The organism is Vibrio ziniensis, assembly GCF_011064285.1.
In the GTDB taxonomy this organism is placed as follows: Bacteria; Pseudomonadota; Gammaproteobacteria; order Enterobacterales; family Vibrionaceae; genus Vibrio; species Vibrio ziniensis.
Window position 1 is genome coordinate 1,842,195 of the sequence record NZ_CP049331.1, and the last position, 115,343, is coordinate 1,957,537.

General features: G+C 42.4%; 108 protein-coding genes, 1 pseudogene and 1 riboswitch (2 of these 110 cut by a window edge). Of the genes and pseudogenes, 49 read left to right on the plus strand and 60 right to left on the minus strand.

The features are described 5' to 3' along the window. Together G5S32_RS08395 and G5S32_RS08400 are read left to right on the plus strand one after the other, a co-directional pair. Positions 1-1,173 carry the 3' portion of a methyl-accepting chemotaxis protein gene (locus G5S32_RS08395; RefSeq protein WP_165311588.1) on the plus strand. The gene continues 456 nt to the left of window position 1, outside the view, so the window shows 1,173 of its 1,629 coding nt (coding positions 457-1,629); its start codon lies beyond the left edge, outside the window; its stop codon occupies positions 1,171-1,173. Between the two features lie 153 nt (positions 1,174-1,326). Continuing rightward, positions 1,327-2,001: a hypothetical protein gene (locus G5S32_RS08400; RefSeq protein ID WP_165311589.1), complete on the plus strand. Its 675-nt coding sequence runs from the start codon at positions 1,327-1,329 to the stop codon at positions 1,999-2,001. A 368-nt stretch (positions 2,002-2,369) separates the two neighbouring features. On the opposite strand, the gene G5S32_RS08405 is transcribed toward G5S32_RS08400, so the two are convergent. Then, positions 2,370-5,195, minus strand: a complete 2,826-nt coding sequence (locus tag G5S32_RS08405) for a polysaccharide lyase family 8 super-sandwich domain-containing protein (RefSeq protein WP_165311590.1) — start codon at positions 5,193-5,195, stop codon at positions 2,370-2,372. Between the two features lie 267 nt (positions 5,196-5,462). Between G5S32_RS08405 and G5S32_RS08410 the strand changes: the two genes are divergently transcribed. Further along, on the plus strand, positions 5,463-6,092 hold the full coding sequence (locus G5S32_RS08410; RefSeq protein WP_165311591.1) for a TetR family transcriptional regulator C-terminal domain-containing protein: 630 nt from the start codon (positions 5,463-5,465) through the stop codon (positions 6,090-6,092). 85 nt (positions 6,093-6,177) lie between these two features. Here G5S32_RS08410 and G5S32_RS08415 read toward each other — a convergent pair whose 3' ends face one another. The 6 genes and pseudogenes from G5S32_RS08415 to G5S32_RS21505 form a co-directional block, all read right to left on the minus strand. Beyond that, positions 6,178-6,930, minus strand: coding sequence for a transporter substrate-binding domain-containing protein (locus G5S32_RS08415; RefSeq protein WP_165311592.1), 753 nt, complete (start codon positions 6,928-6,930; stop codon positions 6,178-6,180). Positions 6,931-6,953: 23 nt separating this feature from the next. Continuing rightward, positions 6,954-7,835: a DMT family transporter gene (locus G5S32_RS08420; RefSeq protein WP_165311593.1), complete on the minus strand. Its 882-nt coding sequence runs from the start codon at positions 7,833-7,835 to the stop codon at positions 6,954-6,956. Between the two features lie 9 nt (positions 7,836-7,844). Then, positions 7,845-8,528 (minus strand): ABC transporter permease, encoded by a 684-nt coding sequence (locus G5S32_RS08425; RefSeq protein WP_165311594.1) that lies wholly within the window; start codon positions 8,526-8,528, stop codon positions 7,845-7,847. A gap of 10 nt (positions 8,529-8,538) precedes the next feature. Continuing rightward, a complete protein-coding gene (locus tag G5S32_RS08430) occupies positions 8,539-9,249 on the minus strand; it encodes an ABC transporter permease (RefSeq protein WP_165311595.1) in 711 nt (236 codons plus the stop codon). A gap of 9 nt (positions 9,250-9,258) precedes the next feature. After that, the gene (locus G5S32_RS21500; protein ID WP_281347260.1) at positions 9,259-10,038 is read right to left on the minus strand and encodes an ABC transporter ATP-binding protein; all 780 of its coding nucleotides are present in this window, start codon (positions 10,036-10,038) and stop codon (positions 9,259-9,261) included. A gap of 147 nt (positions 10,039-10,185) precedes the next feature. Continuing rightward, positions 10,186-11,271 (minus strand): annotated as a pseudogene (locus G5S32_RS21505) (pyridoxal phosphate-dependent aminotransferase); the annotation flags it as partial. A 396-nt stretch (positions 11,272-11,667) separates the two neighbouring features. Between G5S32_RS21505 and G5S32_RS08440 the strand changes: the two are divergent. The 5 genes from G5S32_RS08440 (at position 11,668) to G5S32_RS08460 (ending at position 16,142) form a co-directional block, all read left to right on the plus strand. Next, positions 11,668-12,648: a DHH family phosphoesterase gene (locus G5S32_RS08440; protein ID WP_165311597.1), complete on the plus strand. Its 981-nt coding sequence runs from the start codon at positions 11,668-11,670 to the stop codon at positions 12,646-12,648. A 116-nt stretch (positions 12,649-12,764) separates the two neighbouring features. Continuing rightward, positions 12,765-13,709 (plus strand): HlyD family secretion protein, encoded by a 945-nt coding sequence (locus tag G5S32_RS08445; protein ID WP_165311598.1) that lies wholly within the window; start codon positions 12,765-12,767, stop codon positions 13,707-13,709. Positions 13,710-13,717: 8 nt separating this feature from the next. Beyond that, positions 13,718-14,644, plus strand: coding sequence for an ABC transporter ATP-binding protein (locus G5S32_RS08450; RefSeq protein ID WP_165311599.1), 927 nt, complete (start codon positions 13,718-13,720; stop codon positions 14,642-14,644). Continuing rightward, the gene (locus G5S32_RS08455) at positions 14,641-15,738 is read left to right on the plus strand and encodes an ABC transporter permease (protein ID WP_165311600.1); all 1,098 of its coding nucleotides are present in this window, start codon (positions 14,641-14,643) and stop codon (positions 15,736-15,738) included. Before G5S32_RS08450 ends, G5S32_RS08455 begins: the two co-directional genes overlap by 4 nt. Positions 15,739-15,914: 176 nt before the next feature. Then, entirely contained in the window at positions 15,915-16,142 is a 228-nt protein-coding gene (locus tag G5S32_RS08460) for a hypothetical protein (protein WP_165311601.1), read from the plus strand. A 69-nt stretch (positions 16,143-16,211) separates the two neighbouring features. Here the strand turns inward: G5S32_RS08460 and G5S32_RS08465 are convergent, their stop codons facing one another. Then, positions 16,212-16,460 (minus strand): DUF1289 domain-containing protein, encoded by a 249-nt coding sequence (locus G5S32_RS08465; protein WP_165311602.1) that lies wholly within the window; start codon positions 16,458-16,460, stop codon positions 16,212-16,214. 389 nt (positions 16,461-16,849) lie between these two features. Between G5S32_RS08465 and rbsD the strand changes: the two genes are divergently transcribed. The 7 genes from rbsD (at position 16,850) to G5S32_RS08500 (ending at position 23,393) form a co-directional block, all read left to right on the plus strand. Further along, a complete protein-coding gene (rbsD, locus tag G5S32_RS08470; protein WP_165311603.1) occupies positions 16,850-17,269 on the plus strand; it encodes a D-ribose pyranase in 420 nt (139 codons plus the stop codon). A 33-nt stretch (positions 17,270-17,302) separates the two neighbouring features. Next, the gene (rbsA, locus tag G5S32_RS08475) at positions 17,303-18,808 is read left to right on the plus strand and encodes a ribose ABC transporter ATP-binding protein RbsA (RefSeq protein ID WP_165311604.1); all 1,506 of its coding nucleotides are present in this window, start codon (positions 17,303-17,305) and stop codon (positions 18,806-18,808) included. After that, positions 18,805-19,788, plus strand: a complete 984-nt coding sequence (rbsC, locus tag G5S32_RS08480) for a ribose ABC transporter permease (protein ID WP_165311605.1) — start codon at positions 18,805-18,807, stop codon at positions 19,786-19,788. Before rbsA ends, rbsC begins: the two co-directional genes overlap by 4 nt. 56 nt (positions 19,789-19,844) lie before the next feature. Beyond that, positions 19,845-20,723, plus strand: a complete 879-nt coding sequence (gene rbsB / locus G5S32_RS08485; RefSeq protein ID WP_165311606.1) for a ribose ABC transporter substrate-binding protein RbsB — start codon at positions 19,845-19,847, stop codon at positions 20,721-20,723. A gap of 130 nt (positions 20,724-20,853) precedes the next feature. Continuing rightward, positions 20,854-21,774 carry a ribokinase gene (gene rbsK / locus G5S32_RS08490; RefSeq protein ID WP_165311607.1) on the plus strand — a complete coding sequence of 307 codons (921 nt, stop codon included), beginning with the start codon at positions 20,854-20,856 and terminating at the stop codon, positions 21,772-21,774. Positions 21,775-21,787: 13 nt separating this feature from the next. Continuing rightward, positions 21,788-22,801 carry a substrate-binding domain-containing protein gene (locus G5S32_RS08495; RefSeq protein ID WP_165311608.1) on the plus strand — a complete coding sequence of 338 codons (1,014 nt, stop codon included), beginning with the start codon at positions 21,788-21,790 and terminating at the stop codon, positions 22,799-22,801. Positions 22,802-22,949: 148 nt separating this feature from the next. After that, positions 22,950-23,393, plus strand: a complete 444-nt coding sequence (locus tag G5S32_RS08500; protein WP_165311609.1) for an META domain-containing protein — start codon at positions 22,950-22,952, stop codon at positions 23,391-23,393. A 67-nt stretch (positions 23,394-23,460) separates the two neighbouring features. Here G5S32_RS08500 and G5S32_RS08505 read toward each other — a convergent pair whose 3' ends face one another. The 3 genes from G5S32_RS08505 to G5S32_RS08515 all read right to left on the minus strand — a co-directional run bounded on the left by G5S32_RS08505 (position 23,461) and on the right by G5S32_RS08515 (position 26,573). Then, the gene (locus G5S32_RS08505) at positions 23,461-24,393 is read right to left on the minus strand and encodes a class I SAM-dependent methyltransferase (RefSeq protein WP_165311610.1); all 933 of its coding nucleotides are present in this window, start codon (positions 24,391-24,393) and stop codon (positions 23,461-23,463) included. A 4-nt stretch (positions 24,394-24,397) separates the two neighbouring features. After that, a complete protein-coding gene (locus tag G5S32_RS08510; protein WP_165311611.1) occupies positions 24,398-25,093 on the minus strand; it encodes a TIGR01621 family pseudouridine synthase in 696 nt (231 codons plus the stop codon). Positions 25,094-25,238: 145 nt separating this feature from the next. After that, positions 25,239-26,573 carry a sodium-dependent transporter gene (locus G5S32_RS08515; protein WP_165311612.1) on the minus strand — a complete coding sequence of 445 codons (1,335 nt, stop codon included), beginning with the start codon at positions 26,571-26,573 and terminating at the stop codon, positions 25,239-25,241. A gap of 347 nt (positions 26,574-26,920) precedes the next feature. On the opposite strand from G5S32_RS08515, the gene cls reads away from it, so the two are divergent. Together cls and G5S32_RS08525 are read left to right on the plus strand one after the other, a co-directional pair. After that, positions 26,921-28,375: a cardiolipin synthase gene (gene cls / locus G5S32_RS08520; RefSeq protein WP_165311613.1), complete on the plus strand. Its 1,455-nt coding sequence runs from the start codon at positions 26,921-26,923 to the stop codon at positions 28,373-28,375. 89 nt (positions 28,376-28,464) lie between these two features. Beyond that, complete coding sequence (locus G5S32_RS08525; RefSeq protein WP_165311614.1) at positions 28,465-29,670, plus strand: cystathionine beta-lyase; 1,206 nt, start codon at positions 28,465-28,467, stop codon at positions 29,668-29,670. 92 nt (positions 29,671-29,762) lie between these two features. Here the strand turns inward: G5S32_RS08525 and G5S32_RS08530 are convergent, their stop codons facing one another. From G5S32_RS08530 to pspA, 4 genes are read right to left on the minus strand one after another with little or no spacing between them, the layout of a single operon-like run. Then, positions 29,763-30,326, minus strand: a complete 564-nt coding sequence (locus G5S32_RS08530; RefSeq protein ID WP_165311615.1) for a DNA-3-methyladenine glycosylase I — start codon at positions 30,324-30,326, stop codon at positions 29,763-29,765. A gap of 33 nt (positions 30,327-30,359) precedes the next feature. Continuing rightward, entirely contained in the window at positions 30,360-30,749 is a 390-nt protein-coding gene (pspC, locus tag G5S32_RS08535; RefSeq protein WP_165311616.1) for an envelope stress response membrane protein PspC, read from the minus strand. Then, positions 30,742-30,975 (minus strand): envelope stress response membrane protein PspB, encoded by a 234-nt coding sequence (gene pspB / locus G5S32_RS08540; protein ID WP_165311617.1) that lies wholly within the window; start codon positions 30,973-30,975, stop codon positions 30,742-30,744. Before pspB ends, pspC begins: the two co-directional genes overlap by 8 nt. 29 nt (positions 30,976-31,004) lie before the next feature. Next, complete coding sequence (gene pspA / locus G5S32_RS08545) at positions 31,005-31,676, minus strand: phage shock protein PspA (RefSeq protein WP_165311618.1); 672 nt, start codon at positions 31,674-31,676, stop codon at positions 31,005-31,007. Positions 31,677-31,914: 238 nt separating this feature from the next. Between pspA and pspF the strand changes: the two genes are divergently transcribed. The 6 genes from pspF (at position 31,915) to G5S32_RS08575 (ending at position 38,490) form a co-directional block, all read left to right on the plus strand. Further along, a complete protein-coding gene (gene pspF / locus G5S32_RS08550; protein ID WP_165311619.1) occupies positions 31,915-32,916 on the plus strand; it encodes a phage shock protein operon transcriptional activator in 1,002 nt (333 codons plus the stop codon). A gap of 335 nt (positions 32,917-33,251) precedes the next feature. Continuing rightward, entirely contained in the window at positions 33,252-34,874 is a 1,623-nt protein-coding gene (sapA, locus tag G5S32_RS08555) for an ABC transporter substrate-binding protein SapA (protein WP_165311620.1), read from the plus strand. Then, entirely contained in the window at positions 34,874-35,836 is a 963-nt protein-coding gene (locus tag G5S32_RS08560) for an ABC transporter permease (RefSeq protein WP_165311621.1), read from the plus strand. Before sapA ends, G5S32_RS08560 begins: the two co-directional genes overlap by 1 nt. Next, a complete protein-coding gene (locus G5S32_RS08565; protein WP_165311622.1) occupies positions 35,823-36,710 on the plus strand; it encodes an ABC transporter permease subunit in 888 nt (295 codons plus the stop codon). The genes G5S32_RS08560 and G5S32_RS08565 overlap by 14 nt, the downstream gene beginning before the upstream one ends. After that, entirely contained in the window at positions 36,710-37,705 is a 996-nt protein-coding gene (locus tag G5S32_RS08570) for a peptide ABC transporter ATP-binding protein (RefSeq protein WP_165311623.1), read from the plus strand. Before G5S32_RS08565 ends, G5S32_RS08570 begins: the two co-directional genes overlap by 1 nt. Further along, entirely contained in the window at positions 37,702-38,490 is a 789-nt protein-coding gene (locus tag G5S32_RS08575; RefSeq protein ID WP_165311624.1) for a peptide ABC transporter ATP-binding protein, read from the plus strand. The genes G5S32_RS08570 and G5S32_RS08575 overlap by 4 nt, the downstream gene beginning before the upstream one ends. 48 nt (positions 38,491-38,538) lie before the next feature. Here G5S32_RS08575 and G5S32_RS08580 read toward each other — a convergent pair whose 3' ends face one another. Next, positions 38,539-38,928, minus strand: coding sequence for a DUF2750 domain-containing protein (locus G5S32_RS08580; protein WP_165311625.1), 390 nt, complete (start codon positions 38,926-38,928; stop codon positions 38,539-38,541). Between the two features lie 90 nt (positions 38,929-39,018). Next, entirely contained in the window at positions 39,019-39,924 is a 906-nt protein-coding gene (locus G5S32_RS08585; RefSeq protein ID WP_165311626.1) for a manganese-dependent inorganic pyrophosphatase, read from the minus strand. Between the two features lie 198 nt (positions 39,925-40,122). Here G5S32_RS08585 and G5S32_RS08590 point away from each other — a divergent pair, with 198 nt between their 5' ends. After that, positions 40,123-40,911, plus strand: coding sequence for an ABC transporter permease (locus G5S32_RS08590; protein WP_165311627.1), 789 nt, complete (start codon positions 40,123-40,125; stop codon positions 40,909-40,911). A 262-nt stretch (positions 40,912-41,173) separates the two neighbouring features. Here the strand turns inward: G5S32_RS08590 and focA are convergent, their stop codons facing one another. Further along, complete coding sequence (gene focA / locus G5S32_RS08595) at positions 41,174-42,016, minus strand: formate transporter FocA (RefSeq protein ID WP_165312755.1); 843 nt, start codon at positions 42,014-42,016, stop codon at positions 41,174-41,176. 339 nt (positions 42,017-42,355) lie between these two features. Here focA and G5S32_RS08600 point away from each other — a divergent pair, with 339 nt between their 5' ends. Further along, positions 42,356-42,589, plus strand: coding sequence for a TIGR02647 family protein (locus tag G5S32_RS08600; protein ID WP_165311628.1), 234 nt, complete (start codon positions 42,356-42,358; stop codon positions 42,587-42,589). A 634-nt stretch (positions 42,590-43,223) separates the two neighbouring features. Beyond that, complete coding sequence (locus tag G5S32_RS08605) at positions 43,224-43,502, plus strand: hypothetical protein (RefSeq protein ID WP_165311629.1); 279 nt, start codon at positions 43,224-43,226, stop codon at positions 43,500-43,502. Positions 43,503-43,580: 78 nt separating this feature from the next. On the opposite strand, the gene citG is transcribed toward G5S32_RS08605, so the two are convergent. The 10 genes from citG to G5S32_RS08655 form a co-directional block, all read right to left on the minus strand. After that, positions 43,581-44,513, minus strand: a complete 933-nt coding sequence (gene citG / locus G5S32_RS08610) for a triphosphoribosyl-dephospho-CoA synthase CitG (protein WP_165311630.1) — start codon at positions 44,511-44,513, stop codon at positions 43,581-43,583. Next, positions 44,500-45,018: a citrate lyase holo-[acyl-carrier protein] synthase gene (citX, locus tag G5S32_RS08615; RefSeq protein WP_165311631.1), complete on the minus strand. Its 519-nt coding sequence runs from the start codon at positions 45,016-45,018 to the stop codon at positions 44,500-44,502. The genes citG and citX (G5S32_RS08615) overlap by 14 nt, the downstream gene beginning before the upstream one ends. A 3-nt stretch (positions 45,019-45,021) precedes the next feature. Further along, positions 45,022-46,491, minus strand: a complete 1,470-nt coding sequence (gene citF, locus G5S32_RS08620; protein WP_165312756.1) for a citrate lyase subunit alpha — start codon at positions 46,489-46,491, stop codon at positions 45,022-45,024. Between the two features lie 72 nt (positions 46,492-46,563). Then, a complete protein-coding gene (gene citE, locus G5S32_RS08625; RefSeq protein WP_165311632.1) occupies positions 46,564-47,439 on the minus strand; it encodes a citrate (pro-3S)-lyase subunit beta in 876 nt (291 codons plus the stop codon). Next, positions 47,436-47,732, minus strand: coding sequence for a citrate lyase acyl carrier protein (gene citD, locus G5S32_RS08630; RefSeq protein WP_165311633.1), 297 nt, complete (start codon positions 47,730-47,732; stop codon positions 47,436-47,438). The genes citE and citD overlap by 4 nt, the downstream gene beginning before the upstream one ends. 242 nt (positions 47,733-47,974) lie before the next feature. Beyond that, positions 47,975-48,667: a response regulator gene (locus G5S32_RS08635; RefSeq protein ID WP_207621624.1), complete on the minus strand. Its 693-nt coding sequence runs from the start codon at positions 48,665-48,667 to the stop codon at positions 47,975-47,977. Further along, positions 48,664-50,283 (minus strand): ATP-binding protein, encoded by a 1,620-nt coding sequence (locus tag G5S32_RS08640; protein ID WP_165311635.1) that lies wholly within the window; start codon positions 50,281-50,283, stop codon positions 48,664-48,666. The genes G5S32_RS08635 and G5S32_RS08640 overlap by 4 nt, the downstream gene beginning before the upstream one ends. 167 nt (positions 50,284-50,450) lie before the next feature. After that, positions 50,451-51,752 carry a sodium ion-translocating decarboxylase subunit beta gene (locus G5S32_RS08645; protein ID WP_165311636.1) on the minus strand — a complete coding sequence of 434 codons (1,302 nt, stop codon included), beginning with the start codon at positions 51,750-51,752 and terminating at the stop codon, positions 50,451-50,453. Positions 51,753-51,761: 9 nt separating this feature from the next. Beyond that, positions 51,762-53,549 carry a sodium-extruding oxaloacetate decarboxylase subunit alpha gene (gene oadA, locus G5S32_RS08650; protein ID WP_165311637.1) on the minus strand — a complete coding sequence of 596 codons (1,788 nt, stop codon included), beginning with the start codon at positions 53,547-53,549 and terminating at the stop codon, positions 51,762-51,764. A gap of 17 nt (positions 53,550-53,566) precedes the next feature. Next, positions 53,567-53,827 carry an OadG family protein gene (locus tag G5S32_RS08655; protein ID WP_165311638.1) on the minus strand — a complete coding sequence of 87 codons (261 nt, stop codon included), beginning with the start codon at positions 53,825-53,827 and terminating at the stop codon, positions 53,567-53,569. Between the two features lie 302 nt (positions 53,828-54,129). On the opposite strand from G5S32_RS08655, the gene citX (G5S32_RS08660) reads away from it, so the two are divergent. Beyond that, positions 54,130-54,630: a citrate lyase holo-[acyl-carrier protein] synthase gene (citX, locus tag G5S32_RS08660; protein ID WP_165311639.1), complete on the plus strand. Its 501-nt coding sequence runs from the start codon at positions 54,130-54,132 to the stop codon at positions 54,628-54,630. A gap of 88 nt (positions 54,631-54,718) precedes the next feature. On the opposite strand, the gene citC is transcribed toward citX (G5S32_RS08660), so the two are convergent. From citC to G5S32_RS08680, 4 genes are all read right to left on the minus strand, one after another. Next, positions 54,719-55,813, minus strand: a complete 1,095-nt coding sequence (gene citC / locus G5S32_RS08665; protein ID WP_165311640.1) for a [citrate (pro-3S)-lyase] ligase — start codon at positions 55,811-55,813, stop codon at positions 54,719-54,721. 225 nt (positions 55,814-56,038) lie between these two features. Continuing rightward, positions 56,039-57,544, minus strand: coding sequence for a tripartite tricarboxylate transporter permease (locus G5S32_RS08670; protein ID WP_165311641.1), 1,506 nt, complete (start codon positions 57,542-57,544; stop codon positions 56,039-56,041). 11 nt (positions 57,545-57,555) lie between these two features. Then, positions 57,556-58,050: a tripartite tricarboxylate transporter TctB family protein gene (locus G5S32_RS08675; RefSeq protein ID WP_165311642.1), complete on the minus strand. Its 495-nt coding sequence runs from the start codon at positions 58,048-58,050 to the stop codon at positions 57,556-57,558. Between the two features lie 87 nt (positions 58,051-58,137). Beyond that, positions 58,138-59,130 carry a Bug family tripartite tricarboxylate transporter substrate binding protein gene (locus G5S32_RS08680; RefSeq protein WP_165311643.1) on the minus strand — a complete coding sequence of 331 codons (993 nt, stop codon included), beginning with the start codon at positions 59,128-59,130 and terminating at the stop codon, positions 58,138-58,140. A gap of 300 nt (positions 59,131-59,430) precedes the next feature. On the opposite strand from G5S32_RS08680, the gene G5S32_RS08685 reads away from it, so the two are divergent. Then, positions 59,431-60,261 (plus strand): NAD(P)H-binding protein, encoded by an 831-nt coding sequence (locus G5S32_RS08685; protein ID WP_165311644.1) that lies wholly within the window; start codon positions 59,431-59,433, stop codon positions 60,259-60,261. Then, the gene (locus G5S32_RS08690; RefSeq protein ID WP_165311645.1) at positions 60,254-60,886 is read left to right on the plus strand and encodes a YdcF family protein; all 633 of its coding nucleotides are present in this window, start codon (positions 60,254-60,256) and stop codon (positions 60,884-60,886) included. Before G5S32_RS08685 ends, G5S32_RS08690 begins: the two co-directional genes overlap by 8 nt. Positions 60,887-60,950: 64 nt before the next feature. On the opposite strand, the gene G5S32_RS08695 is transcribed toward G5S32_RS08690, so the two are convergent. Together G5S32_RS08695 and aspS are read right to left on the minus strand one after the other, a co-directional pair. After that, positions 60,951-61,529, minus strand: coding sequence for a thymidine kinase (locus G5S32_RS08695; RefSeq protein WP_165311646.1), 579 nt, complete (start codon positions 61,527-61,529; stop codon positions 60,951-60,953). A gap of 132 nt (positions 61,530-61,661) precedes the next feature. Continuing rightward, entirely contained in the window at positions 61,662-63,437 is a 1,776-nt protein-coding gene (gene aspS / locus G5S32_RS08700; protein WP_165311647.1) for an aspartate--tRNA ligase, read from the minus strand. A 330-nt stretch (positions 63,438-63,767) separates the two neighbouring features. On the opposite strand from aspS, the gene G5S32_RS08705 reads away from it, so the two are divergent. The 6 genes from G5S32_RS08705 to G5S32_RS08730 all read left to right on the plus strand — a co-directional run bounded on the left by G5S32_RS08705 (position 63,768) and on the right by G5S32_RS08730 (position 69,985). Further along, positions 63,768-64,631, plus strand: coding sequence for a DUF72 domain-containing protein (locus G5S32_RS08705; protein WP_246201093.1), 864 nt, complete (start codon positions 63,768-63,770; stop codon positions 64,629-64,631). A gap of 115 nt (positions 64,632-64,746) precedes the next feature. Continuing rightward, positions 64,747-65,475 (plus strand): carboxy-S-adenosyl-L-methionine synthase CmoA, encoded by a 729-nt coding sequence (gene cmoA / locus G5S32_RS08710; RefSeq protein WP_165311649.1) that lies wholly within the window; start codon positions 64,747-64,749, stop codon positions 65,473-65,475. Positions 65,476-65,555: 80 nt separating this feature from the next. Then, the gene (cmoB, locus tag G5S32_RS08715) at positions 65,556-66,527 is read left to right on the plus strand and encodes a tRNA 5-methoxyuridine(34)/uridine 5-oxyacetic acid(34) synthase CmoB (RefSeq protein ID WP_165311650.1); all 972 of its coding nucleotides are present in this window, start codon (positions 65,556-65,558) and stop codon (positions 66,525-66,527) included. A gap of 214 nt (positions 66,528-66,741) precedes the next feature. Continuing rightward, complete coding sequence (locus G5S32_RS08720; protein ID WP_165311651.1) at positions 66,742-67,485, plus strand: ATP-dependent zinc protease family protein; 744 nt, start codon at positions 66,742-66,744, stop codon at positions 67,483-67,485. Between the two features lie 21 nt (positions 67,486-67,506). Beyond that, entirely contained in the window at positions 67,507-69,015 is a 1,509-nt protein-coding gene (locus tag G5S32_RS08725; protein ID WP_165311652.1) for an inactive transglutaminase family protein, read from the plus strand. A gap of 1 nt (position 69,016) precedes the next feature. After that, positions 69,017-69,985, plus strand: a complete 969-nt coding sequence (locus G5S32_RS08730; RefSeq protein ID WP_165311653.1) for an alpha-L-glutamate ligase-like protein — start codon at positions 69,017-69,019, stop codon at positions 69,983-69,985. 156 nt (positions 69,986-70,141) lie between these two features. Here G5S32_RS08730 and G5S32_RS08735 read toward each other — a convergent pair whose 3' ends face one another. Next, positions 70,142-70,528 (minus strand): NUDIX hydrolase, encoded by a 387-nt coding sequence (locus tag G5S32_RS08735; RefSeq protein WP_165311654.1) that lies wholly within the window; start codon positions 70,526-70,528, stop codon positions 70,142-70,144. A 300-nt stretch (positions 70,529-70,828) separates the two neighbouring features. Between G5S32_RS08735 and G5S32_RS08740 the strand changes: the two genes are divergently transcribed. After that, complete coding sequence (locus G5S32_RS08740; RefSeq protein ID WP_165311655.1) at positions 70,829-71,845, plus strand: Ldh family oxidoreductase; 1,017 nt, start codon at positions 70,829-70,831, stop codon at positions 71,843-71,845. A gap of 70 nt (positions 71,846-71,915) precedes the next feature. Here the strand turns inward: G5S32_RS08740 and G5S32_RS08745 are convergent, their stop codons facing one another. The 12 genes from G5S32_RS08745 to G5S32_RS08800 all read right to left on the minus strand — a co-directional run bounded on the left by G5S32_RS08745 (position 71,916) and on the right by G5S32_RS08800 (position 83,006). Continuing rightward, complete coding sequence (locus G5S32_RS08745) at positions 71,916-73,508, minus strand: aldehyde dehydrogenase (NADP(+)) (RefSeq protein WP_165311656.1); 1,593 nt, start codon at positions 73,506-73,508, stop codon at positions 71,916-71,918. A 60-nt stretch (positions 73,509-73,568) separates the two neighbouring features. Further along, entirely contained in the window at positions 73,569-74,480 is a 912-nt protein-coding gene (locus G5S32_RS08750) for a dihydrodipicolinate synthase family protein (protein ID WP_165311657.1), read from the minus strand. Positions 74,481-74,577: 97 nt separating this feature from the next. Beyond that, positions 74,578-75,300, minus strand: coding sequence for an amino acid ABC transporter ATP-binding protein (locus G5S32_RS08755; RefSeq protein ID WP_165311658.1), 723 nt, complete (start codon positions 75,298-75,300; stop codon positions 74,578-74,580). Continuing rightward, the gene (locus tag G5S32_RS08760) at positions 75,293-75,943 is read right to left on the minus strand and encodes an amino acid ABC transporter permease (RefSeq protein ID WP_165311659.1); all 651 of its coding nucleotides are present in this window, start codon (positions 75,941-75,943) and stop codon (positions 75,293-75,295) included. The genes G5S32_RS08755 and G5S32_RS08760 overlap by 8 nt, the downstream gene beginning before the upstream one ends. 14 nt (positions 75,944-75,957) lie before the next feature. Then, the gene (locus tag G5S32_RS08765; protein ID WP_165311660.1) at positions 75,958-76,623 is read right to left on the minus strand and encodes an amino acid ABC transporter permease; all 666 of its coding nucleotides are present in this window, start codon (positions 76,621-76,623) and stop codon (positions 75,958-75,960) included. A gap of 83 nt (positions 76,624-76,706) precedes the next feature. Continuing rightward, on the minus strand, positions 76,707-77,525 hold the full coding sequence (locus G5S32_RS08770; RefSeq protein WP_165311661.1) for an ABC transporter substrate-binding protein: 819 nt from the start codon (positions 77,523-77,525) through the stop codon (positions 76,707-76,709). A gap of 265 nt (positions 77,526-77,790) precedes the next feature. Continuing rightward, positions 77,791-78,564, minus strand: coding sequence for an AraC family transcriptional regulator (locus G5S32_RS08775; protein WP_165311662.1), 774 nt, complete (start codon positions 78,562-78,564; stop codon positions 77,791-77,793). A 63-nt stretch (positions 78,565-78,627) separates the two neighbouring features. Further along, positions 78,628-79,881 carry an NAD(P)/FAD-dependent oxidoreductase gene (locus tag G5S32_RS08780; RefSeq protein ID WP_165311663.1) on the minus strand — a complete coding sequence of 418 codons (1,254 nt, stop codon included), beginning with the start codon at positions 79,879-79,881 and terminating at the stop codon, positions 78,628-78,630. Beyond that, complete coding sequence (locus G5S32_RS08785) at positions 79,878-80,129, minus strand: 2Fe-2S iron-sulfur cluster-binding protein (RefSeq protein ID WP_165311664.1); 252 nt, start codon at positions 80,127-80,129, stop codon at positions 79,878-79,880. Before G5S32_RS08785 ends, G5S32_RS08780 begins: the two co-directional genes overlap by 4 nt. Then, on the minus strand, positions 80,126-81,271 hold the full coding sequence (locus G5S32_RS08790) for an NAD(P)/FAD-dependent oxidoreductase (protein WP_165311665.1): 1,146 nt from the start codon (positions 81,269-81,271) through the stop codon (positions 80,126-80,128). Before G5S32_RS08790 ends, G5S32_RS08785 begins: the two co-directional genes overlap by 4 nt. Continuing rightward, positions 81,271-82,215: a 4-hydroxyproline epimerase gene (locus tag G5S32_RS08795; RefSeq protein ID WP_165311666.1), complete on the minus strand. Its 945-nt coding sequence runs from the start codon at positions 82,213-82,215 to the stop codon at positions 81,271-81,273. Before G5S32_RS08795 ends, G5S32_RS08790 begins: the two co-directional genes overlap by 1 nt. Before the next feature lie 131 nt (positions 82,216-82,346). Continuing rightward, positions 82,347-83,006 (minus strand): GntR family transcriptional regulator, encoded by a 660-nt coding sequence (locus tag G5S32_RS08800; RefSeq protein WP_165311667.1) that lies wholly within the window; start codon positions 83,004-83,006, stop codon positions 82,347-82,349. Between the two features lie 548 nt (positions 83,007-83,554). Between G5S32_RS08800 and putA the strand changes: the two genes are divergently transcribed. Together putA and G5S32_RS08810 are read left to right on the plus strand one after the other, a co-directional pair. Continuing rightward, complete coding sequence (gene putA / locus G5S32_RS08805; RefSeq protein WP_165311668.1) at positions 83,555-86,683, plus strand: bifunctional proline dehydrogenase/L-glutamate gamma-semialdehyde dehydrogenase PutA; 3,129 nt, start codon at positions 83,555-83,557, stop codon at positions 86,681-86,683. Then, complete coding sequence (locus G5S32_RS08810) at positions 86,680-87,369, plus strand: 1-pyrroline-5-carboxylate dehydrogenase (protein ID WP_165311669.1); 690 nt, start codon at positions 86,680-86,682, stop codon at positions 87,367-87,369. The genes putA and G5S32_RS08810 overlap by 4 nt, the downstream gene beginning before the upstream one ends. Before the next feature lie 86 nt (positions 87,370-87,455). Here the strand turns inward: G5S32_RS08810 and G5S32_RS08815 are convergent, their stop codons facing one another. Beyond that, a complete protein-coding gene (locus G5S32_RS08815) occupies positions 87,456-88,259 on the minus strand; it encodes an AraC family transcriptional regulator (RefSeq protein ID WP_246201002.1) in 804 nt (267 codons plus the stop codon). Positions 88,260-88,768: 509 nt separating this feature from the next. On the opposite strand from G5S32_RS08815, the gene G5S32_RS08820 reads away from it, so the two are divergent. Together G5S32_RS08820 and G5S32_RS08825 are read left to right on the plus strand one after the other, a co-directional pair. Then, on the plus strand, positions 88,769-89,182 hold the full coding sequence (locus G5S32_RS08820; RefSeq protein ID WP_207621571.1) for a RidA family protein: 414 nt from the start codon (positions 88,769-88,771) through the stop codon (positions 89,180-89,182). Between the two features lie 457 nt (positions 89,183-89,639). After that, the gene (locus tag G5S32_RS08825; RefSeq protein ID WP_165311670.1) at positions 89,640-90,641 is read left to right on the plus strand and encodes an FG-GAP repeat domain-containing protein; all 1,002 of its coding nucleotides are present in this window, start codon (positions 89,640-89,642) and stop codon (positions 90,639-90,641) included. 114 nt (positions 90,642-90,755) lie between these two features. Here G5S32_RS08825 and G5S32_RS08830 read toward each other — a convergent pair whose 3' ends face one another. Further along, on the minus strand, positions 90,756-90,911 hold the full coding sequence (locus G5S32_RS08830; protein ID WP_165311671.1) for a ferritin family protein: 156 nt from the start codon (positions 90,909-90,911) through the stop codon (positions 90,756-90,758). A 180-nt stretch (positions 90,912-91,091) separates the two neighbouring features. On the opposite strand from G5S32_RS08830, the gene G5S32_RS08835 reads away from it, so the two are divergent. Next, positions 91,092-91,286, plus strand: a complete 195-nt coding sequence (locus G5S32_RS08835) for a hypothetical protein (RefSeq protein WP_165311672.1) — start codon at positions 91,092-91,094, stop codon at positions 91,284-91,286. 25 nt (positions 91,287-91,311) lie between these two features. Here G5S32_RS08835 and mukB read toward each other — a convergent pair whose 3' ends face one another. The 4 genes from mukB to cmoM are packed head-to-tail and all read right to left on the minus strand — an operon-like array spanning position 91,312 to position 98,642. After that, a complete protein-coding gene (gene mukB / locus G5S32_RS08840; protein WP_165311673.1) occupies positions 91,312-95,772 on the minus strand; it encodes a chromosome partition protein MukB in 4,461 nt (1,486 codons plus the stop codon). Further along, positions 95,769-96,530, minus strand: a complete 762-nt coding sequence (gene mukE / locus G5S32_RS08845; RefSeq protein ID WP_165311674.1) for a chromosome partition protein MukE — start codon at positions 96,528-96,530, stop codon at positions 95,769-95,771. The genes mukB and mukE overlap by 4 nt, the downstream gene beginning before the upstream one ends. Next, positions 96,511-97,848 (minus strand): chromosome partition protein MukF, encoded by a 1,338-nt coding sequence (gene mukF, locus G5S32_RS08850; protein ID WP_165311675.1) that lies wholly within the window; start codon positions 97,846-97,848, stop codon positions 96,511-96,513. Before mukF ends, mukE begins: the two co-directional genes overlap by 20 nt. Before the next feature lie 11 nt (positions 97,849-97,859). Then, on the minus strand, positions 97,860-98,642 hold the full coding sequence (gene cmoM / locus G5S32_RS08855; protein ID WP_165312759.1) for a tRNA uridine 5-oxyacetic acid(34) methyltransferase CmoM: 783 nt from the start codon (positions 98,640-98,642) through the stop codon (positions 97,860-97,862). Positions 98,643-98,731: 89 nt separating this feature from the next. On the opposite strand from cmoM, the gene elyC reads away from it, so the two are divergent. The 5 genes from elyC (at position 98,732) to G5S32_RS08880 (ending at position 103,627) form a co-directional block, all read left to right on the plus strand. Continuing rightward, entirely contained in the window at positions 98,732-99,550 is an 819-nt protein-coding gene (gene elyC, locus G5S32_RS08860; RefSeq protein ID WP_207621572.1) for an envelope biogenesis factor ElyC, read from the plus strand. Positions 99,551-99,708: 158 nt separating this feature from the next. Further along, positions 99,709-100,356 (plus strand): molecular chaperone TorD, encoded by a 648-nt coding sequence (gene torD / locus G5S32_RS08865; protein WP_165311677.1) that lies wholly within the window; start codon positions 99,709-99,711, stop codon positions 100,354-100,356. A 280-nt stretch (positions 100,357-100,636) separates the two neighbouring features. Then, positions 100,637-101,644 (plus strand): HTH-type transcriptional repressor PurR, encoded by a 1,008-nt coding sequence (gene purR, locus G5S32_RS08870; RefSeq protein ID WP_165311678.1) that lies wholly within the window; start codon positions 100,637-100,639, stop codon positions 101,642-101,644. 171 nt (positions 101,645-101,815) lie between these two features. Continuing rightward, a riboswitch (cyclic di-GMP riboswitch) is annotated at positions 101,816-101,914 on the plus strand. A gap of 113 nt (positions 101,915-102,027) precedes the next feature. Then, complete coding sequence (locus G5S32_RS08875; protein WP_165311679.1) at positions 102,028-102,615, plus strand: TfoX/Sxy family DNA transformation protein; 588 nt, start codon at positions 102,028-102,030, stop codon at positions 102,613-102,615. A 328-nt stretch (positions 102,616-102,943) separates the two neighbouring features. Continuing rightward, entirely contained in the window at positions 102,944-103,627 is a 684-nt protein-coding gene (locus G5S32_RS08880; RefSeq protein ID WP_165311680.1) for a TVP38/TMEM64 family protein, read from the plus strand. Positions 103,628-103,947: 320 nt separating this feature from the next. On the opposite strand, the gene G5S32_RS08885 is transcribed toward G5S32_RS08880, so the two are convergent. From G5S32_RS08885 to topA, 5 genes are all read right to left on the minus strand, one after another. Then, positions 103,948-104,754, minus strand: a complete 807-nt coding sequence (locus G5S32_RS08885) for an alpha/beta fold hydrolase (RefSeq protein ID WP_165311681.1) — start codon at positions 104,752-104,754, stop codon at positions 103,948-103,950. A 149-nt stretch (positions 104,755-104,903) separates the two neighbouring features. After that, positions 104,904-106,370, minus strand: a complete 1,467-nt coding sequence (glgA, locus tag G5S32_RS08890) for a glycogen synthase GlgA (RefSeq protein WP_165311682.1) — start codon at positions 106,368-106,370, stop codon at positions 104,904-104,906. After that, positions 106,360-107,577: a glucose-1-phosphate adenylyltransferase gene (glgC, locus tag G5S32_RS08895; protein WP_165311683.1), complete on the minus strand. Its 1,218-nt coding sequence runs from the start codon at positions 107,575-107,577 to the stop codon at positions 106,360-106,362. Before glgC ends, glgA begins: the two co-directional genes overlap by 11 nt. Positions 107,578-107,890: 313 nt before the next feature. Next, positions 107,891-109,216 (minus strand): IS4 family transposase, encoded by a 1,326-nt coding sequence (locus tag G5S32_RS08900; protein WP_165311684.1) that lies wholly within the window; start codon positions 109,214-109,216, stop codon positions 107,891-107,893. A 139-nt stretch (positions 109,217-109,355) separates the two neighbouring features. Further along, entirely contained in the window at positions 109,356-111,986 is a 2,631-nt protein-coding gene (gene topA / locus G5S32_RS08905) for a type I DNA topoisomerase (protein ID WP_165311685.1), read from the minus strand. Between the two features lie 419 nt (positions 111,987-112,405). Here topA and G5S32_RS08910 point away from each other — a divergent pair, with 419 nt between their 5' ends. Next, positions 112,406-112,654 carry a DUF2498 family protein gene (locus tag G5S32_RS08910; RefSeq protein ID WP_165311686.1) on the plus strand — a complete coding sequence of 83 codons (249 nt, stop codon included), beginning with the start codon at positions 112,406-112,408 and terminating at the stop codon, positions 112,652-112,654. A gap of 35 nt (positions 112,655-112,689) precedes the next feature. Here the strand turns inward: G5S32_RS08910 and aroA are convergent, their stop codons facing one another. Further along, a complete protein-coding gene (gene aroA, locus G5S32_RS08915) occupies positions 112,690-113,970 on the minus strand; it encodes a 3-phosphoshikimate 1-carboxyvinyltransferase (RefSeq protein WP_165311687.1) in 1,281 nt (426 codons plus the stop codon). A 135-nt stretch (positions 113,971-114,105) separates the two neighbouring features. Beyond that, positions 114,106-114,561, minus strand: a complete 456-nt coding sequence (locus G5S32_RS08920) for an outer membrane lipoprotein (protein WP_165311688.1) — start codon at positions 114,559-114,561, stop codon at positions 114,106-114,108. A 29-nt stretch (positions 114,562-114,590) separates the two neighbouring features. On the opposite strand from G5S32_RS08920, the gene aat reads away from it, so the two are divergent. Next, a complete protein-coding gene (aat, locus tag G5S32_RS08925; protein WP_165311689.1) occupies positions 114,591-115,322 on the plus strand; it encodes a leucyl/phenylalanyl-tRNA--protein transferase in 732 nt (243 codons plus the stop codon). 3 nt (positions 115,323-115,325) lie between these two features. Beyond that, positions 115,326-115,343 carry the start of an arginyltransferase gene (locus G5S32_RS08930; RefSeq protein ID WP_165311690.1) on the plus strand. The gene runs 684 nt beyond the window's last position, so the window shows 18 of its 702 coding nt (coding positions 1-18); the start codon lies at positions 115,326-115,328; its stop codon lies off the right edge, out of view.

Below are 115,343 nucleotides of genomic sequence, written 5' to 3' on the forward strand. Positions count from 1 at the left end.
AATTTCCAAAATTTGCGTGAACTCTACGATGTTGCTAGTCAGGAACTCGATACTGAAGTTAATACTGACGTAAACGCATTTTCTGAAGAAACATCAACGATGCAGTTTTCTATGATGCTGTTCGTCGCCTTTATCATTATTTTGACCGCTGCGTTAAGCTATGTGGTACCAAAGGTTTTGGTGAATAGTGTTAACGATCTCACCAGACGCATTAAAGAAATCAGCGAAGGCGATGGTGATCTAACTCAGAGAATTAACTCTCAACGCAGCGACGAACTGGGCAAGCTAGCTTCTGCATTTGATGAATTTGTGGCTAAGCTTCAAACCCTTATTTCAGAGATTTCGTCAAGCAGTGCGTCGCTGGATAACAATGCAATACAGTTGGCGAAGACTCACGAAAATGCTCAACAAGTCAGCAATGAGCAGACAAAAAGTATTGAGCAAATTGCAGCAGCAGTTAATGAGTTCAGCGTATCTATTCGCGAAGTTGCGGAACGTACCTTAAGCACCGCCAGCGAAACAGACCATACCGCTGAACTTACATCTCAAGGTATGAAAGTGGTCGAAAACTCCGTTCAAGAGATCCGCCAGTTAGCCAATTCAATTAAAAAGGCAAATCAAGTTATTGAGCAGCTTTCACATGAATCAAACAACATCGCGACAGTGCTCGAAGTGATTCGCAACATTGCAGAGCAAACAAACCTGCTTGCACTAAATGCGGCAATCGAGGCAGCCCGTGCAGGAGAACAAGGTCGTGGATTTGCGGTGGTAGCCGATGAAGTTCGTTCACTCGCTAGCAAAACACAAAAATCGACAGAAGAAATTCAGACCATGATCGACAAATTGCAAAATGGTGTGAAAGACGCGGTAAGTTCAATTTTAGATGGTTCAAACCGTGTAGAGAAAAACGTTGAACTCTCTTTGAATATTCAGCAAATGTTTGAATCTATTCAATCTTCTGCAACCATCGTTAGCGATATGGCCACTCAGATAGCCACGGCCACCGAACAACAGAGCAGTGTCTCAGAAGAGCTAAGTGCTAACCTTGAGCACCTGAACGAGCAGAATCGTGTTAGTCAAAGCTTATCAGATGAAATTAACGATGTAGCGAAATTGGTTGGTAAATCTGTTGGCAAACTTTCTAATGATGTGGGTCAGTTTAAAATCAGTTAAGCCAAGTTAATCAATACAACAAAAGGAGCGCCTATGAGTGCTCCTTTTTGTTTTGCGTCGCAATTAAAGTACAAGAAGAACGGATATGAAAGACAATATGTACTCAGTTTCATGTCTATAATGGCATGAATTATACTTCGCAGAGACAAAGCTATGACTACGAAAATGATTCCTTTAGTCTTCTTCAAATTAGGGTTAATGATTTCATTGCTTTCCAGTTCTTCCGTTTTAGCAACCGAGATGCAGAAAGCTGAACCTCTATCTAACAAGTCCCCTATTGTTGATGTCAACGTTAACTCAGTGAATGTGGAACTGACGACCGTTGGTGAAGCAACTAAACAATTGGCAGATGCAATAAATGCTTTGTCTGGTTCACTGGATAATCTGGCGAAAAGTGATGTAGATCTGTCAGCAGAAAATCAGCAAAAACTATCTGAAATGATTAGCAGCGCGACTCAATTAAGCAACTCGGTAAATGGTATGATCGAAACCATTCCAACCACTGCTCGAGAACTGCCTCAAGTCAACGATTCTTTGGCAGGAATTGCGCTTAGCTTAGAATCGATTAATAACGACATTCTAGAGATTCTTGCTCAGTATCCAGACTTCGTCAGTAACACAGAAAAGCTGTTTGAGGCGTCAAAAGATCACATTCCAAGTATCTCTATAAATGTGTTAGACAACATTCTTTGGAAACTTATTATCACGCTCATTATTGTTGTCTCCATCATTTTACTGCTTGCTGTAGGTCTACCTGTCGCGTTCATCTACGGAATCGTAGCTAAGCCTAAGAAAGCATTATTAGAAAAGATGGAAGCTAAGAAGTAGCAGCTATTGTTAGGATGCAGCTAAGATTGGCTTGCCGTCTGTTCATGATTGCGAAGCGGTTTTTTCGGCATAAAGTAATCACATGCAACTCGTGTTGCCGTCGTGGGTTGTTCCCAAGCTCCACACAAGTCTTTTTGATTATCAGCAGTTCGAGAGAACTGTCTACATTGCCCACATTTGTTCATCTAAGTTGTCTCCTTCAACTTAACAACCTTAATGACCTTTTTTGCTACCTACCTTGATCCAAAGCAGGTAGGCTAGGAATTACACAAACTAAAACTTCCCTATATTTTCATGTGTAGCACTAAATATAAAAACGGTGGCAACTTGCCACCGTTATTCCATAAAATAAAAATCACTTTATTTTCTTATCTTACAATATCAAGCATTGGGATTTGTTCAGTTTCATCTGAACCAAATGATACGTACCCATCACCCGCACTCTCAAGTATTAGGCTTAAAGCACCTTGTTTACGAGACGAGTCTACAAGTTCGGTGAGATCCAGTTCTACCCATTGTTTGGTGTCTTTATCACTGATTGTTAGTGACTGATTAATCGGTAAGGCTATACCATCAACATCATTCCATGTAACCTGACTTTCATGCCATTGGCTATTATCCAGTTTTAGTACATTGATAATTTGCTCTCCCGTTCCCTTAACATCACGGACATGAAGCTTCAAAATTGCTTTTTTAACTGGCGTTTCAGTTAGTCGAGCAAGATTAAATTTAATCAATGACTTAGATGTTTTGGTCGCATTGACATCTTGAGATTCTTTGTCAGCAATTTGACCAACATATAAGTCCCAACGTGAAACAATATCGAAATTCTCATCTGCATAACGCCCATCTTGAATTTCTGAATCAGCTTCAGCAGGTAACTGGAACTCAGTTTGGTCTGCTAACTCTTTCTGCTCCTTTGCCAACGCAGCATTAAGTAGAGAATTATCCACTTTCTCATTCCATGTAAAAGTGATGGTTTTACCCGTTTCGGCTTTACTACCCGGCGTCAAAACTGAGTGCGTAACGTCACCGTATTTACTTGATAATAGAGTTAACTCAAGTGGTGCATAACTTTGACCTGGAGTTGATACACTTAGTATAGGTGCTTCACCGCTTTCATCTATCAGCACTACGCTCGGAAGATTGGCTTTCACAACCATACCATCAGCTAGTGCGATTTCTCCTGCCTTATGGAAGACAATACCCGTGACGTTGAGCTCTTTGTGACGAACGGCTTGAAGTTGTTCAGTATTAGAAATAACAGCTACAGGAATATCTGATGTATATGCGGATACTTCTTCAGCATTCGATCCTGGCAACAATATATACTGGTAACTTTGATCGACAGGTTCAATGCCATGATTTATCGATAAGGTGAACACATCTTTACTTATTGTTTCAGGAGCGTTTGTAGTTCGAATGGACTTCCAAGACCCTATTTGTGCTTGGTTAGACAGCTTACCATTCCAGTTGGTCGGGAAAACATAACCTACGTTATCATGGTGTACCCATCGACTATTGTTAAGCACCCGCTGACCTTGCTCTATAATTTGGCCATCAACAACGACCTCTCCGTTTAACAAAACTTGGTTCAAAGTAGTATTCACGTTTTCATAGTTAGTCGAATTTATGCCAGCTCCTAAAGCGACAATTTCTTTCGAAAAGCTAAACCACGATTTCTTAGCTGTCGTTCTACCCTTACCCTCACCTAATTGATAAAAGTTAGGTTGCGTAGAATGCGCAACTTCCGAGTGTCGAATTTCAATATCCATATCCATGGTTGTTACACCATATTTACCATTAGATACACCACCGACAAACGATACATCGGGCTGCATTATCCTTCCCCAATCAGCCGGTTGCCCTACATATTCTGGAGCAGTAACACCGGGCACTAGCGACCAGTCCCAAACAGGGAAGATATTATGATATTCGTTACCACGTTGCAGTAAGAAGGTACTACCAAAGCCCAACCAGAAACCTTTAAGGTTCTCACCGTTTCCAGCTTCAGCAGGTTCAACACGTTGTGAATTCATTCCGATGCTGAACAAGTGACTATCTGCAGATTTCACAGAATAATCACTACGCCAGAAATGCTTAAATCCATTTAAGCCAGAGCCAGAATTCCCATACTCATGACGTTTGAAATTTTCCGCTTCTTGTGCGCGTTCAGGAGCCCATTTAGCCACCAAGTCCATAGGAGTGTTTTCAGGCAAACTGTCCGTATTTATAGGCAGGTATTCAGTCGATTTTACGCGACTAATACCGCGACTCATCGTATTGTAATCCCATTGCCCATGACGCTTAGACCAACGTTGGCCATCCATCATATAAGAAACAAGGACATCTGTTTTTTCGGGAGAAAATTGCCACGGTAAACCATCAACAAAACTGGCCCACTTTGCCGCTGCACCAAACCAAACAGGTCCATAACCAGAGGTATATAGCTGAGGCCCATGCTGGTGAAAAGAGTAATCATGTTGAATACCTTCTACAGTACCAATCGAGATGGTCTCTTCTATATCAGAAATAGCTTTCCCGACCATTTGTGCATCCCCAGTGAGTAATCCTCTGTTTAACACTGCTAACGCAATATCAGTACGGTTAGCCGCTTTAGGGATTAGGCTGTTTGGGTTATTGGGAGAATAGTTAGGAGTATCTGGTAAGTATTGAGCAATTCTCTCTAACAAGCTGTTATCTAAGGCATCCTTAGCCATTACCGCGCTGTAACCAATACGTTTAGGAATACCGATGTCATGCCACCACCAGTTCCAACTTTTCGGATTTGCTTCTAGCCAATAAGACAACGCCTCACTAACTGCTTTACCCAATTCTGGCGTTGGGGTCTTATTGTATTGAGCGGCAATAATCACTAAGCGGTCCAAATGAAGGCTAGGTTGCCAGCCAGGCGGATCAATTTGGCGATAATTGATATCTGCCCACGCACCTAATTCAGTCAGGCTCGCGGCGTAATCGTTGGCTAAAACAGCTAGGCTTGAGCCTTGCTTCGCTGCTGCTGCTTCAGAGCTTGCGACAAAATCGGGAATAACTCTATGCTTTAAGACATCAAAATCTTCGGCACTCGCTTGTGAATTATCAACTTTAAGCTGAACGTCAGGGCTTGTCGTATCTTTACAACCAATTATGGTCATTAAAGAAATAGCCATAAGTGAATATTTGAAAGTTTGCACATTTTATCCTTGTTTATTAATGAGTTGACTAACTGACATCATCATAAAAAGGAAATTAAACCGTACGTTACTGACTATTGATGTTTATGAGATCAGATATTGATATTTAAAACTAAAAATGATTAAAATTATAAAATGCGATCGATGATAAACTTCAGATGATATAAAAAAGAAAAAATATAGTAAATAACAAAAGAAATATCGAAGAATTAAATATATAATTAAATGAAATGTATTCTTTAGATAATAGATTAGTAAATATATTATATGAAAATAAAAAAATTTGATCGATATGAACCAGACGAACGTAAATCATTATTAATCAGTAGCGCGTTACGATGTTTAATATCTGAAGGATACTCTGGTTTATCTGTTCGAAAAATAACCAAGGAAGCCAATGTATCTCAAGGGTTAGTGAACCATCACTTTGGTTCCGTTTATAACCTTATCGCTCAAACTTACAATGTTATCTCCACTGATTTTCTTCAGTCGGTGAAAGAGCAAATCCAAATAAGTACTGGTAGTGCAGCTGAAAAATTGGACATTTTTTTCCGAGAAAACTTCTCAGAAGAAGCTCTAGACCCTGATCTACTGAAAGCATGGCTTGTATTCTGGAGCTTAATCCGTGATTCCAAAGAAATGGAAGATACTTATAATCGTGTGAATAATGAAACCCTGTCATTATTAGAAGAGCTATTGACTAATATAAGTGTGGAAGAAAAACTCAGTATTGATAACATTTCAATGGCTACACAAAGTTTAATGGCATTATTAGATGGGCTTTGGGTAAGAGAAACCTTATTTGATAATAAAAGGAAATCTGAGAATAAAGAAAGTTATGATGCGCTTACCATTGCAAGAAGTTGGCTAAAAGGATATAGAGCAGAAATATTCTAGTTATATAAAGAAATAATCAGAGGCAATCAACCTGCCTCTGATTATCAATTAAACATTCGATAAACCAACGTTTAATAGTAAAATGTTACGGCGCAATATTAGTTCCAAAATATTGCATTGAAAGTTTGTCGTAATAATCACTTTTCACTAAAGCTGTAATAGCACCACTCAGTTTTTGTTCTAGCGCAGTATCATCTTGACGCACTGCGGCACCAATCCCTTGACCTAACATCGGCTCATAACTCACTTTGCCGTAGTATTCTAAGCCTGCTTTGTTACTGTTGAAGAATTCTGTCGCTGGGATATCGTCTGCGATCATGTAATCAATACGACCTGCTAACAAGTCTGCGTTTACTGCATCTTGAGTATCGTATTGGCGAACTTCAGCCCATTTACCAACTTTCTCCTGAGCATAAAAAGCAGCGATAGTTGAAGTTTGAACACCGATAATTTTGCCTTTTAGTGCATCTTTTTCAAATGCAAATTTCTGACCTTCTAAACCCACAACCGCAGGTAGAGTGTTGTAGTAAGGCTTGGTGAACAATACTTTCTTAGCACGTTCATCCGTAATGGTCATAGAAGCAAAAATTGCGTCTACCTTGTCGGCAACGAGCGCTGGAATAATACCATCCCATGCAATTTCTTTAATTTCGCAATTAAGACTCGCATCACTACAGATCTTATTAATCAAATCGATTTCAAAACCCTTCCACGAACCATCTGCTTGTTTAGTCGCAAACGGTGGATAGGGTTCTGCAGCTACTGCAACACGTACGGTGTCTGCTGCCTGAATTGAGAATGTCGCGAGTAACGCTGATAACAATAGTGCCTTTTTCATATAACTCTCCTTGTTGTATATCCTTAAGACTCTGCATTAACCATCAGTGATTTCGTTTTACGATCATTAGCAATAATCGACACTAACCCACTGATTGCAATAAGTACGGCTCCTGAGATCAGGAAGGCATTCGGTTCATCTCCCCAGATCAAAAATGAGAACAAAAATGCCCAAATAAGCCCAGTATATTCGATTGGTGCTAGCACCGTTGCTTCCACATGTTCGAAGCTGACAAAAAGTAAATACTGCCCCAGGCCGCCAATCAGGCCGGTTAACAGCATCACCATAATGGTGTTGTCATCCCAAACGGTGAAGGTGAAAGGTAAGCTCAGCCCCGTCATCAAAACAAACATGCCATTGGCAGCAAACATCTGCATCAGCACCGAAGCCTTGCCAGCAAGTTGTCTAAGTAGCACATAGGTGTATGCCCATAAAAGCGCCGAGAAAAGTGCGTAAAAGACGGATAAGGCTTGGCTGGTAAAACTTGGGCGAGAGGCCACTAAGACGCCGACAAAACCAATAACGACACTTGCCCACTGCATTGGCGTCGGTTTTTCTTGAAGAAAGGCGACTGCTAACACCACAACGATAACTGGCGCTGAGTAATACAATGTCGTCATCTGTGCCAGTGTGAGTTCCTTGGCCGATAGGTAATAAAATACCCAAGCCAATCCAGCGATGAAGCTTCGCCACATCAAAGGTTTTAGTACCGGTGAAGCAAGAGTTTGAGAAACTAATTGACGACGCCCAATGGCTAGACAAACCAACAGCATGGTCAGGCTGCGCCAGAATAAAAGCTCAGCAACCGAGAAGTCTGCGACCATCCATTTCATTACAGCGTCTTGAACCGAGAATGAAGCATATGCAGCAAAGCAGAGTACGATTCCTTTGTTAATGCTTAACATGTTTATCCCCTATCGACGCGCTGGAATTTTCTGTTCGATTCTGGCGAACACAAATTCAATCAAATACGTCATCACAATGTAAATCACGGCAACAACCAGCAATGGTTTATAGATTTCAAAGGTGATTGAACGAAGTCGGTTAGCGGCCCCTAGGAGATCCACCACCGCAATAGTCGAAGCTAGTGCAGTCGATTTAAGCAGTAATACCGTTTCTCCTGCGAGTGTGGGCGCTAGTTGGTAAAGCGCGCGAGGCAAGCGAACTCGCAACATCGCTTTGGTGGCTGTCATACCAAATGAGCGAGCAGCTTCCACTTCACCTTTCGGTACCGACAGTAACCCACCACGAATCACCTCGCCCAAATAGGCTGCCGTTGAAAGAATGAGCGCAAAAGCCACATACCAGAAACCATCTCTTAAATAGGGCCAAAGAAAGCTTGAGCGTATTCCTGGCATCTGCGAAAACAGAGTGCCCAATCCGTAGTAATAGATATAAATCTGTACCAGCAAAGGCGTTCCACGGATAACACTAGTAAAAGCAAACGCCGGATAGGAAATAAGTCGATTGTTCGAGATACGAGCAATACCCACGCCTACCGCGAACACAAAACCGAGTACCAGAGAGATGATCAACAGCAGCGTGGTCACTTTCAAACCACTCAGCACAAGATCTGCGTATTCAATAATAACGTCCATCTGTCTCTCCTTAATGTTTAGGCTGCCAGCGGCGTAGATGCTGTTCTAGCAATCTCAACAAGAAGCTTGAAGCGAGCGTAATGAGGTAATAAATCACGGCAGCAGCAAGGAAAAAGACCAAATATTCTCGTGTTGAACCACCAGCCTGTTTCGCTGTGTAAAGCAACTCGTTGGTTCCAACCACACTAATAAGCGCACTGTCTTTGATAAGGTTCACCCAAAGGTTTGAAAGCCCTGCCAAGGCATTGGGCGCCATCATAGGCAAGGTGACACGAAAGAATAATTTCTTACCGCTCATACCGTACGCATGCCCTGCTTCGACTTGTCCAACATTAACAGACTGAATAGCACCACGAAAAATCTCCGAGGCATAAGCGCCCTGCACTAAACCCAGTACCACAATCGCAACGGGCATACCTGCGATTTCAATATCTCCAAACCCTAAAGCAGAGGCAAAGTAGTTAATTAGTGTGCTACCGCCGTAAAATAAAACAATGATAAGGAGCAACTCAGGGACGGCACGACAAACCGTGGTATAGCCTTTTGCTACTGTGTTTACTGCTGGCGAACCTTGCAGCTTGGCGATAGCAGTCAATAGACCAATTATAATTCCGACTAAAAATGCCCCCACAGAGATCTGCATCGTAACCACAGCCCCCTCGAGTAAGGCATTCCCCCAGCCGTTCTCACCAAAACCAATAAGTTGAAATACATCCTTCATATTCAACTCCTAACCACGGTTGTTCTGAGCGTTAATAAACTGGCGACAACGTTCACTGGTCGGGTTATTAAACAAAGACGCAGGAGTGCCTTGCTCTTCAATAATGCCCTGATGTAGAAATGCAACATGAGAAGAAACTTCGCGCGCAAATGCCATTTCATGCGTCACTAGAATCATGGTTCTGCCTTCTTCCGCCAATGAACGTATGACTTTAAGTACTTCTCCTACTAACTCCGGATCGAGAGCCGATGTAGGCTCATCAAACAGCATTGCTTTAGGTTCAACCGCCAATGCTCTCGCAATCGCAACACGTTGCTGCTGACCACCAGATAAAAAGCCTGGATAAGCATCTTTTTTATGCGCCATTCCTACACGTTCAAGCAGCGCTTCTGCACGCTCGATCGCTTCAGCCTTGGATTCACCAAATACATGAATAGGTGCTTCAATCAGGTTCTCTAAAACAGTACGGTGCGGCCACAAGTTAAAATTCTGGAAAACCATGCCCAATCGCGAACGGATATCAAGCAGTTGACGCTGATCTCTGACATACGGTTCACCGCGATTATCAATCGCCGTCTCGATACCTTCTCCATTGATATACACCAACCCTTTGTTTGGCACTTCAAGCATATTGATACAACGAAGCAAAGTACTTTTACCCGAACCAGAGCCACCAATAAGAGAGATGACTTCACCTTCACGAGCTGTCAGTGAAACGCCTTTCAGCACTTCGTGATCACCAAAGCTTTTGTGCAAGTCGACCACTTCAATCACTTTCTTCGGTAGCACGATTTCAGGTTGTTTCACGGTGTTAAACCTTGATACGGTCTGAACATGAGTAATGCCGTTTTCAACCAGTTCACTAATAAAGCGGGTAATGCGTTTACAGGCATCAGCGAGCTTCTCTTCACTGATCGCAAAGGAAAGTCTTACAAAACCTTGTGTTGCCTCGCCAAAAGCTGAAGCATCTAACGTTGAAACCTGGGAATGTTCGAACAACTTCCAGACAAATTGTTTACTTGTCATCCCAAGCTGGCGAATATCGAGCAACACAAACATGCCTGAATCCGGTCTTAGCACAGTGAGGGAAGGACAGTCCGCTAAACCCTCGCACACCACGTTACAACGTCTGCGATACACTTCTCGCATATCCGCAGAGATATTGTCGTAATGCTGCATCGCAGTGATTGCGGCTTGTTGAATAAAGCCCGGCAATCCATAAAACATGTTGAGTAGCAGTCGGTCTACGTGTTCAATGAGTTGGGAATTAGCAATCATCCAACCCACACGCCAACCTGTCATGGCATGGGATTTAGATAGGCTACCAAGTACCACGGTGCGCTCAGCCATTCCTTCTAGCTCATGAATGCAGATGTGTTCTTTTTCAAACGCCAGCGCACAATAAACCTCGTCAGAAACCACCCATAAGTCGAACTCGATAGCAATATCCGCTATGTGTTGCAGCTCTTCTTTATCAAGCATTCTTCCCGTCGGATTATTAGGGTTAGCAAAGAATATCGCTTTGGTTTTAGGTGTAACAGCGCGGCGTAAAGCCTCTGCGTCCAAGCGGAAGTATTCATCGGTATTGGTTTTAACAGGAACAACCTTTGCTCCAGAAGCGCTAAGCGTGGCTTCATATGTCAAATATGCAGGATCAAGAACCAGCACTTCATCGCCTTCATTGAGCAAACATGCTGCTGAACAATAGAGGCCATTTTGAGCACCGGGAACGATAATGATGTTGTCTTCTGTTATTGGATGAACAGCACGCTGATTGTGTTTTTCAGCAATGGCTCTGCGCAGTTCAGGATAGCCTTGAATATCTGAGTAATGAGTATCACCTTCGTTAATCGCTTGTATTAAACGATCACAGATAACATCCGGTGTTTTAAAGTCAGGGTCACCGACGCTGAGTACAATAACATCCTCACCCTCTCTTTCCGCTTCAAGTGCTTTCACGTGTATTTCCCACGCGTCACCACCTTCACTTTTTAATCGCTCAACAAACGGTGAATACTTCATGTTAGTTACTCCCTCTACAGCTAATCCAATGCTGTTTTCATCCTTGATAGAATCGAGCCTACAACAAAAATGTACGATCGTTCAACAAGCAAATTTAACAATTTATACAAATGTATAAAATGCATTAAATCAGTGCATTAAACAGCCGCTTTTGGTGCGCAAGAAAAGTGATATAGGAAGGACAATTAATGGCAAAAAAATGAACACGAAATAAGCCACCGCCCAAATATGGTGCATTAAAATATTTTTAAGGCCACTCGGACACGTAGGTTATAAAACAATCATGATGACAGAGATACTCGTTTGTAAAACTATTCACTTGCACTTAGTACGATATATTGTAAATTTGCGAAAAATATAAATAAATTTTATGTATTAGCAGGTAGGAAACATACGATGAATCTTTCATTGTTTGAAAAATTCTTAAATAAACTCAATCCCAATGAACGAGTAATTGTACAAGCCCACGATTTCCCAGATCACGATGCGATAGCATCCGCTTTTGCAATGGCTTATTTACTCCGTAAGCAAGGATTCACTCCTTTTATTACCTACAATGGGTTTGTCGACAGAATATCACTACGTAACCTTATTGATTGGTTAGAAATACCTCTAATCGAACCAAGCAAATTAAATCTGACTCCCAATGACAAAATTATTGTTGTCGACGGCTGTATCGGAGAAAAAAATGTAACCGACTTCCCTGGATTGGAAGTCGCAGTTATAGACCACCATCAGGTTACAGCTCCCGACTTCGTATGGTATGCAGATATTCGTCCCGAATATGGTTCAACCGCGACTATATTGGTTGAGTACTTCAATTATTTCCAACTCGATATACCGCAACGTATAGCAAGCGCTTTATTGGTCGGACTTACATTTGATACGGCCAACTTTACCAGAGCTGTCAGCCCTGCAGATATCAATGCATTGATTCTCCTCCAATCTAGAGCAGAAATGGCACTGGTGAACAAAATATGCCGTAATCAACTCGAGCTAGAAGACCTGCCATTATTCGACTCATTGCTCGAATCCATGCACAGAGAAGACAATTGTGTGTTTGCGATGTTACCTGAAGGTTGCCCTAAGAATATGTTAGGTGTCTTGGGCGATTTTCTACTTGGAGTCAATGAAGTTGATTTGGTTGTTCTTAGTACGAGAAACCATGAGAAAACATTCATTTCACTTCGTTCTGAGTGTAAACAAAATAATATGGCAAAAATAATCACTGAAGCTTTAAATCATACCGGCATAGGATTTGGTGGTGGTCATCCACATATGGCTGCAGGGATAATCAACCATAGCTATCAACTCGATGATGAGTTCCACTACATCTACGATTTAATTAAACCAAGACTTAAGCTAGCAGCAATGTGATTTCACATTTATTTATAGCAATAATGTGCCCTAAAAAGGCTTTTCTGAACATAAACTTATTGGGGCATTGACTTTAATCGGTTATTTTTAAATTCCGCTTTCCAACGGAGTTTGTTATGAAATCAATTTGCGCTCTTTTGGCATTTATTCCATTAATCATGTCCTGCTCACCAGATAATGGCGCACAAGCTCTTGGCACTTTGGAAAGAGACAGAGTCACTTTTTCTGCCACCAGCAATGAGATCATTAGACAGCTACCAGTAAAGGAAGGGAGCCAGGTAAAAATCGGTGACGTTTTAGTGAAATTGGACACAACTAGTCAAGAGGCGGTACTGGCGCAAGCCATCGCTCAGCAGTCAAAAGCCAATGCTTACTTAACTAAACTAGCCAATGGCGAACGACCAGAAGACATCGCGGTTGCGCAAGCAAAAATCACTTTGGCAACCGCGAAGCTAACCGAGGCGAACAAAAACTATCGTCGTAAAGCGGAACTGGTGACCAAAAATCTAATTAGTGAGTCAGAAAAAGATACCGCGCTGTCAGCCAGAGATTCGGCACGGGCTGAGTTAGATTCTGCCAAAGAAGAGTTTGCTAAACTGACGGCAGGTGCCCGTGTTGAAGACATTGAACAAGCAAAAGCGGAACTTGCTGCCGCCATCGCTAACACAGCAGTTCAGCAACAGAAACTGAATGAGCTAACCATAGTAGCAACTCGTGACGGCGTATTAGACAACCTGCCCTATAATCTCGGTGAGCGCGTTTCTGTTGGTAGCATCGTTGCCGTTGTTCAAGCCAATAACTCACCTTATGCTCGTGTATACATCCCAGAGCCTTATCGAGTAAAACTCACCCAAGGAACGACTCTGGCGGTACATATCGACGGCTTAGACCGAACCTACAAAGGCACTTTGCGTTGGATTGCTAACGATCCTTCGTTCACTCCCTATTATGCACTTACAGAAAATGAACGTGCTCGCTTGATGTATCTGGCGGAAATTGATTTAGCTGAAGATGCTCAAAACCTACCGTCGGGCATTCCAGCTCAAGTTGATTTACCGTAGGTGCCGTAATGACAGAATACGCGATACAGGCAAATGAAGTCGTTAAAAGATTTGGCGACTTCACCGCGATTGAGGGTATCAATTTAAATGTTCCGAAAGGCAGCATTTATGGTTTTCTGGGTCCCAATGGTTGCGGTAAATCAACCACTATTCGAGTGCTTACGGGTTTGCTAAGCCCTACTTCGGGTTCGGTCAATGTTCTGGGCTTAGAGATACCGAGACAATCTGAGCTGCTACGTCTCAAGATCGGTTACATGACCCAGAAGTTTTCTCTTTATGACGAACTCACCGTTGAAGAAAACTTGCAGTTCATGGGACAAATCTTTGGCATGAACCGTCAAGTACTAGCTCAGAGAACCAATGAACAGTTGATGACTTATGGACTAGACAAGCGCAGAAAGCAGCGTGTGTCGAGCATGAGTGGAGGTCAGAAGCAGCGTCTAGCTTTAGCTGCCGCCACTATGCACAATCCAGAACTGCTGTTTCTTGATGAGCCAACCTCAGCGGTTGATCCAGAAAATCGTCGCGAGTTTTGGGAGCAACTCTTTGATCTTTCCTCTCAGGGAACCACCATTCTTGTCACCACCCACTACATGGACGAAGCAGAACGTTGCCACAGACTCGCCATTATGGAAGCGGGTGAAATTCGTGCTGACGACGAACCAGAAAAGCTCATGCAACACATGGGTGTAAATGTGGTGGAAGTGAAAGCGACAAATCTTCGTAAACTCAAAGAAACGTTAATCATTCGTCCAGAAATTCGCTCAGCGGCACAAGTAGGTGTGCGTCTGCGAGTCTTGATTAACAAAGAAATCAAAAATCCGATCGAATGGCTAAAAACCATTGAACCTAGCTTACAAAATGCAGAACTGGTGGTTGCACGCCCAAGTCTTGAAGATGTGTTTGTCACCGTGACAGGGAAAGGACGCCAATGAATAGCCTATTTCGGATGAAAGCAGTGATGATTAAAGAGCTTCGTCAACTGTCACGTGACCGCATCACATTTGGCATGGTAGTCATGATACCGCTTATCCAATTGCTGTTATTTGGTTTCGCTATCAATACCGATGTGCGTAATATCCCTGTGGCTGTAGTTGATCAAAGCCAAAGTGCCTTTGGTCGTTTACTCACGGAGTCAGTCAAAGTCACGCAAGTTGTCACCGTTACGGAGAAATACGCCACAGCTAAACAGGCAGAGCAAGCCATACAGCAAGGCAATGTTCGTGCAGCACTTATCCTACCTAAAGATTTGCTGCAACGGTTACAAGAAGGTCGAGAACTCGGTCAATGGTTGGTCGATGGTTCAGACACCATTATCGCAGGTTCTATCATGGGGTTGAAAGCCATGCCTCTCACAGACTTTGACTTCAAGATAAAGCCAGCAAGCACACCCACGTTTGAAATAACTCTGCTTTATAACCCTAGTCGACGTTCAGCAGTCAATATAGTACCCGGTCTTTTAGGCGTGATACTGACGATGACGATGATACTTTTTACTAGCGCAGCGATTGTGAGAGAGCGAGAACGAGGTAACCTAGAGCTGTTGATCACAACCCCCGTACATCCTATAGAACTGATGGTGGCTAAAATCGTCCCATATATTTTTGTGGGCTTGATTCAGGTATTTATCATACTGGGCTTAGGATATTATATTTTCGGTGTTCCGATTAACGGTGATATCAGCCAGATTTTATTTGGCACTTTGCTATTCATATCCGCTAGCTTAACGCTCGGTCTTATGATTTCAACATTAGCGAACACACAGCTGCAAGCAATGCAGATGACGGTGTTTATACTGCTCCCTTCTATTCTACTTTCCGGGTTCATATTTCCTTATGAAGGCATGCCGCTCGCAGCCCAGTGGATAGCTGAAGTTCTACCAGCGACGCATTTCATGAGGTTGATCAGAGGTATCGTACTTAGAGGCGCTGATTTGGTAGATTTGTGGAAAGATACTGCATGGCTGGCTGGATTTACACTTCTTGGTTTAATAGTTGCCTCACTGAGATTCAAAAAATCCTTGGATTAAGACGACTAAAACTACGTTGAGAATCTGTCGCAACTCATTATTGAATGATGCTTTCACCGCATCTCAAACAACTTTGTGAACAGTTACGCATTAGGAAAAATATGGCACAAACCACATTGACTAAAAAATGAGCAGATCCTAACTTTTTAGTGGTCACATCGTTTAAGGAGGTCAAAATGAAACGCGCGAGTAATGGCTATCGTTTGCAACTCATCAAAGAAGTTGCTATTAGAACACAAGCATCTAACGCCGACCCAACTGACCCTATGGCTTGCCATATACGAGCGATCATGTCCGAACAGCATAATTCTGAACCATTTAGAGAGATAAATAGCAAATTCAACGGCTTACACTTTGATGCCCATGCTGGTGGTTGGGTAAGTGATCGTTGGTCTTTAAAGTAAGCTCCGCTTGAGAGCACATCGTAATAAAGCTGCTTGCAATTACTGATTAGTTAAGAGTTATTGATTGCTTCAAAACAATGATTGTTGTGGGCTTTCAGATGCGGAAGCCCCTTCGTTAGAAGTCTTAGATTGTGCTATTTTTCTGCGGTAACGTTGACGACATAATTTGATAACATGAATTTGCTGCGCAGGCGTCATCTCTAGCCAGCCAAAACGTTCTTCACGTTTACGCATACACCCTCGACAATATCCTTTATCATCCATTGAGCAGACACCAATACAAGGGCTGGGCACAGTAAAAAATTCAAGCTGTTCCATTATTCTTCCTTCTGTCTGGTGATTAGGCATCGAGACGAATTTTAGCGGCAGCATCGTCTCTTTAGAATGTTGATTAACTGTTATAAGTATAGAAAAGACAAGTTTCAATTAACAATTTCGCATCGATCTGAGTGTTTCAGTATCTCTCGTTAGCGTTTAACGACTTACTCTGCATCAAATACCAAAATAAAGTGATATTGATCACTTTATTTTTGGTCTATTTATCTATTTCATCGATCCTTGTCACAAGGAAAATTTCTCGTGCTATTCAATTAAAATCGAATCGCCTAGCATTCATCGAAACGTTTCGATGAGCTGTTTTTTACCGTTACTGCGATAAAAACACTTTGTTCCAAAGACTAAACATTTGCGAAGACAAAGGTAAAACAATGAAAAAAAGCGCCCTACTGAACTCAGAACTTTCTTATTTGACTGCAACTCTTGGCCATACCGATGAGATCACTATTTGTGATGCAGGCTTACCTATTCCTGAAGAAACCCTTCGCATTGATCTAGCGTTGACTCACGGAATCCCAAGCTTTCTGGACACAGTTCGCGTGATTCTTTCTGAATCTCAAATCGAAGGTGTGGTGATGGCAAGTGAGCTCGCCCAAGTAAGCCCTGAACTTCATGCAGCTTTGCTTCAAGAATTTAAAGATGAAGAGATTCGTTGCGGTAAGAGCATCGAGATTACCTACGTATCACATGAAGAATTCAAAGTGCGCACACAAGATAGCCGCGCTGTTATCAGAACCGGTGAATGCACACCTTACGCAAACGTCATTTTCCAAGCTGGTGTGGTTTTTTAATTCCATCCCCCACTCGAAGATTGAGGAATGAGTATGACTCAACCAATTTTAGCGCTAAGCAATATCGACAAATCCTTTCCAGGGGTTAAAGCGCTCGACCAAGCAGGACTGCGTGTATATCCCGGTCGTGTAATGGCATTGATGGGTGAAAATGGCGCAGGCAAATCAACCCTGATGAAAGTACTAACTGGCATCTACACCAAAGATGCTGGTGACATTCAATATCAAGGTCAAACAGCGGCTTTCAAAGGTCCAAGAGATTCGCAACAAGCAGGTATCAGTATTATTCACCAAGAATTAAACCTGATCCCTGAACTGACAATTGCTGAGAACATCTTTCTTGGTCGCGAAAAAACCAGTTCTATGGGACGTATCCTTTGGAATGAGATGTATCAAGAAGCAGACAAACTTCTTGCTCGTTTGAATGTGAAATATAGCTCTAAAGCTCTGCTCGCCACTCTAAGTCTAGGCGAGCAACAGATGGTAGAAATTGCTAAAGCTTTATCGTTTGAATCCAAAGTCATCATCATGGATGAACCGACCGATGCTTTGACCGATACAGAAACCGAATCACTGTTCAAAGTGATTAATGAACTGCGTGATCAAGGCTGTGGCATTGTCTATATCTCTCACCGTTTAAAAGAGATTTTTGAAATCTGTGATGACGTCACGGTACTCCGTGATGGCAAATTCATCGGCGAATGCCCAGTTGCAGACATCAATGAAGATGGTCTGATTGAAATGATGGTAGGTCGCAAGTTAAATGAGCAATATCCACGTGTCGAAGTTCAACACGGTAATACATGTCTAGAAGTGATTGGCTTAACCGGTTCAGGTGTTCACGACGTAAGTTTTACGCTTAAAAAAGGCGAAATACTTGGCATTTCAGGCTTGATGGGCGCAGGTCGTACCGAGTTAATGAAAGTGATCTACGGTGCTCTGCCTTCAGAACGCGGAGTCATTAATCTCGACGGTCGCACTATCAACCCTGTGAGTCCTCAAGACGGATTAATCAACGGTATTGCGTACATTTCCGAAGACCGTAAAGGTGACGGCCTAGTCCTAGGTCTTTCTGTGAAAGAAAACATGTCATTGTGCGCTTTGGATAAGCTTTCAAAAGGCATCCAACTGCAACATGGCGACGAAGCTATCGCTGTGGAAGACTTTATCCAGTTATTCAATATCAAAACTCCATCAAGAGACCAGATCATCGGCAACTTGTCTGGTGGTAACCAGCAGAAAGTTGCTATCGCGAAAGGTCTGATGACCAAGCCAAAAGTATTGATCCTTGATGAACCTACCCGCGGTGTCGATGTGGGTGCGAAAAAAGAAATCTATCAGCTCATCAACAAGTTCAAAGCTGAGGGAATGAGCATCATCTTAGTCTCTTCTGAAATGCCAGAAGTGTTGGGTATGAGCGATCGCATTTTAGTAATGCATGAAGGTCGAATCAGTGGCGAGTTTTCTGCTAAAGACGCCAACCAAGAAAATCTATTAGCGTGTGCCGTTGGTAAAACAGTGAACGAGGAAGCAGCATGAGTACTAATACTATGAATAAAACAAATTCTGTCAGCGAAAAGAAACTGCTGAGCAAAGAGTGGCTGATCGAACAGAAATCACTCGTAGCTCTATTAGTTCTGATCGTTATCGTTTCTTTTTTAAATCCGAACTTCTTCACTATTGATAACCTGTTGAACATTCTTCGTCAGACGTCAGTAAATGCAATCATCGCAGTAGGTATGACACTAGTTATCCTCACGGGTGGCATCGATTTGAGTGTAGGTTCTGTGCTTGCGCTTTGTGGTGCATTTGCAGCAAGCCTGATTGCTATTGAAGTTCCAGTTTTGATTGCTGTGCCCACTGCACTTCTTACTGGTGCGGCATTAGGTGCCATCAGCGGTTTCATTATCGCTAAGGGTAAAGTCCAAGCGTTTATCGCGACACTAGTAACAATGACATTGCTACGCGGTGTCACCATGGTTTACACCGATGGTCGTCCAATTTCTACTGGCTTTACGGACACTGCTGATGCATTTGCATGGTTCGGTACAGGCTACATGCTCGGTGTTCCAGTACCAGTATGGTTGATGGCTATCGTATTTGCTGCTGTTTGGTATCTACTGAACCACACCCGCTTTGGTCGCTATGTTTATGCTTCAGGCGGTAACGAATCTGCTACTCGCCTCTCTGGTATCAATGTAGACAAAGTAAAAGTTGGCGTTTACTCAATCTGTGGTCTTCTTGCGGCTCTAGCAGGCATCATCGTGACGTCACGTCTATCGTCTGCTCAACCAACCGCAGGTATGGGTTATGAGTTAGATGCTATTGCTGCGGTTGTATTGGGCGGCACTAGTCTACTCGGTGGTCGAGGTAAGATTATGGGCACGCTAATTGGTGCTTTAATTATCGGTTTCCTGAACAACGCACTGAACCTACTTGATGTTTCTTCTTACTACCAAATGATTGCAAAAGCAGTAGTGATTCTGCTTGCAGTACTTGTAGACAATAAAAACAAATAATTCGTGAAACAACAGACCTAATTACGGTTAGGTCTCCCCAGCATAAGGACTATAAAATGAAAAAATTAGCAACTCTGATTTCAGCAGCACTGTTATCAACTACAGTTTCTGTTTCTGCACAGGCGCAAGATACTATGGCTATCGTAGTTTCTACTTTGAATAACCCATTCTTCGTAACCATGAAAGATGGCGCCGAAGCAAAAGCAAAAGAGTTAGGCTACAACATTATCGTTCTAGATTCGCAAAACGATCCAAGTAAAGAGCTTTCAAACGTTGAAGACCTTACTGTACGTGGCGTGAAAGCTATTCTAATCAACCCAACAGATTCAGACGCGGTTTCTAACGCAATTAGAATCGCAAACAATGCGAAGATTCCAGTATTGACTCTGGACCGTGGTGCGAGCCGTGGCACTGTAGTTAGCCACATTGCTTCAGATAACATCGTTGGTGGTGAAATGGCTGGTCACTTCATCATGGAAAAAGTGGGTGAAAAAGCAAAAGTTATTCAACTTGAAGGTATTGCTGGTACTTCTGCAGCTCGTGAACGTGGTCAAGGCTTCATGAACGCAGTAAAAGGCAGCGAAATGCAACTTCTAGCTAGCCAACCAGCGGATTTCGACCGTACTAAAGGTTTGAACGTAATGGAAAACTTGCTAGCAGCTAACCCAGATGTTCAAGCAGTATTTGCTCAAAACGACGAAATGGCACTTGGCGCACTGCGCGCGGTAAAAGCTTCTGGTAAAGATGTTGTCATCGTTGGCTTTGATGGTACTGACGACGGTATCGCAGCGGTAAACCGCGGCCAACTAGCAGCAACGGTTGCACAACAACCAGATATGATTGGTGCACTAGGTGTATCAACAGCAGATCGCGTGCTTAAAGGCGAGAAAGTGGAAGAGTACATCCCTGTTCCTCTAAAAGTTATTACTAAGTAATGATGTATGACACCTTCCCCTCACGGGGAGGGTGAAAATAGACAGTTTTAAGGTTTTGAGTCTCAACACTTTCAAATAAATAGAAACCTTAAACCTCTCTCTTTTTCCTAAAACACTGAGGACAACCTTTATGAATAAGTTGGTGGTATTCGGTAGTGTCAATGCTGACCACGTTCTTCAAGTACCGACTTTTCCTCGCCCTGGCGAAACTCTACACGGTCGTAATTACCAAGTCATTCCAGGAGGCAAAGGTGCAAACCAAGCTGTCGCAGCTGCACGAATGAAAGCAGATGTCGGTTTTATTGCTTGTGTGGGAGACGACCCATTTGGTATTAACATACGCGAAAGTTTTAAAGTTGATGGGATCAACGTATCCGGTGTAAAACTTCAACCAAACTGCCCTACTGGCATAGCGATGATTCAGGTATCAGACAGCGGCGAAAACAGTATTTGTATTTCAGCAGAAGCCAACGCAAAACTGACAGCAAATGCGATTGAGCCAAACCTAGATCAAATCCGCAATGCTCAATATTTACTTACTCAGCTTGAAACGCCACTAGATGGCATCATCAAAGCGGCGCAAGTAGCAAAAGGGGCACAGACAAAAGTTATCTTAAATCCAGCACCAGCGCGCGAGTTGCCAGACGAACTTCTCAGCTGTGTGGATATTATTACGCCAAATGAGACCGAAGCCGAAGTACTAACAGGTATTACGGTATCTGACGATCAGACAGCTCAACAAGCGGCAGACTCACTTCATCGTAAAGGTATCGAAACTGTGATGATTACACTAGGAGCAAAAGGTGTATGGTTGAGCCAACAAGGCAAAGGCGGCATCATTCCCGGGTTTAGAGTGAAAGCGACAGACACAACCGCAGCTGGTGATACTTTCAACGGTGCTTTTGTTACTGGCTTGTTAGAAGAAATGCCTTTAGAATCAGCAATTAAATTTGCACATGCAGCCGCAGCGATTTCTGTTACTCGCTTTGGCGCACAAACCTCTATTCCACAACGTGCAGAGGTTGATGCATTCTTAGCCGAACAAAATTAAGGATACTAGTTTCATGGCAACAATGAAGGACCTCGCAAAGCTCGCCGGAGTTTCAACATCCACTGTTAGCCATGTCATCAATAAAACCCGTTTCGTAAGCGATGAAATTGCGGAACGGGTCAATAAAGCAGCTCAAGAACTCAACTATGCGCCTTCCGCTTTAGCTCGCAGCCTTAAAATGAACCGCACCAAAACTATAGGTATGTTGATGACCACGTCGACCAACCCATTTTTTGGTGAAGTCGTAAAAGGCGTTGAACGCAACTGTTACCAACAAGGTTACAATTTGATTCTGTGCAATACAGAAGGCGATCACGAGCGAATGAAAGCCTCTATCAATACCCTGCTGCAAAAACGCGTCGACGGCATTATTTTAATGTGTTCAACACTGGTTGGTGAACGCATTGATGAGTTTGAACGCTACCCAGATATTCCCGTTGTTGTTATGGACTGGGGACCAATGTTGTTCTCCAGCGATAAGATCCAAGATAACTCATTATTTGGTGGGTACATCGCAACAAAACATCTGATTGAATGCGGTCACAAGCACATTGGTTGTATCACTGGGCCTTTACATCATCACCAAGCCCAAATGCGCTATGAAGGTTACAAGCGTGCCCTACGCGAAGCAAAGCTAGAGATTAATCCTGATTGGGTTGTTGAGTCTGATTTTGAATGCCAAGGCGGATACGACTCTTTTAATAAGCTATTGAAATCAGGGTCGCTACCTAGTGCTATTTTTGTAGGAAACGACATGATGGCTATGGGTGTGATTAACGCAGCGAATGAAAACAATGTTAGCGTGCCAGATGATCTCTCCATTATTGGTTACGACGATATCCACATCGCCAAGTTTATGTCGCCCGCATTAACGACAATTCATCAACCTAAGTTTCGCCTAGGAAAATCGGCGGTTGATACTTTGTTGAAAAAACTCAATAAACAGAGTAATAAACCAGAAATCATTCAGCTTGAACCAACTCTCACGATCCGTAAAAGTGTAAAAAATGTAGTAACTGCTGAGTAAAGAAGGTGCCACTTAAATAAAATACCTATATATCAATAAGTAGAAAATAATCCAATGTAAAACCCTACTTAATATATGACTTTGTACTGACAAAATCAGAATGTTATTACTTATACTGTGCGGAATTTCCAGATTCGGAGCAAAAATTATGAAGCTTATTTCTAAATCACTTGTTGTTGCAGTTTCGCTGCCTGTTCTTTTAACGGCTTGCCAAAGTACAGGTGATGAGGCTCGAATTACGGCTCAAGATCTACAACATCACAATTGGGAACTAACTCAGGTTAACGGCCATGATATCGTTAAGAATGAACGTTTAAAAACACCTTATTTAGAAATTGGCGAGAAGATGATCGCTAATGGTAATGCGGGATGTAATAACTTCTTTGGTCAAGCTGAACTTAAGGACAACAAGTTCCGTATTGAGAAAATGGGCAAAACCATGAAGATGTGTATTGGTGACATTATGGACACTGAACAAGCAGTTTCTCAAACGTTACAAGGCTGGAGTGACATCACCTTAACTAAAGATTCTTTAGTGCTGAAAAACGATGTGCACACCCTGACATTCAAACTTGCAGACTATATGAACTAATCGTAGGTCACCATAAAAAATAGCAGCCACTGGCTGCTATTTTTGTATTCGATGAACAGAGATTAACTCAGCTAAACACCAATGCTTTTAGTGCTGACTCCGAATTTATATCTGCAAATTCTGGTGGATTATCCAAGCGATATTGGAAGGTTAAACTCGGTGCTTCCACTGCCATTCCTTCAATCAGAAAATCACTGCTCACCATTGGTGAATTGACACAAGCAAGCACTTCACCATTTTCGTTCAATAACTCAGGTAAACGGCGAAGAATACGCTGATAGTCTTTTGTGAGTGCAAAGCTGCCTTTTTGGAATGATGGCGGGTCGATAATAATCAGATCATACGGACCAGACTTTTTAATTTTGCCCCACGATTTAAAAATATCGTGCCCAAGAAAACTCACCTTGTTCAGGTTGTGCTGGTTCACCAGATGATTCTCACGTCCTTTTGACAAAGACCCTTTCGCCATATCGACATTCACTACCTTGTCTGCATCACCAGCGATTGCTGCCACAGAAAAGCCGCAGGTGTAAGCAAATAGGTTGAGAACAGTCTTATGCTTTGCGTGCTCTCGTACCCAGTCACGGCCTAACCGCATATCAAGGAACAAACCAAAGTTTTGGTTTCTGCCAATATCAAGCTGATACTTCAATCCACTTTCAACTACGATGGGTTTCGCATCCAGATCTCCCCACAATACTTGTGAATGAGCTCCGTCAGCATAACGGTGTTGAAGCAAGATGCAGCTTCCATTTCGCTGTTGCCACAGGCTAGATTGAGACAATGTTTGCAAGCCTTGTTCAAGAGCTTGTAGAAAGTCTTCTTCCACTTCTTTAAACAGATTTACAACCAGTTGCCCTTGCAACCAGTCACAAGTAATTTGCTCAAGCCCTTCCCAACGTTGACCGCGACCATGAAACAGTCGACGAACTTCATCAGGGGCTTGTTCTAACTGAGCGTTCAGCTCTTCAAAAAAAACGGGTAAAGCAGAAAGTTGCATAATATTACTTTTTCACTGATGGCCAACTTAGTGACCAAGGTTCTAACCATAATTCGATGCTTTGGCTAACAGCATCATCATTCCATTTAAGACCGAGGTATTCTTTACCTCTTGGATCACAGACAAATTGGAAAGCTTCGCCTGAATAGACAAATTTCAGAGCGAACGCATGTAAGTAACCGCGATCGGATTCATTAGAAGTATTGTAAATAGGATCACCCACAATTGCTGAACCAATCGACTTGAGTGCCACACGAATCTGATGTGTTTTGCCTGTATGAGGCTTACAAAGAAACAACCGCTCCCCTGGTTGAGCCGCCGCTGAGAAGAATTGCGTTACAGCAGGGCTATGTTGGCTAGCAATCAATTTCCAAGAAGAACGCCGTGAACGTTCCATATCACCACTGATTAAACCCTGTTTCTTTTTCGGCTTTTTGCTGCCAAGAGCCAAATAAAATTTTTCAACATCTCGATGGGCAAACGCCTGAGATAACTCGCTGGCAGCCTGAGCATTTCTCGCCAACAACAGGATGCCCGATGTCATCTTATCTAATCGGTGAACTAAATAGAGCTGAGAATCATCACTGACCTTACCGACTTCTTGCAAAAGCATGGTATCGCCATCATCTTTGTGCACCGAAACATTCGGGTGTTTGTTGATAACGAGAAAATCAGGATGAGTAAATAGAATATCGAACATTTTGCCCCTCAATAATGGACGGTCATTATACTCAACTGAGAATAAAGGTCAGTAAAACATTACAGTAGTCCGATAGCATGAAAACGAAAAAGGTCGCTAAAAAGCGACCTTTCAAATTTGAGCATCTGTCTTATGCAAAGAACTGTTAGGCAAAGAATACTAGAAGCATTAGCACTGGACATACAAAACGCACATAGGTCGGCCAAATTTTCCAGAACCAGCTACTTTCAATCTCTGGGTAGCCTTCTTTAAGCTCGTTCAACACTTGGTTACGGTTCCAAATCCAACCCGCTAGAAGTGTAATCAAAAGCGCAATAATCGGCTGCGAATAAACTGTAGTGAACTGAATAACTAAAACAAATAGGCTTGAGAAATTCATCACGATCACACCAGAAGCAATCGTCACTAGACCTCCGATCCACAGTACTGCGGTATTACGGTTTTGGTTCAATTCTTCTGTAGCACAAGATACAGGCACTTCTAACATTGAAATTGATGAAGTTAGAGCCGCAATAATCATTAGTAAAAAGAACACGATACCTATGATTGCACCAACCGAACCCATAGTATCAAACATTGCCGGTAGTACTGTAAAAACAAGCGTATCTGAATTTAGAAGTTCACCCGATTCAGAGAAAATCTCTACACCGTGATTTTTCGCTACAAACATTGCAGGCAGAATCACTAGACCTGCAATAAATGCAACGCCAGTATCAATAAGAGCTACTTGAGCTGCAGTCTTGGGAATGTTGGTGTCTTTCTTCAGGTATGAACCGTATGTCGTCATTACACACACACCTAAAGATAGAGAAAAGAATGCTTGTCCCATCGCGCCTACAATTAACGATGGCGTGAAGTGAGAGAAATCAGGGATAAGATACATCTTCAGACCTTCCATAGAGCCTTCTTGAGTAAAGATGTATACCGTTAGCAAGGCAAACAGTACAAATAGTAGCGGCATTAAACGAGTTGACCACTTTTCGATACCGTCAGCAACACCACTACGAACAACATACATGGTGATTGCCATGAACGATACCATCAACACTAGGTTACGTTCAGTGCCAAAACTGGTTAGCCAATGACTCGCACTGTCCATACCGATAAGCGTTAAGCCACTACCAAAGAAAGAGCCGATCAACCAGCCAGCGACGATAGCGTAGAACGCCAAAATCAAAGACACCACAATCAAACCCACTACGCCAAGCAAAATTGCGCCAGCTTTGCCTTTAGGCCATACAGATTTGAATGAACTGATTGGGTTCGATTGACCATAGCGACCAATGGTCAGTTCCGCTACCAACATCGGAAATGCAAGTAAGAAAACCATAGCCAGATAAACAAAAAGAAATACCGCGCCACCATTACTAGCAGCTTGAGTTGGGAAGCCCCAAACGTTTCCTAAGCCTACAGCAGAACCCGCTGCTGCCATAATGAAGCCAAATCGAGAGGTGAACTGTCCTCTAGAACTACTTGCCATAATTATTATACCGATGTGTATTTGCGTTATATGTTTGTCGATATCTGACGATTTTGTGTAAATTAAAGTTTACACAAGTAAAAATATCAATAGATATCGAGGAGGTGGCAAGTAAAACAGTTTGAGAATAAAATTGGAAGCCCGAACAGACTAATTTGTGGCATTTAGATCTCTTATCTAGATTAAATGATGCTTTTTTAGTCTATTTGCAAGAATTTACTCCTACATGCAAAAGTGATTTAAAAGCTTCCCTCTGCAACTCTTTTACATTCGTTTACGCTAATTTCTTTCTTCACTTATGCTTTAGATTTAATATCAATAGTAGGTATTTCATAGATAAGTGGCTCATGGATAAGGTTTATCATTTTTTAACACTTGCTAGCATTGCACTTTACTGGTTCCTAGTCGCTGGTGTCACACTACGCGTGGTGCTAAAACGTAATGCTGTGAGCGTCTCCCTAGCCTGGCTGATGGTCATTTATATCCTGCCAATTCTCGGGGTGATCTGTTACTTCCTGTTTGGTGAACTCAACTTGGGGCGTAAACGCGCAGACAGAGCCAAAGATATGTTCACACCGTTTGGTGAGTGGTTTCAGTCTTTGAATGAGTGTAAGGCTCATATGCCTGAGACCATGGGGGCACATATCTATAAAATTGACGAGCTGTGTAACTACCGCATGGGTATCCCGGCCCTCTCTGGTAATACCTTGTCGTTACTAAACTCTCCGAACGAAATTCTCCACTCCATCATTGATGATATCGAGCAAGCACAGTCAACTATTCGCATTGTTTTCTACATTTGGCATCCAGGTGGATTAGCGGACTCTGTCGCCTCTGCCTTGATTCAAGCAGCAAAGCGCGGTGTTGATGTAAAAGTCCTTTTAGACTCTGCGGGTAGCCCACGGTTCTTCCGTAGCCATTGGGAAAAAATGATGCGAGATGCAGGCATTGAACTTATTCAAGCCCTAGAAGTGAGTCCTTGGCGTATATTCTTGCGTCGTCTCGATCTTCGCCAACACCGCAAAATTATCGTTATCGACAATAAAGTGGCTTATACAGGCTCAATGAACATGGTTGACCCAGCTTATTTCAAACGGAAATCCGGTGTCGGTCAGTGGATTGATATTATGGTTCGCATAACTGGACCTACCGTAAATGTACTCTCTGCCATTCACTGCTGGGACTGGGAAGTCGAGACAGGTAAACGAGAACTGCCCCCACAACCAGAATGCCTAATTAACCCTCACCTGCCACAACATCCAATCCAGGTAGTTCCGTCTGGTCCAGGTATGCCCGAGAATTTAATATCTCAAGTGCTGACCTTAGCGATTAATCAGGCAAACGAATCGGTATGTATCACTACACCGTATTTCGTACCAAGTGCAGATCTGTTGGCTACGCTGAAAATGACGGCACAACGGGGAATTAAAGTGGATTTAATCATCCCGTTAAAGAATGACTCTTTGATGGTTCAATGGGCTTCAAGAGCATTCTATGGCGAGCTGCTGGAAGCTGGTGTCACCATCCACAAATTCTACGGTGGTTTGCTACATACCAAATCCGTTGTGATTGATAGAAAATTCTGCCTAGTCGGAACCGTGAACCTAGATATGCGCAGCTTATGGCTGAATTTTGAAGTAACACTCGCTGTCGATGATCAGGAATTCACTGAAGAAATGCACTGGTTGCAACAAAGCTATATCGAACAATCAAAAGAAGTTGAGTATGAACGTTGGGAGAAACGTCCACTTGGTTATCGCTTCCTAGAACGAGTGTTCTACTTGTTTAACCCACTTCTTTGATCTTTTTACTGTTGTAGGGTTGCAATCAAACCTAGCTCCATGGTTTAAATAGGCAAACGATGTATAGATGTATATGACAAGGACAAACCATGGCAGAAGGAAAAAAAACTACGCTAGTCACCGCTGGTCGTAATAAAAAGTGGACCAACGGAGTAGTTAACCCGCCCGTTCAACGAGCTTCAACAATTGTGTTTAATAGCGTTGCGGAGAAAAATCACGCAGCGGCAAATCGCACCAATAAAACACTATTTTATGGACGCCGTGGTACAACAACGCACTTTGCTTTTCAAGAAGCGATGAATGAAGTGGAAGGCGGAGCTGGCTGTGCACTCTATCCTTGTGGTACGGCTGCAATTAGCAACACCATTCTGTCTTTCGTGGAAACAGGCGATCATATCCTGATGGTCGATACCTGTTACGAACCTACTCGCGATTTTTGTAACAAAATGCTCGCTAAACTGGGTGTAGAAACCACTTACTTTGATCCTATGATTGGCGAAGAGATTCGTTCACTGATCAAACCAAACACCAAATTGCTATTCTTGGAATCTCCTGGATCTATAACCATGGAAGTACAAGATGTTCCATTACTATCAAGTATTGCCCATCAGCATGACATCATCGTCGTGCTGGACAATACTTGGGGGGCTGGCGTGAATTTCTCTCCATTCGATCACGGCGTCGATATTTCTGTTCAAGCGGCAACGAAATACATAGTAGGTCACTCCGATGTGATGCTTGGCACCGCAGTATCCATTGAAAAGTACTGGCCACAATTGCGCGAGCAAAGCTACTTAATGGGACAATGTGTGTCTCCTGACGATGCCTACTTAGGTTTACGTGGTTTGCGTACCTTAGATGTTCGTCTCCGCCAACATGCAGAAAGCAGTATAAAAGTTGCCGAATGGCTAGCAACTCGACCAGAAGTTGATCATGTTCGCCATCCAGGTCTCCCTTCCTGCCCGGGACATGAGATTTTCAAACGTGATTTTACTGGGGGTAATGGTCTGTTCTCATTTGTGCTTAAAACTACATGCCCCAAAGCAACCACAGCTCTACTGGATGGAATGAAGCATTTCAGTATGGGTTACTCATGGGGTGGTTTTGAAAGTCTCATCCTAGCAAATGAGCCAAATAGTTTTAATAGCTTGCGCACTGTAGCAAACCCACACTTTGAAGGGACGCTTATCCGTCTGCATATCGGTTTGGAAGATGTGAACGATTTGATTGCTGATCTAGAATCTGGATTAGCTCGTTATAATTCGGTGATTTTGGAACAAGCAGTTACCGCTTAACCTTACTTCTGCGATGACATAATAGTCGTCGTACTAAATAAGCGAAAAAGAGCACTCTCAAGTGCTCTTTTTAATCTGTTTTGACTATAGCACTACTTTTTAGGACAGTGTTCGAGGTGGTCATTAACCATTCCTACCGCTTGCATTAACGAGTAGCAAATAGTTTCACCAACAAATTTAAAGCCTCTTTTTTTTAGAAACTTACTCATCGCTTTTGACTCATCAGTAGACACTGGTACTTGGCTCATATCCTGCCAGTGATTCACTTTTGGATGACCATCAACAAACTGCCATAACGCTTTATCAATCGAACCAAACTCCTTTTTGAGTTCAATCGCGGCTCTTGCATTGGAAAACACAGAAGCAATTTTTCCTTTGTGCTTAACCACATCAAAGTTATCGATAATAGCCTGAACATGAGCTTCATCGTATTTAGCCAATTTATTGATATCGTAGTCTTCAAACGCCTGGCGATAACCTTCACGCTTTTTCAAAATCGTTATCCAACTTAACCCTGCCTGTGCACCTTCAAGAGTAATAAACTCAAACAACTTCGTATCATCATGAACAGGTACTCCCCACTCTGCATCATGATAACCTCGCTCTAAAGGATTCTTCATTGCCCAAGCACAGGTGTTGTCCGCGTTGTTAGCCATATCGTTAGTTTTCCTTTGTTTTAGGATCAGTTTTTATAATTTTTTGAATTCTCGATTAACGTTAAAAGCTTCCGATGTGACATAAGCTTCCATATTACGCACTCTCTTTTCAACCTTGTTTAAATCCTCATTCAAGGTGTTGAGCAATGCATCGGCTGCTTGTCCTTGCTCCCAAGGCTTACTTTTTAACGTATGCTCTCGCTGTGATTTTACCGTTTGCTGATACTGGTATGGTTGTTTTTCTAACATCAACATCAAAGCGACATACGCCAACACAATCAGAAAACCGCCCCCCAGTAAACCAGCAGAGATAACCAATATACGAACTACCCACACTTCCAAACCGAAGTAGTTTGCCAGACCTGCACAAACACCTCCTAATTTGCCGTTTACTGGGTCTCGGTATAACTCTCGGCTATTCATAGTTTCTTCTCCAGTTTGGAGACTCTACATCGAGGATTCGTTCTAAAGTTTCCACGCGAGCTTGTAAGCCACTCGCCTTGTCCGAAATTTGTTGCAGCATTTCATACTCTTCAGATGAGAGTCCGCTCCCCACTTTACGTTTGCTCCGATAGTGAAGAAACAGCCACAGTGGCGCGACAAAAATCAGGAAGACAATAAGAGGTCCAGCAAAAAATACTGAAGCCATAAACTACTCCTATTATTTAAGTTATTGGACTATTGCTGATGCTGTTGCATTTGTTGTTTTAGCTTTGCTAACTCTTGTTCAATTTCATCTTGTGCTTGAAGCTCAGCAAACTCTTGGTCAAGGGATTTGCCTTGTGTTGACTGAGCATACAGATCCGCTTCAGCTTCCAATTCATCCACTTTGCGTGAATATTGTTCAAACTTAGCCATTGCTTCGTCAGTTCGGCTTGTATGCAAATGACGCTGAACATTACGTCTATTGACCGCTGTTTGCGAACGGATAGCAAGAGCCTGCTGCTTCGCACGAGTTTCGGTGATTTTGCTTTCTAACTTAGTGATTTCACCAGTGAGTTTATCAATGGTTTCTTCAACCAATGTCTGCTCTGTGTGCAGACTTTTCAATACTGATTGTAGCTTTTGCTTTTCAATCAAAGCCGCACGCGCCAAGTCTTCACGCTGTTTGTTCAACGCTAATGTAGCCTTACTTTGCCAATCTTCAATTTGTTCATCAATACTCGCTACTTTACGAGCCAGCTCCTTTTTGTCGGCAATAGCTTTGGCAGAGTTGGTACGAACTTCCACCAAGGTGTCTTCCATTTCTTGGATAATAAGACGAATCATTTTTTCAGGGTCTTCGGCTTTATCTAGCAATGCGCTGATATTGGAATTAACGATGTCTGCAAAACGAGAAAAAATACCCATATTTCACTCCTTACTCACTATTTAGCTGTTTGAACCTGTTACAGTGAATCTTGTTCCAAGTTTTATGCCAGATTTTCACGCTATACTTTTCAGCTAGTTAGATTGAAACATTAAAAAACCAAGACTATGCTATAAACGTTTTCGCCAATAGTTGGTTAATTTCGCCAATATGTTCATCAGCGATTACATCAATATCCTGTTCTAACCAAATTAAACAAGTTTCTGGGAAGAGAGCACTGTGCAACAAAACTTAATTGGACAATCTCCTGCATTTCACACCGTACTGGATAAAGTATCGCGTCTTGCCCCCATTGATCGACCCGTGCTTATTGTGGGTGAACGAGGTACAGGTAAAGAACTTATCGCACAACGTTTGCACTATCTTTCAAAACGCTGGGACCAACCTTTAATTTCACTCAACTGCTCAACACTGAGCGAAGGTTTGATCGATTCCGAACTCTTTGGTCATGAATCAGGTTCTTTCACTGGTTCAAAAGGTAGACACCAAGGCCGTTTTGAGCGCGCTGAAGGAGGTACTTTGTTCTTGGATGAACTCGCTACCGCACCTTTAGCTGTACAGGAAAAGCTGCTACGCGTTATTGAATACGGACAGTACGAACGCGTAGGTGGTAATCAAGCACTGAATGCAAATGTGCGTTTGGTATGTGCAACCAACGCTAACCTACCTGATCTTGCCAAGCAAGGCGACTTTCGAGCCGACTTACTCGATCGCTTGGCATTTGATGTTATTCAACTTCCACCACTTCGCAAACGGAAAGAAGATATTGGTCTGCTGGCTGAGTATTTTGCTATTCGTATGTGCCGTGAGCTTGAACTGCCGTTTTTTGCTGGCTTTACATCACTCGCAATGAGTGGCCTCACTGAATACCCTTGGCCGGGGAACATCCGTGAACTTAAGAATGTGGTAGAGCGCGCCGTCTATCAACACGGCACCGCTGATTACCCAATCGACACGCTCATATTCAATCCATTCCAAACAGATTGGAAAACAGAAGAAAAAATACAAGAAGTCATTGCAACTATTGAAGAGTCAAACCAACCAAAATTGGCATTTCCAATGGATTTTAAGCAATGGCAGGAACAGCAGGACAAATATGTGCTTAATGAGTCGCTTAAATTTGCCAAGTTTAATCAACGCCAAGCCGCTAAGTCGCTCGGATTAAGCTATCATCAATTTCGAGGGCTGGTGAGAAAATATCAACTCTCAAAAAATGAATAACCCTATATACCCAAGTAATCTCAAGATGCAGGATTCAGAGCTTCATCAACGAGTTTAATTCGCTCCTATGCCGCGTTACTGATTTTCTACGTAGAATAACTATGTATTCAAATCAGTGCCTTGCCTAAGAGCGAATTAATTCTCGCTGAACAAGCATCTTGAGGTTACTTGGGTATACGCAGTAACCTTTTTCTTGGTTTAACACGTTAAAGAATGGTAAATTAGCAGGATTTTGAGGCAAACGTGATTGTTACTTATAGCGCTAATCGAGGACTCATCGCCCATGGCTATGACGGAATAGTTACTTTGCTTCGTTTCCCACACTGTTTTTCTATATGAACTCTTTATTACGAATCACGCTCGGATTATGCGGACTAAGCCTTCTTGCTGGCTGTGGAGAAGAGATTGATCATACACAAATCCGCCAAAGCGGCTTTGTGTATTGTGGACAAGGCAGCCCTAGTACCTTTAATCCTCAGTTAGTAGACAGCGGCATTACTTCTGAAGCACTTAGCCCTCAGTTGTACGATACTCTGTTGAAGCTTGATCCGGACACTCACACTCCCATTCCGAATATCGCGACTCAGTGGCAGTTGAACGATAGCGGGACTGAATATACGTTCAAGTTACATAGCGGAGTGAACTTCCATACCACAGCTTGGTTTACGCCAACTCGCCCATTGAATGCCAAAGATGTAGTATTCAGTTTTAAACGTATTATCGATCCTACTCACCCATACCATTATGTTAGCAATGGTAACTATCCTTGGTTTGCTGGTATTAATTTCTCAAGCCTTTTGAAAGATGTGTCTGCTGTCGATGACCAAACAGTGAAGTTTACGCTGAGCCGTCCTGACAATAGTTTTTTATCAAACATTGCCACTACTCATGCGGTTATATTGTCAGAAGAGTATGGTCAACAACTTCAAATCAAAGACGAAAAATACAATATCGATGATCTGCCCGTTGGCACGGGGCCGTTCTATCTTGATGAGTTCAATTTCAACGACCTAGTTCGTTTACGTCGTCATGACGGTTACTGGAAACGCCCAGCAATTATGAAACAGGTTGTATTCGATATCTCTCAACGTGGAACTGGCACATTAGCTAAACTTCTTCGCAATGAATGTGATGTTCTTAGTTTCCCTATATCAAGTCAGATTCCGGTTATTCAAAAGCAAGATAATATCGACCTTTCGATTAAACCTGCAATGAATGTCGCCTTCATTGCCGTTAATACATCTCATCCTGCACTCAATGATGTGCGAGTACGCAAGGCTCTAAACTTCGCGATTAATCGCCAAAATATTCTGGATTCCGTTTATTATGGAACGGGAAGTATTGCTTATAACATTTTACCACCAAGCTCTTGGGCATACCAAAAAGATGATATTCAGATCCGATATGATCGTAATTACGCCCTAGGTTTATTGAGAGATGCTGGCTATGCAAATGGTCTAGAATTAACGATGTCAGTACCAATTGAGCCTCGCTCATACAACCCTAGTCCAAGAAAAATGGCAGAGATGATTCAGGCCAACTTTGCAGATATTGGCGTGACTATGCACCTTATACCTGAAAGCAATGTTAATCGCTCTCAGCTAGCAGAGATGAGTCACATTGACCTGTTTTTAAGAGGCTGGACTGGCGATACTGGTGACCCTGATAATTTCTTGCGTCCGCTACTCTCTTGTGGTGCCAACCGTGCGGGGCTGAATGCTTCTATGTGGTGTAACAGTGATTTCGATTTTTTGCTCGATTTGGCTCTCGAAGTCGATCGTCCTCGTTATCGCCTCAACCTTTACAAACAGGCGCAAACCATTTTGAACCAAGAGTTCCCAGTCATTCCTATCGCACATGGAATGCAATTTAAAGCATACAACAAATCGTTGACAGGTTTCCGCCTAAGCCCGTTTAGCGTTGAGCCATTTAATGATGTGAAGAGGGTTGCCGAATAATGTTTATCTATACGGTACGTAGATTTAACCTTTTCATTATCACGCTGCTTATTCTGACTCTGGTGGGTTATAGTCTGCTGCGCCTCGAGCCTCAGTCACCATGGGCTATCCAAGATTTCTGGCAAGGTTGGTGGATGTACCTTAGTGAACTTTCTCAATTCAATTTCGGCGTGAATAAAAACGGAAATGATATTGCTATTGAGCTAGTCAAAGTATTCCCAGCCACACTTGAACTTTGCTTTATCGCTTTTTTGTTATCTTTGTTCATTGGTCTACCTATCGGAACAATTGCAGGCATGAAACAAGGTAAATGGATTGATACGATTATCTCATTTACCTCAATGTCAGGTTACTCTGCTCCGCTATATTGGGTGGCTCTGATGATGATTATGGTCTTCTCACTGCACTATGGAATGTTCCCTGTCTCGGGACGCTATGATTTGTTATATGAGGTAGAGCCAGTAACAGGTTTTATCCTTATTGATGCATTCTTCGCGAAAGGTGTTAACAGCGCTAACATTTTGCATAGTGTCTTTGAACACATGATTATGCCTTGTTTAGTGCTTGCACTAGCTCCGACTACGCAAGTTATTCGTTTGATGCGCGCATCTGTTGCGGATGTCATGTCTCAGAACTATGTTCGAGCAGCACGCATTAAAGGTTTGTCATACTACAAAATCATTACTCAGCACGTTCTGCGCAATGCCATTCCGCCAATTATTCCGAAATTCGGTGTCCAACTATCAAGTATGCTGACTTTAGCAATCATCACAGAGTCTATCTTTAACTGGCCTGGTATTGGTCGCTGGCTACTTGATGCTCTATCAAATAAAGACTACATGTCTATTCAGGCAGGGGTGATCGCTGTAGGCTCTTTAGTATTAACCGCAAATATCCTGTCGGATCTGATCGGTGCGATGATCAATCCTCTAGTGAGAAAGGAATGGTATGCTAACAAATAATGTTTATCAGGAAGAGCGCATTCCAACTCAATTTGAACGTTTTTGGCGTAGTTATAGAGCCAACAGCTTAGCTATGTTCGGGCTATGGAGCCTGAGCTTAATCATATTCATTACGCTTACTTCACCTTGGTTGATGCCCCATGACCCTCACGGTCAAACTGGTCATCTTTTAATGCCTCCGTCTTGGGACCCATCCGGTTCTGTCGAATACTTTCTAGGAACGGATGACTTAGGACGCGATATCCTTTCACGTCTAATTGATGGCTCACAGCTGACATTTGGAGCATCTGTCGTTATTACCTTTATCGCAGCATTTATCGGCTGCCTTATCGGCATTCTTGCTGGTATGACGAAAGGCATTTTGTCCAGCACTCTGAACCACCTTTTAGACACAGTGATGTCAATTCCGTCATTACTGTTGGCTATTATTTTCGTCGCATTTCTGGGGTTTGGCGAATTTAACGTACTGCTCGCCATCTGTTTAGCCCTTATTCCGAGATTTATACGTTCTGTTTATATTGCTGTACACAATGAAGTTGAAAAAGACTATGTCATGGCTGCGCGCCTCGACGGTGCAAGCGATTTTTACCTTCTCTGGAACTCCATACTACCAAACACTTTTCCTATGTTGGCGCAAGAGCTTACAATGGCACTGTCGATTGCGATTTTAGACATAACAGCGTTAGGCTTTTTAGGCCTTGGAGCTCAAGCTCCAAGTACAGAATGGGGAGCAATTCTCGGTGACTCCGTTGAGCTAATATTCCTCGCACCTTGGACGGTAACCCTACCAGGTCTTGCCATTATGTATACCGTAGTCATGATCAACCTTGTTGGTGAAGGCGCACGCCAAGCATTAAATGCAGGAGTCGAATAATGCCTCTATTAGATATTCGTCATCTGACAATTGAAATTGATACCCCTCAAGGTCTTGTTAAAGCAGTCGACCGCATGAGTCTAACCCTCAACGAAGGCGAAATCCGTGGACTTGTTGGAGAATCTGGGTCAGGTAAAAGCTTAGTTGCCAAAGCTATTGTAGGCTTAACTAAAGAGAGTTGGCGAGTGACGGCAGACCGGATGAGGTTAGGTAACATTGACTTACTTCAACTGACCCCTAGAGAGCGCCGCCGCGTGATTGCTCGTGATATAGCCATGATTTTCCAAGAGCCTTCAACCTGTCTGGATCCATCAGAAGAGGTCGGAAGGCAGCTGATTGAATCAATTCCTATGCGCACATTTGAGGGAAAATGGTGGGAGCGATTCACTTGGCGTCATAAACAAGCTGTCGCCCTACTGCACAAAGTAGGTATTAAAGACCATAAGCGATTAATGCGCAGCTATCCATACGAGCTAACGGATGGTGAATGTCAGAAGGTTATGATCGCAATGGCGATTGCCGCTAAACCAAAGTTACTAATAGCGGATGAACCAACCAACGATTTGGACCCTATTACCCAATCTCAAATTTTGCGTTTATTGAGCCGAATGAATCAGGTTAACAACACGTCTATTTTGCTTGTCGGTCATGACCTAACAACGATCACTCAGTGGGCTAACCGTATTACTGTGATGTACTGTGGGCAGTCAGTGGAGTCCGCAGAGACCAATAAAATTCTAACGGAACCAAAGCATCCCTATACATCCGCCCTGCTACAAGCGATGCCGGATTTCAGTGACTGGATTCCTCACAAACAGAAATTACATTCACTACCAGGTTCAATACCTCCATTGCAGCACTTACCAATCGGTTGTCGTTTGGGGCCGCGTTGCCCATACGCTAAGAAACAATGTGTTGAAGTACCAAGAAGTCAGATTATTAAAAACCATAAATTTGCCTGTCACTTCCCTCTTAACGTAGAGCAAAAATCATGAGCGTTTCATTATTAGAAGTCAGTGAATTAAAAAAGAACTTTGTTACGCGCTCTGGTCTTTTTCGTAAAAGAGTACACGAAGCAGTTAAACCTGTGAGCTTTACTCTCGAAGCAGGGCAAACTATTGGTTTTATTGGGCAAAATGGTTCAGGAAAATCGACACTTGCACGTATGCTCGCTGGAATGATCGAACCGACTGCCGGGCAAATTCGTGTTAATGGTGAATTGTTAGAACACAAAGACTATGCTACGCGCTGTAAGCTGATTCGGATGATCTTCCAAGACCCGAACACTTCACTTAACCCTCGAATTCAAATTGGCCGAATATTGGAAGGTCCATTAAAGCGAAACACAAATATGCCTCCTGAAGCGCGTGAGAAGCGTGTTAAAGAGACATTGCAACGTGTGGGACTGCTGCCGGAACATGCATATTTCTATCCGCAAATGCTTGCTACAGGTCAGAAACAGCGTATATGTCTTGCAAGAGCTCTGATTTTGCAACCTTCAATCATCATTGCAGACGAAGCTCTGAATGGTTTGGACATGGCGATGCGTTCTCAAATTCTTAACTTGTTCTTAGAACTGCAAGAAGAAATGGGGGTATCGTTTATTTATGTTTCACAACACATTGGTGTGATTAAACACATCACAGACAAAGTGATGGTGATGCATGATGGTGTTGTGGTTGAGTCTGGGAATACGCTAGAAGTTTTATCTGATCCACAGCATCCTATTACTCAACGCATGATTGAGAGCCATTTCAATAAGGCACCATGTTTCAAGTAAAAAAATAGAGCCCTATGTCGGCTCTATTTTTCTTCGCTAAGCTTACTGTTATCGACGGGAATGCTGTTTTTCAAGTTCAAAATCAAATTCATCAGGAAACAGCACTACACCTTCTTCATTATCATTTGGGAAAACAACAACCGACAGATCATCTTGTTCTAGGCCGGTTGTCCAACGACTGCGCCATTTGTTGTATGAAATGGCTTCTGCTTCGCATGTGCTCCATTCTCCGGTTGCCCACGCTTCAGCAAATTCTCGATTCGGCCACACAGGCACACAATCGTCGTCTTCGGTATTCAGCATCACACAACCGTGTTCATCTTTCAAAATCCACACTTGCTGATTCGCCACAATTTCCTTAATACAGTATTTAAAACGCTGCTCTTGGTCGTACTGATTAATTGTCGCGATTTGCTCCGCGGTTAACGCATTGGACATATTAGCCTCCAAACAAAACGCCCACAGCAGTTTTTAAGCTATGGGCGTTAAAACCTTTATTAGGTTGGGCATCATACCCGAAATCAGCGATTAAGCTAGCTCAGTTTGTAACCAAGGCCAGCCTTGCTTCTTACGGCTAAGAGTATTTTCCATCATTAATACTCCATTTGTTAGATGCTTCGCCAGTTTCTCTGACCATTCACCTTTAAACAACAAACGAGTTTGTGCCGTAGTGATATCAGTCAGCATTAGAGCTGCAAAAGCTAGCTTCTCTTCTTCACAACGGCGATCTAAATCCGCTTCTAGCGCATCAATCATAGTGGCTACTTGATCTAACGTCGCTAATTCAATTTGACCAACGACAACATCACGACCATTGAATGGGTATGCTTTCAAGTCTTTCTCAACCAATTGAGCAGCAGACAAACCTTCGATATCTGTTTTCGCAATCAAAAGCGCTTGGATAAAGGCGTCCAAATCTGCGATTTCTGCCAGAGCCGCGAGTTCTGCAACCGCATCTTTGTCTTTTTGCGTACAAGTTGGAGAAGCAAAGCCTACTGTATCTGAAAGAATCGCTGAAATCATAAGCGTCGCAGTTTGCTTAGTGATTGGAGCATTTTCCATTTTGAATAGGTTAAACAGAATGGTACTGGTACAGCCTACCGGCCAAATCCACGCCTCTAATGGGTTTACTGTCATCACGTCACCTAAACGGTGGTGATCAACAATACCCAGAATCTCTGCATCATTTAAGTCGTCAGGTGCTTGCGCTAGATCTGTGTAATCAACAAGCCATACTTTCTCACCTGCAACGCTTGTACGTAGCTCAGGTTGCTCAGCACCTGCTGTAGTCAAGATATGTTGCGTTTCGCGGTTAATCTCGCCTTGGCGTATTGCCTTTGCTTCTAGACCACGAGCTTTCAACAATTCTGCAGCAACTAATGCGCTACAAATACTATCACTGTCTGGATTCTTATGACCGACTACTAAAATCATCACTGTTCCTATTATTCTGACCCTTGAGGGTAAACAACACATAAAGATGAGTACTGTACTTATTTTACAAAACTCTTCATGGAGCTAAATCAATAAAGAGTGACTAACTGAACTATTTTTTGCTTGTTGGAATCTTGAGTTCAGTAATAATTAACTAAGACTTTTCAAATATTAAAGTTGTTTGAATCAGGAGATAATGTGAGTAGCACAATTGATATTGCATGGTGGCAATTAGCTATTTTTAGTTCAGTTCTTATCATTCCACTGCTAGTGAGTAGAATTTACCAGCTTGGTATTGGCAAAGAGATAATCATCTCTGTAGGTAGAATGACTTTGCAACTGCTACTTGTCGGGATGTATCTGGAATACTTATTTAAGCTCAACAGTATTTGGATTAATCTCGTTTGGCTTACTCTGATGATACTCGTCGGAGCTAGCTCAATAGTATCTAAAACTCATCTCCCCAGAAAAAAACTCCTTCTTCCTATTACTTTCGGTCTTGCTGCCGGACTTTTCCCTATTGTGACGATTCTATGTCTTGGCATCGTTCATCCCTCACCTTGGTATAGTGCCCAATACTTGATACCTCTTGCTGGGATGCTGCTAGGAAATAGCCTCAGTGGTAATATTGTTGCTTTACAGAACTTATTCACCGCTTTTGAAGAGCGTAAAAATGAATACGAAGCCGCAATTTCATTGGGTGCTTCTCCTCAATATGCATCGAGAGATTTCGTAAGAAATGCACTGCGTAAAGCTAATGCACCGTTACTTGCTTCGATGGCAACCATCGGTTTAGTGACTCTACCAGGCATGATGACCGGTCAAATATTAGGAGGCGCGACTCCCCTTATCGCCATCAAGTATCAATTGATGATTATGATCGCTATCTTTGTAATGATGACGATTTCTCTCACTTTATCGATTCATTTAACGCTAAAGGCTACTTTTACTAAAGAAGGTCGAATAAACGTGACATTTCGTGATTAAAAATTGTATTTTTGTACAATTAGCGACCATTACTTTGAAACCTAAATTAGTGCATCTGTCGCACGTAATTTGTGCACAAATCTCGAAAAAATCATTCAGTTGCGTTTACTCACGGTATTTAAAACAGGTTATCCACAGAAATTGTGGATAAGGTGAATATCCACTTAAGTTGCGCAACAAAGGCTTTAATTGGGAATTACAAAAAAAGCGGCATTTTCGCCGCTTTTCTTATTGAGATAACTGTATTTGTATGTAAGACAACTTAGTCTTTTAGATAAATCAACCAATACCACATACCAACAAAGACCCCACCGCCGACAATGTTACCTAAAGTTACTGGGATTAAGTTGTTTACGATGAATTCCATCATGTTGAGATCTGCATAGTCAGCAATATTTGCCCCAGTCATCTGCCAAAAAGCTTCAGGCGCAAAAATCTTGATACCGATTGCCATAGGCACTTGGAACATGTTCGCAATACAGTGTTCAAAGCCAGAAGACACAAACATAGCGACAGGTAACACCAACACCATCACTTTATCTGTCAATGAGCGAGCACTGAACGTCATCCATACCGCTAAGCACACCAAAATGTTACACATCAACCCCAAAGAGAATGCCTGAAGAAAAGTATGGTGGAGTTTATGTTGTGAAATAGCCATTGCATTAAGCCCTAGCTGACCACCATCTTCCATGTATTGCCGTGTTGATAGCATGATGGCAACTAATAAAAACGAGCCAGCAAGGTTACCCAGATAAACAACCATCCAGTTTTTCACAAGCTGCTGCCAAGATATTTTTCCACTCGCTTTAGCAACCAAAGTAAGCACTGTACTGGTAAATAACTCACCACCGGTAATAACCACAAGAATAAGACCTAAACTAAACGCAATGCCGCCTAAAAGCTTCGTTACGCCATAAGGTAAATCATGAGCCCCTGTGGTCACTACGGTATAAAACACAAATGCAATACCAATATGAATACCCGCAGAAATGGCTAAAAGAAAAGATTTGTATGCGGCTTTGGTTGCTTTACCTACCCCTGTTTCGGCTGCACGTTCAGCCATTTGAGGAGGAAGCAAAGAATCGAATTGACTATGTTCCATCATGATTAAGATTTACACATTGATACAAAGAGAGTGCGCGATAATCGCTCCAAATTAACGATTATTCAAGGTCTATTTTCATGTTCACCAAAAATGTTTATTCTGAGACCAATTCGATCTACTTGAGCAACAAATTTAATACAGATTGATAATAAGAACCCACCTTTTAATAACGATAAGTAATTTACCAAAGCCTTATACAGCAAAGGTTGCGACGGTTTTGTCACGCATAAAAAACGCCCATATTGGTTCTAGGTAACACTTCTGTTTTTCGGTCATTGCGTCTTTGTAGCGCTGCGCCTATTGTGAAATTAACTTAACGAGTAATAAGGGTGTGTCATGAAATTTTCCCAACAACACTTAGATGAATTAAACCTCCTTGTTCAATTTGATATCAGCAGCGCTGCTACTGGCATAAAAGTTCATAGCGAAGCGGGTGAAGCAATGCAGTCAGCAGCAAAACGACTACACGAAAAAGGCCTATGCACTCTTCCTGATGGCGGCTATCTCACCAATGAAGGCATCGAAATGGCTGAAAAAGCTGACCGTATATTAAGAGTGTTAACGGTATAGTCACCCTAGAAAAAAAGAAAGAGCGCTATTAGCGCTCTTTCTTTTTCACCGTTGTTCGTACACCCCATCAGAAAAAGTACAGCCGTAAATAACTAGATATACACGATGATAACGTTTTCTATATCTGAAAGTTCTTGGATACACATGCTGTCACTTAGAGCATTCTTTAAAATCATCCAAATAAAATTACCGCCATAAAATTTTAAATATTCTTTTAAAACCACAAAAATTTATGAATTTAATTAAAAACTGAATTCCGAATAATCAGTTTAATAACCAAATACAGATTCTTAGTCCTAGAGGATAAAATCATGTTAGTTTCTCGGTTATCAGAAGAATTTATAACCCCAAAAGCAAAGGAAAATTGGTTGTCATATTGGAAGTACTTTAGCCAAAGCAGCAATAACAAATGTTCTGTACCCCATTGTTCAAAGGTCCACGACCAAGCGATCTTTGTTGCTAATCCCAAGGAAGATGAAGACTCTATCTATGTAATCCCACTCTGTAAGGAGCATAGTAACAACGAATGTAGTCAATTCGAAATCCTAGATAATGTTGAGCTTGTCCCAATCGGTTTCACCTTATAGCTCTGACTCTCATATCCAATAAATGAAGTATTCCTAAGGATTACAATATGCTTGTAAATAACCTATTAGAAAGCGAATCGAAAACTGTCAGCAAACTTTCTAATTCACACACCAAATTAAAAAACACTTTCTGTGCGGAAGTAAACTGCACCAATAAATATACAAGGCAAGTCATGGTTAAAAGCAAAAACGCCGACTGCCCTAACGACCAAAGTGAAAATATATTTCAGATACCCCTTTGCCAGCATCACTATGAAAATTTCCACAATCCAATTGAGCTGGAAAATGATATTCAAGTTATTCCAACAGGATTTGATCAAAACTGATTTGATTGTAGGGATTTGTTGGTAGGCAATGGTAGATTTTTTCCATTGCCTTTTTTCGTACCTAAGCGTTAGATACGGTCATCGACTTAAGAGGTTTAATTGGGAAATAAGCCAAGTTGCGGCAAGTAGGTCTGCGCTTCCACCTGGGCTTAGATTCATATCAATCAGTACTTTATCGTAATCCTGCATTCGCTGCTCAAAATCATCATCATGAACTTGGCAGCTTTGTATAAGTGATTTCGAATATGATTTCACGTAATTAAGCCCATTCAAACCGCCTCGATTTACCAAATTCGAATCGTCATTGCACGCCATTATAGTGAGCAATGTTTTAAACATTGCCTGTTCTTCAGAGAGGCCTTGATAAATAGATTGTTCAAAAGTAGGTAATGCACAATCAAAAATGATAGGGTACCCCTTGGCAGCTTCCCCTCTTATACCTGTTAATCCATAACGTCGAAATATCTTCTCGCCAGCAGTGACTGGGATCTTATTTGAGTTATGCAGCTCTTCTTCAACTAAATGAGCACAGCACTCTTGTATAACACTCTGAATTCTATAAGATTCAAAATTAGATTCTCTTTTGTATAACCACCCCACAGCCCCACAGATTAAGCCAAGTGTAAAAATCATGCCTTTATGAGTATTAACACCTCCAGTTGCTGAAAACATCGCTCTCTCAGCTTCTATACCAATCTTTCTTAAGTTAGGAAGTATACTCGAGGGCGTACAGAGATACTGTTCAAGTCCTGATTTAACAAACATCAACATATATGGGCGTAAGATATTAGCACTGGCAATGAACGTATCGATATTCATATCGCTATGTGCCCCGTTAGAAAGACAGTCAACCAAACCTGGTTTAGGGGTCAAGTGAACTTCCAACATCATTGAGTGATATGCTAAGTTACCAACCAATTCACAGATATTGAGTTCAAAAGTACCCACCTCAGTTTTCTGATATAAGCAACAATCGTCCAAAAGCCAACGTAAAGAATTAGTGGTATTCATCAATCATCTCGCTCAGCTTGTCGATAAGAGCAGGCAAAGGATGGACTCGATTTCGAGCACAGATTTTTGCATCCCTACCGCATATAAAACAATGTCTTCTTGGAAAACCAAGTTGGTCCCGAGATAAAGCTAAACCTTGGGAATTGAAAACATCGATGTCGAACAAGCGACCTAAAGGATGTTTGTCTTCCAGCTCTATCATCATGCGCTTTAAGCGCTCTGGAGATATGCCTTCGACCGCAGTGATTGATTCACATCCGCAGTCGTTGATAAACGCTTGTGATACGATCGAACAGCCGGCTTGAATACAAATCAGCTGAATTTCTCGCTGACCTACCTCAAATCCAATCTTAGATATTTGATTTAGTTTTACGCTGCCAGGCATATTAATCGTAAAGCTTACGATAGGCAGAGAATGGGTTACTACCCATTCTCTTTGGCGCACTGCTCGAACTTCTCGATTATCTAAGACCTGCTCTAACGTTACGGCTGGCCCACGATACACAATCTACTCCTTAACCTGACGAATAACGTCGATAACAGAGCCATCGCGGTATCGAATGTAGGCGACAATGTTGTCTAGGTACTCAATCGGCTTTGGTATTCCAGTCAACGACTCTGCACATTGTTGTAACTGGTGGATATCCATAGATTCAATACCTGCTTCAGTAAGCCGAGACTTAATCTCGCTTCTGTTTGGGTTAATGGCAATTCCATGATCTGTAACTAAAACGTCAATTTGTGTCCCAGGAGTTACCACGTTAAGAACAGATTTCACAACGGTTGGAATTCGTCCACGAACCAGAGGCGCCACAACGATGGTCAAATTAGCTGCAGCAGCAGTATCACTATGACCGCCAGAAGCGCCTCTAATTACACCATCAGAACCCGTAATTACGTTTACGTTGAAGTCCGTATCAATTTCTAGTGCACTAAGAACAACGACATCCAAACGGTCTACCATTGCGCCTTTAGAAGAGGGGTTAGCATATTGGTTTGCTGAAATTTCAATATGGTTGGGGTTTCTTGCTAATGAGTCTGCGGCAATAGAATCAAAAGATTGAACATCTAGTAGTGTTTTAATGAGTCCTTTTTCGTGCAAAGCAACCATAGTGGCAGTTATGCCACCCAAACCGAAATTGGCTGCAATGTTACGTTTGACCATTTTATCTTCTAGAAAACGGGTAACAGCCAACGAAGCACCACCTGAACCAGTCTGAAGATTAAAACCGTCTTTGAAATAGCCAGAGTGCTCAATAACATCTGCTGCTTTTCTTGCGATCAGTAGTTCTCGTGGATTTGTTGTCATACGAGTCGCATCACCGCCAATCTTAGAAGGATCTCCAACCTCAGCGACCCTGACGATTGCATCAACCTGGTCTTGGGCAATGGATGCAGGACTGTTAGGAAAAGCGACAATAGACTCTGTAAGTACGACGGTTTTGCGAGCGTATTGCGCATCAATTTGTGCATACCCCAAAGAACCACATCGAGACTGTCCTTTCACTGCGTTGGCATTACCAAACTCATCACAGCTCGATACACCAATAAACGCTACATCGATGTTAAGTTCACCACTTTGAACTAGGTGGACTCGGCCGCCATGAGAATGAATATGAACAGGTTCTTTTAATAAACCGCGAGAGATTTCCTCAGCTAATTGGCCGCGCATACCAGAGGTATAGATTTGGCTCACTACTCCATTCTTAATATGTTCTACGATAGGAGCATGAACGTCAGATAGAGAACTTGATGCTAGGGTAAGATTTTTATAACCCATTGAAGCAATGACACTCATCACCATGTTGATTGTCTTATCTCCGCCTCGGAATGAGTGATGAAAAGAGATGGTCATGCCGTCTACAAGACCAACATTTATAATCGCTTCCTCTAATGTTTCAAAAAGCTTGCGACTTCTTTTTGTTTCTCGGTTTAGAAGATAAGAAGTCAGTTGATGAGCGCCAGAGAACCAGGTCATTTGGGGATGATTCTCTAGATCAATTTCTATTTCACGGTTAATTGCATTAGTTATAGTTGTCATCATTTTGCCTTACTGTCTGATTCCTGATTGCGCACGTTTTAAAGTCCATCGAGCACGTTCTATAATTGGTGCGTCAACCATTTTCCCGTTTAGTGACACAACACCAGAACCTTGGGCTTCAGCTTCCGCAGCGACTTCGATAACCGCATTCGCGTAATCAACTTCCTTCTGAGAAGGAGCAAAAATGTTATGAATGATTTCAATTTGACGAGGGTTTATTAATGACTTCCCATCAAAACCGAGTGATTTGATGTGTTCAGCCTCATGAATAAAGCCTTGCTCGTTGTTGGCATCAGAATAGACAGTATCAAACGCCATTATTCCAGCCGCTCTTGCAGCCTGAAGAATTGAACATCGAGCAAATAACAGTTCAACGCCTTCTGCAGTGCGTTGAGTTCTCAGATCACGGACATAATCTTCTGCGCCCAGAGCAATGCCAATCAAACGCTTTGATGCTTTTGCGATTTCCACGGCATTATTGATTCCCATAGCCGATTCGATGGCGGCAAGCATTTTTGTACTGCCTACCTCGCGACCAAATTCTTTCTCTGACTCAGCAATCAGAGCTTCCATGTTGTGAACATCTTGAGCGCTGTCCGTTTTAGCTAACCGAACGGCATTCACGCCTGCTTTTACAACAGCTTTGACATCAAGTACGCCAAAATCCGTATCCAAGCCGTTAACTCGAACGATGGTTTCAATGTTTTGATACATTGGATGTTGGAGAGCATTGAAGACAAGCATCCTCGCAGTATCTTTTTCACGAATTGATACTGAGTCTTCCAAATCAAACATGATGGCATCAGGCTTATAGATAAATGAGTTGCTCAGCATTGCGGCATTTGAGCCAGGGACAAACAGCATACTTCTGCGTAACTTGCTCATTTTAGATTCCCCCACACAATATCGTTAGCTGCAGTAGCTCGAATCACCGCGGCCTGAACTCTTGCTTTGATTACACAATCAAGAGCACCTTTATCATTGATTTTGACCAATGCAGACACTACACCCATATCAGCCAAAGTACTGATAGCCGTTTTTCGTATTAGCTCTCCAAATTGTTTTTCAACGGAACTGGTAATTTCTATATCTAGACTATTTGTTGCTGTAGGAAAAATTTCGACTAATAAGTCGCTAGACTCCAATGTTCCAGCGTATGATCGCTGACTAATTATCATGTATGCACCTCATGAACCCCATTTCGGATAGCAGAAAATTAAATTTTGGTAGTGAAGGATCACGACCAAATATCTAACGCCTATTTTCTTTATTATCTGCCATGTTTTTGGCGATGCTAATCATGTTTAGTTGCAAGCTAAAAACCATTAATGACTTAAATGGTTTAAATTAAATTGTTTGATATAAAACAATAAAAAACGGCTAAAGATATCTTTAGCCGTTTTTTATGATTAAGAAGTCACTAGTTTAATTTCACGTAAACTCGTTCTGGACGACCTACTCTGCCATGTTCATTTTCAGCTTCCAAAAAACCATTCGCTGAACAATATTCTAAATAACGTCTAGCCGTTGTTTTACTAATCCCAACCTGTTCACCAAGTCGTTCAGCAGTATATTTAATCCCTGTATTATCAATAAATGTTTGTTTGATTTTATCTAAAGTCAGCTCGCCAATACCTTTCGGCAAGGTATTAGCCGACTTTTCCCTAGCCTGAATATTAAAAAGATCGTCAACGTGACGCTGGCTAATATTATCATAGGCGTTAATAGCACTATGATATTGAACATACCTATTTAGTGTATCTTTTAACCTAACATATGACACAGGTTTCAATAAATAATCAAAACATCCACAATGCATAGCTTCCTTTACCGTTTCCATTTCACTTGATGCTGTAATCAATATAACATCGGGCTTTGAATCGGATTTATCAGCTACAATACTTCTTAATAGATCAATGCCTAATCCGTCAGGTAGAAAGTTGTCTAATATAATCAAATGGGGTTTATTGACCTTAAGCATTGTTTTAGCCATGCTAATATTATTGGCGATACCGACAGGCCTAAAACGCATCATCTGCCTTAAAAACTGAGCATGTAATTCAGCAATTCCAACTTCATCTTCTACGATTAAAACATCTATAGAGTCCATTATCTGTTACCGTTCTTAGGAATAAAAATAGAAAAAATTGTGCCCTTAGGCTCTGCGTTATCAACCAAGATGACGCCACCGGCATTAGTCACATAACGGTTAATCAAATACAAACCAATGCCATGACCTTTATCGTCATTTTTACTTGTTACACCTCGGTTAAAAATGGTTCCAGCGATTTCTGGATCAATACCGCAACCATTATCTCCAATTTCAATAACTAATTCTTTACCTGCATCTGTAATAAGTAATGTTATAACTTTGTCGCTATCTGGATTTTTAAGAGTCGCTTCAAATGCATTATCTATTAAGTTACCTATAATCGCAGACAATTCATCATCATCAATATTGTCCGGAAGATTATATAACTGACAAGTAGGATCAAACTGTAACTGAAGTCCCAGTTCTTGAGATCGAGAATATTTTCCTAGTAATATTCCAGCGACTTGTTTGCATATTATTCTAGAACGAATGAAATCAATTAGTTGCTGTTTCTTAATATTTTCATTATTGATTAAAGATAGAGCGGAATCATATTCACCAATTTCTATTAACCCTGAAATTGTTGATAATTTGTTAGCATGCTCATGCCGCATTACTCTTAAATTATCTGTATATTGTTTGATTTGAGTCAATTCAGCTGTTAACGAGTTAATATCATTTTTATGCCTAAAACTGATCACCCAACCAATCAACATTTCCCTATCAAATATAGCAACTCTATTAGCAATCAATGTTTTACCATTAATAGATACTATTTCATCTTTAATATTTTCTTCATATGGAGTCTGAAAAAAGAATTGTGTATGGTTTAAATATTCCAATATGCTTCTATTCTTTATTTCAGAAACTTTTTTATCTGTACCTAATAAGTCAATCGCACTTTTATTTACAGCAAGGATTTTGCCACTTTTATCGATGGCAATAATACCTTCATACACAGATTGTAGAATAGAGCGTTGTAAGTATAGTGCTAAAGCAATCTCAGAAGGCTCCATGCCATTCATTTTCTTTTTAATATGACTGGAAAACAGCCAAGCGCCGATCAGTGTCAAAAATAAAATAGCTAGAAACTCATAAGAAACAGGCTTTGCATAGAATACCAACCACTCATCAAATCGATTAAACAAATATCCAACTGAGACCACACCGATGATTTCTCCATCGAAATCAACAATCGCGCTTTTGCCTCTAACACCATAACCCAAAGTCCCTTTGCTAATAGAAATATAGGACTCGCCTCTTTCTAATGCCCCTGCATTATCTCCACCCTGCATTGGTAGTCCGATATTTTCTTTATTGGGGTGCGATAACCTTGTACCATCATTGTCGCCAATAACAATAAAACTCGCGTCCGATATCTTGGTTAATCGATTAATAATGCGCTCTATCGCCGGTATATTTTTAATCCTAACCTCTTGAATTAGATTGGGATCACTAGCGATTTCTTTGGCTTGAACTAAAGCACGCGTTCCGACTTGATGCTCAAGTGTATCGAGTAAGGATTGGTGAAAATTCACCCCCATGAATATCATCTGAAGACTCATTAGAGCAAAAATGAGCAGAAAAACTTTGACGCGAAAAGAAGCACCTGTTTTCATCTTTTCCACCATATTCATATAGTTATTTCCTTATTACTGAGTTACGTGAACTCTGACGACGCTCGAAACTGAAACGGATGTTAGCTTGTTTCATAAACGAAGATAGTTAGGTGTATCAAAGGACGACTAAAACGCAGAAAGGGAGAACTGTGTCTCCCCCTCTTTGCGATCACTTGTACCAATTTTTAACCAAGCACATATTTGATCATTACACCTGCAGCAACCGCTGATCCAATAACGCCAGCGACATTCGGCCCCATAGCATGCATAAGCAAAAAGTTTTGAGAGTTTGCTTCTAAACCAAGTTTGTTGGAAACCCTTGCAGCCATCGGTACAGCTGACACACCTGCAGAACCAATGAGTGGGTTCACTTTTTCTACGCATACCCTGTTCATCAATTTTGCCATCAGTAAACCAGCTGCTGTACCCACACAAAACGCAACGATACCCAATGCCAAAATGCCAAGCGTCTGGGGTTGTAAGAACTTATCTGCCATGAGCTTTGAACCAACAGATAGTCCTAGAAAGATGGTAACAATGTTGATTAAGGCGTTTTGGGCTGTGTCAGAAAGACGCTCAACAACGCCACATTCACGCATCAAGTTACCAAAACAAAACATACCCATCAGTGGTGTTGCAGAAGGCAAAAGCATTGCAATAAGTACCAGCAACATTAATGGAAAACATATTTTTTCGATTTTGCCGATTTTCCGCAGTTGTCTCATTTCAATTTTACGTTCTGCCTCTGTCGTTAGTGCACGCATTATAGGAGGCTGGATCATTGGGACTAGCGCCATATAAGAGTACGCAGCGACAGCAATTGCCCCCAATAATTCTGGAGCTAACATGCTTGATACGTAAATTGCGGTCGGGCCATCAGCTCCACCAATGATGCCAATTGCTGCAGCTTGGGATACAGTGAAATCCATGATTCCCAGTTGACTCAAGCCAAGCGCCCCCAATACTGTGGCAAAAATTCCGAATTGAGCCGCTGCGCCAAGTAACAAGGTTTTTGGATTAGCAAGCAATGGACCAAAATCAGTCATTGCCCCCACCCCCATAAATATCACTAGCGGGCCGACACCAGAAGCAATAGCCACATGGTAGAAGGTATATAACATCCCGTCAGAGTATTGATATTGTTCTGCGAGCAAATTCAAATACATTTTTTGCTCAGGCGTTGCTAGTTGAATCGCTTGCTTGATGGCTACTGGAGTAGTTTCAACAATATTCAATACTTGTGAGAATGCCTGCATTACTTCGGCTTTCCCCGCATGAATTGCAGCATCCACAGCATTAATTGCTAAGTTCGCATCCGGTAAGTTTGAAAGTATTCCTCCAAGACCAATAGGAACTAGCAATAATGGTTCAAAACCTTTAACTATTGCCAGGTAGAGCAAGAGCATACCAATGATAATCATTAGAAATTGTCCCCACTGAAGATGGAGAATACCAAAATCACTGATTAAGCCGATTACACTGTCCATTTCCGATCCTTATGCCAATGCAAATAGTTCATCGCCAACTTGAACCGCATCACCTTCAGATACAGCCATAGATTCAACTCTTCCATCGCGGAACGCTTTGATTTCTGTTTCCATTTTCATGGCTTCCAGAATTAACAATGTTTCACCTTCTTTTACCATGTCACCAATTTTCTTCTGAATTTTCCAGATATTACCCGCTAAAGGTGCGGATACAGGTTCTGCTGTACCCGAAGAAGCAACAGGTTGAGCAGCCACTTGAGGAGCAGTTGTCGATGCGGCCAACACTTCAGGATCAGCACCTTCATTAATTTGAACCACATAAGCCTGATTGTTGACATTCACGGTATATATCGCTTTGTCTGAAGGCGTATTTGCTTTTGTTGGTTTAGCAATTTCTGCAATGGTAGGAAGTGGTTCGAAAGCTGATGGATTATTACGATTAGCCAAAAACTTCCACGCCACCTGGTCAAACAAAGCGACAGTTAGCACATCGTCAATACTGTTTTCGGACAGTTCAATGCCTTTTTCCTGAGCTTGGTTAATGACAGATTCCATCAGTTGATCGATTTCTGGTTCAATCAGGTCCGCAGGACGACAAGTGATGACTTCACCACCATCTAATACTCTTTGTTGAAGTTCATGATCAACAGGTGCAGGGGTTTTCCCGTATTCACCCTTTAGCACTCCAGCAGTTTCTTTAGTAATTGTTTTATAACGCTCTCCCATCATCACGTTAATCACAGCTTGTGTTCCCACAATTTGTGAAGTTGGAGTGACAAGTGGAATATAACCAAGATCTTTTCTAACTCTTGGGATTTCAGTGAGCACTTCATCGATTCGATCTAGTGCATTCTGTTGTTTTAGCTGACCTTCCATATTGGTTAGCATTCCGCCTGGTACTTGAGCGACAAGAATACGTGAATCAGAACCTTTTAATTGACCTTCAAACGCATGATATTTTTTACGTACATCTCTAAAGTAAGCAGCAATACTTTCAAGCTTCTCAATATCCAAGCCTGTATCACGCTCAGTACCCTTTAAAGCAGCAACGATTGATTCTGTCGAAGGATGACCATAAGTACCACTCATTGAAGAAATTGCTGTATCAACACGATCGACACCAGCTTCAATCGCTTTGAGTAGCGTCATGTCCGCCATTCCTGCTGTAGAGTGGCAGTGAAGATGAAGCTCAACATTCACTAGTTTTTTCAAACTAGATACTAGTTCATAAGCTTCATAAGGAGACATAACGCCAGACATATCTTTGATGGCGATAGAACTAACGCCGCACTCCAGTAGTTGTTCAGCAACATCAACCCAAGACTGCATGGTATGAACAGGACTAGTTGTATAACAAATAGTACCCTGTGCGTGTGCACCTTGTTTGTTAACCGCCTCAATAGCTCGTTTCATGTTGCGGGTATCATTAAGCGCATCAAAGATACGGAATACATCCATGCCGTTAAATACAGCTCGTTCTACGAATTTATCAACAACATCATCAGCATAATGGCGATATCCCAAAATGTTTTGCCCACGAAGAAGCATTTGCTGCTTAGTGTTTGGCATGGCTTTTTTCAGTTCTCTTAAACGTGCCCAAGGGTCTTCACCTAAAAAGCGAATGCAAGAGTCAAAGGTCGCGCCTCCCCATGATTCCAATGACCAATAACCAATATCATCAAGCTTAGAAGCGATGGGCAACATATCATCTAGTCGCATGCGAGTTGCCAGCAGTGATTGATGTGCGTCACGCAATGCAACGTCAGTAATACCTAGTGGTTTAACTAATTTAGACATATTAAATTCCTCTAACCTCAAGCTTGGACTTGCTTATTCGTTTTCTGATTATGGTGGTGTAGTACTGCGGAAATAGCGGCGATTAAGTGATCATCTTGCGTGACGACAGCAGGTACGTGTTTAGACGCATTAGCTGATTTCTCAGGCGGTGAAAACTTAATAGATAATGTAGAAAGCAGACGTGTGGCCGCGACTAAAAGCGCTAAAAAACAAAACACAAATCCCATGCCTAGAAACATAAGATTAACGCCTTCAAGAATAATTGGACCTTCGTTCATTTTTTGAACCTTTGGATATTGAAAGTTCAATTAGTCTAACGAAATTGGAGGAATAGACTTCGTGAAGCATATCATTCAATTAGCACTATTAAACGTATTAAATGGCGTAAATAAATTTAATTAATGAGTCCATTATTTAATTGTCATGTCTAGAATTTAAATTCAAAAAATAAATTCATTTAAAACATTAAGAACACAAGATTTACACTAATCTGCTTTTCACCACTCAGTTAAGATGACGTTCAATAATTAGCATAATTTCAATATTGGCCTGAAGAGGAAATCTCGTGATGGGAAACACTATGTCTTTATTCGATGTTCATCAAATTTCGTTATTTAACCTAAAGCGACAGACTCAGTTAACCAAAAAATATGAACTACCGTTAATTGTTGTTAAGACCAACATTTTTAATGAACTTGACCAAAGCGAACACGCTAACTTTGTTTATAAATTGGCTTTAGAGGAAGTCCAGAAAACGATATCAGCAATGGATGCAACTGTCATAGAGTACGATGATGCAAAGAGTGCCGCTAACTTAGAATCACTTTTTGTTGTAAGAGGTGTGACCACGTCAAATTTGAAGCGGGCTATGGTCAAAATTGAAAATAACCATCCATTAGGTAGCCTGATCAATATTGATATTATTGATTGTCAGGGTTATTCAGTTTCAAGACGCGGAACTCAGATGGAATCAAGAAAATGCATACTCTGTGATCATCCTGCAAGCTACTGTGCAACAAATCATCGCCATTCAATTCAAGAAATCAAAGATCAGATAACATTGATGATTGAACAATATTAGCTAACGCATGTCAGCGGCCAGAATATCCACTCTCCTTTAAGAACTGAACTGCCATGAGCATCAGTTCTTATCCCCCAGCAGACATATATCAACCCAAGCTAAGTTGCTCAGCTTTAGCTGTTCGTAAGGCAGCTTGCCTTCTTTTGGCGTGATATGCAGAAGTATCTTCACTAAACAGTTCATTCAAGTATGCGTATGTTGTAGCGGGAACAATTTTCTCAATCGCTGGCCAATTATTATCAAACAAAAGTTTTCTAACTAACGAAGCAGATATCGGCGAATCACCTTGTTCGCAACGAGGTAGCTCAACTAGCATCACCTTTGGACTGTCAATAGTCGGTGTTGAAAGCCACTGATGCATCTGTTGGTTATAAAAACGGGTTACTTTACATATCGGTTCCGTACCAACATACCTGTGTGTAATTCCTAATGCTGGTGCGATGTATTGACGAAATAATTGCAGATCAACAGCAGTGTGACAGTAATTAATCACACCTTCATCTTTTAAAAAATAGCTAGGGAAAGTTGCTCTTGAAATAATGTAATCCGAACCAGCATGAACAGTGACGTTCTTGAAATCTTTCACACCAGCTTTAATCATATTTAAGCGGTCAGAATAGGAAAAAAAAGAACGGTCTTCTTTAACCACAAAAAGATGTACCCAGTCGCAACTCTCTGAAGCATGCTCGACTAAATAGCGGTGCCCATTTGTAAATGGGTTTGCATTCATAACAATACTGCCAATCTTATTACCAGGCTTATATGATTTATGAAGCTGCTCACAATACTGTTTTAGCCTTAACTTACTGTTTTCCAAAAGTATAACCCTATCTTTAACTGCGGTAAGTAAGTGAAAACCAGCATCATGAAACATAAGGTAGTTATCAGGCTTTGTGTAGATAAAGAGGTTATAGCGTCCTAAATCATAAGCGTGGGTGACCACTTCAGTGAGTAAACGAGTAGATAGTCCATGCCCATGCAAATTGGCCGAAACTGCTATTGATTTTAGTGTGTTACCAGCTAATCCAGCACAGCCGACAATACGTTCAGAGTTTGTGGCGATAACAAAAAATTCAACATCTGCGTCTATCCCTAACCCCATTCCCAGTAAAAACTGGCGCACCTTTTCCATTTGGCTGCTATTTTGAGTGTTAATCTTTTGGAATTGGTATGTATCAAACACAGCGCTCTCTCAACAACAAACGGATAACGGAAAATCTTAAAGTCCACTTATAACTTAATGACTCTTAAGCAATCTATAAAGCGGTGTTAAAACAGTTTATGGCGTTTATGAATTTATTCTCCGCTAGGTAAACATTTACCGACCACTAAAAAACACATTCATAAACAAAAAGAGTCAGCTCGGTTATTTCCAAGCTGACTTCATATTACATTATTACGACACCAACTAAGCTACTTGAGCATGATGTTTACGGTTACGCAGCATACCAATCAAAGGTAGTGCGATAGACAGTACAGTGATAGCAATAAGTACTTGCGCTACAGTTGATTGAGTGAAAATCGATAACTCTTGGTTTGAAATTCTAAATGCCTGACGGAATGATTGCTCCATTGTACCACCGACGATACAAGCAAGAATCATTGGAGCAGTCGGTACATGAGCTCGCTTCATCACAACACCAGCCACACCTAGGATAGCTAAGATATAGAAGTCAATCACAGAGTTACTAATTGCATAACAACCGATGAATGCCAGACCTAAAACAATTGGGTAAAGCATCTTAGGTGGAATTGCCAATACTCGAACCAAAGCGCCCGCCAGTGGAATGTTAACTACTGCTAGAATGATGTTAGCAACAAACATACTTGCAATAAGTCCCCAAGCCGTTTCTGGATACTGTGTAAATAGTAGCGGACCAGGTTGAATACCTAACATCAAAAGCGCACCCATCATTACCGCAGTAGTACCTGATCCTGGAACGCCCAGTGATAACATTGGGATCATCGCACCGATAGAGGCAGCGTTATTTGCCGATTCTGGCGCAGCTAGACCTTCAATTGCACCCTTACCAAATTCCTCACTATTTTTTGATAGTTGCTTTTCATTGTTGTAGCACATTAGTGACGCCATAGTGCCACCCGCGCCAGGTAACGCACCGATGATAAAACCTACTGGAGCACTACGTAAAATCGGCCACTTTGAACGTGACCAGTCGTCGCCACTAATCCAAATGCGTTTAAATTCAGTTTGAGCTTTTTTGGTTCCTTCACTAAGTGAACGGAAGCTCTTAAACACTTCACCCAGAGCATAGATACCAATGATTACAACTAGGAAGTCAACACCCGTTTGTAACTCTAAGTTGCCAAATGTAAAACGTTCAACACCAGACTGAGCATCAATACCTATCGTGGCAATCGCTAAACCAATCACCATCGAAAAGAAGCCTTTAAGCATGTTTCCTTTCGACATAGATGCCGTCATAGATAATGCAGCAACCATCAGCAAGAAGTATTCAGCAGGACCAAATTTCAACGCAAAACCCGCCACAGGTTCAGCCAACAATGTCATTAGAACAGCTGCAATAGTACCGCCAACTAGTGATGCAATTGCTGAGATGGCTAACGCCGATTCTGCTCGACCTTTCATCGCCATAGGATAGCCGTCAAAAGTTGCAGCGAGAGCAGCGCCATCCCCTGGAGTGTTAATTAAAATTGAGCTACGAGAGCCACCGAACATCGCACCTATATAAACACCAGTCATTGTGATCAATGCAGCTGTTGGTCCCATAGCAAATGTCATTGGCAATAACACAGCTACACCCGTTGCAGGGCCTAAGCCTGGTAACATGCCCACGATAGTACCCAATACACCGCCTAGGGTTACGAGTAATAAATGGTAAGGCTGTAAAGCAACGCCAAATCCATTCATTAAATTAGATAAAATATCCATCATAATAATTCACCTTATTGTCCGAATGGTAATGGTGGAAGGCTAATACTTAATAGCGTGTTAAAAATGAAATAGACACCTAGAGAAAATAATAGAGAAACAATGGCACTCTTTTTCCAAGATGCGAATCCACTGGTAATTGTCATCATGACAACCATAAATAAAAATGTGCTAATAACGTAACCTAAGTGCTCAAATACCAATGCATATCCAACGGAAAGAATACAGGTATATAAAATACGGCGACGGTCATTTTTCTTGGTTTCATCTTCATTGATCAAGTTTTTATATGCTTGAACTGATGCTGAAAAATTACTTTTCACCAATATTAGAACACCGATTAAAACGGAAATTACTGATATACCAAGAGGGAAATAGATTGGGTCCATAGGATTACCGAATGCAGCTTTAGGCATTGAATACGACATATATCCATAAATAACGCCAAAACCAATTGCGAATAATCCCGTAAATGCGTCCCAATTAGGACTGACATCATTTTTTTTCATAGGAACAAGACCTTATTACTAGATTTAATTATTTTTAAATCAAGAATAAGAGGGAATATTCCCCTCTTATATTGTAAGAACCAATTATTATTTTTTTGCGAAGATTTCGTCTAAAATTTCTTTATATTGGTCATTTGTTTTTGCTAGGAATTTAGTGAAATCTTCACCATTCTGATACGCATTATCCCAGCCATTGCGTTTACGCGCTTCTGCCCATTCAGGTGTTTCAACCATGTTCTTAAGTGCAGTCCCCCAATATGCGACAGCGTAATCAGGCATATCTTTTGGACCAAATAATCCACGCCAGTTTTCAAACGTTGTATCAATGCCTTGTTCTTTTACTGTTGGAATGTCAGCAATAACACCTTCACCAATACGTTTGTCTGCCGTTTGCGCTAAAGCACGCAAATCACCGCTTTTAACTAGCTGAACAACGTCACCAAGACCAGTAGAAATAAGGTCTACGTGACCACCCAATACCTGTGCAACAGCGCCACCATCCTGAAATGAGATATAGTCAATCTCATTTAGCTTAGGTACACCCGCAGCTTTAGCAACCATCAGGAATTGAATATGATCCATACTACCAGCTGAAGAAGTGCCGCCTATTTTTACTGACTTAGGATCTTTTTTTAGTGCCTCCATTACTTCCGTGATAGAGGTATATTTGGAACCTTTAGACACAACGAAAGCAGCATAGTCGGTAATTAAACGAGCGAGAGGTGTAGTATCTTGATAGCTATATTTACTTGCTCCCGTTAAATGAGTAAGCAGAATTGGTGGGGAGTAAACTGATATTAAATTGTCTTTACCAGCTTGAGTTTGCATATATGCAAGGTTTACTGCACCACCGCCACCTGGTCGGTTAGTAATTGGCATATTGGCATCAACTAATTTGGCATCTTTTAGAGTTTTAGCCACTGTTCGAATAGTTAAGTCCCAACCGCCACCAGCACCCGCCGGAGCAACAAATGACATAGTTTTAGGTGGGTAATCTTTAGCAACTGCGTTACTTAACGGCATAAATGTTACAGAAGCTAGGGCGGTACCAATCATTACACTTTTAAGATTCATGTTCATGGAAATTCCTATTATTGTTATTGGAAACTATCCAACATCTCACTAATTTTTTATTCACCAGCTTGATGTCGATGAATTTATTATCCATTAGACATGTAATGTTATTTGTGAGTTAAAACTCTTATGATTAGTTCTTTAATGCTGAAAATGGTGTTAATGATTTTTAGTATCTTCTCCTCCACTGACACTGCTATTTTTTGTCTCAAAATCTAGCAACAAAAAGCATGTATTAGAGAACCATTAGTAATTGTGAGTGACTAACTATAGTATTTAGCTAAAGTCGTTATTAGAGGTAACACAATGAAACGAATCGCTATTATTGGAGCTGGCTGGTTAGGATTACCATTGGCGAGGCGGTTAAAAGAACTCAGGCATACGGTTTTCGCCAGCAGGAGATCTGAAGCAGGGATATTAGAATTGGCCGAGAACGGCATATCCGGTTTTATATGTGACCTCAATATGCCACAAGATCTCTCTGAAACACTGTCTAAATTCAACATCGACACAATCGTTGGAAGTTTTCCTCCGGGGTTTCGCCGCGGACAAGGGGATGAGTACATAAGCCAATGGAAGGAACTTTGTGAAAAATCTCGAATAGCAGGCATCACCAAAATCATTATGATCAGTTCTAGTACCGTTTATCCAGACTGCACTGATGACATGTCAGAAGACCATGCATCACTTGAGTTAGCGACAAATAACGATGAATTCTCAGCCAATGCGAAGAGGATGTTGCAGGCGGAACAAACTGTAATAGACTCAGGCGTGAATTACGTCATCGTTCGGTGCAGTGGTTTGATAGGCCCAAATCGTCACCCTGCTCGCTTTGTCTCAAAGCTTAAACAAGTGAGCCGATTAGCCCCAGCGAACATGCTGCATTTAACTGATGCTATCGGAGCTACGGTTTTCGCTATCGAACATCTCGACCATACGATTGTCAACGCCACTACTCCTGCGACAGTAAGCAAAGCCGAGTTCTACCAAGCCGCTCTTAACGCCGCAAATTTAGACGATGCTCTCCCTCCCATTGTTGATATCGCGGACAAGCGAATTGTTAGCGACAAGCTCATGAACGCGGGATACACGTTTCACTATTCTCACACTCTGGAGGCCTTGAAAGGCAATGAGTAAACGAATTTATCAGCATTTAGAAACGCTTTGGCAATACATGCAGATGGGACATCAATTGAACAAAGCAGATGTCATCATTGTTCTTGGCAGCAACGATACTCGCGTAGCTGAAGTAGCGACATCTCTATACCATCAAGGTTTAGCACCACTACTGGTTTTTTCTGGCGGTCATGGACGCTTTACTGAAGGACTATTTGAGCGCAGCGAAGCGGTAACATTTGCCCAAGTGGCTAAAGATTGCGGCTTACCGAGTGAAGCGATATTACTAGAGCCTCGCTCTACTAACAGTGGTGAGAATGTCCGCTTTACCTACGAACTGCTAAAGAAAAAAGGCATCACTGCCAAAAGAATTCTATTGGTGCAAAAGCCTTATATGGAAAGAAGAGCCTACGCAACATTTATGCAGCAATGGCCAGAAGAGTTAGAATCTTTGCAAGTGACTTCGCAAGCCAACAGCTTCTTTGATTATTTAACGGAAGATCTGACGCTGGATTTTGTCGTTGAAGCGCTGATTGGTGATTTTGAACGTATTCAGAACTACCCTGCTAAGGGCTTCCAAATAGAGCAGGAAATTCCTGAAGATGTACTGCAAGCCTATTTGGCATTAAAGCCTCTGGCTGCTTAATGCAGATTCGTCGTTTATGAATAAGAAAAAGGATGGCTCTGCCATCCTTTTCAATTGCTAAACGCTATTTACCTAACGCTTCTTTGTAGTGCATTCGGCAGACAGATACGTATTTATCATTACCACCGATAGAAACCTGATCACCTTCCGATATCGCGTTACCGTGTTCATCAGTACGGATAACCATGTTCGCTTTACGCCCACAGTGGCAAATGGTTTTCAGTTCCACCAGCTTATCCGCCCATGAAAGCAGGTATTTACTACCTTCAAACAACTCACCAAGAAAGTCTGTACGCAGGCCATAGCACAGTACTGGAATATGAAGTTTATCAACCACTTCCGTCAGCTGATAAACCTGCTCTTTAGATAGGAACTGGCACTCATCAACCAGTACGCAGTGACGTTTTTCATCTTCATTGAGACTTTTGATCACATCAAAAAGGTTTGTTTCAGCTTGAAATAGGTGCGCCTCAGCTTCCAATCCAATACGAGAGCTTACTTTGCCAATGCCATAACGGTCATCAATCGCTGCTGTAAAGATCACTGGCGTCATGCCACGTTCTTGATAGTTAAAAGACGATTGCAGCAGTGTGGTTGACTTACCTGCATTCATTGCAGAGTAATAAAAATACATCTGAGCCAAGGGACAAATTTCCTATCTAAATATTCGTAAAATCGCACGGCAGTATACAAAGCGAAGACTTTGCATGCCTTGATCTAACCTATAAATAATAAAAAGGGTGGCTAACTAGCCACCCTAAAGATTTCGCAGTTATTACTCTGCTTTTTGTTTGGCAACTGTTACCGCAATCGCCAGCTCTTCAAGAGCGGCAGGGTTTGCCAAACTTGGCGCATCTGTCATCAAACACGCTGCAGCCGTTGTTTTAGGGAACGCAATTACATCACGGATGTTATCTGTACCACATAGCAGCATGACTAGACGGTCAAGACCGAATGCAAGACCTGCGTGTGGAGGCGTTCCAAACTTCAGTGCATCCAATAAGAAGCCGAACTTAAGTTGTTGCTCTGCTGCTTCAATACCTAGGATATCGAATACCGCTGCTTGCATTTTCGCGTCGTGAATACGAACAGAACCACCACCTACTTCGTAGCCGTTTAGTACCATGTCATATGCGTTAGATAGCGCAGAAGTTGGGTTTGCTTTCAACTCTTCCGGAGTCATGTTTAGAGGAGACGTGAATGGGTGGTGCATTGCTGCAACGTTACCTTCACTGTCGCTTTCAAACATTGGGAAGTCGATAACCCATAGTGGAGCCCATGCAGAAGTATCTGTTAGCTCTAGATCTTTACCGACTTTCAAACGTAGTGCACCAATTGCTTCAGCAACGATGTTTGCTTTGTCTGCGCCGAACAGGATGATATCACCAGCTTGAGCACCAGTACGTTCGATGATTGAAGCAATGATCTCTTCAGTTAGGAATTTCGCAACTGGAGATTGAATACCTTCAGCGCCTGCTGCTAGGTCATTCACTTTCATCCATGCCAAACCTTTCGCTCCGTAAATCGCTACGAATGAAGTGTATTCATCGATTTGCTTACGGCTCAGTGCAGCGCCACCAGGTACGCGTAGAGCAGCAACACGACCATTTTCGTCGTTAGCTGGACCTGAGAACACTTTGAAGTCTACGTCTTTAAGCAGATCAGCAACATCAACCAACTCTAGTGGGTTACGTAGGTCTGGCTTGTCGCTACCAAAACGACGTAATGCTTCTGAGTAAGGCATGATTGGGAACTCACCCAAATCTACACCTTTAAGCTCTAACCACATTTCACGAATCATTTTCTCAGTCACAGCACGTACTTGCTCTGCGCTCATGAATGAGGTTTCGATATCGATCTGAGTGAATTCAGGTTGACGGTCAGCACGTAAGTCTTCATCACGGAAACACTTAACGATTTGGTAGTAACGGTCAAAACCAGACATCATCAGCAGCTGTTTGAATAGCTGTGGTGATTGAGGAAGAGCGTAGAAGCTACCTTTGTGAACACGGCTTGGTACTAAGTAGTCACGAGCACCTTCTGGAGTCGCTTTAGTCAGTACTGGCGTTTCGATATCTAGGAAGTTATTGCTGTCTAGGAAACGACGAACAAAGCTTGATGCTTTCGCACGCAGTTTAATACGGTCACTCATTTCTGGACGACGTAGATCCAAGTAACGATATTTTAGACGTTGTTCTTCAGAGTTCTTTTGGTTGAAGTCTAGTGGCAGTACGTCACTACGGTTAATGATAGAAAGACCTGTTGCTAAGATTTCTACTTCACCGGTTGCCATATCTTTGTTGATTTGGCTTTCTGGACGAGCGCGAACTTCACCCGTTAACTTGATACAGAATTCATTACGAAGCTGGTTTGCAACTCCAAAAACGTCTGCCATATCCGGATCAACAACTACCTGAACGATACCTTCACGATCTCGCATATCAATGAAGATAAGACCGCCTAAATCACGACGACGGTTAACCCAACCGCACAGTTCCACAGTTTGTCCTGCAAGGGACTTGTTCAGGTGACCACAATAATGGCTACGCATAATGAAATTCCCAATCTCTATATAAGTCATCAAATTCTATGCGACACAGTCAAACTCGAAAAGTGATTCTTGAGAACGACGTTTCTTATAAAATGACTCTGCCGCGGAAAAGTTCCATTTATACGCTGAAAGGCAGTTAAAATCGACCTTCCAGAATACAATTTGTTGTGTTTTATCTATCGTTGCTGACATTTAGTACAATAAACCGCCGTTTTAGCGAAAATAGTGTCTGCAAGATGAAAAAATTGGCGCTGATTATAGCGCTAAAGTATCGTATTCTTCAAAACTCTCGTGACGATAATCAACAAAAAAGAGCAAACAGCGGTAGCAATGGAATATCCTCTTCGACTTGGACTCACAATGTGGTCTCACCCTTTCTGGCAGCAGCATTTTTATGGAAGTGGTACACAAGCAGCACAGCGTTTGGAAAAATACGCGCAGGTATTTCATACCGTGGAAGGCAATACCACCTTTTATGCATCGCCCTCACCTTCTACAGTGAACAACTGGAAATCTGCAACACCAAACTCATTCCGTTTCACTTTCAAATTGCCAAAATCGATTACCCACCAGAATATGCTGAACGGGTGTCAGGATGAGCTCAAAGCCTTTATGAGCTTAATGGAGCCTCTCCATGAAAGAGTTGGTATGTGGACCATTCAACTGCCCGCAGCTTTTGGGCCGACCCAACTAGAGCAATTAAAGAAGTTTCGACGCTATTTCCCACAACAATTTCCACTAGGTGTCGAAGTAAGACACCCGAGTTTTTTTGCTAAAGGAAATGCTGAGCTTGCGTTGAATCAATGGCTAAACGAAGAAAACATCGACCGCATTATTATGGATAGTCGTCCTCTCTTCTCGGCCGAACAAACGTCCGAAGCGATCATTGATGCACAGCAGAAAAAGCCTAGAGTCCCTGTCCATGCTATCTCAACGGGAGACAAACCTATGATTCGTTTCATAGGCCATCCTGATTTGGATGCCAATATGCCCTTCTTCGAGCCGTGGGTTCAAAAACTTCCAGCTTGGATAGAAGAAGGCAAACAGCCATACGTTATGATCCACACGCCAGACAACAACTATGCACCTGAACTAGCACTAGCAATCTATCAACGCTTACAAGGCGTGGTCACTTTGCCAGATTTGTCTCCATTTCCTGCTCAAAGCGATACAAATCAATTAAGTATGTTTTAGCGAAAAATACATCCGCTGCATTTAATGACAGACGACACATTTTTTCATAAAATACGCGCCTTTTCTTGAACCATCTACTGTTTAAGTAGGCATTTGCATCGTCGTGAGGTCAACAATGAACCCAAAAGACACTATCTTTTCTGCCCCAATTGATAAGATTGGCGATTTCACGTTTGATGAACGTGTGGTTGAAGTCTTTCCAGACATGATTCAACGCTCGGTTCCAGGTTACAGCAACATCATCTCTGCGATTGGTATGCTAGCAGAACGATTCGTAAAACCGAACACTCAGGTGTATGACTTAGGTTGTTCTCTGGGTGCTGCCACGCTTTCTATGCGCCGCCACATTCAGAAGGAAGGTTGCAATATCATTGCAGTTGATAACTCGCACGCGATGGTTGAACGTTGTAAGCTTCACTTAAATGCATACCGCTCAGATACGCCAGTAGAAGTGATTGAGGCTGACATTCGCGATATCGAAATCACCAATGCATCGATGGTCGTTTTGAATTTCACTCTACAATTTCTTTCACCGGAAGACCGCTATGCTCTGCTAGAAAAAATCTATAAGGGTTTGCGACCAGGCGGTATTTTAATTGTCTCAGAGAAGTTCGTATTTAATAACGAGAGCGCTCATGAACTGCTCATCGATCTGCACCACGATTTCAAACGAGCAAATGGCTATAGCGAACTGGAAATAAGTCAAAAACGCAGCGCGATTGAAAATGTTATGCGTCCTGATTCGATTGAACTGCACAAAGAGCGTTTCGCTAAATTGGGTTTCTCCAGTTTTGAGGTTTGGTTCCAGTGCTTTAACTTCGGCTCAATGTTCGCCATCAAATAAGATTTTGGAGGCTGAAGCATCGCCCTTACCTTCAGTCACTCATTTTGTTTTAGGGTCTATGTTTTTGATTAGGATTCTCCATGTTGAATTTTGCTAATGTCTATCAATTGCTTGCACAAGACACTCGCCTACAACCCTGGCTCAATGTGTTGCCGCAACAGCTTACTGACTGGCAACAACAACCTCACGGTGATTTGGATCGCTGGTTGCGCGCTTTAAACAAAATCTCTAACTCACAACCAGATAACATCGACTTAAAAGAGTCGGTAACTGTGAGCAATAACGAACCACTTTCTTCCGGCGAACAGAAAAAGCTAGAGAGCCTCTTAAAGACGTTCCACCCTTGGCGTAAAGGTCCATACCACCTACATGGTATCCATATTGACACAGAATGGCGCTCAGATTGGAAATGGGGCCGCCTACTTCCACACATCTCTCCACTCAAGAACCGTTCAGTATTAGATGTCGGCTGCGGTAACGGCTACCACATGTGGCGCATGCTAGGTGAAGGAGCTTACCAAGTGATTGGTATCGATCCATCAGAACTGTTTCTAGTTCAGTTCGAAGCCGTGCGTAAATTGATGGGTGACAACCAAAAGGTTCACTTATTACCGTTAGGGATTGAACAACTTCCTGAATTAAAAGCTTTTGATACCGTGTTTAGCATGGGTGTACTTTATCATCGTCGCTCTCCTATCGATCACCTTATTCAGTTAAAAAACCAGTTAGTGTCTGGTGGCGAACTTGTACTAGAGACTCTTGTCATTGAAGGCGATGAAAACGCCGTATTAGTTCCGTTTGACCGCTACGCACAAATGCGCAATGTCTACTTCTTTCCATCCGCTTTAGCATTGAAAGCCTGGTTAGAAAAAGTAGGATTTGTTGATGTGAGAATCGTTGATGAGAACGTTACCTCACTTGGTGAGCAACGCAGCACTGAATGGATGACGCACAACTCTCTGCCAGATTACATCAACCCGAATGACCCGACCAAAACGGTAGAAGGTTACCCTGCGCCAAGACGCGCAATTCTGGTTGCGAAGAATCCGTAATTATAACAAGCTCAGTATTTAAGCAACTTGGAGTGGCAGTCTTGCCCTCTAAGTTGGCTTTCTGCAAGAAATTCGCCTGAGAGCCAAGCAAATCAGTTTTTTTGACACAGTTTTAACTCTCTCTTTCTCTTTCACCGCTATTCTATCTCACGGATGAAACAGTCATCTTAGTCTCAACAACTTTCACTGTAAAAACAAATAAATAAGGCCGTAAATGTTTAAGCACATAGTACCAATCGTAGCTCTAAGCATGCTTTCTGGTTGTACCCTAATGAATGGGGATGAATATCACCAAGCCACTCTTAATGCAATTCAACAGTCGAATTCACAAATCACCAACGAAATAACCAATTTACAGCTCCAACTTAGCAATCAGGGTGATTACATTGATAGCCTTGAAAGCAAGGTTCTTAAATTGTCTGACGATGTTAAAGAACTAAAAACAATAGCATCAGTTAAACCAGAGCCCATTGCAGAAAAGCCCGTTCAGCCTAAAAAAAATCATGCTGAAGCAACACTTCAACCTCAACACAAACTTGTGTTAGGCGAAATTGAGCATGTACAGATTAAAGCATTAGAGCAAACCTTTGACGCACGTGTGGATACTGGTGCTGCTACTTCATCTCTAAATGCGATTGATATTTCAGAATTTGAACGCAACGGTAAACAATGGGTTCGATTTCATTTATCTGACGGAACAAACAAACCTGACGATTCGAATTGGGTAGAATCTCCTATTGTACGGTATGTACGAATACGCCAATCAACCAATGAACAAACTGAAAGACGTGCAGTTGTTCAGCTATGGGTTAAAATTGGTGATATCAATGAAAAAACTGAATTTACGCTGGCAGACCGCTCCCAAATGAGCCATCCTATTCTCCTTGGACGCGAATTTATTCGCGACATAGCTGTTGTGGATGTGAGTCGCAGGTACATTCATACAGAGACAAATTAATAACAAAAATAAAGGTAACTTATGACGTCAAGAGTTCCGTTTTATCTATCAGTATTTTTACTGATTGCGGCTGGGATTGCTTTAAGTGTACTCCGTCATCAAAACTATGGAGTACCATGGACCCCAGGAGAAACCCGCCAAATATGGGATATTGAGGCTAGGATAGAATTTAATGCGCTAGGTAAAGAAGCTAAGGTTTCCCTCGCAGCACCCCACACCCAAGACGGTTACACACTTATCGGCGAAACCGCCTCTTCTCCTGGCTACGGTGTATCCTATGTTAGTGACCAAGCAGGTCGACGCGCAGAGTGGTCAATCCGCCAAGCACAAGGTCCTCAAACCATTTACTACAAAACTCAGTTCTTAGTAGACCCTCAAGCAAAAGTCACCATGGTTCCACCGATGCAAGAAGTGGTAAAACCAACCTTTGAAGGCCCAGTAGAAACCGCAGCCATTGCATTGATTAATCGCGCGACCGAACGTTCTGCAGACGATATTTCATTCTCTCGCGAATTGATTAAAAACCTTAATGACTCCGAAAGCCAAAACGCATCGCTACTTACTAATAAAATGAGTAAAGTTGAAGCAGCGGAGAAATTGCTTTCTTTTGCACAAATTCCAAACAAAGTTGTCGGTGTTATTCATCTTGAAGATGGACGTCGTCGTCAGTCTATTCAACACATGAACCAAGTGTGGGACGGCAAAAAATGGGTGCTATTCAATCCAGAGACAGGAACGCAACCTACACATCCAAACCTTTTAGTTTGGGATGAATCAAACATTTCATTGCTTGATGTGGTTGGCGGCCGCAACAGCCAAGTCCATTTCAGCATGATCGCTCAAGAAGTTTCACCACAGCAAGCAACTAACAATAAAGTCGAAGCCGATGGCTTGTTGAACCTATCGATTCACAGCCTGCCGCTTGAAGAACAAGCCATGTTTAAAACTATCATGCTGATCCCAATCGGTGCTTTGATTGTGGTATTCCTTCGCGTGATCATTGGTTTAAAAACATCCGGCACATTTATGCCTGTTTTGATTGCGGTTGCATTCGTTCAAACACAATTAACTACCGGCATTGTTGGCTTCCTGCTTATTGTTGGTACAGGTTTAATCATCCGAAGTTACCTGTCGAAGCTTAACTTACTGTTGGTGGCGCGAATATCTGCCGTCATCATCGCAGTTATTTTGATTATTTCTATCTTTACTGTAGTTGCCTTCAAGATTGGCTTGACCGAAGGTTTAACTATCACATTCTTCCCGATGATCATCCTATCTTGGACAATCGAACGTATGTCTATTCTTTGGGAAGAAGAAGGTGCAAAAGAAGTCCTGCTACAAGGTGGAGGTTCACTACTAACAGCAGTATTGATTTACTTGGCAATGACCAACTCATATGTGCAGCACTTAACCTTTAACTTCATCGGTCTACAACTGGTCGTTTTAGCTATAATTTTGTTGCTAGGCACATACACAGGTTACCGCATCACCGAGTTGCGTCGATTTAAGCCTCTTGTAGACGGGGACTAATATGTTTTTGAATCTCTCCGAATACACATCGCCCTTTAAACTAAAGCGCAAAGGGATAATGGGAATGAACAAGCGTAACCACGCTTACATTGGTCGTTACAATGACCGTTCAAAATATCCATTAGTGGATGACAAGTTAAAAACTAAGCTTATTGCACAACAAGCTGGAGCGACAGTACCAAAGCTTATTGGTGTCGTCAGTAACCAAGGTGACGTTAAACACATCCATGAAATGGTGAAAGACTGGCAAGGCTTTGTTATCAAACCCGCTCGTGGGAGTGGTGGTAAAGGTATTCTGGTTATCACTTCACACAAAGATGGCGTGTATACCAAGCCTTCCGGTTCAACAATCAACAAAGAGGACGTTGAACGCCACGTCAGTAACGCGCTAGCTGGACTATTCTCTTTAGGTGGTAAAAACGACGTGGCTGTGGTGGAAAACCTGATTAAGTTTGATGACTGCTTTGACGGTTTTAGCTTCGAAGGTGTTCCAGATGTCCGTATCATCGTATTTAAAGGCTATCCTGTTATGGCGATGATGCGTCTTTCCACATCGGCATCCGATGGTAAAGCCAACCTACACCAAGGTGCGGTTGGCGTTGGTATTGATATCGCGACAGGTAAAGCTGTACGAGCCGTTCAATTCAACCGCCCGGTTACCCATCATCCGGACACAGGAAAAGAGCTCAAAACTCTTGAGGTTCCGCATTGGCAACGTTTGTTAACACTTGCAGCCAGTGCCTGGGAAATGACAGGATTGGGCTACATGGGCACAGATATGGTTCTTGATAAAGAAGAAGGACCTATGGTTTTAGAGCTCAACGCTCGACCAGGGCTTGCAATTCAGATAGCAAACGGAGCAGGTCTATTACCACGTTTGCAGCATATCGAGAACCTTGGCACTCCGATGATCTATCCTTCAGCAGAGCAACGTGTTGCCTACGCGGCAAAACACTTCGGTGTTAAATAAGCCTAACTTTAAGAGACAAAAGCCAGAGACGATTCTCTGGCTTTTTGCATTCTAGGATGGTATTAGTAATAAATAGTAACCCTTTAATCATATGAAAAGAGGCATAATAGCTAGCTTCGTGGTTGTAGACCTGACAACTCAATTGTGAAAAATCAGTCACAAATACTGTTCAAGCATCGTTTCTAAAAATTCAACATCAGCCTTAAAGAAGTCCTTCCTTGGGATCTCATTGAAAGCAAACCAATAGAAAGTTTGTTTACGCACAGGGTCGATCACTTGCGGTGTAACACCTGGCTGCGCGGCTAAAACGACATAATGAATGAAGCCACCAAATTCATTAATCAGAGAATGGCTTCCAATTAATTGGACGTCCCTTAGTCCAGTTTCTTCCCACAGTTCACGAATAGCAGCTTGCTCACCCGATTCCCCCATATCAACCGAACCACCAGGGAATTCAAATACCATTCCTATATTACGTCGAAATCTCTCCTGCAAAAGAACCTTTCCATCCCTAATGACAACCGCCATTGGTAAGTTTTTCAATCTTCAGTCCCTTTTCAAAATTTTATTGAAGGTATGCTCTTTTATGCGCTTGTAGCAACATAACTTAGAAAGAACAGACACTCTCCTTAGAAAAGGTTGTTGAGTGTCTATGTGATGCAACCATTTCCGGTCATCGACACCAGAGCAAGACCATCAGCATTGCCCTAGCTCGTAGTATTTTAATCCACGAGTCTAAATCAACATTTACCCCGCCAAGGTTAACTTCATTTGAGTCTGTCGACCATTCACGATAGAGTACATATTGTAATATCGTATACTATATAATGGAGATTAATTTGCATGGATGCTCAACAAAAGATTTCAATTGAAGAACTTAGAAAACTCTGCCGTGATGTTTTGGCTCACTATGGTTTCAGCCAGTTACATATCAATGCATTAACAGAAACACTTGTGACCGGGCAAATCAACGAATGTGCCTCTCATGGAGTATATCGGCTCTTAGGCCTTATTCACACGTTAAATGCTGGTAAAGTCAGCCCTGATGCGCATCCGATTGTATTCGACCATGCGCCTGCTATTGTAAAAGTGGATGCGCAGAAGACCTTTTCCCCAATCGCATTTCAGGCTGGCTTACCTCTTCTTACAGAAAAAGCGAAGATAAACGGTTTAGCCGCAATGGCGATTAATCATTGTGTGCATTTTTCTGCACTATGGTTCGAAATTGAACAAATCACTCAGCAGGGGCTAGTTGCAATTGCCTGTAATCCTTCACACGCCTGGGTTGCACCTGTGGGTGGGTCGAAGTCTATATTAGGTACGAATCCATTTGCCTTTGGCTGGCCAAGACCTGATAACGACCCATTCATTTTTGACTTTGCCACTTCTGCGATTGCACGTGGTGATATTGAACTACATCGACGTACCAATACCCCACTAAAGGAAGGCTGGGCAGTCGATGTCAAAGGTAACCCAACCACAGACCCAAATGAAGCTCTTACCGGTTCTATGTTACCTTTCGGTTCCCATAAAGGATCTGCGTTATCGATTATGATTGAACTGATAGCAGCATCGTTAATTGGTGACTTGAACAGTGCTGAGTCTTTGGCTTGGGATGAAAAAGCAGGTGGCTTACCCTATCACGGAGAGATCATCATCGCGTTTAATCCTCAGTCATTTTTAGGAGACCAAATGAGCGAGTATTTTAATCGTGCAGAACTCATGTTCGGAGATATTGAAGCGTCTGGTGCTCGTCTTCCTTCACAGCGCAGATATGCAGCGAAGAAAAAGAACCTCGCCAGTGGGATGGTTAGTATCGATCAGACGCTGTTGAAGGATATTCAAAACCTGCTTAGCTAAATTTTACAACTTGCGAAATAAAAAGGTCAGCCAGTACTATTGGCTGACCTTTTTAAACCATGCTTAACAATTAAATCGCAATTTCAGTCTGGATACCGTTAACCAAACGTCTCAACCCTAATGGGTTAGAGTTCTTTAGTGGCTCTGGCAAAACTTCATCAGGGTAATCCTGATAGCACACCGGACGTAAATAGCGTTCAATGGCTAATGTACCAACCGATGTTCCTCTGGAGTCGGATGTCGCCGGATACGGACCACCGTGAACCATAGCATCACACACTTCCACTCCCGTTGGATAACCATTAAGAATAATGCGACCAACTTTCTCTTCAAGCTGGGTAATCAAAATTGCGGAGGTTTTGAGATCTTCAGGTTCAGCTAATAACGTCCCCGTCAGTTGTCCTCTCAGCTTGCTAATTGCCAAAGTAAGTTGATCTTTATCTTCAACCTCAACAATGATGCTCAGAGGACCAAATACTTCTTCTTGAACTATCGCATCGCCTTCTGCCAATACCTTAAAGTCCGCTTTAAACAGCATTGCACTACCTGAGTTTGCTGATTCTCTGCCTTTTGCCAACAAAGTAACTGACGGATGTATTTCCAAACGTGCAACGCCCATCTCGTAGTTCTGCAGTACCCCGCTATTGAGCATGGTCTGGGCATCTTTTTCAGAGATTTGCTTTGCCAAATTCTCAATAAACAGGTCCAACTCTGGGGATTTTATAGCGAGAATCAAACCTGGCTGAGTACAAAATTGGCCACAACCTACAGTAATAGAATTGGCCAACTGAAGAGCAATCACATCACCACGCACATCAAGCGCATTGGGCAATACAACCACAGGGTTGATGCTGGACATTTCAGCAAATACAGGGATAGGCTCAGGACGTCGTGCTGCAAGATCACATATCGCACGACCAGCCCGAAGAGAACCGGTGAAACCTACAGCTTTAATAGCAGGATTTAAAACCAGTGCCTCACCAGTTTCGATTTCACCAAACACCATATTGAAAGTACCAGATGGCAATTGACAACGTTCAACCGCCTTACAAATAGCGCCAGCTACATACTCAGAGGTATATAAGTGACCGGGATGCGCTTTAACAACCACAGGACATCCAGCAGCCAGTGCAGAAGCTGTATCGCCACCAGCAACTGAAAATGCTAACGGAAAATTACTTGCGCCGAAAACAGCCACAGGTCCTAATCCAATGTTATAAGTACGCAAATCAGGTTTGGGCAAAGGAGCACGTTGTGGTTGAGCCGTGTCTATTCTTGCCCCATAAAAGTCACCTCGACGCAGAACCGTGGCAAACAAACGCATTTGATTGCTGGTGCGCAGTAACTCTCCCTGAATACGAGCCAGTGGTAATGCTGTTTCCTGTACTGCCACTTTTATAAATTCATCGCCTAGTGCTTCAAGTTCTTGCGCTATAACATCTAGAAACTCAGCACGTTTTTTAGAACTTATATTGCGAAATAACGGGTAAGCCTTCTGGGCAGCCTTAACGGCTGCCTCTACTTCAGATACTGAAGCAACAACAAAAGCCTGAGCTAAACGTTGCTTTGTCACTGCATCAACACTGTATAGCACGGTGCTATTCTCACCGACTCGCTTACCATCGATAAAATTTAAACCGATAATGTCTGGTGTCGTTGACATGCTCTCCACCTAATTGTGTATTTCAATTTTAAATGTAAATTCGTACTTGTGCGTTCCAGATTAATCAAGAACCAATTGTGAACGTGTTTCCATTGCTTTTTTCATGATTTCACGAACGTAAGCTTCGTCACTTTCAGGTAAAGGTAAACGTGGCGGACGAGTTAATGCACTACCACGACCAGCGATTTCTTCACATAACTTAATGCATTGAACTAGGTCAGGACGAGCATCAAGATGTAACAAAGGCATAAACCATTCATATATTTTACGCGCTTTTGCATACTCACCAGCCTTCGCTAAACGAAATAGCGCCTCCCCTTCCTGAGGGAAAACATTAGACATTCCAGAAATCCAGCCCACGGCACCAACAACAATACTTTCTAATACAACATCATCCAAGCCAGCAAATAGTACAAATCGGTCACCTACTTCGTTACGTACATCGATAAAACGGCGCGTATCACCTGAAGAGTCTTTAAAGCACACGATATTCTCACAGTCGGCCAAAGAGATGAGAATATCAGCAGTAACATCATTTTTATAAACTGGAGGGTTGTTATAAACCATCAATGGCAAGTCAATCGCATTTGCCACACCACGAAAATGCTGAGCAGTTTCAAATGGCTTAGAAGAGTACACAAGTGCAGGCATGAGCATAATTCCATCAACCCCAACCTTTTCCACGGCTTTAGCGATTTTTATCGCGGCTACCGTGGTAAACTCTGCCACACCAACAATAACAGGTACGCGCCCTTTTGCTGCGGCTACTGCCGTTTCTGCGACCTGAATTTTCTCTTCCAAACTGAGTGATGTATTTTCACCAACAGTGCCACACACAACCAGTCCTGAAACACCATCTTCAATCAAATTATTGATTACATTGAATGTTGCTTCAAAATCGATTGAAAAATCCGCGTTGAACTGTGTTGATACCGCAGGGAAAACCCCACTCCAATTGATTTTTTTAACCATTATTAACTCTCCAAACTTAATTTATATTGTATTTCGTATACTATTTGACTTAAAAAAATGCACATGTTCGTACTTCCGGCATGTGCCTAAACTCGATCTAAACCACTGATTTCAGGAACTGAATAGTTTCTGGTTTTTGCGGGTTATCTATTACCTCTTGTGGTGTGCCTATCTCATGAATTAAGCCTTTATGAAAAAAAGCAACTCGGTCAGATACTTCACGTGCAAAACCAATTTCATGTGTAACAAGAATCATGGTCATACCGTCTTCTGATAACATTCGCATAGTATCAAGTACTTCACCGACCAACTGAGGGTCCAGTGCTGATGTAGCCTCATCAAACAACATATAGTCAGGTGACATAGCTAAAGCACGAGCAATAGCCATACGTTGTTGCTGACCTCCAGAAAGCTGACTTGGGAACACATCTAATTTGTCGCCTAACCCAACATGAGTTAGCTGCTTTACTGCTTCTTTCTTAGCTTTACCAAATCCCCATTTCAGCACTTTTCTTGGTGCTAGCATTACGTTTTCTAACACTGTCATATGAGGGAATGCGTTCCACTGCTGGAACACTATGCCAATTCTTTCACGTAGACGGTTAAGGTCGCAATTAGGATCATTGACTTCGACGCCATCAACAACGATAGAACCTTGCTGAATTTTCTCCAGTCCATTAATACACATTAAAAGCGTAGATTTTCCTGAACCTGAGCCACCTATAATAGAGAGTACCTCGCCTTTCTTAACAGTCAGGTTCACCCCTTTTACGACGTGTAGATCACCGAAGGATTTATGTACGTTTCTAATTTCAATCATTTATCTGCCACCTTCTTTCAAATTTAACTCCGACTCGTGCAATCACTAAACTCATCACGTAATAAAATAGCCCAGCGACACACAACACCAATAAAGGCTCTTGAATGCGAGTAATGATCGATTGTGATGCTCGTAACAGCTCAATAACCCCTATCCACATGACGAGAGCTGAATCTTTCATCACCGACAGAGCCAAACTAACCCATCCAGGGAAAGAAATACGAGTCGCTAGTGGTAATACTATGTATAGCAACGTCTGCTTTTGAGTCATCCCCAAAGAACGAGATGCTTTAGATAGTCCTTCAGGCACAGACAATATCCCGCTACGAACAATTTCAGTGCAAAATGCAGCGGTATAAACGCCTAGTACTACAGCGGCGACCTGAAAGGCGTCATACGGCAAATTCGCAATGCTTTTAAATGAGTTAAATAATACAAACTGAATTAAAAGCGGTACGCTACGGAAAATATCTAGAAACCATCCCAGCGGAATCGTTCGTTTTGGATACATAGTACGCAGCAATCCAAAAACTATCCCAAAAGCGGTTCCAATCAACATTGCCCAAAAAGTAAGTTGCAACGTTAACCATGCGCCTTGCAGCATGTAACTCAGGTCGTTAGTTGAAAAACTTGTATCAAACATATCAACGCTCCTGATTAATATCTGAATAAACGCCAACCCGCTAAGCGAGTCAGACCCAGAATAAACTTGGTCATGAAATAGTAGAGAACGGCTGCAATGGCAAAGAACTCAAAGGTGCGATAAGTTCGTACATTATAGTCCTGTGTTACACCCGTTAAGTCAGTGTTTAAACCAACAACTACACCGAGTGACGTCATCAATAGAGCCCAAACCATCTGGTTAGTAATCGGGTAAAAAACGACGCGAAGTAACTGCGGTACGATGACATATACATATGCCTGAAATGCCCCCATACCAAGTGAACGTGCGGCACGGAATTGAGTATCAGGAACGGCTCTTAAACCACCACGGAATGTCTCCGTCAGATAACCCGCATTGTTAAAAGTAATACCGGCCAATAGTGCAAACCAAGAGCTCACAGTAATACCAAAAGAACCAAGTCCGAAGTAAAGGATATAAATTTGAAACAATGCTGGTGTATTACGGGCAAGAGATACCCATGTTGAAGCAATCGTTTTTAATGGCTTACTTTTGCTCTCTTGCATCACCATCAGTACCAGAGCAATTATCACTCCAAGTACCAGTGACAGAACGGCGACTTGCACTGTTACCCAGCATCCTGCCAGCATATCAGGCAACGCTTTGAACGCTGCTCTCCAATGGAAACTATAATCAAACATCTAATCATCCACTTTATTTGCTAAGAGTCGGTATACCAGCTCAAGCTGGTATACCTCGTTAAAATAGCTAGCTCAATTTTTGATTAGTAATACACACCGGACACATTAAGCGTTGGAGCCTGACCTTCACCAATCCATTTGGTGTAAAGTTCAGCGTAACGGCCACTGCGGTTTTGGCGGTTAATAAAAAGGTTAATATAGTTAAGTAAACCGTATTCAGAACGTTTTACCGCAATTGAAACAAAGTCTTCCATAAATGGAGAATCACCCGCCATTTTCAAACCTTTGTATTTACCAGAGTGAATTGTTGATGCCGCAACAGTACTAGTTACAACAGTAGCTTCAATATGACCTTGAGCCACAGCCAAAATAGTATCGTTCAGACTTTGGTAAGCCTTGTAGCTACCCTCACCCCATTTATCAACTTGCTCTTTTAGAGCAATACCTTCGTAAGTACCTGCAGTATTACCTACCGCTTTACCTTTCAGGTCTTCAAATGATTTAATACCCGCATCTTCACGAGTCAAAACCACATCCTTGAACACAAAGTATGGTATTGACATTGCTACAGTTTTTGCTCGTTCTAATGTGTCTGATGTTGAAGCCACAATCACATCAGCACGGCCGGATACTAAAGCAGGAATGCGATCCGGAAATGGCGTTTCAACAACCACAGGTTCCACTCCCAAAACTTTCGCCAAATCGCTACAGGTATCAACGTCAAACCCCGCTGGTTTATTGTTTTCATCCCGAAAGCCCATTGGAGGGAAATCAAGCGTTACGGCACAGCGTAATTTCCCTGAATCAATGATGTCATCAAGTTTGTCAGCGTGAGCATAGCTTGATGCCAACAATCCTGAAACTAATAGCCCTAAAATACTCCCTTTAGATATGGTCTTCATCGTGTCATCCTTTTCGATTGCTTAATGATATAACATATTTCGTATACGATCTTCACAATTAACTAAAGCATATAACATGCCAATCATTGATTAGATATAGCACACATTCTATCCAATAAATCATTAATTCCCTTTAAATACAACAAGATAAAAACAAGTCCTAAATAGAGTTGTGATAATTAGTTATTAACAACTAACACACTTTAATTGCTACAAAAAATATATCGCACCATTTTTAAGCAAAAAGAACAAAAAACACCCAGTTTTAGTGCAAAAGCACTAGCTGCCGATATCGTCTTGGCGGCATGCCTGTCATGTTCTTAAATTGCCTGCTAAATGCACTGTGATCGCTGTAACCACATTGGTGTGCGATATCAGTAATCGATAAGTTCCCACGCAGCAAAATCAGAGCACGTTTTATCCGTTCGTGTTGAATTAACTGGGTTGGAGTCAGTTGATAAATTTGTTTACACAGTCTTTCTAACTTGGCAATAGACATCCCACCAGCGACTGAGGTTAAGGCAGACAAGGCAATCTCTTCTGAACAATGACTGCGAATGTATTGCTCAACTTCCGCAATATTCTGATACTCAGGATGGGAAATTTTCATTGCTTCCAGATCACGGGAGATCCCGATTAGACCAATAGTATCGCCATGAATATCTTTTAAAGGTGCCTTAGACGTCAGGCACCAACCTGGCTCTCGGGCTGGGTAAAGATGAAGTTCTAGCTGTCGCTCTATTGGTAATCCCGTATTGAGGACTTGCCTATCCTGACTGGTGTAATCCGCCCCATAAACAGCAGGAAACACATCACTAGCAGTAAGACCAATAAGCTCTTCGCGGCTTCTACATCCACAACGCTGTACCAGAGTTTGATTAGCAAACTGATAACGGGCCTGATCATCTTTAATGAAAAATACTAGATTAGGCAGGTCATCAAATAGCTGACTAACCTGCCCTATAATGAAGAGTGTCTGTTGTAAATCAGTCACAACAGAATTGGCAATTGGCGCTAATATCGAGAGTTCTGATTTCATGCAAAGTATGATTTTTTACTGTACGATTAACGAGTTAAAGCAAAAAATATACCTACAAAAATATCATTTATCTCCGGAGCCAATTAAAGATAAAGTTTCGATTCGCGTAGGAGTAAAAGGAGGTCTCGGTACTGGTGGCTGCCATTTAAATAAAGTTTGTGCAGCTCCCGAACAGATGCGCCCTTGACAAGCTCCCATACCACATCGGGTCGCTACTTTTGCCTCGCGCCAGTTAGCATACTGCTTAACACGCTCAAAAGTAACGTCTTCACATCGACATACCAAGGTATTGTCTTTCGCTAACTGCAGTAAACTAGAGCCTAGCTCGAAAGTCTTTTTGAGCAAATCAGCAAATGCCTGCCATTTTGCCTGCTGTTTCAGCAACGCATTAGCTGGCTTAGGATTCCCAGAGGCATGGTATCCGGCAATCTGACCTTCTAATAATGCGAGCTCGCTACCACCGATGCCTGTTACTTCCCCAACGGCATAATAATCTTTCGCCGATGTTCTCTGAAAGCTATCTGTCACGACGCAGCCTTGATTTACTTCACAGCCAAGAGCTAGAGGAAGTTCAATGTTCGGCATTAAGCCGAATCCGCAAGCCACACGATCACACTCAATATGCCTTATACGACCGGCTTTATTTATAGCGACTTCGAAACCCTTATTACTCTGACTTACTGATTGAATATAACTGCTTGTCCAGTAACGTTTAGGTATCAAAGAAATACTCTGTATCGCCTTTATAGGCCAGCGCACCAAATTAACACTGAATTTAGCCACAGATTTCATTGATGCTTGCTCAACTATTGCAACGACATGGGCTCCAGCTTTTCGAGCTGAATCTGCAGCAGCAAGTAATAGTGGTCCACTACCTGCAATCACAATGCGCTGCCCTTTAACTGGTAACCCTCCTTTTATCAAGGACTGCAACCCGCCAGCCCCCGTAATACCCGGAAGTTCCCAACCGGGATATGGAAGAAATAGTTCTCTCGCTCCTGTCGCCAGAATTAACTTATCAAACGATACCACTTTCGCACTATCCGGAGACTCAAGAAGAACCTGTTTATCCTGAGGAAACATCACAACTTTAGTCTGTGAACTAACCGTAACAAACTTCGATTCAAAGACACCGTTGATCCATTTATGAGCAACTACAGGTAGCTGTGAAAACACTCGATGACGCCATATCTGCCCACCGGGTAACGGGTTATCATCAACCACTAACACCGAACATTTGGCTTCACTGGCACTCATCGCGGCAGCAAGACCTCCCGGGCCGGCACCGATAATAACAATGTCATAATGCTGCATCATTCACCCCCGACTCTACTACTGAAAGTAGATATGCTCATGCCATCACTACAGGGAGTCTGGCATGCTAATCGTCGAACACCATCAATCATTACCCGGCATTCCTGACAAATACCCATTCCGCAGACAGGAGCTCGTCTTTGCCCACTAACTGAATCTCTGCTGCTCCCATCACCAACAGTTGCTAATGCTGCAGCAACAGACATAGGTTCATCTAACACGAACGCTTTTCCATCAACATTGAATTTCATGCTAATGCTCCTTGTTCCTTCTCTGGCTGCGTAAAGGAAAGATAACGACAGGGATCAAATGCCGCAGAGGCGAATGGCAATGACTCATTAAGAATCTGGCTCACCAACAAACGAGCAGTTCCAGGTGCAGCTGTAATTCCTAACCCTTCATGTCCTAATGCTAGCCAGACATTACTCAAAGTAGGGTGTCTACCTATTAATGGTTGACCGTCAGGAGTCGCGGCACGAAATCCTGTCCAAGAACGGATAATATTCATCGAAGCTAAGTCAGGAACAAAATGCAAAGCCCTTCGCATTAGCTGTCCCAGAATCTCACTTTCTACCGTGTAGTCCTGATTATCAAACTGTCGGGTAGCGCCGATAAATAGTTGCCCTGTAGGGCGAGGTTGAATATTGCAAACAACTGAGCTGCCTTGAGCCTGATGAGCACTGCTGATATATCCCAGCTCAACTAACGTATGTTTAATCGAATGGTCATAACGATCTGTAATTGCGACATGGCCTTTTTTTCCAAGCAATGGAATTTCCGGTAATAACTCTGGAGCCTGTAAACCGTTAGCTAAGATAACAATAGGTGCGAGATAACGTCTACCTTCACTATCTCGCACACCGTGTTCATCGATATGTGTAATTTTGGCCTGGTGTAATTGGATGGATTGTTTTTGCTGAGCCAGCAGCCAATCTGCCACAACAGGCGCATAAACTATTCCATCTCCGGGGATACGTAACGCTCCGTGAATCTGCTTAGTCAGCATTGGCTCTATTCGCAAAGTCTCTGAAGCAGAAAGCAGTTGTGTTTCAATACCAGCAGATAGCAAACGCTCGCCTTTCACTTTTGCGAATGCCAACTCCTCTTCAGTTTCGGCAAGCCACAATGTTCCGTTACTTTGATATGCAGCACCAGCAGGAAGTTGTTCCCCCCACTTTCGCCACTGTGTTAATGAATCCTGACTTAGTGCAAGTTCTGCCTCATTATCATCTAAAATTAGCAAGTGCCCCATTCCTGCGGCTGTTGCTCCTCTTAATCCTGCATCAATGATACTCACTTTCAATCCTCGGGAAGCAAGTTCGTAAGCACATGCCGCACCGATAATTCCTGCGCCTACAATGAGCACATCTGCTTTTTCATTCGATGACAACATTACAGGGCAATCCCCCAGCAGAACGGGTCATTGTCATCAAGAATCAGTCTGTTATAACCCGATATATAAGCTTGGCCTTTTATCGTCGGTATGATGGCGTTGCCATCACGCGATATGTCCCAAACGTATGAGGCTTCAAACTGACTGCCAATGATACTTGCCTGATGCCATATAACATCCGGTGCCAGTTTTTCGCGGGCAGCTAAACAGGCAAGTTTAGCACTGGTTCCGGTTCCACAAGGAGAGCGGTCATAAGCTTTACCAGGACAGAGTACAAAACTTCGGCTATCTGCCACATCATCATGAGCAAATAATTCAATATGATCGATTTCAGCACCATCCGCTCCGGTAACTCCATTTTCAGTCAGTGCCTGACGAATACGCCATGATACATCCGTTAACTGTTCAATATTGGAGGTAACCACTTCACACGGAGCATTCTCGACCAAAAAGAACCAGTTACCACCCCACGCAATGTCACCTTCAACGGATCCCACATTTGGGACCTCAACAGTAACAGACTGCTTATAGCAGTATGCAGGTACGTTTTTAATGCTGACTTTCCCTGAAGCATCAAGCGTAGCTTCAACAACACCAACTGGCGTTTCAATACGATGTACTCCTGGAGCAATCTTACCTAGGTAAGCAAGAGATGCGACTACACCAATGGTGCCGTGCCCACACATGGATAAATAACCCGTGTTGTTAAAGAAGATAACGCCAACCGTCGATTCCGGGTCAACAGGTTCGCACAATAATGCGCCAACAAGCACATCACTGCCACGAGGCTCGTTAATTACCGCTTGGCGATACTTGTCGAAATCACGACGTAAAATAGTTAGACGTTCGGCCATAGAGCCATTTCCGAGATCAGGGAAACCTCGGATAACTGTGCGAGTGGGCTCTCCACCAGTGTGAGAGTCAATAACTTCGATTTCTTCCATGATAGATACCTGCCTATTCCGTTAGGGTATAAATAGGTTAACCAAGTATTAATCCAGTGACTTGAACGAAATCGGAAGCAATTGTGACGATTTCAGCACAATTTTAATGTGCTGAATTCAAAGAAAAGTCGTTATCTAGGTAGATACTCGTATAAATCCTGACTAACACCATCAATATGATGGCGCATAAATTTCACTGCTTTTTTAACATCTTTACTACGGCAGATATCAAGAAGTTGTCGGTGCTCTTGATTAGCTCGTTCTTTACCTTGTGCAATAGTCATTTGCAAACGAAGGTGACGTTCCAATTTATCATAAAGCGAGCGGATCATATCGAGCATAATTGGGCGTTGTGCTGGTTGATACAAGCAATTATGAAACAGCCAGTTATGTTCAGACCAGCGGCCAACATCTTCTTCATTTTCAAAACCTGCACAAATTTCTTCAGCCCGTTTTAACGTTGCTTCATCCATATTAGGAATAGCAAGACGAAGAATTTCGCACTCAAGCATGACACGAATTTCAAAAATTTGAGCCAGTTCCAGTTCTGAAATCTGTGCAACCACTGCACCACGATTTCGCTGGAATAGAACAAGCCCTTCCGCCTCGAGGCGCTTTAAAGCTTCACGCACAGGAATTTTGCTGACATTAAATGCCTTTGCAACCTCATCCTGGCGAATCGGAGCATTTTCGTTTATTTTCCCAGTAACAATCGCTTCTCGTAAATATTTAGCGATAACTTCCGAAGTTGAAGGCGTTGCCCCAAGATTAGGCTGTTTGTTATCGAACATAGACACCTCTGACTCACAGTCTCATTACAACCATGTATATCGTATAATATATCACTTAAATATAGTGTAGATGAAGGGGTGATTTTAATAAGAATCAAAAAGCAAAGTGAATACCTCAGCGGTCAAAAGTGTTTCAAACGTATTTTGGAGTCATACAAAATAATAATTAGTATATTGCAGCTCTGATAAAACTGATGCCCCATCAAATCATTCATCCAGCCATACAACAAAACGATTCACCCAATAAATGCCCGACTTGATACGAAAAAGCCCCACTTTTTCCTAATGTTGTCTCAGTAGTTTTTAGATCCGTTGGTTTACGACTCCTCGATTTCCACCCCATTTACTCAGGTTCGCTATAAAACGAACAGTCCATAGTTTTTAGCAAAACCATAATAGTTTTCCGCAACTCTTCCCTCTCAAGACTCATAGACTGCTAAGGGTGAAATTTGGAATTTATGATCAACGTATTATGTCGATCAATTTAAGGAACTTTCTCACTATTTAAAGTGGATTAATGCTCGCTTGATAATAAACGAGGTAACAGGATGTTAGATAAAATGAATTTGATTGGTGCTGATCTGACAACAAAATCAGCAGATGAACTCTGGCAGATGATTTCATCATTTTACATGATAGATGAACCCACTCTACTCAAAGAGCTATTGCCATTTGCAACTCCCTCAGAAGAAGAAAAAAGCGAAATTAAACGCGAAGCAACCAGCCTAATTGAAGATATACGCGCAGACAAAAAAGCCGTTCAGATGATAGATGCTTTGCTCCTCGAATACAGTCTCGACACACAAGAAGGTGTTTTGCTGATGTGTCTGGCTGAAGCATTGATGCGTATCCCCGACTCTGCAACCGCAGATGCGCTTATTCGCGACAAACTCACTGTTGCCGACTGGAAATCTCACTTAAAAGGCTCCAACTCTGTATTCGTTAATGCGTCTACATGGGGATTAATGCTCACTGGTTCAGTGTGTAAACTAGATTCAGCCAATTCATCCAACCCAGCAAACGCTATATCACGTTTAGTTAATAAGCTATCTGAACCGGTCATTCGTCAGGCAATGAATCAAGCTATGGCGATTCTTGGTAAGCAATTCGTATTAGGGCGCACGATTAAAGAAGCGAATAAGAACGGTGAATTTAAACGTAAACAAGGCTATCAACACTCTTTTGATATGTTGGGCGAAGCCGCTCTAACCGCTGCAGATGCGAAAAAATATGCCGATGACTACATGTCAGCGATAGAAACTTTAGGCTCCTCAAGCAACTTATCGAACGCAAGTATTCCATCTATTTCAATGAAACTTTCAGCGCTACACCCTCGTTACAACGTCGCAAATGAAGACAGAGTCATGGATGAACTATTTAATACCATGCTTATTCTGGCAAAGCGCGCACGCGAACTCAATGTTCCGATTACCATTGATGCGGAAGAGATGGATCGCCTAGAGCTTTCGCTGAAACTGTTCGAAAAACTCTTCTGTCATCCGGTCATTAAAGGCTGGGGACAATTTGGTTTGGTGGTTCAGACTTATTCAAAACGAGCTCTGCCTGTATTCGCTTGGTTAAATCAGCTAGCAGAAAAACAGGGGGATATAATTCCCGTTCGTCTTGTAAAAGGTGCTTACTGGGATAGCGAGGTTAAATGGTCTCAACAAGCTGGTTATGATAGCTACCCAGTGTTTACAAGAAAAGAAGCAACGGATGTCTCTTATCTTGCGTGTGCACGCTTTGTTTTAAGTACAGAAGTAAACAAAAACCTTTTCCCACAATTTGCCAGCCATAATGCACAAACTGTTACTTCAATTGCAGTTATGGGTAAAGAAAGTCGTTACGAGTTTCAACGTCTTCACGGAATGGGAGAGGCACTCTATAACCACGTCATGGCTAAATACACTCCTAATGTACGTATCTATGCACCCGTCGGAAGCCATAAAGATTTACTCCCTTATCTGGTTCGCAGGCTATTAGAAAACGGTGCAAATAGTTCATTCGTACACCGTTTAGTTGATGCTCGTTGCCCGGTAGAGCTGTTAACTCAACACCCAGTTGAACAACTACTTAGTAAAGAATCTCTGGACAATAAAGCCATTCCACTGCCACCAGCTATCTATCCGAACAGAAAGAACTCCTCCGGTATCAACATTGATATTGAAAGTGAAAGCAAACCGTTTGAACAACAGGTTGAAGCCTTTATGGACAAATCATGGACAGCTGCACCGGTAATCAACGGAAGATCTTTGTTTGATGAGTTAGAGAGTGAAGGTGTTGAAGCGCTTAATATAACTGCACCGTACGATAGAAATATCAGTATAGGTAAAGCTATTTACGCTCAGCCACATAATATTGAGCTCGCCTTTGAATCAGCACAGGCGGCGTTTGATAGTTGGAATCAGGCCCCATACAGAGAACGAGCAGCATGTATCAGTAAATTGGCGGATCTGCTTGAATCTAACTTGGCAGAATTTGTCGCGCTGTGTCATAAAGAAGCAGGTAAAACGATTCATGACGCTATTGATGAAGTTCGTGAGGCCATTGACTTCTGCCACTACTACGCTAAACAAGATCATATATTTGAGCCTGTCATTTCTAATGGGTTTGATGGCAAACCTATGGTGTCAACTCGTCAGGGACGAGGTGTATTTGTCTGCATTAGCCCATGGAACTTCCCACTAGCAATATTTATCGGTCCGATTGCAGCAGCACTCGCGGCTGGTAATACTGTAATAGCAAAACCGGCTGAACAAACCAGTATGATTGCAACTAAGGCAGCGGAGTTAATGGCACAAGCAGGTTTCCCAACTGGCGTATTCCAGCTTTTACTAGGCACTGGATCCGAGCTAGGTAACGTGCTTACTTCGCACCCGGCAGTTTCCGGTGTTGCTTTTACAGGTTCAACTCAGACAGCAATGAAAATCAACCAGTCACTTAGCGCCCGTAATTGTGAACCCGTGCCTTTAATCGCAGAAACTGGCGGCCTGAATGCCATGATTGTCGACAGCACTTCACTTCCTGAGCAAGTTGTTCGTGATACTCTTAAATCAGCATTTTCATCAGCAGGGCAACGTTGCTCAGCATTGAGAATACTATGTGTTCAGGAAGACATTGCAGATCAAATTATAGAAGTGCTTTCTGGAGCGATGGATCAATTAGTCGTCGGCTTGCCATATATACATAAGACTGATGTCGGTCCAGTTATCGATGCTAAAGCCAAAGATAAACTGCTGACTCATATCTACAACATGACCACAAGCCACAAGCTTGTTAAGCAGTTGACACTGGATGATGTATGTAAAAATGGTGATTTCGTTGCGCCGTGTGCGTTTGAGATCCCTTCTGTTTCTTATTTAAAAGAGGAACAATTTGGTCCGATTCTTCATATCGTACGTTTTAAATCATCTCAACTACCAAAACTGGTAGAAGAGATTAACGCGACCGGATACGGGTTAACTCTGGGTATCCACAGCCGTAATGAAACCACATATCGTTGGATTGAAAAACACGCCAAAACAGGTAACACATACATTAACCGCGATCAGGTTGGTGCTGTCGTGGGTGTTCAGCCTTTCGGTGGACAGGGTTTATCAGGAACAGGACCTAAAGCAGGTGGTCCGAATTATCTCTATCGATTCACTCAGGTTAACAACACGGAGGTTGTACTATGAGCCAACAAATACCTATGTTTGATGCAGCAAAAAAAGCGTTTGAGGATTGGTATCTGTCCGAGCCACAAGCACGCTGTCTCGTACTAGAAACGTTGAAGAAAAAAGTTCCATCTGAATTGGTGACAGCCTATGACTATCAGCTATCATTTGGCAAACAAATCGTTGAGAATTGCCAGTCGCTGATCAGCCCGACGGGTGAAACTAATGATCTATACATTCAGGGGCGCGGTGTTGCTGTTCTTCTTATTGATTCAGCAGATAAAAGCTCTCGTCAGGCAACAATAGCCATGTTGGTTTCAATGTTGATCGCAGGCAACAGCGTTGTCGCCTGTACAGATGATAAAGAGTTAACAAAGTTATTCTCCAATCTGGCTGAGAACTCAGAGATGCCAGCAAATCTGTTACAAGTATGCAGCCGTGATAACTACTCTGCTTTGATACATCAGGATATTCGCAACTTTGCTCTTATTGGCAACTCGCAGACGGCTATTGAGATAAACAAGGAACTGGCAGCCAAACCTAACGCGATTACTTCGCTGGTGTCAGAAACAGATTTAATTACTTTGCCAAATTCGAAAGATCCGATGCTGACATTAAGGTTCGCTACAGAAAGAGTTCGCACTATTAATATCACTGCTATTGGTGGTAACGCGATGTTGATGGAATTGGGGAGCGACAAACACTAATCGTGTCCACCGAATAGGACAAAACCTATAAACCTGCGTGCCATAAATGGCTCGCAGGCATTTTCGCCATGAGGGGAAGGCTAATGCTAGCTATAGCGCTTTTTATACTGAGACGGAGAGATACCTTCTAGTTTTGTGAAAGCATGTGTAAAGGCGCTCTGTCCTGAAAAGCCTGTTATATCTGAAACATAGTTAAGGTTAAAAGTATTGTTTTCAATAAGTCTCTTCGCGTATTCAACCCTCTTTGCCAACACGTACTGATGTGGTGTAACACCAGTCTGCTTTTTGAACTGGTTGAAAAACTGGCTTTCACTTAAAAATACACTGCCGGCTAACTGATTTACTGAGATTCTGTTTTGGATGTGTTTTTCAATATAACTATCAACCACATCTAGATCCAACCGCCCTATCCTGCTGTATGTCTGAAACGGGCAAATATGCTTGAGAAGAAGCGCAATAATCGTATGGCTGCAGGCCTGAGCCAACAATAAATCATCAGGACTGGTGTGAACCTCCTCTCCCAGCATTTGAATAAGCTGAATGGTTTTAGAGCTCATGCCGAAATAGCAGTCAGATTCAGATAATTGGTACATCTGATTGATAGCGGGATAACTACTCTGCGAATCTCTGGTCACATTCAGTACCAGTATCTCTGAAGGTTTATCAATACCACCAAAGACATGGGTTGAATCCGGCGAAACAACACAACCCTGACCTGGCTCTATGCGATTACCAACGCCACTGACATCAAACTCGACACTACCCTTTAAGCCAATAACGACCTGCATGTAATTATGAGCGTGACCCGCGATCTCAGTAGAAAGAGTAATATGTTCTGCGGGTTTGGGGGCGGGTTTAAAGCAAGGCTCTATCTGCTGTCCATAAATCACTAATCAGTTCCCCTTTCCTTAGGGCATTTTCGTTCAGTTTGGTGCGAGATCACCAAAAATGTGCATTAAAAATCCCATGCAATAAATAACGGAAGAAACATAACACACTCAACATATTGATTTATAATAAATAACCACAATTAACCAGGTGTATTTTGCTCAATTTAGTTACGCACCTAAAATCGTGGCATCAAGATTAGTGCCAGCAGTTTTATTCAACCAGAGTCAATATAATCTAATAATCAATACGTTCGAATATTAACTTAGGTTAGACTCAATTTACCGCTGAAGAGACTAACGGTAATGATGTGAATACCAATTTTGTTCGAATCCTGATGAATAATATTGTGCTTACGTACTCCCCAAAAGAGGGAGAAACTCTCCCAAAAAAGTGCATTGATAATTGTGGAGAACTCTACCTGTTTCGTATAGCTGAATAAAAACATACCATTTATCTTGGTACGACGATTGCTCTAATAAATAAATCCTCAAATATTAGGAGCATCAACTTGTCACTCAATAATATTACTTTTCACATGATTCAGGGTGGACCGACACCAGTTGCACCATTCAGCCATGCAACCGAATGCGACGGACTTGTTTTCGTGACAGGACAAATGCCTGATCAACCCGGTTCGCCCGGTGTTTTACCTGAAGGAATAGAAGCCCAAACCGCAAATGTCATGGCAAACTTAAGTATAGTATTAGAAGGATTAGGTCTGAGTTTAAATGACGTAGTGATGACACGTGTATATCTCACACGTTTTAAGGAGGACTATGCAACATTTAACGACGTTTACAAAACCTACTTTAGAGAAAACCGACTTCCAGCTCGAACTTGTGTTGGAGTTACGGGGCTTGCATACGATGCGCTTGTAGAAATTGACCTCGTTGTGCGTCGCCCTTCAAATATTCAACTCTGACTATAAAAACGTAGCAGGTCTCAAAAATATGTGGTTTGAGACCTTTTTGTCTTATGTAACTATGCTCTGGCTAAACCATTCATTTTCAGGAGAAATGCACATCACACACAATTTACATATAATTTACTTATATTTAACCTTTAGTGTATCGTATACCAATTAGTTGAGTGGTTTATGGACTTCATTCTAACTAAAAAGGGGCATTTTCGAGTCTGTAATTATTGTCCGTCGAAAATACAAAGAAAGTTGAAGTTATCCCCTATAACTCTTCCAACCTAATGGAATATGTATGATGCAAAAAATTTTCATAACTTGTGTTTTATCGTTACTAATCACCGCTTGTGGTGGTGGCGACTCGGCTAGTTCAACTAGTCAAAATAATCTTCCCAATCCAGACTCCGACCTCGGAAGCTCTTACCAAAACTCAAAGTCGGACCTCCTTATTCGTTATAGCAACTTGCCAGTACAAAACATCAATGGATATACACCACTTACCGATGCAATTGCATATATCGATGCGAACAACGACGGCTATACAGATGTATTTGTCGCAACCGGAAGTTATTTACTAGAAGGAGAAATTATCAGTGAGTTATTTCTAAACAATACCAGCAATCAATTTAGCTATAACAACGGTCCCTTTAATGGTGATGTAGTACCCGCGACTCACGCTCGTAAAACAATAGTGGCCGATTTTAATGGCGACTCGCTTTTAGACATGTTTATTGCTGATCACGGATACGATGCTTCCCCTTTCCCCGGTAACAATCCAAAGTTAATCATTCAAGATAATGCAGGCAGCTTTTCATGGACAAGAATGACTGATCAAACAGGATTTCATCATACTGCAACGGCTGCCGACATAGACAATAATGGTACTATCGATGTATTTGTTGGTGGCCATTCTCCGTTTTTTTATATCAACGATGGTAATGCAAACTTTACTTTCAACGACTCCCTTTTTCCTTCACGAACCGTGTATTCATCTGAGTTAATCGACGTTGATCAAGATGGTTACGTCGACTTATTAATTGGTGCCCATGAATTTGATGGTGCGGCGACCGTTATATACTGGGGTAGTAGCGGCGGAAGCTTCACTGATGCCAACAGCACGACGCTAACCTCTGTTGACTCTTATGGTACAGTTCTGGATTTTGAAGCTGAAGATCTGGATGGAGACGGAGACAAAGACGTGGTTGTTACCCGTACCGGTGGAGGTAACAGTAACTTTTATCAGGGTGTATATATTCAGCTACTAGTTAACAACGGCAGCCGAGCATTTACTGATGCAACAACACAGATTAATGACAACGGAACTGCGAGTGATAGCTGGTTCCCTTGGCTACGAGCTCAGGACCTCGATGATGATGGCGATATCGACTTATTTTCAGATGATATCGATGATAACTTTCTGCTAGTGAATGATGGTAGTGGTAACTTTACTCGCTCCACACTTTAAACTTATATCAAACTTTTAATAAGTTCTTATAACCAGCGCCATATTACACAAAACAAAAACGCCCTATCATACAAAGATCGGGCGCTTTTATTCTAATACATCACTTATCTATATTTACCAAGCATTTAGCATCCAAGTCACTTTCTTTTGGCTTTGAATGTAACCGTTTATCAATGCTACTGAACTTTTGTCATTCGCCTTTACCACTTTACGTTGTTGACCAAAGCGTTGACCTATAAGTGAGCTAATATCTGCAACTAAAAATTTCATACCATCACCTTTTTATCTGTTTTATTTTTCTTCGTTTCGTTGATAAGAATAATATGGGCTAAGTGTATGAAAGAAAAATCGCATATAACCATTAATTTAATAGGGATAACCTATCTATATTTATGATTAGCACTAGAGTGCCACTATCGTTCGTTATTAGAGATTGAAAATAGACAGTTCATGAGTGTCAATCTTGGTAAAAATATGATCAGGTTAAGCATCAGTGCATCGAATGCATACTCACTTCAACTCTTTGCTAACGCTCCGCCGAGCTATCCATGGCTCGACGGGTTTGCTTATCGACGCCCATTCACTGATCAGGAAATTATCCAGAATGGTATTATTCTTCATCCTACAAAAACGCCTTCTATGTAGAAGGCGTTTTATCGGTTATTTTGTATTAGCTAAGTTCTTCAGCTAGTAGTTGTTCTTCTGATTTCAGCTTTTCTGTTTGTCCAAAACCTCGCAGACCGACGACATGCACATGCTCGTGGTCTTTAAACACCTTACGCACCAATTTATAGGTTGTTCCCTTCTCGGGACTGATGTTTTCAGGAGCTGCGATTAGGAGCTGCATATCTAGACGGTCACACAGTTCAAACAGTGTTGCAATTGACTTAGAGTCCAGACGCGCTGCCTCATCTAAAAATAGCAAGCGGCATGGAATAATATCTTTACTGCGTAGACGACGAGACTCTTCTTCCCAGCTTTGGACCACCATCAACAGAATTGACTGACCAGTACCAATTGCCTCACCAGTAGACAGTGCGCCAGACTCAGCTTGTAACCAACCATCTGAGCCACGACTTACCTCAACACTCAACTCTAAGTAGTTACGGTAATCCAGCATTTCTTCGCCCAGAACCTGAGCCGAACGCTGACCCATATCGATATGTGGGTTCACACGTTGGAATAGCTTCGCCATCGCTTCAGAGAAGGTGTAGCGAGAGCTTTCAAACAGATCTCTGTGCTGTTCGTGATGATCAGAAAGACCCGCTAATAAGATCTCATGGCTTTCACGCACTTTAACGTTTAGACGTACGCCTTTCACCTGACCGAAGGCGATGTTTGACAAGCCTTGGTTAAGCATACGAATACGATTCTGCTCACGATGAATTGTCTTACGAATAATGCTTGCAACCGATTCAGAGCTTATCGCTAGACGGTTCTCACGTTGAGTCAGCTCTTCCGTTAAACGCGCCAGCTCAACTTCCATCTCTTCGATAGCTTCTACTGGGTCGTCGGTACGGATAATGTCTTGACGAATGCGCTCACGAAGATGCTGATAAACTGCAATGTAGAACAATACTTTACGTTCTGGACGTGAGTTATCTTCTGACTGACGTAATGAATCACGCAAGTCTTCGTTATTGGCTACCGCTAGACGAAGAGCACCTAATGATTTATCGGACATTGAACGAAGTTCATCCGCTGACAGATAAGCAAGCTCACGTTTGTGCAGACGACGTTCAACATCATTTTCACGCGCTAAACGAAGTACAGAGCACCAACCCGCTTTTGCGTTTACAACGAACGTGCGCAGGTCGCGATAATCTTTTTCAACTTTCTTCAGACGTTTCACTAGCGCTTTCATCTCAAGGTCCGTTGAAGTGATAGTACGTTCGTATTCACTCTTACGTGCTCGAGAAGTATGTAACCGTTCGTAGAGTTCATCACGGCGACGTTGGGCACGTTCTAGTGCACCTTCATCAGCATGGACGCCAAACTCTTGCAACTCTTGCTTAAACTCTTGCACCGTTTCAAGTTTAGCTTGGTGTGAACTCTTCAGCGATGCTAACACCTGATTGTATTGACTCACTTGCGCTTGAGACTGCTTGAGTTCTTCACGAGTGCGATTTCGGGTACTTTCCGCCTGTACCAGTTTCGATTTTAACTGCTCACTTAGCTCACTACTCTGATTCAGCATATCCACTGAGTCGGAATAAGCGAAGTGATGGCGGCGTTCAACCAAATCCGATAACGCAAAAATCTGTGCTTTCAACTGTTGTAGTTGTGCATCCGCTTGCTGGTATTGCTCTTCCAGTACATCAAACTGCTCTGGGTCTGCATCCAGTGCATTTGCCACTTTTTCAAGCTCTGTGATAGTTTTCCCATGAGCCGAAATAAAGCTTTTCGATTCGCTCAATTGAGCAATCTTTTGCGCCATTTCTTCCACTCGTTCTGCTAAAGAATCGTCTTCAATCAACAGCATATTTGGCGCAATTTTCTCGAGCGCAGAAATTGCCTGCTTGCTGAGATGAACTTGGCTGCGCTGCTGCTGGTCTTGGCTATCTAGTTCAGCCAGAGTGCGCGCGACCTGATTACGCTTTTCGCGAGCGACTTGAATTGCTTGTTCAGGGTCTGCATCGAATGCGACCTGTAAATGCTTAGCTACAAACTCATTAAAGCTGCTGAACAGTCGTTGTAGCTTTTGCGAATCAAAAGCGGCTTTCGCGTGTTGTTCCACCACTTCTTCACGTTCAGAACGTAATAGTTCCAAACGCTGTTCACGTGCAGCTCGACCAAACAATGGGATTGCTGGCAGACGTGAATAACGAATCTGGCGATCGTTAAACTGAACGCAAACAGCACCATCAAGTTCTTCTGCGTTAAATGAACTGTCATCGAATGCGTCTACATCACCTTCAATTAGGTAAAGGTCTTCAGGACAATCATCCAGCTCAATTAATTTCTCTTTGATACCAGTCAGGTCAGACACCACAATCGCGTGACGTGCAGGACCGTACATCGCACTGAAATAAGGTGCATCGTCAATGGTGATATCGTCATAGATTTCAGACAGCAACACACCGCCAAGCGTATCAGCCAGACCTTTTAAACGCGGATCGTTCGAGCCACTTGGCGAAGCTAAACGTTCAATGTCCCGTTCTAAAACTTCACGGCGTTCTGCAAGCTTATCTTTAGCATTGGATTGGACTTTTTCTTGCTCCAATACACGTTGCATCTCAGCCATGACAGATTGGCTGTTCGCTAACTCTGCACCACTTTGCTCACGCAGGATTTCTAATGCATCGTTGGCTTTAATCCAAGCTGGAGCAATTGATTCTAGCTGAGTAATTTTGTGTTGTTGATCTTGTTCTAAGCGACGTTGTTCACTACGTTTTTCACGCAGTTCTTCTTGAGTCGACTCGAGATTCTCCAACACAGCTTGATGGCGCTCCAACTCTTGCTCTACTGCCATTTCATCACTCAAAGTGACATTGTGTTGCTTCTGATAATCATCAAGGAGTTTACGAACACCGGTTTGTTGTTCCAAGCGACGCTCTAAATCTCGCTGCTGGGCATACCACTGTTGTTCGTTTTGCGTAATTTGCCGAGCTTCATTAGCTCTGCGAATCAGCGTTCTTGCTTGTTGAGCGGCATCTTGACGCTCAACATTACCTAATACGCTCTTCACTAAACTAAAGGCATGCTCAAACTGAGACGCCGCCGCAGATGACATATCTAATTTGTGCTTTAGCGATAGCAACTCAGATGTGCGTTGTTCCTGCTGCTGTTTAAGCACGGTAACTTTTGCCACGGCATTTTCAGCACTGATGGCGTCATCACCCAGTAACTGCTGCGCTTTATCCAGCGCATGCAGCGCCTGTTGATACTGTAGCGCGCGTGTTTGTTGCACATCCAGCGCTTGCTGGTAGTCAGCGAGTTGCGTCTTAAGACTGTCTACTTCTTCTTCTGCAATTGTCGCTTGATCTTCCGCTTCATGGAGACGCTCTTGAGCTTCTTCAACCACCATCATCTGTTCTTCAAGACGCATGTTCAGCTCTTCAAGATCATCCTGATAGCGTTCAATTTTCTCTTGCTGACGCAATGCGTTTTGAACCAGTTGCAGATGGTCCGAAGCCCCCTGATGGTCTTGCTCAAGTGCGGATTCTTGTTCAACCAATAGCTCAAGTTCTTCATGCACTCGATTGAGTAAGCTGTTTTGCTCAATCAAGGTTTCACGAGAACTCATCAACTCTTTACGCAGTTCAAGCGTCTGACTGACTTTGTTGCGACGGTCATTAGCGTGGCGCATGTAGTCAGCGGCTACGTAATTGGTCGATTCGGTAATCAGATGCTTGAACAGATCACGGTCTGCTTGCGTTGATTTAATTGCTTCTAGCGTCATGCGGTTTTCACGCAGCGCCGATTCCATATCTTGGAACGCTTTCTTTACCCCGCCGTTTTGTGGCAATAAGTAGTCGCGAAGCGAACGAGTAATGGCACTTGAAATACCACCGTATAAAGACGCTTCAATTAAGCGATAGAATTTTGATCGGTCGCCACTACTGCGTAATTTCTTCGGTAGTACACCGAACTCAAACATCTGTGCGTGGTAATCCACTGTAGAGCTGAATGCTTTGAAGTGAGCGCCTTCAATTGCTGTTACCGCCGCTTTCACATCGCTGATTTGACGGACACGAGCATGTTTGTCAGAGACTGTTTCAATCAGAATGTCAGTCGGCTTTATATGGCTTGGCAAACCTTGAATAAGGAATGGCTTAATATCTACTTTCTTATCACGACCAGCAACTTGTTGCAGCTTTACGCCAAACAATAAACGTTGTTTGCGAGAGTTTACGACATCAAGTGCCGCGTAACACGCACCCGGCTGCAATTTACCGAATAATCCTTTGTCACGAGACGCCTGCGAGCTACCAGCCTCAGTGGTGTTGCGGAAATGCAATAGGCTTTGGTCAGGAATCAACGCGGTGATAAATGCAGCCATTGTGGTTGATTTACCAGCACCGTTACCGCCAGAGAGTGTCGTTACTAAGCTATCAATATCAAATGTACGAGCAAAGAAGCCGTTCCAGTTGATCATGGTTAGCGATTGATATTTACCTCTTTCAATCATGCTTCACCTTCCAATTCTGTTTCATCGGCTTGATCTTCTTCATCTGTCAAAGAGTCTTCTTCTAATAAACCATCATCTAACAAACCTTCACCTAACAGACTATGCTGATTCGGTTCCTGGTTATGCACAACAGCTTCACCATCGCGGATAAGACGTAGTTGCGCTTCACGCATGTCGTCACCAATACGAACATCAGCACCAAAGCGGAACACTGCTTCGCTAATGCTGAATTTTGTGGTTTCACCGATATTGATAATCATACCTAGGCGACGCAGACGACGAAGCGATGCGCGTACTTTCTCAAACAGTTTCTCTTTGTCCAAATCAGAGCCATTAGCTCTGTTGGTCACTAACTTCATAAGCTTTTTTTCATCGGTTAGTGAAAGTAACTCTTCATACAGTTCTTGATTGGTAAAGATGCCCTCGTGAGCCAAACGCTCAGGACTGAGATAAAGAAAACAGAGCACTTTACCCACCAGCATGTCTAGTTCAGACAAAATACTGCGGCTAATTAACGTCGTTGAACGAGGGCGTAAGTAGAAAAAACCTTCCGGTGCGCGCACCAGTTCAGTGTTATAGCGTTGGTAAAAATGCGCCAACTCCGTTTCAAAATCCGATAGGAACGCGTGATTATCTAAATCGTCGCTAGAGACATGTCGACCAGCACGTAAAGCACTATCGAGTGCAGGGAAAAGCGGATTGCTGATCGCTTTAGCCAGATTCTCTGGCATGTATTCATTAATATCTGTCGATGACATTTGCTTGTACCTTTGCACCAAAGTCGTTGATTGCTTGCCAGTCTGGCTGAATCGCTTGGTAGTCCGACTCTGAGTAGCCGAGTCGAACTGCTTGATCAACAACAATTCGTGCTAAATCAAAATGATGTGTTTTTGGATGGGTAGCGAGGTAGTCACGTAATACCGCACCCAAATCTATCGCTTGTCCTTGGTCTTTATGCACTTGCAGCATAGCGCCGATTGTTTCAGCAAGCTCATCGTTTACTTGCTGGAATTCTTCGTATTCAACTTCATCAGGAACACTACCAGTAACTTCCTCGTCACGTAGCACTAATGCTTCATCACGCAGATCCATAAGGCGGTCTGCATCGGCATAAGTTAAATACCAAGGTTGTTCAAAGTAGTCGTTAAAGGATTGACGCAGGCGTTGGCTAAACGCGCGATTTTGGTCCATATCGATAGCCGTACGAATAAACTTATGTACGTGACGGTCATAACCGATCCACAAATCAATCGCCTGCTGCCCCCAACTCGTTATGCGATCAAGTTTCATCTGCAAGCCAAATAATGTTTCTTCAATGAACTCAAGTTCAGGATTGCCATACACGCTTTCCTGTATATCTAAAATTTGAGTTTGAAGTTCATCGCCTGCAGTTTGTAACGTATCTTGCAACTCACTTAATGTGGTGGAGGTTTCAGAAAGCAACGCTTCACAGTTATGAATGGCTTCACGCCAATCTTTATTCAGGAGTTCGGCGATTTGCTGTTTTACGGATTGTTGTTGTTCATCCATGACGCGTTGGTTTAAATCAATGCGGTCAAAGATTTCACCTACAGAGTATTTCAGCACACCGAATACATTCTTTTTCCAGTGCCCAACTGAACCACCTCGTTCTGCAGATTCAACCGCCTTCGCCATTTCATCAGCCAACATTGAAAGCTGAATAGAAAGCTTTAACTTAGAAAACTCTCGATGACGAACGTAGTAATCAGTAATGCCAATCGCCAACGGCGATAGGCGATATATGCTAGCCCCATCAGTCAGTTCGCTGGTAAAGCGGCTGATCAGACGTTGTTTAACTAATTCATTAATGGCGTTGTTAGCGCGAAAAGCCGACGCTTCACCTGTATCTTCAAACATTCGAGTGACTATAATGAACGCATCGTGCAACTCACCTTCACCGAGTTCTTCATCAAATCTGTCATTACTTAGCACTGCAATTGCGATTAAAAACGCGAGTCGCTCAGTCGTTAGATTTAATGAGAAATCATGCTGCTTTACCCAGCTAACCAATTCATCAATAGGTTGCTCAACAGCGTTCTGAGTTAACTCACCCATTGTTATTCCTGTTATTGTTTTTTCTTAGCCCATACGTGTATGTATCGGCCTAATGAGAGGTATGGCTCCTGACGACAAAATTTTCGTTCTAAAGCCAATACATCATCGTATTGGTATTCGCCCATATTTTTCACATTGCCAATGTAATCACTAAAACAGCGAATACCAGATTTACCTTGTATCTCAAACCCTGAATCCTCTATCCACTGATACACTTCCGTAGGAAGCAATCCAGTTTGAGGCTGAAGTTTGAAGCGTTTTCTATGCGGCATTCCCTCTAATACATGAGGAATATTGCCACATACTGCATTTTTATATACAAGCCCGTGGTAGTTGTAAAACATGATAGATGCCATGCCACCCGGTCTCACTTGAGCTAACAAGTTTTCTAAAGCGGGTTTTGGCTCAGCCAACCACTCCATCACAGCGTGAAACATCACCACGTCAACTGGCTCAGTTAAATGCTCCTGTATATTTTGCACAGGAGAATGGACCAACTGATATTGATCAAGCAAGCCATTATTGGCAATATCCTGCTTAGCAAGATTGAGCATTTCAGAAGAAAGATCACACAAGGTCACACGATGTCCGAGCTTAGCGAGCTTCTGTGACATCTGCGCTAGTCCCCCGCCAGCATCTAGAATGTGCAACGGAGTTTCTGATTGGTCAAAACTTGCCAACAACTGCGTCAGGTCTTCCCACACAATTACTTGACGGATTTCTCCTTTATCGGAGCCATAGATATTTTTTACAAATTTGTGGGCAATATCGTCGAAATTACGATCTTCTGTCACAGCGGCTTGGGTTATCATAGCGAATTCGTGCTGCTATTTTGTCATAGGAATAGCAGGAATAAAGAGGGTTTCACCCTTTTTATTGTCAAGTGCTGTTTTTTCGGACTATTTTGTTTATGTTTGAGCTGAAAAAAATTGTTTCATCCTTTTTAATGCCCTTACCAGCACTGCTGATTGTGGGATTTATTGGCTTAATGCTGATTATGTTTACTGCCAAACGTAAAACTGGCAGCCTCATCGTTCTGTTTTCTCTAACCAGTCTTTTTCTTATTTCGTTTCAACCCATATCAACAAGTTTGTTGATGCCTTTAGAGCGCCAATACCCCGCGTTTCTTCCTGTCGAAAGAAACATTGATTACGTGATGGTTTTAGGTAATGGACATGTTGTCGATGGCTATATACCACCAACTTCTGAACTATCACGAGCAGCATTAATGCGTTTAACGGAAGGAATACGTATTGCTAGGATGTACCCAGGATCCAAATTGATTCTTTCAGGTTATGCTGGTGGCAGCGAGTTTAGTCATGCTCGTATGTTAGCACGAGTCGCATTAGCACTCGGTGTAGCAAAGTCTGACATCGTGTTGTTAGAAACAGCAAAAGATACTTGGGAAGAGGCAAGACAAGCTGCTGCATTCGTACAAAGCAAAAAGTTGGTACTAGTGACTTCCGCCAGCCATATGGAAAGAGCAATTAAAGAATTTAATTCCGCAGGATTAAACCCGATTCCAGCGCCAACCAACTTTTTAGCTCAAGCTAACATTACTCAACCCTGGGATAAATACACGCCTCAAGCACGCTATTTGGAGCAAACCGAGCGCTTTTGGTACGAGAGCCTTGGTCAGCTTTGGCAAAAGATGCGCGATTATGTTGCTGGCTCTGATGGCAAACTAACACAAGATAAGTAGCTCCTTGCAAAGATGATATGAAGACCCGCTTTATGCGGGTCTTTTTTCGCCAACCTTCGCTCAACAAAGGTCTTCGATCTGCATACTTTAGTTCGCAAATTTCGTACAGAGCGTAATTATTGCTTAGACTTAGATAAAGAAAAGTACGGAGCTAAGTAATGAAAGAAATTAAAGCCTTTAACGAAAAACGAGCTGAAATCTATTGGTGGCTTTCAGGTTTGTTTGCTTGCGAACTCAGTTCACAAGACTTGTCACATTACTCATCCCCCGAAATTTACAATTTTCTCGCAGGACTTAGTGAAAACGACCATTTAGCAGTCTCCACTCACAAACTATGCGCAACTCTCAAGCAACTTCTCAAACATGAAGATGCACAAGTGCAAATTGCTAATAGCTTCTATAACCTATTTCTAAAATGTGATGGGAATTCGGCTCTCCCGTACGCATCTCTTTATATTGATAAATCAAAAATGAATAATAAAACTCCAGCACAAGCAATTGCTGAGTTAATGGAGCAAAATGGCGTACATGTTCAAGAGCAGACAAATGAATCATATGATCATCTCGCTATCGAATTAGACTTTCTCGGACACCTCATTATTCGCTCTAACGAACTTGAGAAAGAAGCCCGTATGGAACAGGCCCTAAAGTTCCAAGCGGACTATATTCGTCATCATCTATTGAACTGGATACCTGATTTTTCTTTTGATTGTGCGAGCAAGGATAAATTGGGATTTTATTCATCAATTTCAGTATTATTGGTCGCTTTTTTAGAGCTTGATTTAAACTATCTTACAGGCAATTGAAACTCATCGTTGGTTCAACAAAGGGCATGAATTGTGACTACAGTTAAGTTTGCGCTATTGATTTGTCGTTGCTAGCTAACCATTTGCGGTTTAAACTCAATACCATAAAAGATGAATCATTATTTAAAACTCAAACCGCTATATCGAAGCGGTTTTTGTGTTTTAACGACTTTAGGCTAGAAGCTTTATAAACTTCGCCGCTGCTGAATCCGGCCAGTAATGTGGGTTGTTTACCTAATAAAAAATTTAGCGAAATCAGCAGTCAAAACAGGACAAATATATGGCTACGATTAAAGATGTTGCTCGCTTAGCTGGCGTATCAACCACAACCGTATCACACGTAATTAATAAAACTCGCTTTGTTGCTGAAGCAACTCAAGAAAAAGTTCTCGAAGCAGTAAAAGAGCTAAACTACGCACCAAGTGCCGTAGCACGTAGCTTGAAATGCAATACTACCCGCACCATTGGTATGTTAGTTACTCAATCAACCAATCTATTCTTTTCTGAAGTCATCGACGGTGTAGAAAGCTACTGTTACCGTCAGGGTTACACACTGATTCTGTGTAACACAGGTGGCATCTACGAGAAACAAAGAGATTACATCCGAATGCTGGCTGAGAAGCGAGTGGATGGCATTTTAGTCATGTGCTCCGACCTAACACAAGAACTGTCAGAGATGCTTGAAAGTCATTCGGACATTCCAAAAGTCATCATGGATTGGGGTCCAGAAGCTTCTACTGCTGACAAAATCATTGATAACTCTGAATTAGGGGGCTATTTAGCGACTAAATACCTTATCGACAGAGGTCATAAAGACATTGCTTGCTTAAGTGGACACTTACATAAACTCGCTTGTCAGGAACGAATTGCGGGGTTCCGTCGCGCTATGGCAGAGGCGAACTTGACAGTGAATGATAACTGGATTCTTGAAGGCAACTTCGAGTGTGATACAGCAGTACTAGCTGCAGATAAAATTATCGCAATGGATAAAATGCCGACCGCTGTGTTCTGTTTCAACGATACAATGGCACTAGGGTTAATGTCACGTTTACAACAAAAAGGTGTTCGTGTACCCGATGACATTTCGGTAATCGGATACGATAACATTGAACTTGCAGAGTACTTCTCTCCGCCCCTAACCACGATTCATCAACCAAAACGTCGTGTGGGCAAAAACGCATTTGAGATTTTGTTAGAACGAATCAAAGATAAAGAGCATGAACGTCGAATCTTCGAAATGCATCCAGAAATTGTAGAGCGTGATACAGTAAAAGACCTTACAAAATAATTAGTTACTCTATTTAAGTACCGTTCAATAAGAGCCAGTGAAATTCATCTCACAAATATTAAAACAGTAATAAGCTCGCAAACCCAATATTCAAACTTTGATCAACGTCACATTTAGTTCACATAAATGTGATGCTTATTCAAAGTTTTGTTTATTATTTTGAAAGTAATGTCACGCACAGGGCAAACCATCTGAAAGGGTGGGACGCAAAGCCTCCGGCCTAAACCAATCCATGTTAGTTCATAATTGGTAGGTAGCGGGGTTGCCGATGGCAAAAAGGTATACATGAGTTGACGCTTGATTGACATGCTCAATGTATTCTTTTGCTATTCTCTCGGACCTGAATTTGGTGGCGTATTTATTAATACACCGAGACTAACAGCATGGATAAACCAGTACTAAAAGACTCAATGCGACTTTTTGAGCAACTAGGAAGCGTAAAATCGCGTTCTATGTTCGGAGGGTTTGGCATTTTCATCGATGACACGATGTTTGCTCTGGTCGTTAATGACCGACTACACATTCGTGCGGATGATCACTCCTCAAAGAATTTCCAACAACAAGGCTATGAACCTTACGTTTATAAAAAACGTGGTTTTCCTGTTGTGACTAAATACTTTGCCTTACCTGAAAATGTGTGGGATACCCCGCATCTAATTATTGAAAAAGCAAAGCAAGCCTTAGATGTCGCGAAACAAGAACGCGAGACTCAAGCTAAAGCGAAACCAGACCGACTTAAAGATCTTCCTAATATGCGTCTTGCTACAGAACGTATGCTCAAAAAAGCAGGAATCGATTCTGTTGACATGCTGCAACAGAAAGGCGCAGTGGCTGCGTTTAGAGCCGTGCAAGAGACTCATGCCACAACTGTTGGTATTGAGCTTTTATGGGCTTTAGAAGGTGCAATTGAAGGTAAGCATTGGTCTGTCATTCCCCAGTCTCGCCGCGATGAATTAATGCAGAAACTCTAGTTTCTATATTCGACTTAAAGATACAAAGCACTCTTCATAGGGTGCTTTTTTATGAATAATCAAAACCAAAATGAAATTTAAAGTCGGCTCTGCCTTTCCTATTCTCTATACATGATACCATTCTGGATAATTTCCTGATCAGTGAATAGGCGTCGATAAGCAAACCCTCCGAGCCATGGATGGATCGGAGGAGCTTCAGGGACGAATGAATGCGCGTTTGCGTTTGACGCCTATTCGCTGTTCTACCGATGCTCAGTCTGATCATATTTTTATCTAGGATGGTATGAGGAGCAAGTGATGGTTTTATCCAACTATTTTGGAGTTAACGATGAGTCATAAACTGATACTAGGGTTGATTTTAATTACCCTCATCGTTGTTATGGGTACTGAGTTTAGCCAATATCTCACTCTGGAATATGCGAAAACTCAACAAGCAGCCCTCTCTCAATACATAGACCAGAACCTCGTTTTTTCAGCTATTGCTTACTTTATCGCATATATTGTGATTACCGCTTTATCCATTCCCGGAGCTGCCGTTGTTACTCTTCTCGGAGCGGCTTTATTTGGCTTTTGGTTTAGTCTTATCTTAGTGTCTTTTGCTAGTACAATTGGTGCGACCCTCGCTTTTCTTAGCAGCCGATATTTGCTTCGCAATTGGATACAACACCGTTTTAGTGACAATCTTTCTGCCATCAATAAAGGTGTAGCGCAAGATGGTGCATTTTATCTGTTTACACTAAGATTGATTCCAGTGTTTCCATTCTTTCTTATCAACCTACTTATGGGCTTAACACCGATTTCAACGACTCGTTATTACCTAGTTAGTCAGTTGGGGATGCTCCCAGGAACGGCTGTTTATCTCAATGCAGGCACTCAACTTGCTGATATAGACACTCTGTCAGGAATACTATCTCCAAGCGTTCTACTTTCTTTTGCGTTATTGGGCATATTTCCGTTTTTGGCAAAACAAGTACTGACTAAACTTAAAAAGAGAACAATCACCGACGAGTAATATGAAAATATTCATTGCTCAACATCCAACTGAAGCACATATTGTGTGCGGGCTGTTGCGACAACAAAATATTCCCTGTGAAGTTCGAGGTGAAACGCTTTTCAGTGTCCGCGGGGAAATCCCTTTTGATGAAGCCTCTTCACCTTATGTATGGCTTTTGAATCTGAGTTTGCTCGAACAGTCCGAACAGGTTATAAGTGACTACTTACAACCAGCATTCCCAAATCAGCCAGATTGGGTCTGTAAGCATTGCGGAGAGAATAACGAACCGCAATTCGGATTGTGCTGGAATTGCGGCTATGAGAGCATCTAGAAGGCTTTTAAGCGTTAATGGTTAACTGCTTGTGGATGAAATCGATGGAAACTCGGTTAAATACTTCAGGCTGTTCAATATTGCACACGTGCCCACAGTCCGGTATTTCCCATAGTTCACTTTTCTCGTGCAATGCCACCATATCTTTAACAGGCTGGATAAACATATAGTCACGCTCGCCCATCAAATACAGGGTGGGTATCGGTAACTCTTTATCGCGAAAATAACGCATCATTGGATTAATCTCTGCAGTAAGAGTAAACCAACGTTTGAATTCTTTCTGGCAAAGCTTCTTCGCTTCTCGGACAAACAAGTTTCGAGATTGCTTTTGACTTCTTTGCGGCATAACGATATAGGCAAATAAACGGTAGAGCCACATATATGGTACAAAATTCTTACTTATATGCCCCAATTTAACCAAGATTTGCGAGCGGGTATTTAAACGGGTGACCGCACCACCCAACACCATAGAACTCACGCGTTCTGTTGCCAACTCTGCAAGGTTACGTACGATGATCGTCCCAAGAGACATTCCGACAAAATGCGCAGATTGAATCTTTAAGTGATCGAGAACTCGTAATACATCTAACGTAACAGACTTAAACGTATATTTGTTACTGATCAGATCTTTGATGAGCTGAGGGGATTTTCCGTGACCACGCAGATCAACAAACAACAAATTAAAATGCTGCTTATACGCTTTAATTTGCTTAAACCAAATGGACGAACTGCCTCCTGCACCATGTACAAATACCACCCATTCCTGACTGGTTGGATGATGGTAAATTTTATGAAAAAGCATGCTTTGGGGCATTGGTACCACTTAATTTAATGTGAAACAGAATAGACTGAGGGTACCACATCCTCCCCTTTCAAGGTGATTAGAGTTGTTAAATAATGCTACTCTACCTCGACCAGATCAAAAACAGAGCTTTAAAGCTCTGTTTTTGTTCATTTATCTATCTAGTCAAAAATTGCGTAGTTATACATCTTTACGTACTCCAACGCAGATTCTCGCCAACTGAAGTCACACCTCATTGCGCGTTGTTGAACTTCTAATAATAAATCTGGATGTTGAAGATAAAAAAGTAACGCGCGTTGCATTGTGATGAGTAATGCTTCTGGTGATGGCTCTTGGAAACCAAAACCAGTAGCTTCACTAGGGTATTTATCGTAATCCAACACGGTATCTTTTAGGCCACCAACTTCTCGCACAATCGGCAAAGTACCATAAGCCATACTGTAGATTTGGTTCAAACCACAAGCTTCGAACTCTGACGGCATTAAGAAGAAATCAGAACCAGCTTCAACAAGGTGCGCAAAGCGATTACTGTAAGCCTCAACAAAAGCAAATTGTGTTGAATGCACGCTGGCTATCTTGTGTAACTGATTTGCTACTTCGGGCTCCCCCGTTCCCACGATAACCAATTGAACATCGTTACGCAGAAACTTCTCCAAAATAGGAAGAATGTAATGGAAACCTTTTTGATGCGTTAGTCGACACACCATTCCAAATAGAGGAACGTCACGCTGCGGAAGCTGCAATTCTTCTTGCAACACTTTCTTACTGGCAGACTTACCCTTCTTCAACGATTTTGCTTCGTCTGAATAAAATTCTGGCAAGTATGTGTCCGTTCTTGGGTTCCACTCACTGTAATCACATCCGTTAACGATGCCATGTAAATCACGTGCTCGGCGTACAAAATCATCAACCAAACCATGAGAACCAAGAGGAGTAAGAAGCTCTGACGCGTAATTCGGACTTACCGCATTGACTTTGTCTGCAAATGCAATACCTGCTCTGAGCATACTGATATGGTCATGACCATACTCGAGGAACTCCATCCCCGACAAATTAAGTTCTGGAATGACTTCTAACTGATGATGAGAAAATATGCCTTTAAACATCGCATTGTGAATGGTTATGACACTTTTGACGCCAGTAAAGTAAGGGTCGTTTCTGAAGCGAGTTTTGAGAAGAAATGGAACTAACCCTGTATGCCAATCGTTAGCATGGATAATATCAGGTTTAATTCCTAGCTTAGGCAACACATCTAAACACGCTGCTGAGAAAAAGCCAAAGCGTTCTCCGTTATCAGGATAGGCTTGGTTGTGCTCAGCATAAAGTTCAGGACGGTCAAAATACATATCGCAATCAATGAGGTAAACAGGCACACCCTCAAGCTCTCTTTGACGAACTTGATAGCGAATATGTGGCCAATGAGTAAGTTCGGTTTCGAGAATCACTGGCGATGAATCTTTTTCAGGTACGCTGCGATAACCAGGTAAAACTATAGCGACTTGGTGGCCAAGTTCCAGCAAAGCTTTAGGCAGAGCCTTGGCTACATCAGCCAAGCCTCCACTTTTTACTAACCCTTGAGCTTCTGAAACGGTAAACCACACATTGAGTTGTTCCTTTCTAGAATCCAACTTTTGTTCCTTTTGCAATGACGACGATTCCGTCGTCAGACACGTGGAATCGTTGTCGGTCCAATTCTAAATTTTCACCAATGACAGTGCCGGGAGCAATTTCAACATGTTTGTCGATGATCGTGCGCTTGATTGAGCACCCAGCCCCTATTTTCACATCACCCAAGATAACAGATTCACTAATCAAAGAGCCAGCCGCAATGTTACTTCTGAATCCTAAAACTGATTTATAAATAGTTGATCCTTGGATATAACTTCCACCGGAAATTAAACTGTCTGTGATTTTAACTCTACGCTCGCCAGAATCAACAAATGTCGCTGGAGGTAGAGGTGGATAGTAAGTATGCAACGGCCAGCTACGGTTATACAACGAGAAAGGTGGCTTTTTATCGAGTAGATCCATATGTGCAGCCCAATAGGAATCTATCGTGCCGACATCTCGCCAATAAGTCGTCTGTATCTCACCTTTAATTTTGTTTTGGGAGAAGTCATAGACATAGACGCCACCATCAGGAAACATTTTAGGAATAATGTCCTTGCCAAAATCATGGCTAGATTCCATGTTTGCTGCATCTTCACGTAATTCAGCGCAAAGCACACAGGATTTAAAGATGTAGTTACCCATTGAAACTAAAGACCAATCAGGTTCTCCCGGTATTGATTTTGGATTATCCGGTTTTTCTTCGAAGCCGATCATCTTACCATCACTGTCTACTTCAATTACGCCGAATTTGGAGGCTTCTGCCCTAGGCATACGCAACGCAGCGACCGTCAACTTGGCTTGCTTCTGACTATGGAAATCGAGCATTTGGCGAATATCCATCTTATATACATGGTCAGAACCAAAAATGCAGACATCTTCCGCACCAGATTGCTCAACAAACACAATATTCTGGTATATGGCATCTGCCGTGCCTTCATACCAACGTTTACCGTCACGCATTTGCGCCGGAATAATGTCAATAAAACGGTTGGTGATACCTGTAACATTCCAACCTTTTTTCATATGCAGATAAAGGGATTGAGACTTAAATTGGGTTAAAACGTAGATTCTCATTAAGTCTGCATTAACAAAATTATTTAGGGCAAAATCGATCAGCCGATAGCTACCACCGAAAGGCACCGAAGGTTTCGAACGCGTTTCGGTTAAAGGCATCAAACGAGATCCTTCACCGCCAGCCAGAATCATTCCTAATACACCAAACATATATAACTCTCCATTTATAATATTGACGTCTACTTTGGTTATTGAGGGGGGAATAAAGTAGCGTTGCAGATAGTAGCGGGAAGCGTCACAAGGTCAGACCAGATAAAGCAACAAGTTACATATCAGCTCTAAAATTTATAGCAGGAGAAGCTGTGTTAAAGATGACAAACTCATACATTAGTTAAGGGTAATATTCTAAAGTATGAGTTCCAGCACAAGTTCAGTTCATTTAATTGCATCAACCCGACAATAGCCTGCTGATGATTTCGCTGTTATCAAAAAAGAAAAGAGTAGCTTAACGCTATAATGCCGTTCACTTAAGGTGAGCGGCATTGTTTTTTCTAGGGTATCGGCTTGGCTTTTTCTTAACGACCCTAGGGAAGGATCTTTCTCGCCTAGGTTCAAGTATTAAGCTCTCACTCATTGAGTAGAAGTTTTGGAATTGCCTCGGGATTGCTCCTGGTGACGAGTATGGAAGTCCCACTATCAGGCGCATGATGTGAGCTAATGCTCCATTGAAGCTAAGTTGATATGGCAAGTAATCTCCATTCAACGTATTACACATCTGCACCATTTGATACCTGACTAAGTTATAGGTCAGTAGTATTCCCCAGAGTTCTTGCTTCACTAATTCAGGGAGTCGACTTCGAAGTGTGAGTCGGTTGCCAAGCATATATTGTTTTTGTTCTCGATACCCAAGCTCAATCTCCCAACGGTATCCATACAGACCCACTATGTCCGATTTGGGGTAAAGCATAGGGTCAAGCATTGAGGTGAGAACATCGTATTGCTTACCCTCTTTGACTCTCGTGATTAAACGTACAACCACTTCTTGTTCCAGCTCTGGCCACTTCTTACGTGCTTGCGGGTTACTCTTCAGTTTTATCAGTTTATCTTGGCGGCCGAGAGACTGAATGACATCATAAGTGAGTCCTTTTTTCATTGGGATAAGCCAATGTCGATTTATGCCTTGCGAGCTCCATGCTTGAAGTAGGCCAAGAGAGTAAAAGCCTTTATCAAAAAGGGTTAAGCTATTATCAGGTGTCGTCTCTATCAGTTGCTCTGCTAACTTCATTTCATTGACGCTATAACAGTCAAAGGCACTGCCTGTGATTAAATGGCTGCTCAATTCCATCTGACATACCATGCGCACTTGTGGGTACTGTGTTTCTTTACCGTCACGATTGGTAGGCTTTGCAAACGCTTCAGCGTTCTCTTTTGAGTCCTCCGTTCGCCACAAAACACCATCAACGCCAAGAAGAGTGAGTCCGTTCCAGTTTGGTAAATTCGCCAGCTTAAACCAATGACTTTGCGTACACTCAAAAAGAGCTTTAGCCGCTGACTCACCGAGGTTTTTTCTTCGCTGTGTTAATGCACTTGGAGCAACAAATGGTTTACCTGTGCGGTCAACAATATCGAGCATATTTACAATGTCTGCCATGGATTTATCGTTATAGATTGCCATTCCAACCAGTAACCATGCCATCGACTCTAAAGTTAGCTTTCGTTTTCTTAGCGTAACAGTATCGGTAAGCTCGTAAGCACTATTGATGAGTTCAATGGGCAGGAGGTCAGCGAGTGTCTCAACTTGATTGGGTTTATAACTGTTGATGATGTCGAGGGCTTGAGAAACGTGCATAAAAAAATCCGATAAACAGAGTCTATCGGATTTTTACATACAGGTAGGATCATTCAACTGATCTGCCGATTAAAGTCTTAACTGATCGGCATTATAGCTTAACGCTACCCTTTTCTATTATTGATTGAAGACTCATTGATTAAGCGTTTTTACGCTTATCTGTGATGTCCCATTTTCCATCGATGTATAGAGCGGTCCAACCTGATGGCTTCCCATCATTTTCAGTACGAACATAGTGTTCTTTGCCCTTACGGCTAAAACGAACCACCGCAAGACGACCATCAGGATCTTTCGCAGGCGCTGTTGCTAAATAGTGGAACTTCTCTGGAAGACGTTCTTTATACTTAGCCAGTTCTTCAACTAGAGGCGCACGAGTTTCGCGAGATTTAGGGAAGTTACTTGCCGCAAAGAACAGACCAGAAGCACCGTCTCGAAGAACGAAGTAAGCATCTGAGTTTTCACATGGCAATTCAGGGAAATGTACTGGTTCTTCTTTTGGTGGAGCAACTTCACCATTACGAAGAATCTTACGAGTGTTTTTACACTCGTCGTTTGTACAACCCATGTACTTACCAAAGCGACCGTTCTTAAGCACCATGTCTGAGCCACACTTATCACACTCAACCACAGGACCATCATAGCCTTTAACTTTGAACTCGCCTTCTTCAACAATATAACCATCACAGTTCGGGTTGTTACCACAAACATGAAGTTTACGCTTATCGTCAATTAGGTAAGCATCCATTGCTGTTTCACAAATTGGACAACGTTTCTTGGCACGTAGCGCCGCAGTTTCCACGTCTTCTTCAAGAACATTGATTATGCCTTCTTCGCTGCCTAAGTTAATCGTTGTCTTACAACGTTCTTTTGGTGCTAATGCATAACCAGAACAACCAAGGAATACACCTGTAGACGCTGTACGAATACCCATCGGGCGTGAACAGGTCGGACAAAGAATGCTGGTTTCCACGATATGATTTGGTTTCATACCACCGTGGTCTTCTTCTTGTTCTGCTTTTTCTAAATCAGTGCTGAAATCGTTAAAGAAGCTATCAAGCACTTCTTTCCAGCTGGTTTCACCAACCGCGATTTGGTCGAGTTTCTCTTCCATACGTGCGGTGAAATCATAGTTCATCAGGTCGTCAAAACTTTCATCTAGACGGTCAGTAACGATCTCGCCCATCTTCTCTGCGTAAAAACGACGTTGGTCAACTTTCACATACCCACGGTCTTGAATGGTTGAGATGATTGAAGCGTAAGTCGATGGACGACCAATGCCACGTTTCTCAAGTTCTTTAACCAGTGCAGCTTCGGTATAACGAGCTGGCGGCTTAGTAAATTGCTGTCTTGGGTCCAATTTCTCAATTGCAAGTTTATCTCCTACTTTCACAGCAGGAAGAATCTGATCTTCGTTTTTGCCAAGAGGACGTTGAACACGAGTCCAACCGTCAAACTTTAGAATACGGCCCTTCGCTTTAAGCGTGTACTCTGCTGCTTTTACGCTCACTGTCGTTGAATCGTATTGAGCGTCTGTCATTTGACAAGCAACAAACTGGTTCCAAATCAGTGCGTACAGTTTGTGCGCGTCGGCTTCCATACCATCTAGGTCTTCAGCTTTCACATCCACGCTTGAAGGACGAATGGCTTCGTGCGCTTCTTGAGCACCTTCTTTGCTACCGTATACTTTTGCTTGAGCTGGAAGATATTGTGCACCAAATTCTGAATCAATATAGGCACGAACCGCATCCACAGCTTCTGTACTCAAGTTGGTTGAGTCAGTACGCATATAAGTGATGTAACCCGCTTCATAGAGACGCTGAGCCAACATCATGGTCTTTTTAACACCGTAACCTAAGCGAGTACTTGCCGCTTGTTGCAGAGTCGACGTAATGAATGGTGCGCTTGCCTTACTGCTTGTAGGACGGTCTTCACGTTTACAGACTTCGTAAACCGCTTTTTGCAACATCGCCACAGACGCCATTGCGTCAGCTTCGTTTGTTGGTCTGAAAGCTACACCGTCTTTCTGCGCAACTTCAAGGCGGAACTCTTCTTTGGTCGGCGTAATTGTGTCAGCGTGAATATCCCAAAACTCTTCTGGAACAAATGCTTTAATCGCACGCTCACGCTCAACAAGCAGCTTTACAGCCACTGACTGTACGCGACCGGCAGATAGGCCACGAGCCACTTTTTTCCACAGTAGTGGAGAAACCATAAAGCCCACAACACGGTCCATAAAACGGCGTGCTTGTTGCGCATTCACGCCATCCATATTCAAGTGTCCTGGTTTCTGGAAAGCTTGTTGGATAGCGTTTTTGGTAATTTCGTTAAAGACTACACGTTTGTATCGCTCTTCATCGCCACCGATGATCTCACGAAGGTGCCAAGCGATGGCCTCTCCTTCGCGGTCCAAATCGGTTGCGAGGTAGACGTGGTCAGCATCTTTCGCAAGTTTTTGTAGCTCTGCTACAACTTTTTCTTTACCTGGCAGAATTTGGTAATTCGCTTCCCAATCATGATATGGGTCGATACCCATTTTTTTGATTAGGGCGCCACGCTCTTTCTCTTTTTTAAGACGAGCTTTTTCTTCTACGCTGATATTTTTTGATACCGCAGCGGCTTTTTTGGCAGCAGTTGTTGCAGTGCTTTGACCTGCAGTTGGTAGATCGCGGACATGACCGACACTAGACTTAACAATGAAGTCTTTTCCAAGGTATTTATTAATTGTTTTCGCCTTGGCTGGTGATTCCACTATAACGAGTGATTTACCCATAATTTGACTCAAATGCCCTTAATCACTATGAAAACGCTCATTTAAACGGCGTTCTACATGGTTGCTTCTTTTTTTACTATCGAGCCGAACAACAAGAAGATCAACTTGTTTTTTTAAAATCGTTTTTATTTGCTCGACAAATCGACGAATTGTGCTTCTACGTTCAAAAACCTGCACATACTAAAATGGCTTGTTGCCATACGCGACTACAAACGAATTAAATATGGAGCAAATCACAAAAAGTGCAATTTAACAAATCCAACCATTCCTGTTTTCGATCATGGAAGTGACTACAGGTCACATTACACTTCCTGATAAATAAATTAGGTAAGGAGCTAAGTTGACAAGCGACTACCATTCGAAATTTAATGCCCAAAGTCAACTCAGTTTCAGAATTCGTTTTATGAGGTAACACATTAATGAATGACAAAAAAACCGTCAGTGAGTTTGAGCTTCTGCTTATTGCAAACCAGCTAATCCAGGACCACGATCAATATTTCGAAGGGTTGAGAGCAGACAGCGTTGAAGAAAAAGACGATGTACTGGTTTTCAAAGGGAACTACTTTCTAGACGAAAAAGGTCTACCAACGGAAAAGACGACCGTTGTGTTTAATATGTTCAAATACCTTGCTCATCAGCTTTCAAAAGAGTTCAGCGTCAAAAAATAATAAAAGCCTCTAAGGAGGCTTTTATTTCAAAGAGTTTAATGACTCAAACTTGCAAACTTCTCAAAATAATCTGGGAAAGTTTTAGAGGTACATTTCGGGTCATTAATCGTCACTGGAGTATCACTCAAAGCAACTAGCGAAAAGCACATCGCCATACGGTGATCATCATAGGTGTCAATCGCAGCGTGAGTTAACTTAGCGGGAGGTGTAATGATGATGTAATCCTCACCCTCTTCTACTTCAGCGCCTACTTTACGCAATTCTGTTGCCATCGCTGAAAGGCGGTCTGTCTCTTTCACTCGCCAGTTATACACGTTGCGAATCGCTGTCGTACCTTTAGCAAACAAAGCGGTGGTAGCAATCGTCATCGCAGCATCTGGTATGTGGTTGAAGTCTAAGTCAACTGCATTGAGTTCGCCGCGACGAGAGATAACGTAATCATCGCCCCACTCAATTTCTGCACCCATTTTTTCCAGAGCATCAGCAAACTGAATATCGCCCTGAATACTCTTCTTACCAATCCCAGTAACTTTAATTTCACCACCTTTAATCGCAGCAGCGGCAAGGAAGTAAGACGCCGAAGATGCGTCGCCTTCAACTAAAAAGTTACCCGGTGATACATAAGTTTGGCCAGCTGGAATCATGAACTCTTGATAATCACGGTTTTCCACCTTAACACCAAACTGCTCCATAATATGCAATGTGATATCGATATACGGTTTTGAAACCAATTCACCAATAATTTTGATGGTAATGTCGCCTTTCGCAAGCGGCGCTGACATCAGAAATGCTGTTAAAAACTGGCTTGAAATTGAACCATCAATTTCAACAGTACCCGACTCTAAACCAGTGCCTTTAATTCGTAATGGCGGAAAGTTTTCATTCTCCAAATATTCAATATTTGCACCAGCTTGACGCAGAGCATCCACTAAATGACCGATTGGACGCTCCTTCATGCGAGGCTCACCAGTCAGTACATAGTCACCTGTGCCTAAGCACAATGCAGCGGCTAACGGGCGCATTGCAGTTCCCGCGTTACCCAAAAACAGTTCTTGTGCTTGAGCTACAGTAAACGGCTTACCAAGACCTTCCACTTCACACACTGTTTTATCGTCTGATAGACGATATTGAACGCCGAGTTTAGTGAGAGCGTTCAACATATGACGAATATCGTCACTGTCGAGCAAATTAGTAAGTCGCGTTGCGCCTTGTGCTAAAGCAGCTAGCAGCAGCGCGCGATTTGATACACTTTTCGAACCTGGGAGATTCACTTCTCCACTGATTTTTTTAATCGGTTGTAACGTAAGGCTTTCCATTGATGCTGTGTTTCCTTGCACCGCCCTCATATCTGTATTTATTTGGAGCGATGTAAAATTCTTCGTATTGGCAGACTAACTAAATTCAACCATGAAAACTAGCCTAAATCTGCCGTCTCAGTGAATTTTTAGCCATCACATTTCTTTGTCCACCCGAACACCATCATCGAAGTATAGGATTCGGACTTTATCATCTTTGGAAAACAGCATTTTAGGGTCAACATCTTGGATAACGTCGATCCATTTCCCCTCTTTGGTTTCTATGAGTAATTCGACCAAGCGATACTCAATACTGTATGACCGATTAGCACTATGATGGGCAATGCTTCCTCCAGCTATTGTACCAACCGCTGTTGCGACTTCTCGTCCATGTCCATCACCAAATTGATTACCGATGACTCCACCCACAACAGCACCAAGTAGTGTTTCCCAGCCGTTGGCTTTTGATTGAACGATATCTTGCTGACTGATGTAACGAACACTCTCTACGGTTCCAAATACCACCTCGTTCACAGCCCTTGCTTGGTTCCGTTGATAACCAGCATTGGCAAACAAGGGAAAAATCAATATGATCCATAACCACTTTTTCATTTTTTCTCCTAAATAACGATGGGGTTTCAATGACTATCTATCTCCCTAAGCTGGCTCCTAATGATTTCAGTTTCCCTTCTCCTTACGAAGCATTAGAAGATCCAAATGGTTTGCTCGCTTTTGGAGGAGATCTCAACCCAAATCGAATTTATAACGCTTACAAAAATGGGATTTTTCCTTGGTATGGTCCCGGAGAACCCATCCTCTGGTGGAGCCCTTCACCGCGAGCCGTGTTTAATCCTAAGACATTCAAACCCGCTAAAAGTGTGAAAAAATTTCAACGTAAGCAACAATATTCCGTCAGCATCAACCACGCCACTCAAAAAGTCATTGATCTCTGTGCTGCAACTCGCTCTGCTGATCAAACGTGGATTCACCCTGAAATGAGAGCAGCATACGGAATGCTTGCGAAACAGGGTAAATGCCACTCCGTTGAAGTATGGCAAAATGATGCGCTTGTAGGCGGATTATACGGCATCCAGATGGGGCAAATTTTTTGCGGCGAATCGATGTTCAGCATTCAAACAAACGCTTCCAAAATCGCTTTGTGGTACTTCTGCGAACACTTTGCAAAGAACAAAGGACAGCTCATTGATTGCCAAGTAATGAACCCACATCTCGCTTCGTTAGGCGCATTTGAATTGCCACGTGACGAATTCATCAATTCATTGCTATCTTTTAGTGATAAAACAGTAAAACAAGAGTGTTTCAAACGCCAGTGGCTCAGCATTACAGATAATCCCGAGTCTGTTGAGGAGTGAAGCGTGAGTTCTGATATACAC

What these genes read in the sequence shown, in the direction of transcription:
- G5S32_RS08400 (WP_165311589.1), top strand. Translation starts at nt 1,327, where the DNA reads ATGACTACGAAAATGATTCCTTTAGTCTTCTTCAAATTAGGGTTAATG.
- G5S32_RS08410 (WP_165311591.1), top strand. Translation starts at nt 5,463, where the DNA reads ATGAAAATAAAAAAATTTGATCGATATGAACCAGACGAACGTAAATCA.
- G5S32_RS08415 (WP_165311592.1), bottom strand. Translation starts at nt 6,930, where the DNA reads ATGAAAAAGGCACTATTGTTATCAGCGTTACTCGCGACATTCTCAATT.
- G5S32_RS08420 (WP_165311593.1), bottom strand. Translation starts at nt 7,835, where the DNA reads ATGTTAAGCATTAACAAAGGAATCGTACTCTGCTTTGCTGCATATGCT.
- G5S32_RS08425 (WP_165311594.1), bottom strand. Translation starts at nt 8,528, where the DNA reads ATGGACGTTATTATTGAATACGCAGATCTTGTGCTGAGTGGTTTGAAA.
- G5S32_RS08430 (WP_165311595.1), bottom strand. Translation starts at nt 9,249, where the DNA reads ATGAAGGATGTATTTCAACTTATTGGTTTTGGTGAGAACGGCTGGGGG.
- G5S32_RS08440 (WP_165311597.1), top strand. Translation starts at nt 11,668, where the DNA reads ATGAATCTTTCATTGTTTGAAAAATTCTTAAATAAACTCAATCCCAAT.
- G5S32_RS08445 (WP_165311598.1), top strand. Translation starts at nt 12,765, where the DNA reads ATGAAATCAATTTGCGCTCTTTTGGCATTTATTCCATTAATCATGTCC.
- G5S32_RS08450 (WP_165311599.1), top strand. Translation starts at nt 13,718, where the DNA reads ATGACAGAATACGCGATACAGGCAAATGAAGTCGTTAAAAGATTTGGC.
- G5S32_RS08455 (WP_165311600.1), top strand. Translation starts at nt 14,641, where the DNA reads ATGAATAGCCTATTTCGGATGAAAGCAGTGATGATTAAAGAGCTTCGT.
- G5S32_RS08460 (WP_165311601.1), top strand. Translation starts at nt 15,915, where the DNA reads ATGAAACGCGCGAGTAATGGCTATCGTTTGCAACTCATCAAAGAAGTT.
- G5S32_RS08465 (WP_165311602.1), bottom strand. Translation starts at nt 16,460, where the DNA reads ATGGAACAGCTTGAATTTTTTACTGTGCCCAGCCCTTGTATTGGTGTC.
- rbsD (WP_165311603.1), top strand. Translation starts at nt 16,850, where the DNA reads ATGAAAAAAAGCGCCCTACTGAACTCAGAACTTTCTTATTTGACTGCA.
- rbsA (WP_165311604.1), top strand. Translation starts at nt 17,303, where the DNA reads ATGACTCAACCAATTTTAGCGCTAAGCAATATCGACAAATCCTTTCCA.
- rbsC (WP_165311605.1), top strand. Translation starts at nt 18,805, where the DNA reads ATGAGTACTAATACTATGAATAAAACAAATTCTGTCAGCGAAAAGAAA.
- rbsB (WP_165311606.1), top strand. Translation starts at nt 19,845, where the DNA reads ATGAAAAAATTAGCAACTCTGATTTCAGCAGCACTGTTATCAACTACA.
- rbsK (WP_165311607.1), top strand. Translation starts at nt 20,854, where the DNA reads ATGAATAAGTTGGTGGTATTCGGTAGTGTCAATGCTGACCACGTTCTT.
- G5S32_RS08495 (WP_165311608.1), top strand. Translation starts at nt 21,788, where the DNA reads ATGGCAACAATGAAGGACCTCGCAAAGCTCGCCGGAGTTTCAACATCC.
- G5S32_RS08500 (WP_165311609.1), top strand. Translation starts at nt 22,950, where the DNA reads ATGAAGCTTATTTCTAAATCACTTGTTGTTGCAGTTTCGCTGCCTGTT.
- G5S32_RS08505 (WP_165311610.1), bottom strand. Translation starts at nt 24,393, where the DNA reads ATGCAACTTTCTGCTTTACCCGTTTTTTTTGAAGAGCTGAACGCTCAG.
- G5S32_RS08510 (WP_165311611.1), bottom strand. Translation starts at nt 25,093, where the DNA reads ATGTTCGATATTCTATTTACTCATCCTGATTTTCTCGTTATCAACAAA.
- G5S32_RS08515 (WP_165311612.1), bottom strand. Translation starts at nt 26,573, where the DNA reads ATGGCAAGTAGTTCTAGAGGACAGTTCACCTCTCGATTTGGCTTCATT.
- cls (WP_165311613.1), top strand. Translation starts at nt 26,921, where the DNA reads ATGGATAAGGTTTATCATTTTTTAACACTTGCTAGCATTGCACTTTAC.
- G5S32_RS08525 (WP_165311614.1), top strand. Translation starts at nt 28,465, where the DNA reads ATGGCAGAAGGAAAAAAAACTACGCTAGTCACCGCTGGTCGTAATAAA.
- G5S32_RS08530 (WP_165311615.1), bottom strand. Translation starts at nt 30,326, where the DNA reads ATGGCTAACAACGCGGACAACACCTGTGCTTGGGCAATGAAGAATCCT.
- pspC (WP_165311616.1), bottom strand. Translation starts at nt 30,749, where the DNA reads ATGAATAGCCGAGAGTTATACCGAGACCCAGTAAACGGCAAATTAGGA.
- pspB (WP_165311617.1), bottom strand. Translation starts at nt 30,975, where the DNA reads ATGGCTTCAGTATTTTTTGCTGGACCTCTTATTGTCTTCCTGATTTTT.
- pspA (WP_165311618.1), bottom strand. Translation starts at nt 31,676, where the DNA reads ATGGGTATTTTTTCTCGTTTTGCAGACATCGTTAATTCCAATATCAGC.
- sapA (WP_165311620.1), top strand. Translation starts at nt 33,252, where the DNA reads ATGAACTCTTTATTACGAATCACGCTCGGATTATGCGGACTAAGCCTT.
- G5S32_RS08560 (WP_165311621.1), top strand. Translation starts at nt 34,874, where the DNA reads ATGTTTATCTATACGGTACGTAGATTTAACCTTTTCATTATCACGCTG.
- G5S32_RS08565 (WP_165311622.1), top strand. Translation starts at nt 35,823, where the DNA reads ATGCTAACAAATAATGTTTATCAGGAAGAGCGCATTCCAACTCAATTT.
- G5S32_RS08570 (WP_165311623.1), top strand. Translation starts at nt 36,710, where the DNA reads ATGCCTCTATTAGATATTCGTCATCTGACAATTGAAATTGATACCCCT.
- G5S32_RS08575 (WP_165311624.1), top strand. Translation starts at nt 37,702, where the DNA reads ATGAGCGTTTCATTATTAGAAGTCAGTGAATTAAAAAAGAACTTTGTT.
- G5S32_RS08580 (WP_165311625.1), bottom strand. Translation starts at nt 38,928, where the DNA reads ATGTCCAATGCGTTAACCGCGGAGCAAATCGCGACAATTAATCAGTAC.
- G5S32_RS08585 (WP_165311626.1), bottom strand. Translation starts at nt 39,924, where the DNA reads ATGATTTTAGTAGTCGGTCATAAGAATCCAGACAGTGATAGTATTTGT.
- focA (WP_165312755.1), bottom strand. Translation starts at nt 42,016, where the DNA reads ATGGAACATAGTCAATTCGATTCTTTGCTTCCTCCTCAAATGGCTGAA.
- G5S32_RS08600 (WP_165311628.1), top strand. Translation starts at nt 42,356, where the DNA reads ATGAAATTTTCCCAACAACACTTAGATGAATTAAACCTCCTTGTTCAA.
- G5S32_RS08605 (WP_165311629.1), top strand. Translation starts at nt 43,224, where the DNA reads ATGCTTGTAAATAACCTATTAGAAAGCGAATCGAAAACTGTCAGCAAA.
- citG (WP_165311630.1), bottom strand. Translation starts at nt 44,513, where the DNA reads ATGAATACCACTAATTCTTTACGTTGGCTTTTGGACGATTGTTGCTTA.
- citF (WP_165312756.1), bottom strand. Translation starts at nt 46,491, where the DNA reads ATGACCTGGTTCTCTGGCGCTCATCAACTGACTTCTTATCTTCTAAAC.
- citE (WP_165311632.1), bottom strand. Translation starts at nt 47,439, where the DNA reads ATGAGCAAGTTACGCAGAAGTATGCTGTTTGTCCCTGGCTCAAATGCC.
- citD (WP_165311633.1), bottom strand. Translation starts at nt 47,732, where the DNA reads ATGATAATTAGTCAGCGATCATACGCTGGAACATTGGAGTCTAGCGAC.
- G5S32_RS08640 (WP_165311635.1), bottom strand. Translation starts at nt 50,283, where the DNA reads ATGAATATGGTGGAAAAGATGAAAACAGGTGCTTCTTTTCGCGTCAAA.
- G5S32_RS08645 (WP_165311636.1), bottom strand. Translation starts at nt 51,752, where the DNA reads ATGGACAGTGTAATCGGCTTAATCAGTGATTTTGGTATTCTCCATCTT.
- oadA (WP_165311637.1), bottom strand. Translation starts at nt 53,549, where the DNA reads ATGTCTAAATTAGTTAAACCACTAGGTATTACTGACGTTGCATTGCGT.
- G5S32_RS08655 (WP_165311638.1), bottom strand. Translation starts at nt 53,827, where the DNA reads ATGAACGAAGGTCCAATTATTCTTGAAGGCGTTAATCTTATGTTTCTA.
- citX (WP_165311639.1), top strand. Translation starts at nt 54,130, where the DNA reads ATGTCTTTATTCGATGTTCATCAAATTTCGTTATTTAACCTAAAGCGA.
- G5S32_RS08670 (WP_165311641.1), bottom strand. Translation starts at nt 57,544, where the DNA reads ATGATGGATATTTTATCTAATTTAATGAATGGATTTGGCGTTGCTTTA.
- G5S32_RS08675 (WP_165311642.1), bottom strand. Translation starts at nt 58,050, where the DNA reads ATGAAAAAAAATGATGTCAGTCCTAATTGGGACGCATTTACGGGATTA.
- G5S32_RS08680 (WP_165311643.1), bottom strand. Translation starts at nt 59,130, where the DNA reads ATGAACATGAATCTTAAAAGTGTAATGATTGGTACCGCCCTAGCTTCT.
- G5S32_RS08685 (WP_165311644.1), top strand. Translation starts at nt 59,431, where the DNA reads ATGAAACGAATCGCTATTATTGGAGCTGGCTGGTTAGGATTACCATTG.
- G5S32_RS08690 (WP_165311645.1), top strand. Translation starts at nt 60,254, where the DNA reads ATGAGTAAACGAATTTATCAGCATTTAGAAACGCTTTGGCAATACATG.
- aspS (WP_165311647.1), bottom strand. Translation starts at nt 63,437, where the DNA reads ATGCGTAGCCATTATTGTGGTCACCTGAACAAGTCCCTTGCAGGACAA.
- G5S32_RS08705 (WP_246201093.1), top strand. Translation starts at nt 63,768, where the DNA reads ATGGAATATCCTCTTCGACTTGGACTCACAATGTGGTCTCACCCTTTC.
- cmoA (WP_165311649.1), top strand. Translation starts at nt 64,747, where the DNA reads ATGAACCCAAAAGACACTATCTTTTCTGCCCCAATTGATAAGATTGGC.
- cmoB (WP_165311650.1), top strand. Translation starts at nt 65,556, where the DNA reads ATGTTGAATTTTGCTAATGTCTATCAATTGCTTGCACAAGACACTCGC.
- G5S32_RS08720 (WP_165311651.1), top strand. Translation starts at nt 66,742, where the DNA reads ATGTTTAAGCACATAGTACCAATCGTAGCTCTAAGCATGCTTTCTGGT.
- G5S32_RS08725 (WP_165311652.1), top strand. Translation starts at nt 67,507, where the DNA reads ATGACGTCAAGAGTTCCGTTTTATCTATCAGTATTTTTACTGATTGCG.
- G5S32_RS08730 (WP_165311653.1), top strand. Translation starts at nt 69,017, where the DNA reads ATGTTTTTGAATCTCTCCGAATACACATCGCCCTTTAAACTAAAGCGC.
- G5S32_RS08740 (WP_165311655.1), top strand. Translation starts at nt 70,829, where the DNA reads ATGGATGCTCAACAAAAGATTTCAATTGAAGAACTTAGAAAACTCTGC.
- G5S32_RS08745 (WP_165311656.1), bottom strand. Translation starts at nt 73,508, where the DNA reads ATGTCAACGACACCAGACATTATCGGTTTAAATTTTATCGATGGTAAG.
- G5S32_RS08750 (WP_165311657.1), bottom strand. Translation starts at nt 74,480, where the DNA reads ATGGTTAAAAAAATCAATTGGAGTGGGGTTTTCCCTGCGGTATCAACA.
- G5S32_RS08755 (WP_165311658.1), bottom strand. Translation starts at nt 75,300, where the DNA reads ATGATTGAAATTAGAAACGTACATAAATCCTTCGGTGATCTACACGTC.
- G5S32_RS08760 (WP_165311659.1), bottom strand. Translation starts at nt 75,943, where the DNA reads ATGTTTGATACAAGTTTTTCAACTAACGACCTGAGTTACATGCTGCAA.
- G5S32_RS08765 (WP_165311660.1), bottom strand. Translation starts at nt 76,623, where the DNA reads ATGTTTGATTATAGTTTCCATTGGAGAGCAGCGTTCAAAGCGTTGCCT.
- G5S32_RS08770 (WP_165311661.1), bottom strand. Translation starts at nt 77,525, where the DNA reads ATGAAGACCATATCTAAAGGGAGTATTTTAGGGCTATTAGTTTCAGGA.
- G5S32_RS08775 (WP_165311662.1), bottom strand. Translation starts at nt 78,564, where the DNA reads ATGAAATCAGAACTCTCGATATTAGCGCCAATTGCCAATTCTGTTGTG.
- G5S32_RS08780 (WP_165311663.1), bottom strand. Translation starts at nt 79,881, where the DNA reads ATGATGCAGCATTATGACATTGTTATTATCGGTGCCGGCCCGGGAGGT.
- G5S32_RS08785 (WP_165311664.1), bottom strand. Translation starts at nt 80,129, where the DNA reads ATGAAATTCAATGTTGATGGAAAAGCGTTCGTGTTAGATGAACCTATG.
- G5S32_RS08790 (WP_165311665.1), bottom strand. Translation starts at nt 81,271, where the DNA reads ATGTTGTCATCGAATGAAAAAGCAGATGTGCTCATTGTAGGCGCAGGA.
- G5S32_RS08795 (WP_165311666.1), bottom strand. Translation starts at nt 82,215, where the DNA reads ATGGAAGAAATCGAAGTTATTGACTCTCACACTGGTGGAGAGCCCACT.
- G5S32_RS08800 (WP_165311667.1), bottom strand. Translation starts at nt 83,006, where the DNA reads ATGTTCGATAACAAACAGCCTAATCTTGGGGCAACGCCTTCAACTTCG.
- putA (WP_165311668.1), top strand. Translation starts at nt 83,555, where the DNA reads ATGTTAGATAAAATGAATTTGATTGGTGCTGATCTGACAACAAAATCA.
- G5S32_RS08810 (WP_165311669.1), top strand. Translation starts at nt 86,680, where the DNA reads ATGAGCCAACAAATACCTATGTTTGATGCAGCAAAAAAAGCGTTTGAG.
- G5S32_RS08830 (WP_165311671.1), bottom strand. Translation starts at nt 90,911, where the DNA reads ATGAAATTTTTAGTTGCAGATATTAGCTCACTTATAGGTCAACGCTTT.
- G5S32_RS08835 (WP_165311672.1), top strand. Translation starts at nt 91,092, where the DNA reads ATGAGTGTCAATCTTGGTAAAAATATGATCAGGTTAAGCATCAGTGCA.
- mukB (WP_165311673.1), bottom strand. Translation starts at nt 95,772, where the DNA reads ATGATTGAAAGAGGTAAATATCAATCGCTAACCATGATCAACTGGAAC.
- mukE (WP_165311674.1), bottom strand. Translation starts at nt 96,530, where the DNA reads ATGTCATCGACAGATATTAATGAATACATGCCAGAGAATCTGGCTAAA.
- mukF (WP_165311675.1), bottom strand. Translation starts at nt 97,848, where the DNA reads ATGGGTGAGTTAACTCAGAACGCTGTTGAGCAACCTATTGATGAATTG.
- torD (WP_165311677.1), top strand. Translation starts at nt 99,709, where the DNA reads ATGAAAGAAATTAAAGCCTTTAACGAAAAACGAGCTGAAATCTATTGG.
- purR (WP_165311678.1), top strand. Translation starts at nt 100,637, where the DNA reads ATGGCTACGATTAAAGATGTTGCTCGCTTAGCTGGCGTATCAACCACA.
- G5S32_RS08875 (WP_165311679.1), top strand. Translation starts at nt 102,028, where the DNA reads ATGGATAAACCAGTACTAAAAGACTCAATGCGACTTTTTGAGCAACTA.
- G5S32_RS08880 (WP_165311680.1), top strand. Translation starts at nt 102,944, where the DNA reads ATGAGTCATAAACTGATACTAGGGTTGATTTTAATTACCCTCATCGTT.
- G5S32_RS08885 (WP_165311681.1), bottom strand. Translation starts at nt 104,754, where the DNA reads ATGCCCCAAAGCATGCTTTTTCATAAAATTTACCATCATCCAACCAGT.
- glgC (WP_165311683.1), bottom strand. Translation starts at nt 107,577, where the DNA reads ATGTTTGGTGTATTAGGAATGATTCTGGCTGGCGGTGAAGGATCTCGT.
- G5S32_RS08900 (WP_165311684.1), bottom strand. Translation starts at nt 109,216, where the DNA reads ATGCACGTTTCTCAAGCCCTCGACATCATCAACAGTTATAAACCCAAT.
- topA (WP_165311685.1), bottom strand. Translation starts at nt 111,986, where the DNA reads ATGGGTAAATCACTCGTTATAGTGGAATCACCAGCCAAGGCGAAAACA.
- G5S32_RS08910 (WP_165311686.1), top strand. Translation starts at nt 112,406, where the DNA reads ATGAATGACAAAAAAACCGTCAGTGAGTTTGAGCTTCTGCTTATTGCA.
- aroA (WP_165311687.1), bottom strand. Translation starts at nt 113,970, where the DNA reads ATGGAAAGCCTTACGTTACAACCGATTAAAAAAATCAGTGGAGAAGTG.
- G5S32_RS08920 (WP_165311688.1), bottom strand. Translation starts at nt 114,561, where the DNA reads ATGAAAAAGTGGTTATGGATCATATTGATTTTTCCCTTGTTTGCCAAT.
- aat (WP_165311689.1), top strand. Translation starts at nt 114,591, where the DNA reads ATGACTATCTATCTCCCTAAGCTGGCTCCTAATGATTTCAGTTTCCCT.